This is a genomic window from Rhodococcus sp. C-2, assembly GCF_027854095.1.
GTDB lineage: Bacteria > Actinomycetota > Actinomycetes > Mycobacteriales > Mycobacteriaceae > Rhodococcus_F > Rhodococcus_F qingshengii.
This window is the reverse complement of record NZ_JAQGFI010000019.1, coordinates 1-88,788: the sequence shown is the minus strand read 5'-3', so window position 1 is coordinate 88,788 and position 88,788 is coordinate 1. Positions and strand designations below refer to the sequence as shown.

Here is an 88,788-nt window from a genome sequence, read left to right as displayed (position 1 = left end):
GGACACCGCCGAACACACATTAGAGAAGCCCCCCAACCAGTACTGGTTGGGGGGCTTTCTCGTACCCAAAACACCCCACCCCGCCAACACCCGAAAGCACCCCCGCCGGCACCCCCGACTTCGAGCGAACAGCACTGTCGTCGCCTCAGATCGACCGAACGTACCGTTCGCACGATCGAAGGGGGAGCATCCCCGCTGGCATCCCCGCATCGAGTGAACGGCACTTTCGTCGCCTCAGATCGACCGAACGTGCCGTTCACCATCAGGGCAGGAATTGGGCGAGGAAGATGCCGCCGCCGACGCACGTAGCGACTTGTTAGCCAAGGTATTAGGTTGTGAACCGTCTCATAAGTCCGAAGTACTCTCCGATTTTGTGCCTTCGTCCCTAGCACTTTGGCCTAGGCTGAGTCTCATGGTGGGGTTGAGCAGCTCGAGGGTGTCGCATTTGCGACTCGTTCCGACGGAACCTGAAGAACTGCAAAGGTTTGTACAAGAAGCTGGCGGAGGGCGTGGGGGCATTCAGATTGCGCGATCGTTGCGTTCGAAGAGACGCGCGGTACCGGCGCAATACGCGATACGTATCAGTGTCGACAATGTTTCCACTCAGATCTGGCGACGAATCCTCGTCGCGTCGGATCTGAATCTGGATGACCTGCATTCGGTGGTTCAACGGGCAATGGGGTGGAGTGACCGTCAATCGCACGCGTGGTCCAAGTCCGGCAGCCGATTTCCCGGCGAGGTCGAAGAGTACGTAGCTTCCGGGAGCAACGCAGAGCAGCGTCGCGCCGGCCGAGCCGCGATCGTAGAGTCCGCGGTACGCCTGGACGAGGTCATGGTCTCGCCTGGCGATGAAATCAGTTATCGCTACGGACGCTTCGGGAACTGGCGCCACACGCTGACACTTGAATCTTCCGAAGTACTGCCCGACGGGTTCCAAGTTGTGTGTGCCGCGGGTCGCGGTGCTTGTCCGCCGGAGGAATGTGTCGGACCTGACGAGTACGAGCAACTCCTCGGTGTTCTCGCTTCGGAGAAGCTGCGCTCCCATGAATGGACCCTCGAATGGCCGCAAACTGAATTCGAGCCGACACGATTCGAGATCGCTGAGGTCAATAATCGACTGCATAGTCCTAAACCGGACGAGATCGCTGCGTCGTACGACATTGCAAAGCTCGTCGAATGCCTGGGACCCTCGCGAGTCCCGGAACTGCACGCGGTCCTCGCCCGAGCAGGCATTGACGATCAGTCGGCAATCGGGGAGTTGGTCCACGTCGAGGCGGGCCAACGCATTCAAGCGGTTCTGGCTCTGATCGGTGTCGAAGGGATCGGTGCCGATGATTTCTTCACGACGGTCGACGCGATGCTCGACGAACCTGAACTGGGACCTGTAAACCTTCCACAAGGGCGATCACTCTTCGCAGTGCTCAAGAAGTTCGGCCTGGTGCGAAAGCACAAAGGGCAGATTGTTCTGACGAAGCGGGGACAGTCGGCAGAGCGGGACGCGTCAATGACGTGGTCGGTGATCGTCGAGGGAGTTCCGGTTGCGCCCGGCGGCTCGCAGAGAGCGGTGGAACTCCTCGTCCTCCTTGCCGTAGCCGCCGGCATGTCCCCGGCGGATCGTCATCGTTTCGTCGCGGGAGCGCTGGAGTCGATTCGGTCGTCGAGCATCCTGATGGCTGGAGCTCAGACTTCCAGACGTGACACGTCCGGGAGCACCGTAGAGGTGCTCGGATTGATCGGCGCTACGGGGTACGAGCTGGGGAAGTTCGGCAGCAAAGCGGACTCGCCCTGGGCTGTTCACCTCGCGAGGGCGATCCTGCGGCGTTAACTCGCGCGTCGACGCAGACAACCGAAACGGGGTTCGATCCGGCAATGCCGAATCGAACCCCGTTTCGTGTACCGATAGAGATCAGATGTTCACGCCGTAGTCGCGGGCGATTCCGGCCAGTCCCGATGCGTATCCCTGTCCGACTGCACGGAACTTCCATTCGCCATTGTGGCGGTAGAGCTCACCGAAAAGCATGGCTGTCTCGGTGGATGCATCTTCGGAGAGGTCGTAGCGTGCCAGTTCGGAGCCGTTCGACAGATCTACGACGCGGATGTAGGCGTTGGTGACCTGTCCGAAGGACTGGAGTCGCGCATCGGCGTCGTGAATCGAGACGGGGAAGAAGATGTTGGTGACGTTGGGCGGTACAGCCGGGAGGTCGACGTTGATGACCTCGTCGTCGCCGTCACCTTCACCGGTGAGGTTGTCGCCGGTGTGCTCGATGGATCCGTCGGGCGAGCGAAGGTTGTTGTAGAAGACGAAGTGAAGGTCGGAAAGGACCTTGCGTTCCGGGCCGGTGACCAACGCGCTGGCGTCGAGGTCGAAGTCGGCACCACTGGTGCTGCGTGCATCCCAGCCGAGACCGACTGCGACCTTGGTCAGATTGGGTGCGGCCTTCGACAGAGATACGTTGCCGCCCTTGGCAAGTGTGACGCCCATTCAGGTTCCTCTCGTTCGAACGAAGTGGATTTCTTCGTTCGGGAGTTCTGTGTTGTCCGTTCGCGACTCACATTACCGTGAGCGGGTAGGTGCGGTTCGACCGAATAGGCACCTCACTCGAACAGCGCGCGAAGATCCTCGGCGTCGAGTCCGGTGCCCAGTGTGCCTTCGGCGTCCATGACATTCGAGAACAATGCCGACTTCTTGGCTTTGAGCGCCATGACCTTCTCTTCGATGGTGTCTTTGGCAATGAGGCGGTAGACCATGACGTTTCGTGTCTGCCCGATGCGGTGAGTACGGTCGACCGCTTGTGCCTCGGCGGCCGGGTTCCACCAGGGGTCGAGAATGAAGCAGTAGTCGGCCTCGGTGAGATTGAGGCCGAAGCCACCAGCCTTGAGGCTGATCAGGAAGACGGGGACTGCACCAGACTTGAACTCCTCCAACACTTCACCGCGATTGCGCGTCGAACCGTCGAGATAGCTGTACGGAATTCTTTCCTCGTCGAGTCGGTTGCGGACAGAACCGAGGAACCCGGTGAATTGGCTGAAGATCAACGCACGGTGTCCGCCGGCAATGACGTCGTCCAATTGCTCGACGAGAGCGTCGACCTTGGCCGATGGGACGGGTCCGCTTTCCTCGTCGACCAGCGAGACGTCGAGACTGAGTTGGCGTAGCAGCGTCAGCGATTGCAGGATCGTGAACCGATTCTTGTCGACGTCGTCGAGCAGTCCGAGAATCTTCTGCCGTTCGCGTTGCAGGTGGGTGTCGTAGATCGCGCGATGGCTCGGATGCAACTCGATCTCGAGTACCTGCTCCTGCTTGGGCGGCAAGTCCGCAGCCACCTGTTCCTTGGTGCGCCGCACCATCAGCGGTTTGACGCGTCGTCGCAGTTGCGCCAATCGCTCTGTGTCGCCTTCCTTTTCGATGGGAGTGCGGTAGAAATCGGTGAAGGTGGTGGGGCTGGGAAACAGTCCTGGTGCAGTGATTGCGAGGAGCGACCACAACTCCATGAGATTGTTTTCCATGGGTGTTCCGGTGATCGCGAGTTTGAAGGGTGCGTTCACTGCCGTCGCACACTTGTGGACCTTGGACTTGTGGTTCTTGGCGAATTGGGCTTCGTCGAGCACCAGTCCGGACCAGCGGCCGGCGGAATACGCATCGGTGTCGAGGCGAAAGAGAGCGTACGACGTCACGACGATATCCGCCCCGTCGACGAGTGTTGCCAGGTCGGTTCTTCTGCGCCGCAGAGTATCCGTGATGACAGCGGTGTGGAGGGTCGGTGCGAACTTCGCCACTTCGGACTTCCAGTTGGAGACCACGCTGGTGGGAGCGACGATCAGAAAGGGAGGCGCGGCCGGATTCGATTGCCTTGCAGCGCAGATCATTGCGAGGGTCTGCAGGGTCTTGCCCAGGCCCATGTCGTCGGCGAGTATGCCGCCCAAGTTGTGCAGTCGGAGGAAATTGAGCCAACGGAATCCGTCGACCTGATAGGGACGTAGCGTTGCCGTCAACGTGTCCGGGACTTCGACGGGATCGATGCCCGAACTGCCGAGCAATCCTGCGATCTGCTTCTTCCAAGCTGCTGCTTGATGTTCCACCCTTCCGAGCGCCGTCAATTCTTCCCACAGTCCGGCCTGAAATTTGCTGATCCCGAGTTTGCCGGTAGGCCGATCGAGTAGCGACCGCGCTTCGGTGATGAGACGGTGCAGGCCGAGTAGTTCAGGTGCGTCGAGCCGAAAGAAGGCGCCGTCCGGTAGCAGTATGTGAGTCTCGCCCTTGCTCAGAGCAGAGAACAGTGTTGTGAACGGAACGCTTTGTCCCGCAACATCGACGGTGACATCGAGGTCGAACCAGTCGGATCCGCTGTCCCCGTCGGGGGCTGATGTGCTGAGGCCGATCACGACAGCGTCGTCTGCAGGCCGGTAGTCGGCGGGGGTTCCTGCAACCGTGAGGTCGATGGCGTCGTGCGCTTCGAGTTGGGGCAGGAGGTCGAGTGTGAACTGCATGGAATCGAGGCCGGTCAAAGTTCCCGCGAGAGTGGCCTTCGCCGCGGCCGCACCGAGGCTCTTGGCAATGGCATCTTCGGCAACGTGGTTGCGGATCTCGGACTCGTCGGTGGTTGTGTCTGCGGTAGAAATGATCAGTTCGTCGGCATCGACGGTGTACTTCCATGCCGATTCGATGTCGATGCGGTGGTTGTCCGCGTAAGTGGCCATCAGTTGTAGCCGAGGACCGGACACAGTCGGTGGGTTGTAAGCACCGTCGGAAGATATGACGGGAGCGAGGTTTCCGAGTTTGAACACGAACCGCGACGTGAATGCATCCCGATGCTCGGCGGGTATGTCGACCGATTTTCCGGAGTCGATCAACTGCCTCAATTGGTGAGTTATCGGCGTGTGCAGTGGTGCGAGAGTGATCGCGTTGGCGGCGTCGAGCGCGAAGACGCCATGTGCCGGCGTGCCGACCAGTCCCCAGTCGGAATGAGTCACGATGTGCCCATCGGTCTGAATTCGGGGAGTGAGACGGAGGTTGTTGTCTTCCGCTCCGTGGACGTCGAGGCAGATGTTGGCGTCGTAGAGTAGGGAGATGTTGCCGAGGCCGGCTTTCGAGTGAACGAGTGAAACGCCGACGCTGAGGGCCTCACGAAGAAGCGACCAGAGTTGCGGGCTCGCGAACCCGGCAAGATCGATTTCCGCGGCATTTTGATTTCGGTAGTAGTTGCCGGCGCTGTGGAGGAGATGTATGTCGCGTAGAACCCGGAGGTGATCTGCGGGGAACTGAAAAGTGCTTCCGAGTTTGTTCCAGGCGAGCCCGCCGGAGATCCACCCTCTCGCTCCTGGTTGTACGGGTTTGATGATGAGCCTTGTCGATGCGCCCTTGGTTCGGGTGGTGAATTGAATGCCAAGTCCACGTGTAGTGCGGCCGGCCAGGTCTGGTCGGAGCAACTCCTCGAGCGAGCTGTCCCATCCGAGGTGTTGTGGAGTCTTGTTCGCCTCGGCAACCGCTGCGAGCACCAACGCGACTACGTGCTTGCAGTTCATCCGCACGGGACACGTGCAGAGGCCACGCGTGAACGTTGCTGTACCGGCCGCGCCGCGACTTACCGAAATCGTGCAGGTGTACGGCTCTCGCGCAGTTCCCGATACAGCGCCGGTCAAGATGTCAGCGGTGTCGTTCCATCCGATGGATTCGACTGCATTCTCCCGCAGGTAGACAAGTCCGCGGTCGTAGGTGGTTGTGCCCACGACAGCGCGAATTCGGTCGAGGTCGAGGGCCCTGACTGAATCCGGTTGCACGGGGGCCAGCCTAGTAGCGGCGACCGACAGATCTTGTCGTGGTCGTTTGTCCAAGAAAGTCCGAACTGCACGGTATGTTCACGGAAACATCTTTGACTGGTTTGGGAGTTTCATGAGGACTGAGCGGCGTGCGTGGATTCGATCTGCGCGCACAGGTGCGGTGTGTTTGGCCGTCTGTGCACTTTCTTTGCAATTGGGCGGACTGTCGACGGCAGCGCCGAGTTCCGGAAGCTCGGGTAGTTCGGGAAGCTCGGGAAGTCTGGGCAGCGTCGAGGGAAGCGTGAGCTCGGGGTCGACGATCCCGGGACCACTTCAGGAGGATCCGGGCCCCAAACCGGACCTGCGCGACGACATCGTCGTCCCGGCCATCGTCGGCGAGAAGGTGACCGCACCACAAGCGATCAGGCTGACGGTGGCGTCGCCCGCACTTCGACGCGAGGTCGGCGTCGAGATTTTGCTACCCGCTGACAATTCGGTTCCGCGCCCAGCGCTGTACATGCTCGAGGGTGTCGACGCCGGAGAGAAAAGCAGCGGATGGATGACGATCGGCGGCGCCCCGGCGTTCTTCGCCGACAAGAACGTCAACGTCGTGATGCTCAATGGCGGAATCGCGAGCCTGTACTCGGACTGGGAGAATCCGGATCCGCGGCTGGGACTGCACAAGTGGGAAACCTTCATCACCGAGGAGTTGCCACCGCTGATCGACGCGCGACTCGAGACCAACGGAATCAACGCGATTGCCGGCAATTCCATGGGCGCGATGGGTGCAATGATGCTCGCCCAACGCTTTCCGGACATGTATCGCGGCGTTGCCGTGTTCAGCGGCTGTTATTCCACGATGGATCCGCTCGGCCGAACTGCCGTCCAGGCCACGATTTCTTCTCGAAGCGGAGATCCGGCCAACATCTGGGGTGTGCCAGGGGGCCCGGAGTGGGAGGCACACGATTCGTTGATCAACGCAGAGAAGTTGCGTGGCAAGGAAATCTACGTGTCGACGGCAAACGGTCGTCCCGGATCTGACGAGACGCTGCAGACTCCTGAACTGCTCGAGCGTCTGGTGATCGGCGGCGGCATCGAGGTTGCCGCCCACGCCTGCACCAAGATGTTCGACGCTCGGTTGCAGGAGCTGAAGATTCCGGCGCAGGTGGATTACGAGCCGAACGGCACGCACGCGTGGGCGTATTGGCGTGAACGACTGCCGAAGGCGTGGCCGACTCTGTCCCGGGCATTGGGCGTCTGACGGTTCGACAACAGTGCTCGGGTTGTGGATGCACCACAACCCGAGCGTTGGATCACTCGCAGGCGATGCCGTCGTTGTCGCGGTCGAGATGCGGGGCGTATCCGTTCTGGCCCCGGTACAACGGAGCTGCGCCGGCATTACGAACGGCTGTGCAGTTCTGGTAGTACCGCGCTGGTGCGGGAGTGTTCTGCGGCGCCGGCTGGTTCTGGGGCGCTTGCGGAGCGGGCGGCGCCGGCGGTGCGAAGACCGGGGGAAGGAACGGCTGGACTGCGTCGGCAGAGCCAGTCGGAATCATGCGTGCGATCTCGATCGGTAGGAAATCGAAAACCGTGGATGCCTGAGCGGCGGGTGCGGCAACCAGAGTGATTGCGGCGCAACCTGCGACGCTGAATGCCAGACGGCGGAGCTTCATGTGACCTCGTGTTCAACTGGGCAGCCCTTCCACTTCTGAGGGCTGTGCCGGCTGAGCATACTGGTCATAACGACCAAATGGTTTATTTCGGTAAGGGTGAAATCTGGGGTGAACAGCAGCGTCCCCGCACCGTATTGCTCAGGTGCGGGGACGCTGCTGTAGTCATCGAGGGTTACGCGTCGACAAGTTCCTCGGCGAAGGGATCACCGTTGCGGGGAGCGTCGAAGCGCTCCTTGTCGAGGATTCCCTCACGCTTTGCGACGATGACCGGAACCAGAGCCTGGCCGGTGACGTTGACTGCGGTGCGGCCCATGTCGACGATCGGTTCGACTGCGAGGAGCAGTCCGACGCCGGCAAGGGGAAGACCCAGGGTGGAGAGTGTGAGTGTGAGCATGACTGTCGCACCGGTGGTTCCGGCCGTTGCTGCCGAGCCGATGACCGAAACGACGACGATCAGCAGGTAATCGGTGAAGGTCAGCGGAACGTCGTAGAAGCCGGCGACGAAGATTGCCGCGATCGCGGGATAGATTGCGGCGCAACCGTCCATCTTCGTGGTGGCACCGAGCGGAACGGCGAACGAGGCGTACTCACGCGGAACACCGAGGTTGCGTTCGGTGACGCGTTCGGTCAACGGCAGGGTGCCGATCGACGAGCGCGAGACGAACCCGAGCTGAGTTGCGGGCCAGACACCGGAGAAGAAGCTTCGAACCGAGAGACCGTGTGCGGCAATCAGGATGGGGTAGACCACGAAGAAGACAATGGCCAGACCGATGTAGATGGCGGCGGTGAAGACGCCCAGCGAGCCGATTGCATCCCAGCCGTAGGTGGCGACAGCGTTGGCGATCAGCGCGGCGGTGCCGATCGGGGCGAGGCGGATGATCCACCACAGGACCTTCTGTACGATCGCGAGCAGCGAAGCGTTGAACTCGAGGAACGGCGCAGCCTTGGGACCGATCTTGAGTGCAGCAATACCGATTGCACCGGCGATGACGAGCAGCTGCAGGACGTTGAAGCTCAGCGATGTAGTCGCCACGCCTTCGGCGACGGAAGTCTTTGCACCCAACCCCAGGAAGTTGTTCGGAACCAGTCCGGTGATGAACGCCCACCACGAGCCGGAGCTCTTGGGTTCCTTCGCTGCTTCGGCGGCGACATCGGTCCGTGAACCGGGATCGGTGATCAGGCCGACGATGATGCCGATGATCACAGCAATGAAAGCGGTGATCGCGAACCAGAGCAAGGTCTGCACGGCCAGGCGAGCTGCATTGGCGACCTGGCGCAGGTTGGCGATGGAGCTGACAATGGCGGTGAACACCAGCGGGATCACCGCAACGGTGAGCAGCTTGACGTAACTCGAACCGATGGTCTGTACGGTGCCGACCAACCAGTTGACGTTGCCGTCGGCCGCATCAGGCATTGCCCGGGCGACGAGACCGATGATGACACCGAGTACGAGACCGGCGACGATCTGCGGTCCGAATGCCGTCGCCCAGGACGGAAAACGGGACGTGGACTTTTCCGGCACGCCGGTGGAGGTGGAGCTGGGCATGACTATGCCTTTCGAAAATCAAGGGAGCGAAACGCAGCGCGGCACCAGAGGCCGGGCAGATTCGAAGAAATGTTTCCTGGTACGCGTCAGGTCAGAGCGAGCGCGTACACATTGCGCTCGCCTGCAGGCGAAGGTCGACGTAACGCCGACTGGTCAGGAACAACACTGTCCACACACTACTCGCAGCTTCAACTACTCGATCCCGAGGGTCGCCGCGGGAGTTCGCTTCGTGTTCGTCGGGCGTGCCCCGATCAGTCACTGTTGGTCGGTTGACTAGTCTCGACGATCAGTAGGTGCCGCACCGGCGCCTACGCGTCGGCAAGCGGAAGCGAGAGACCGATGAGCGTTCGGAATGCCGAGTACCCGCGTCCGAAGCATTTCCTGGTGCACCTCAGTGACACGCATCTGGTGGCTCAGGGGGAGTTGTACGACGCCGTGGATGCGTCGACGAGATTGCGGGAAGTGCTCAGCGGGATCGTGGCCTCGGGCGCACGCCCGGATGCACTGATATTCACCGGCGACCTGACCGACCAGGGACACCCCGACGCATACGCGGAATTGAAAGCCATCGTGGAACCCGTGGCGGCCGAGATCGATGCGCAGGTCATCTGGGCGATGGGCAACCACGACGACCGCTCTACTTTCAGATCTCTGCTGTTGGGCGAGGACGCCACCGATCATCCCGTCGACAACGTCTACGACCTTGACGGACTGCGGGTGATCACCTTGGATTCGTCGGTTCCCGGTCATCACTACGGTGAGATCTCGGATCGTCAATTGGATTGGCTACGCGCAGAATTGGCGGTGCCCGCGCCCGAGGGAACAATTCTGGCGCTGCATCATCCGCCGGTTCCGTGCATTCAGGATCTCGCGGTTCTGGTGGAGTTGCGCGATCAGTCCCGGTTGGCAGACGTCTTGCGTGGCAGCGACGTCCGGGCGATTCTTGCTGGGCATCTGCACTATTCGACGACGGCGACGTTCGCCGGCATTCCGGTTTCCGTGGCGTCGTCGACGTGTTACACCCAGGACTTGAATGTGGAAGTCGGTGGTCAGCGTGGTCGTGACGGGGCTCAGGGGTGCAATCTGGTGCACGTGTACGACGAGACAATTGTTCATTCGGTCGTTCCACTCGGCGCGCACGTGACGGTCGGTGAGCCCGTCGACGCGGCCGAGGGTGCCCGGAGGCTCAGTGTTGCCGGCATTCGAATCCTCGAGAGCGAAAAGGCGGCACGCTCGATCATCTGAGATGGCAGGCGGTTTCCGACACCCACGCGCAGTTCCGGGTGATTGCCGGGCGGTCGCGTACTCACTACCGTCGAGGTAGGTGCAGAGCTCCAGCAACAAGGACCGGCTAGCTGGACGGCAACCCTTCATGCCGATGGGGTGCCCCGGAATCACACCTGGCGATACGCGCGGTGCGTGTCGCAAGCGGCAGTCGCCACGAGAACCGTCAGTCGGGTGCTGACGGTTTCTGCGGTCGGCACTGTGCGCTCCCGAGTAGTTCTCGAACAGGAGTATGCGCCGATGACCTCCACCCCCTCCTCTCATCTTGCTCCGTTGCATCTCGCCGTAGCGCTGGACGGTGCCGGTTGGCACCCTGCAGCCTGGCGAGAGCCGCACTCGCGCCCGAGTGAGCTGTTCAGCGCGTCGTATTGGACTGACGTGGTGACGACCGCCGAGCGTGGTCTGCTCGATTTCGTCACCATCGAGGACAGTCTCTCGGTGCCAGCCAACCCACTCGAGCCTGTCGACGACGCGGTTGACCGGGTGCGCGCTCGGCTCGACGCACATCTCGTGGCCGCCCGACTGGCACCGATCACGAGCAACATCGGGTTGATCCCGACCATCACCACCATTCACACCGAACCGTTCCACGTGTCCAAAGCCGTTGCCACGCTGGACTACACCTCGCGCGGTCGCGCCGGGTGGCAGGTGAAGGTGTCGGCGTCGGAATCCGAGGCAGCACATTTCGGGCGCCGCGACATCCCAGCGCTCACCGATGCCGACCGTCAGTCGATCGTTTCAGGCGTCCTCCCGGACTTCGTGCGCGCGCTGTTCGACGAAGCTGCGGAGGCAGCCGACGTCGTCCGGAGACTCTGGGACAGTTGGGAGGACGACGCCGAGATCCGTGATGTGGAGCAGCGCCGATTCATCGACCGGGACAAGCTGCACTACATCGACTTCGAGGGAAAGTACCTCTCGGTCCGTGGACCGTCGGTGACTCCGCGCCCGCCGCAGGGGCATCCCGTCGTCACCGCATTGGCTCATCAGCGGGTCGCGTACGAGCTGGCGGCGCGGACGGCCGATCTGGTGTTCGTGACGCCGTTCGACGACGAGCAGGTCACGGCAATCCTGGGTGAAGTGCGAGCAGCCGAAGAACACGTGCAGCGCACCGGCGAACCGCTTCGGGTCTTCACCGACATCGTCGTATTCTTCGATGCTCCGGAAGAAACCGGAAAGGAACGGCTCGCTCGCCTCGACGCGCAGGCCGGCGCCGAATACCGTTCGGACGCGCTGACCTTCACCGGCACCGCGGCTGAGTTGGCAGATCTTCTGTTCCGGTGGCAGCAGTTGGGAATCGACGGCTTCCGGTTGCGGCCGGGCGTCGTCGTGGACGACCTCGACGCGATCGCAGGTGAGCTGGTACCTGAATTGCAGCGACGCAGCGTATTCCGCACCGAGTATCCGCAGACGAATCTTCGCGGACTGCTTGGCCTACCCATCGACGTTCCCAACCGCTACGCCGCCGGTACTCCGGCCGCCTGACAGACGAGGAATACATTTTCATGAGTTCTCAGAAGCGTAAGCAGGTCATCCTGGGTGCCTACCTCGGCGGCGTCAACCATCACACTGCATGGTGGGATCCGCAGGCGGGCAGCCAGATCGAGTTCGATTCCTTTGAACACACCGCTCGAACCGCCGAGCGTGGGAAGTTCGACTTCTTCTTCCTCGCCGAAGGCCTTGCCCTTCGTGAGCGTGCAGGACAGATTTTCGATCAGGACATCATCGGTAGGCCGGACACCTTCACGGTCCTTGCATCGTTGGCGGCGGTAACCGAACACCTCGGATTGGCCGGCACTATCAATGCCACGTTCAACGAGCCGTACGAACTGGCCCGCCAATTCGCGACGCTCGATCAGTTGTCCGGAGGACGTGCCGCCTGGAACGTCGTCACCTCGTTCGACGCATTCACCGGCCAGAACTTTCGCCGCGGCGGATACCTCGACCGCGCGCAACGATACGAGCGTGCGGAGGAGACCGTAGCGCTGGTGCGTGAACTGTGGGATTCGTGGCGAAGCGACGACATCGTGGCCGACAAGGCATCAGGGCGCTTTCTCGCGCGACCGGATGCCGGTGAATTCGCTTTTCATGGATCGCATTTCGACGTGAACGGCCGATTCACAGTGCCGCGTAGCCCGCAAGGGCGCCCGGTTATTCTGCAGGCCGGGGTGTCGCCGCAGGGGCGCGATTTTGCTGCCGGCAATGCCGACGCGATCTTCTCACCGTACGGTCAGTTGCCCGAGGCGGCCGATTTCTATCGCGATATCAAAGCACGTGCCGTTGCGGCCGGACGTGACCCGGGTGACATCAAGATCCTGCCGTCGGCGAGTTTTGTTCTCGGCACCTCGGAGGCAGATGCGATCGAGAAGTACCGAGAGATTCGCGACCAGCAGGTCACCGGCCAGACCGCTTTGGTTCTGCTCGAACAGATCTGGAATCTCGATCTGTCGAAGTACGACCCCGAAGGACCACTACCCGATATCGCTCCGGATCCCGAGGCTCCGCCGATCATCCAGGGCCGCGCCTTCATTCACCAAGATCGTTTCGCGACCGTCGCAAAACTGCGCGCGGTAGCGGAGAGCAAGAAGTTGAATCTGCGCGAAGTGGTGATCGATCAGTTCGAGCGTGGACCGATCGTGGGTACACCGCAGCAGGTTGCCGAGAAAATAGATTCGTTTGTCAGCAACGACGGTTCGGATGGGTTCATCCTCGGGTCGCACCTTGTGCCGACCGGCCTCGACGAGTTCGTCGACGACGTGGTGCCGCTGCTGCAGGATCGAGGTGTTCTCCGCAGTGACTACGAAGGAACGACGTTGCGTGACAATCTCGGTCTGCCCATTCCGGTGCAACGGGAGCATGTGACAGCACGCTGATCGACCGAAGTAGCAAGGGCCCAGCCGAAATCGGCTGGGCCCTTGTTTCGTCTAGGCTTCCCAGGGCGCCGGGATGGGGTAGTAGCTCTCCAGGAACTCCGTGATCTTGCGTGTGCGAAGTTCCAGATCGATCTCCGGAGCGCTGCCGTCGTTGAGGCAGAAGAAGTCCATGGAGCGCTTGGCGAGCAGTGAGTCCATGTCGCGCAAACCGGCCTTGACCGTCGTGTCGACGTATTTGACGGCGGCGGACTTCTGCACCACCGACCGTCCACTCATGAGCGTGTAGTAGTGGTACAGCGAATTGGTCACCGAGATATTGGAACTCGCGCGGAAGGTGCTTGCTGCAGTGGCCGCGAAGTCTTCGGCGAACTCGCGTTCCATCTCGGCCATCACGCTCTTGCGTAGTGGCGTCGCTGCGTGCTCCAGATGTCTGGTGGTCATCAGACCGAAGCGGTCCTGCAGCAGACGGCGGTTGACGCGGGCCGCATTCTCGAACCCGCTGCGGTCGTTGTCGTTGTGTCCCAATCCGATTCTGGTGTCGGCCTCGATGAACATGCTGATCCCACCGGGGGAGAAGAACATGTCAGGGCCGACGGGGCGACCGAAGAACATGTCGTCATTGGAGTAGAGGAAATGCTCTGCCAGACCCGGAATATGGTGCAGCTGGCACTCGACAGCTTGAGAATTGTGGGTGGGCAACACACTTGGATCGGCGAAGAACTTTTCGCTGGGCATGAACGTGACTCGCGGATCGTCGGCAAGCCAGTCCGGACGATCGGAATCGGTTGCGACGAAGATCCGCCGGATCCACGGCGCGTACATGTGGATAGATCTAAGTGCGTATTTGAGCTCGTCGATCTGACGGAAGCGCGCTTCTGATTCGTCGCCCTCGCCGACGATGTAGTTCTGCATGCGCTTGGCGCGCTGAGCCTGAAACTCTTTGGAAGAACCGTCGACCCAGGAAAAGACAAGATCGATATCGAAGCTGATATCGGAGGCATGATCGGCGAACATGTTCTCGATGGTCGGCCAGATCCGGCCGAATCGCTCGACGGTTCCTCGGACAGCTTCTTCGGGGAGGACGGTTCGTCGTGTCAGTGAGTTCTCGACGGGTAGGACGATTTCTTCGTCGGAAATCGACCACAATTCGATCTGAACGCCGATGTTCGCGCCGTAGTTCATACCGCTTGCGACGTGAACCCTCGGACGGAACAAGCGGAAGATCCGTGACTTGTTGGTTTTCGACAGGGCACCGTCCGCGACAAGGAGCGCTGGACTCTTCTTCGCGTCGACGGTTTTGGAATAGAAGGGTGCGTTTGCGCATCCCTCGACAAGTGCCTGCCGCAGGTTCTTGCGTTCCGTCCAGCTGACCGCGATGACCGGGCGCTCGTCGTTTCCGCGGACGAGTAGATACTCGATTCCTGCGGCGTCGAGGATGTCGCGGATGAAGAGGAGATCTTCGACCATCGCTTCGAGCGGCGTGGTGGTCGTGATCGCGAGGGCAAAACGATTCTTGAATCGGACGGTCTCGGGTAGCTCGCCCATCCGTGCGCGTGACGCGGCCGACGCCGGCTCCACAGGATTGGGGCTGTCCTGCTCCGGAGGTACGAAGTAGATGTCGTGCGGAGCGGGAGATTCTGTAATGGGATGCCTTCCGATTCTGATCCAGCTGTGTATCTGTCGCCCCCGACGCTGCGAGAGCGTGGTGGCGACGAGCTCAGTCTATGCCGTCGGCGCCGAAAGTCGGACATGAGTGACGGGGATGGGTAGCGCGGGGCGAGTCGGGTACCCCGAGGACCGAAGCGAGAGTGAAGGAGGAGAACCGATGCGTGTGAAAGCGATGGTCGGAACAGGCGCGGTGGCGGTTGCGCTGGCCGCCGGCCCAGTTGCGACAGCGTCTGCGGAGCGAACCGAGGCAGCGGGGTCGGAGGGTTCACCGGAGATGCTGACCTGCGAGGTTGTCTTCGATGCACTCGAAGATATGAGCCCGGAATGGACGGAAGAGGGGATCGATCAGGTCGAAGACTGGTGTGAGGCGATCACCGGCGAAGAAGACTGAGCGTCAGCCGCGCGAAATCACCCGTCGCGAGAGTCGCCACCGCCCATCTTCGAGTTCGAACTCGTCCGCGTAGCTCCCGACGCCGCTGAGTTCGGGCGACGTGGCTGTGTCGACGTAGAACGTCCACACCGCGTCCGCGCGGGCTGTAGTTTCCGACGTCACGTCCACGGCGATCGCCGTGGTGACGTGACGTGTGAACGTGCCAGGCCCTTGAATGCCGGCCGCGCGACGCTCGCGAACTCCAGCAGCAATTTCTTCACGGCCACGTCGTACCTGTGCGGGGATACCGCGATCGGGATTGGCCGGCATGTTCCATTCGGCCTCGCGCGTGAACTGCTCCACGTAATCCTCGACCGAGCCGGTATCGGCAAGATGCGCGATGCGAGCGAGCGTTGAACGAATCTGTTCGGCAGGGCCCTCGGGTTGCATGCTGTCCTCCGTAGACGTGGGTGCGGCAGATCGCACGCTACAGCTCATGACGACAACGACGACGGCCTCGTCCCAGTGAGCGGCAATATTCTCCGGCGAGGGAGCGGCGAACTTTGAGATCACCTCGAGTTCAACCGTATTCGAGCCCGCAGCGTAAATGATTGAGTGTTCACAGTAGGCAGCGCCATGTCGACTGCCGCGCCCGTAGGCTTGACCGACTCACAGGAGATCGCCATGTCCGTCACCGAACTCGAACGTGTCACCCAGACCCCGGAGCAGATCTACGCTGCCGGCGGAATCACTGTCCACAAGGTCGGTGAGCTGATCGGCGCCCGCATCGACGGCGTACACCTCTCTGGGGATCTGTCCGAAGAGACCGCCTACGCGATCAACTATGCGCTGGCAGCGCACAAGGTTGTGTTCTTCCGTGGGCAGCATCATCTCGACGACACGTCGCAGTACGAATTCGCCGGAACCCTCGGCACCCAGACCACCCCGCATCCGACGGTGAAGTCCAGGGGCGACAAGCTGTTGGTGCTCGACCGTGCCGCCAACAGTTGGCACACGGACGTGACGTTTGTCGACCGCATTCCGAAAGCCTCGATTCTGCGAGCGACGACCATTCCCGAGTACGGCGGAGCGACCACGTGGGCGTCGACCACCGCTGCGTACGACCAACTGCCGCCTTCGCTCAAAGTCTTGGTCGAGAATTTGCGGGCCGTTCACACCAATGCCTACGACTATGCCGAGGTTGTCGATCAGGCGAACCCGGTGGACGCGCAGCGCCAGGCCTACTACGCCGAATTCACCCGTGAGATCTACGAGACCGAACACCCGGTGGTGCGTATCCATCCGGCGACGGGGGAGAAGACCCTCCTGCTCGGTCACTTCTTCAAGGAGTTCGTCGGGCTCAAGCCGTCAGAGTCGGTCGCTCTTTACCAGATCCTGCAGGCACGAATCATCAAGTTGGAAAACACTGTTCGATGGAACTGGTCGGCCGGCGACCTGGCGATCTGGGACAACCAGGCGACTCAGCATTACGGTATCGCCGACTACGGGACTCAGGCCCGCAGTGTGCACCGTGTGACATTGGCCGGCGACGTCCCCGTCGACGTCCACGGCGAGCAGAGTCGAATCCTCCAGGGTGACGCCGCGGAGTATTCGATCATCGCGGACATCGATCGGCTTCCCGGCTTTGTCGCGAACTGATCAGTCGTGCTGCGGGTGATCCGGCGGGAACATCTGTCCCCATGAGTGACTGCACGCTCGGCACGTCCATTCCGGGGTGTCCGGTCCCACGACGCAGCCAGTTGCGGCGAGCCACGGTAGGTGATCGAACGGATGGACCGGCATCCCCGGGGCACACTGAGCGGTTCTGTGTGCACCGCAGTGTGGGCACGGTGGATTTTTCGCCAGCATGTAGTCGATGAAGTTGGTGTGCCCAGACGTGGCCCTCCTTCCGGTGCACTTGCGGCACAGGACGGCTGGGTAGTCGTCACCAGGTTCAGCCTGCCTGAAGATCCGTGATGCGGAATGAAAGTGAAGGCGATCGCTGCTGTTGAACTTTCGCAACGGCATCGGTGAGCCGCAACCTGTGCAGTTGCCCCGCTCGTTCATCAACGTTCGGGCGTGGGCAGCTGTGGACGTCGGATCCAGCGTGTCGATGTCGCCGAAGTAGTGCGCATAGTGCGACTGGCCGGCCGTGAGAATCCGGTCGGCCAGTGCGTCGTCGACCGGCCCAGGATCCGTGGGAAACGTGATGGACCATCGTTGTTCGAGTTCTGGAACGGTGGGCAAACCGTGGAGTTCGTACGGGCGTTCATCGACTTCCATCCGCGACGTGCCGTCGAACGGCGCAGCCACGGTCTCGATGCAGAGCACCGTGCGAGGAGTGGTGTCGAGAACCGTGATCATCAGGTCACCGATGTCCATCTTTCCGCGCATGATCCAGGGATCGAGGCGTGCTCTGGGTTCGAGAAACGCGACCACGGCATCGATCCATGGCGTGCCGAGTGCGATGAATACGTGCTGACCGGGGCTCCGCATGATCATCGAACGATTCTCGCAAGGGCTGCCGACAACGTCAGGCTTTGACCACCTTGCGCCCGAGCAGCGATGCAACCAGTCCGTCGACGAAGGTCGCCTGACGGCCGAGAGGATCGGAATCCGCTCCCGCAACGCTGCCGATCGAAATCGATCTCGTCAGGCCGGTCTCGCTGATGAATTCGGCGGCGAGGTGCGCTTCTCGGAATGTGAGGCCGCCCAGATGTGTCGTGTCGTCGACGCCGAGAACACGCCCGTCGATGATGTCCATGTCGAAGTGGACGTGGACGCCGTTCACACCCTGTCCCGCCGCGGCGAGAACGCGAGGCATCAAGGCCGCCATGCCATGGCGATCGATCTCGTCGATCGTCACCAGCAATACCCCGTACTCGTCGAGTGCGCGCTTGTGATCGACCGTGGCGTTCTTGACGCCCACCAAGACGGTGTTCTCCAAACTGGGGCCGTGCAGATCCGCCGCCGACGACAGCAATTGCTCGATGTCACCGTGTGAAGCGAAAATGATTGCACCCAAATCGGTTCCAGGTTCGGTGGCGATCGGAATTCTGGTGTTCTGCCAGGCTTCGGCAGTGAGCCACAGCGGCAGCGTTGTGAGATCCGCAGCGGCATTCTCTCCTTGAACGCAGTCGAAACCGATTCCGGACATGTCCTCACGTAGACCGTGATCGAGGAGATGGCTTGCCAGGCCGGTAGTTTCGAGGTCGATCAATTCGACTGTCGCATTGGCATCAATCGGTTCAGTGCCCAGGACATAGCGCTTTTCGACGTAGGGCGATGTCATCGCCATCAAGAGCGCGCCGTAGTCGATCGTGAAGTCGACCGTCCCACCCAGTCGGTATTCGTCGCCTGTTTCTCCGGCGTCGACGAGGAGGTGATCGCTACTGGCGCTGATCACCTTCAGGCGCGGATCGATTGGGGTCAATCCTTCCGGCGAGATGTCTTCGCGGCCGATGGACAAGATCAGGCGTCGGCTCGGCTTGTCCTCGTTGTCGAAGACGGGGCGTCGGCCGAACGCGTCTTCCCCTGACACTCCATACGGCCGCGACGGCTTGATCTTGGCCTCGATGATGTCCGCGGTGAGAGTGAAGGCGTCGTTGTTCAGCAGTTCGTACAGTCCTGGGGGAGTCGGTGATTCGGCCAGAACGATGCTGGCACCCAAACGCAGATGGTTGATCCCCTCGGGCATCGTTCCGGTCTCGAGGAGTGGCAGAGAGAACGTATTGCCGCCGGAAACGATCGGCAGTTCGATCGAGAACCGCTTCGTGATTTCGTCGGCAATGTAGACCAGATTCGACAGGTTGTCGACGGTTGGCTGGATGCCGCCGACGCACGCGAGATTCGCGCCGATTCCGATCAGTCTGATGCCCTCGATGGGAAGGATTTCGGCGACTACATCCAACGCCTCCGCCGGCAGGATCCCTTCGCGGAGATCTCCGAGGTCGATCATCAGCACGATGTCGTGGATTACTCCTCGCGCCCGTGCTGCTCTGCCCAGAGCAACAATCGTCGTCAACTCCGAGTTGAGGCTGATGTCCGCGTAGCGGATCGTGTCGTCGATCTCGTTCAACGACGGTGCGCGGATCAGCATCAGGGGAACGGTGATGCCGTCGCGGCGGATGCGGGCCAGGTTGTCCAGGCGGGAGTCGGCGATCTGTGCGACGCCGCCGCGGACCATTGCTCGCGCCACCTTGGGGGAGCCACATGTAGATTTGCTGACGCCCGCCACCGCAATACCCTTGGCATTGGACGCTTCGACGAGGACGCGCGCATTCTGTTCGATACGACGCAGGTCGACGGTGATGGTCGGTCCGGTCATGATCTCCCCGTTTTCTCCGAAGGCGGTTCACGATCCGGGCATTCCAGACCGGACGGTTGGCGTGAGCTGGGCAACTTTGCTCCAACTGTTGTGTCGCAGGACACTTACGTGCAGTATGAGGATACAACAGTTTCCTACCAGGCACTCTAGAGGAGCGTCGATGGCTACTCTCGTCAAACACGTACTTCGGCGCAAGCCGGCTTTGCAGATAGACCAGGAGACCGGCGCAGATACCAACGGCGGCGAGCTGACCCGAAGTATCGGTTTGGCGCAGTTGTCCATGTTCGGCATCGGCGCCACGATCGGCACCGGTATCTTCTTCGTCCTCTCGCAGGCAGTCCCGGTTGCGGGTCCGGCAGTCATCATCTCCTTCGTTGTTGCCGGTATCGTCGCGGGACTCACGGCGATCTGTTACGCGGAGTTGGCCGGAGCTGTCCCAGCGTCGGGCTCGTCGTATTCCTACGCTTACGCGACGCTCGGAGAGCTTCCGGCCATGGCCGTCGGCGCGTGTCTGCTTCTCGAGTACGGAGTCTCGGCCGCGGCGGTGTCCGTCGGATGGTCGCAATACTTGAACCAGCTGCTTGGCAACCTCTTCGGGTTCCAGATCCCCGACGCGTTGTCACAAGCGCCGGAGCAGGGCGGCATCATCAATCTGCCCGCAGTGATCCTGGTGTGCCTGTGCGGTGTTCTGCTCATCCGCGGCGCCAGTGAATCGGCCAAGGCCAACGCCATCATGGTCTCGATCAAACTCGCGATTCTGCTGCTCTTCATCGTGGTCGGCATCGCCGGATGGAACAGCAATCACTTCGCCGACTTCGCACCGTTCGGATTCAGCGGCGTCATGTCCGCCGCCGGAATCATCTTCTTCTCCTATATCGGCCTCGACGCAGTGTCCACCGCCGGTGAAGAAGTGAAGAACCCTCGTCGCAATCTCCCACTCGCGATCCTCATTGCACTTGTGTCCGTCACCGCGATCTACATCGCCGTTGTCGCCGTCGCGATCGGTGCACAGGATTCCGCATCGTTCGAAGGTCAGGAAGCCGGACTGTCCGCCATCCTCGAACAGGTGACCGGATCTACCTGGCCGGGAACACTTCTGGCCGCCGGTGCGGTGATCTCGATCTGCAGCGTCACGCTCGTGGTCATCTACGGTCAGACCCGCATCCTGTTCGCGATGTCACGCGACGGCATGATTCCGTCGATCTTCCACAAGGTGAACCCGCGGACTCTGACGCCGGTGCCCAACACCATCATCGTCTGCGTCGTCATCAGCATTCTGGCCGGTTTCATTCCGATCAACTTCCTCGCCGAAATGACCAGCATCGGAACTCTGGTGGCCTTCCTCGTGGTCTCGGTCGGGGTCATCATCCTGCGGCGCAGTGACCCGGACCTGCCGCGCAGCTTCAAAGTTCCCGGCTATCCGGTCACACCGATCCTCTCGATCCTGGGCTGCCTGTGGATCATCAAGGACCTCCGAACCGTCACGATCTACGTGTTCCTCGTTTGGGTGACCGTCGCGATCATCTGGTACTTCGCCTACGGTATGAAGCACTCGCGCCTCGGTGCGAAGAACCGCGCCGAGTTGGGATCGGAGTCCGAGTCATGACGCTGCTCGCGGGATACGCACCCGACGGTGACAGTTCCGGAACCGTCCATCTGGCAACGCTGTTGGCGCGCTCGTCCGGTGAACCGTTGGTGATCTGCGCGGTGATTCCCTCGCCGCCACCGCCCGGAATGGCGCGGGTCGACGCCGAATATCACCAGCAGTTGCGAGCCGAAGCCGAAGCGGCACTGGCCAAAGCGCGGGCAGACATGCCGTCCGACGTCGACGTGACCTACGTCGTGCATGAGGCTCAGTCGACGTCGAGTGGCCTGCTCGATCTCGTTCACGAGCACGAAGCCAAGATGATCGTCCTGGATTCGTCTACGGCCGGGGTGTTCGGTCACGTGGCTCTCGGCAGTGTCACCTCACGCTTGCTGCACAGCTCCGACGTTCCGGTCGCCCTGGCGCCGAGGGGATTTCGAACCAAGCCCGGTGAGGTGGTTCGCCGCGTCACCGCCGCATACTCGGGCACACCCGATCAAGACGATCTGGTGCTCGCCGCCGCGACCGTGGCTGCGCGTGTCGATGCCGGACTCAGACTGGCGGCGTTTGCAGTTCGCGCAAACGCGCAGTACACGACCACACTCGGGACCGAGGGGGATTCACCGATCATCTCTGAGTGGGCCGAGGTGGTCGAGCGCGAAACCAACGCTGCCTTCGAGCGCGTGCGTGCACTGCCCGAAATACCCGACGTCATGGAATCGGTTATCAGCCATGGTCGTAACTGGGCCGAGGCGCTCGAGGGCGTCGAGTGGGACCGAGGTGACGTTCTGACTGTCGGCTCGAGCAAGGCAGGTCCACTGGCGCGGGTGTTCCTCGGCAGTCGGGCAGCGAAGATCGTGCGGTACTCACCGGTTCCGGTGGTGGTGGTCCCGCGATCGGCGTCGACCCGAATAGTCGATCAGGCCGAAGCGGAATAGAGATCAGGGCCGACGAGCGGAGTGCTTGTCGGCCCTGATCTTTCAGATCGAGCGGGCGAAGAGCGCGGGCTCGGAGCCGGGGACCTGAGAGACCTGCTCTCGGGCAACCAGATGGCGAAGGTGAGCTGCGCCCTCGGAGAGCGCCATCGTCTTTCCCATCGGGGAGATCTCGGCCCACGGCTTGTACCACTTCATCTTTGCCGCGACGTCCCACACGGTGAGCTTGTCGTCGGCGAACTCCTGGAGCAGGTGATCGAGTCGTTCCTGGTGGTGCTCGATCAGCTCGCCGGCGCGACCTCCGACGTCGTCGATCGGAATGCCGTGAGCGCCGAGACCGCGGGTGATGTTCATGTTCTGCACTCGTGCGAGCGAGTCGAGGAAGTCGGCGAGGGCGTCACGCTCGTCGAGGGGGTACACGAAGTTGCCGACGTGCGGTGTCGTCTTCTGCAGGACGTGGTCGCCGGTGAACATGACGTCGGCGTCGTCGAGGTAGAAGCAGACGTGACCAGGCGTGTGGCCGGGGGTGTAGACAACGCGGAGGCCACGGCCGGTGAGTGCAATGATCTCGTCGTCCGCGAGAAGGCGGTCGGGGGCCGACTCGGGGCCCACGGGAGACTCGCCCGCGGCAGCAAGCCGGAATGCATCGCGGTCGGCTGCGGGTGCTCCAGCGCGTTCCATGTTCTCGAGCTGATATGCCATCCACTCGTCGTTACGCGCAGTCGACATCTGATCGAACAGGTAGTGGTCGTCCTCATGCATGGCGATCCAGGCGCCGGACGCCTCGCGGACCCGGCCGCACAGTCCAGTGTGGTCCGGATGGAAGTGCGTGACCACGACGCCCTCGATGTCGGTCACCGAATGCCCGATCTCGGCGAGCCCTGCGTTTAGGCCCTGCCAGCCGTTGTCGTCACCCCATCCGGCGTCGACCAAGATCAGTCCGCCGGGGGATTCCATGGCGTAGACGAGCGTGTGGCCGAGCGGGTTGTCCGTGATCGGGACAGGAATCTGAAATATGCCATCACCGATGGCTGCCGCACCGTTCATAACAAGTACCTCTTAACGATAAGGGAACGCACTCTTAGTACTTCATGTTTACCGTGCGCTCGATTGGTCGGTGACACAGGTCCTGCCTGGCGGGAGTTCGGCATGTTTTCGGTCGACTTCGGATCGGTGAGAGTTTTATCGACTGAATGGTCTCATTGAGGCGAAAAATGTTGCTGAATAGAGTGTTTCGCGAGTTCGTTGCGTTGGGCGCGTCCTCGGATGGCAGATCCGTCGTGCCGCCGCGCACTAGCCTCCGAGGGACAGGCGCGCTGTGCGGTTATCGAGAAAGACGGGTCATGCGTTTTCAGGTTCTGGACATCATTTTCAACCCACCCCATCCAGTGACCGGCGAGGAAGTTGCCCCATCCGATCGGCTCAACCGCGTCGTCGAACTGGCGGTTCTCGCCGAAGAACTAGGTATCGATTCGTTCTCGGTGGGTGAGCGCCACGCCGGGCCGGTTCTTTCGTCGGCGCCAACCGTCGTTTTGGGGGCAATTGCGCAGGCCACAGACAGAATCCTGCTCTCGACGGGTGTCACCGTTCTGTCGCTACTCGACCCGATTCGAGTCGCCGAAGATTTCGGAACCATCGATCAGCTGAGCCGGGGACGTCTCGAGATTGTGATCGGCAAGGGCAACGAGGTCCTTCAATATCCACTGCTCGGTCTGGACATCGCCAAGCAGTACGAATACCTCACCGAGAACTACGAACTCCTCAAACTGCTGATCAGCGAGGAGAACGTCAAGTGGGTGGGAACTCACCGACCATCGCTCGAGGACGCGACGACGCTACCGCGTCCGTATGACGGCCCGTTCCGTATCTGGCACGGATCGGCTACCTCGTTCGAGGCCGTCGAACTCGCGGCGAAGTGGGGCGACCCCATCGTCACCGCCAACGCCTTCCAGCCTCGTGAGAACTACAAAGTGCTGATCGACCACTACCGCGAGCAGTACCTGGCGTACGGGCACGACCCGTCCAAGGCGTACGTCGGATCGGGTTCGGGCGGATTGTTCCTCGCCGACACGACCGAGCAGGCCATCGAAGAGTTCCGTCCGATCTACGAGGGCGCCGTTGCACAAGCTGACAAACGCAAGCACGACCCCAAAGCGGTCGGAAAGTCGACGAGCTTCCGGACGATCGAGGAAGCCGTCGACCGCGGGCCGGCGTTGGTCGGGTCTTCGGAGCGAGTCGCCGAGAAGATCCTCGATTACCACCAGAGCTACGGCCACGATTTCCAATCGGTGTCGGTCAATCACGTGCTCGACTTCGAGCAGCAGAAGGACACTCTGCGCCGCTTTGCCGAGGAGGTCATCCCGCTGGTGAAGGCCGAACTGTCGACGACGCTGTGGACGTCGGTCGACAAAGATCGGGCGAAGGGTTTCACCGCCGTCGACTGAGCGGAGAAAGTCTGACTGTCGGGTAAGCAGGTCCGGCGCTGCGACCGCTCACAAGCTGCAGTAACTTGTTACCGACATCGCGGTCGGTTTTGACCGCAATGAAGGTATCCGTGAGTGGGAGTAGTGCGTTGACGTTGGGTGTGAACTCGCTTCCCGCGAACGAGCTGAGTCAGACGCTGTGGGTCGATCTGTTTCCTTGGCTGGACGACTACGTATCCGATCGTGCTGCGCTGCTCGAGCCGCTGGCACCGTCACCTGATTGGTGGTTCAGCGAAGCGCCGTCGTTCACTGTTCTCGAGGTCGATCTCGAGAAGGTTCTCTCCGAGCTGGCGTCCCTCTACATCGCTCACCACGCGGCAGCGGTATTACAAGAGAGCTTTCCGCTCCTTGGTGAAGATCTCCCGCTGGAGGTGTTGAGTCTCGATACTCGCGCAGTGACGGCGTTGTCACGGCTCACCACCGACAAAGCAATCGGCGGTCTACTGACGCATACGACCGCTGAGATCTTCGGCGTGCGCGGAACGAGCGAACAGACGGTGCACGACATAGTGCTCAACCTGTTGGTCTGTGCGGTCATGACGACTCCGCTCGCCCGCGTCGAGACCGCTGAGGAATCAGTTGCCCCACCCGCGATCACAGCGCTGCTCGACGATCTCGCTCAGCTGGCAATGTGGCGACGGGTCCGAGGCCAGGACAGCAGACCACTCGTCACCGTCGAGATCGACGATGAATCTCCGGCCTCGATTCAGGAAGTTGCCGCCCGGATCTCGGCTCTGACGCCGAACGACTTGCCCGACACGGACCGTACTGACGCGATGGACGAGATCGACAATCTCTTCTCGCAGCTCGATGAGCGGGAGTCGTTGGTGTTGCGTGAGCGGATCGTGGCGCGAGTTCCGCAGCGCAGGGGAGCGATCGGAGCCAAGCTCGGTGTGGGCTCGGGGCGAGTCGGGCAGATCGAGGCCGACGTGAAAGCCAAACTCAACGCGGCGTGCGGATTCGGGACGGCGGTGGGGAACCTGCTTGCCAGCCTGCGCGTCGAGATTCAGCCGGTAGCTTCGCTTGATCGCCTCCTCGACGTGCATCCGAGCATCGCGGCGGAGGTGCCTGGTTACGGAGTTCCGCTGTGGTTGGTTCTGGACCGTCTCGACGACTACTTCGAGGTGACTGACGGTTGGGCTGCCGCTCCGGGCGTCGCAGAGGCCAAGAAACGGACTCAGACCTTGCTCGAGGACTTTGAGTCCCCGAACGGTGTGGTTGCACTCGACGACGTCGCCGAAGTGGTGTCGATGTCACGCGGCGAACTGGAGAAGTGGCTTGCGTGGTGCGGCGTTGTCGTTGTGGCGGAGTCTGCGCTGACGCGTGCGCGTCGGATCTCCGATCTGGCAGTCGGCGCGCTCGAAGCCGTCGGATCGCCGAAGTCCGTCGTCGAGCTAGTGGACTTACTGAAGTCCGATCGCAGTGAGCGGTCGATCGAGCGCGCGCTCGAGGCCGACGATCGCGTGGCGCTCGACGGCGCAGTGTGGCGGCTGCACGCCTGGGGAAGCGCGGATTCCGTTGGGGAGGAACCGGTTTCTTCGGGAGAGGCTGAAGAAGCCAGTGAGTTCAACATTGGTGGTGACGGGATAGTCCGGCGCAAGCGGACACGCAACACTGCGAAGACGCCAGAGTTGACTCGCCGCCTGTACCGGTCAGGTAGTACGTGGCGGTATCGACTGACCGTGACCTCCGATCATCTGCGGGGCTCCGGATTTGCTGTACCCGCCGGTGTTGCAGTCGCTGCCGGCTGTGTGCGCGGTGAGACCATCGAGTTGGAGAGCCACCTCGGCGTTCAAGCAGTTCGGTGGACCGGAGCGCAGCCGACGTTCGGCACTATCCGCCGATTCCTGCGTGAACTCTCCGCTGTGGAGGGCGAAGACGTGTTGCTCGAGCTGTGGCAAGACGGAACCTTCCGCGTGGTCCGACCGGCGATCGTTCACTCTGACATCGACCCACTACGTCAGGCACTTGCAGAGGTTGGCAATCGCGAGCCATTGCGAACTGCCGAGAGACATGTGGTGCGGATTCTCGCCGAAGCCGTGTGTCTGGACGGCGAAGACCGTCCACGAAAGATACTGCGCGCGTACGAAGATCGTGGTGAAGACGTGGTTTTGGACTTCCTGGAGGCGGCATGGAGGCGCGGCGAAGCATCCGAAATCGACGAGGTAGAGGGCAAGGATGCATCCCATGACTGACGTCGCGGACACCCGCATAGTGGGCACCAAGATCCTTGCTGCGGACGAGTCCCTCGCCGGCGCCATCGGCTTGCACCACACCATCGCGACAGCGCTCGCCGATCTGATCGACAACAGCCTCGACGCCGAGGCCTCCCACGTGCTGATCAGGTTCGTTCAGGACGGCACACGGATCGTGTCGATGATGGTGATCGACAACGGCTCCGGCATGGACAGTGACACCATTGATTCCGCGATGACCTACGGCCGCCGACGCGACTATGCCGCCGGGGACCTGGGTCATTTCGGTGTAGGGATGAAGGCGGCGTCGTTGAGTCAGGCTCGGTTGCTCCGAGTGTGGTCTCGAAAGTCCGGGCACCCGACGCAGGGCCGCGAGATCGACTCGGCCTCAGTGCAGGGGCGTCAGTCAGTTTCGGTGATCGAGGACCGGCAAGCCGAAGAATTCTTCGACGCAGTCACGCCCCGCTTTCCCTTCGACACCGGAACTGTTGTCGAATGGCGCGGCATCACAACATTTCTCATGTCCGCGCACGCGGACGAGCAGACCAGCTGGCTCGAACAGACCATCAACGACGTGCGCAGTCACCTCGGCGTCGTATTTCACCGTCTCATCGAATCCGGCCGGATCGCTCTGACTGTGGATGTCTTCGACGTCGAAGCGGGACGCGCCGGCGCGCTGCGCACAGTCAGTGCCATCGACCCGTTCCGGTATCCGCGCACCGGCGACCCCAACTACCCTCGGACACTTACCGTGTCGATCGCCGGTGCCACAGTAACCGCCGAAGCTCACCTGTGGCCCGCCCGGAGCAATGCACCGGAATTTCGCATCCACGGCGCCCCCGGCCGCGACCAGCAGGGGCTCTACTTCTATCGGCACGATCGACTCCTGCAGATCGGCGGCTGGAACGCGATAGTGCGGGGCCGACCGGACTACGGATTGGCACGAATTGCTGTCGATCTGAACGATTCTCTGCTGCAGCACATCACCATCAATCCCGAGAAATCGGGGGTGACGCTCGACGCCACTGCGTCGGCTGCCGTCGACGGGGCCGTCTTCACGGATTGCAACGGTGGATTCCGTTCGTATCTGACCGATGCCGAGCGCGTCGTGCGGGCAGCCCGAAGTTCTGCACCTCGGCCGATCAGCGTCATCGAGCCGGCATCCGGCTTTCCGGAAGACGTGCTCGATTCCTTCAGCGACGCCTTCGAATTCAGCGTCGGTGATGATCCTGTTGCTGTGGGTTGGCGAGCCTTGGCGCGTGATCAGTTCTTCGAAGTCGACCTCAAGACTCGGACTTTGTGGATCAATGCGCGTTTTCGGCGTGATCTGCTCGGACGTCGCAGTCTCGACCCGGCTGATGCTCCGGTGCTCAAGACTCTCGTCTTCCTGTTGGTGAGTGAGATGTTCGAAGGAACGAGAATCGGCGCGCGTCAGAGGGAAAAGATGCAGGCGTGGCAGGAAGTGTTGATTTCCGCAGTGGCAGCGCACCGGGAGCAGGTAGTGCAGTGAGTGATGAAGTATTCCGTGCGGTTGCACGTGAACTCGGTGACGGGTTTCCGCCCGAGAACGTGCTGTACCCGGTCAACGCGCGCCTGCGAGCGAGCTATCCGGACGGCCTGACCATCGCGGACATCATCGATGTGTTCCTCGACGACAGTGCTGTCGGTGTACGAACGGCGCTCACCTCGCGTCTCCGGCAGTGGGATGCGGAAAGTGTTGAGACGTGGGTGGGCTCGACTGTTCCGCAGAGCCCGGAACGGCGAGCTCGGATCTACGACTTGTTGGGATTGCCGGTCGACGCCCACGCCGAGATGGATGCGCACTTCCCTCGCGAAGGTGGGCCGGTTGTCATTGCTGCTCAGCAGCCGTGGGACCCCTGGTACACCTCCGAGCGCCGGCGCGAGCACGACTTCTATTGGCGCGCTTACAAGCGAGTTCTAGCCGACAAGAACTGGGACGAGGCGACAATCGGAAAGCTGGACATTGCAACGACTGAAGTTGTGCACCGGCTTGCGGATCCGACGCGGCCCGAGCCGTATCAGTCCGAAGGTTTGGTGGTCGGCTACGTCCAGAGCGGGAAGACGGCGAATTTCAGTGGCGTCGTGGCCAAGGCGATCGACGCTGGGTACCGCTTGGTCATCGTTCTGACCGGCACTATCGAGATTCTCCGGAGCCAGACTCAGCGACGCCTCGACATGGAAATGGTCGGTCGTCAAAACATCAGTGCCGGTGTGGACGACGACTACGCCAACGACGAGGACTGGCGGGACGGGAACTTTCTCGAACACGAAATCGATCCGAACAAGACCAATGAAATCCCGGCTATCCGTCGGCTCACCACCTCGACCTTTGACTACAAGAGTCTGCTCGCGGGCTTGAGCGCACTGCACTTCGAAACCGTGGATCACTCTCTTCCACTCAATGATCCGAAGAATCTGTACCCGAGCAATATTCGTATCGCGGTCGTGAAGAAGAACGTCTCCAGCCTCAAGAAGCTGGTGGCCGATCTGAAGAAAGTCCCGACCGAGCTCGATCAGATCCCGGCTCTGATCATCGACGACGAAGCCGATCAGGCATCGGTGAACACGATCGATCCGAAGAAGATGAAAACCGAGCAGGTCGAGCGGACGGCGATCAACGGTCAGATTGCTGAGATCCTCGGTCTACTCAAGCGTGCCCAGTACATCGGTTACACCGCAACACCTTTTGCCAATGTGTTTGTCGATCCGGAAGACAGCGTCAACGTCTTTCCTTCGGACTTCATCGTCAGTCTCGAGCGGCCCGGCCCGTACATGGGTGGTGCGGACTTCCACGATCTCGACGATCTCGAAGACGACGACAAGACTCCGGCCAATTCGAACCAGAAAGCGTACGTACGGGATCTCCGGGCCGAGTGCGACGAGGATCGTTCTGCCGAACAATTGCGGGCTCTCGACTCGTTTGTCCTGACCGGGGCGATCAAGCTTTTCCGGGAATCGAAGGGCGTCAAGCCGTATCGGCACCACACGATGTTGGTGCACGAATCGGTGAAGCAGGCCGAGCATGACGCCGTAGCCGACGACTTCAAGGCCTTGTGGAAATCGGCCGGATACAGCCAGGCCAAGAGTCTTTCCCGGCTGGACAAGCTCTGGGCCGAAGACTTTGCGGTGGTGAGTGCGGCTCGGGGCAGTGAACTGGAGAATCCTGGTTCGTTTGCCGAGTTGGAGGAATTCATCGGCGCTGCCTACGACAAGATTTCCGAGGGAACCAGCCCCGTTATCGTGGTGAACGGTGCGGCCGAGAAGGACTACAAACAGGATTCCCTCGATTTCCAGGAACGCGGCGTGTGGAAGATTCTGGTCGGCGGCACGAAGCTGAGTCGCGGCTTCACGGTCGAGGGCCTGACCATCACTTATTACACGCGTCGAACGGGCCAAGCTGACACATTGATGCAGATGGGACGATGGTTCGGATTCCGCCCCGGGCACCGAGACTTGGTGCGCCTGTTCATCGGCCGCACGGTTGGCGGACCCGCCGGCGCGGACTACGACATGTACAAGGCGTTCGAGGCGATCGTTCGGGACGAGCAGGAGTTCCGGAACGAGCTCACCAGATTCAGCGGCGTGAACGAGAAGGGCGAACCGTGGGTCACTCCACGCGATGTGCCGCCGATGGTGTTTCAGCAGCTGCCGTGGCTCAGACCAACGGCTCGAAACAAGATGTTCAACGCCGATCTGGTTTATCGAGGCATGGGTGGTGAAAGTTTCAGCTTCACGATGCAGCCCCCGCGAGGCGACGGTTCGATCAACGCTCGGCACTTCGAGGCGGTTACACCCTTGTTGAAGTCGTTGGACGAAACAGGGTCCTTCAATTTCGTTGACAAGGATGACGTTTCGCGATCGTTCACTGCGCGATATGGCATCGTCCCTGCCCATGTGGTGTTGGAGGCCGTCGACCAGTTCGAGTGGGCGAACGGGTGGGATTTCGGTCCCCACCGCGAAGCGCTCTCGACCGCAATCGAATCCGGATTGCTCGAAGACTTCGCAGTTCTGCTTCCGTATCCCAAGACCCGGGAGCCGATCGAGATCAAGGGTTGGCACGAGAAACTTCCGATCGTCAATCGCAAACGCCAGGAACGCGAGTACCGAACAGGTTTCACCGGTACGGCCGTTCGTGAGCGCGATGCGATCGAGCACATTGCGGGCAGCCCGAAGAAGAACGGCGGACCGCTTGCGGGTGCACTTCATCGGAAGACTCGCGGTGCATTGATTCTGGTATTTGCGAACGATCCGGCTCCTCGTCAGTTGAAACGGGCACAGGCTGGTCCCGTGGACTCGCGCGATTTTGCGACGTTGTTCTCGTACGCGCTTCCGCACGCGGCGGAGCCGTTGGGGCGAATCGGTTTTCGGGTCAAGCAGTCGGGGACAGGGGCGATCGTCGATGCGAACTAGGTGTGTTGTGGTGGGAGACAGGAATGGGTTCTGATGGCTAAGACGATCGCGACGATCAACCTCAAGGGCGGCGTCGGTAAGACGACGATCACCGCGGGGTTGGCCGAGTTCATGTCGCTCGAATTCGGTCAGCGCGTGCTGCTGATCGACCTCGATGCGCAGATCAATCTCACGACGATGATGATCAGTGAGGATCACTGGCTCGAACTCAACAAGCAAGGGCTGACCAGCGCAACCATTTTCCGTGACGCTGTCGATGGCACGTCGAACTTCGATCTCGAAGCTTCGATTCAGCGCGGAGTCTCGCCGGTCAAGCGAGTGACGGGTGTGGATCTGCTTCCCTCATCTCTCGATTTGATCGAGCTGCAGGAGGAGATCAGTGCCCTTCGGGTTGCTGATCGGAACTCCACCAAGCCGGTTGAATTGTTGAGGGATGCCGTCGCCCCGATGATGCCGTACTACGACTATGTTCTGATCGATTGCCCGCCGAATCTCGGGCCGATCACACTCAACGGATTGGCCATGGCTGACGGCTACGTGATCCCCACGATCCCGGATGTACTCTCCACGTACGGCATTCCGCAGATACAGACGCACATCGCGAAGTTCGGCAAAGAACTCGGCCGTGAACTCTTCGAACTCGGGTTGGTGATCACCAAGTACAAGTCCAACTCGGCGGTGCACCGCACGACTGTGCGAAATCTTCGGCGCGATCCCAACGTCCCACACGTATTGCCGGAATATCTCGCGGAGTCGAATCAGATTGCCGCGTCGGCGGAGTTTCACCCGTACAGCACTTTGAAGGTGAAGTACGGCAATGCAGGTCAGTTCGATCAGATGCGTGCAATTACGCAGAACATTCTCACGGAAGCGCAGGCGAAGCTATGAGTGCGGGTATCGATGAGGCGCGTCGTCGCGTGCAGGTGCAGGAGACCGGTGCCGCGCTCTTGAAGTTGGGTGCAACTAATGCCTCGGCCTCGGTGTTGCTGGCCAAGCTGGTTCAGGTCGTCGCGGAGGAAGCTGCCCGTACCCCGCGGTTCGCGAAGGCAATCGAAAGCGCTTTCGCAGTTCCGTCGGATGGATCCGCCGTTGTGGTACCTGCTTCTGCGCCGGCGCCGCGTCGTCGTGCTGCTGTACCGAAGGTGAAGCGGGAGCCGGGGGCTTTCGACCCGTTCGACGTCTTCAAGGTCGATGGGGAAGCAGCGCTGCTGGAGCGTCTTTCAGCCCTCGATGCAGACGGGATCAAGGACATCATCGCGGAGCAGGAGATCGACACGCACAAGGAGACCGGCCGTAAACGGAAGGTCGATGTGCTGGCGGTCTGGACCGTCGAGCGGGTGAAGGCACTGACCTCGAAGGGCAGTGCGTTCCGGTAGGGGCTCCTCCTCTCAGCGCGCCGTTGTGGTCCTTGGGGCCGCCAGATTGGCGCACTGGTTCGCCGGACTCCTTCATCAGTGGATGGCGATACCACATGAGTGGCTTCGAATGATTCCGCGCGGCGCCGGCTAGTGTGTGAACTTGCGGGTTGGACGCTTACCAGGAAGGCGCATAGTGGCACCTTCGGTGATCTCCGAGTTTCTTGACCCATCGCCCGCCGCGCTGGAGGCGCAGTGGAAATCGGTACTCGCACGTCAGGAGGTACCGAAGGGAAGCCGACAGGTGCCGTTCGTTCCGAGCGAGGTCGTGTTGTCGCTCTGCGCATCGCTGTTGGTTGACCATCGCCGGTTCGGTAGCTCTTCTGCACATCGAGCGGGAATGCCGGTCCAGCATCTTGCGAGTTTGTTCAAGCGTCCGCCCACGAGCTTTATCGCAAAGATGGCGAACCTGGATGGAACACGTAGTCATGGCGGGCGATATGAGGTCGAAGTCGCGTCGTTGATGCTTTCGGACAGCGTGTTGATGCAGGACGTATACCTTCGAATTCTGCGGTCGGCGCGTTCCCACGGAATTGACGAACATGCGTTGCCAGACTTCCTCGAATTGGAAAACGGCGAAACGCTGTGGTTGGCGGGACAAGAAGAGTTAGTCCAAAGTGAGATCGAGAGATCCTTGGAGCAGTCGCTCGAAAAGTGGTCTAGCGAGCGTAAAGATATCCCCATCGCGACCACCCAGCGATTGCTGACCTCGAGGGTTCGGATCGGCCAGCATCGGTTCGCCGCTGGCGTACTCAGCAATCACGAGCACCGCTGCGTGTTCTGTGGCCTTAGCGCGAACATCGGTGGCCGACGCCGGCCGCGCCTCCTTACTGCAAGCCATATCAAGCCCTGGCGAGACAGCACTGACAAAGAGCGACTTGACCGTCGCAACGGCTTCACCGCGTGTCCGACACATGACATTGCCTTCGATACGGGGCTCATCACCGTCGATGAGGACTTGAACCTCCATTACGCGCCCGGCGTCGAGAGCGATATGGAGATCGAAGGTCCGCTTCGCGCCGCACTCGGGAAGCCACCTCTGAGAGACCGATTGATCTTGCCGGACAAGGCGGAGCGTCCGGATGTTGTCTATCTGGACTGGCACCGCACGCAGATCTATGTCGCTTCGTGACTTCGCCAGCGAGCGCTCTGCGGAGCAGATCGAAGATGAGCCAGACTACTTAACTTGTGTAATACCAAGATCACCGTCGACGCCGTCTGCATCATCGCCGCACGCACAGTCACAGTCACCGCCGCAACCGCCGGGATTGCAGTCGCCGGCGTAGCTGTCGTCATCGGCGTCGCAGTCGAGGGTGCCGCCGAAGGACTCAGCAAAATCGTCGTCGAGTTCGTGAGTAAAGTCGTGAACCTCGTCGATCAGGTTCAGCAGATGCTGCGGCGCGAAGGGATCGGCGTCGAGCATCGTGGAGACCAGTAGGTGGTCGCCGCTGAAGGCGAAGCGCAGGCGTGGCCATTCCTGCGCGAGTTCGATCAGTCGAGTCGCAGCGTGCGAGGGATTGCCGAGGCCCGTCAGGACCGAGGACCAGACGTTGATCTGAGGGCCGTCATCCGCAACAGTTACGTAGACGACAAACCCGTGAACCGGCACGACAATGTCGCCGTCGTCATCGGTGGCAGGCTCACTGCCCAGTAGTTCGGCGAGAGTTTGAACGCACAGGCGAACCAATTCGTCGCGCTCGTCCGTCACCAAGGCAATGGCGCCGTTGATATGGAGGGGCTGGTCGGCGGTCGTGTCTTGGTCGCTCATGGATCCTCATGTTCTGTGCCAGTCCGAGCAGGCGCTGGGCACTGTTTTCGTGCGGTAGCTGTCAGGTCTACGGTAATCGGCGCACACTATTGTCCGCGCAGTGGATGATTGAAAATGCCTGGGCAGGTCCGCGCGATCAGGACTTTAACAGCCGACCAGCGACGTGATGCGAGCCCCGACAAATCGGACAGCCTTGTGGCAGTGAGTATCTCGGCTGTCGGTAGGTAGATCTAGCCTCCATGCATGACGGGTCAGAGAGTTCGGCGAGCTTCACATCTGCGTGTGGTAGCTGCATATCAAGCGGCGCAAAGCCAGATGAAGGTCCTTACGCCGAGGCAGATGCGGAATCAGCGTCGACGGCCGGAGGCGGCGAACTTTGTCATGCGGATCGAACTCGATTGCATCACGCCGCCTATTTGGAGACGGTTTTCGGTTCCGTCGAATATCGAACTGGACCAACTTCATTCGATTGTGCAGGCGGTGATGGGGTGGGGAGATCAACACGCTCATCAGTGGGTGAGTGTCCATCATTCAACGGACAATGGCCCAGATCGGTATATCGCGCCAGATGTGATCGAGCGCGACGGATACCAGGAAGACGAGTTTGGTGAGGACGAAGTCCGGATCGACGAGGCAGTTACCGCGGTAGGGGAGTACGTCCGTTATGAGTACAACGCCCGCGCCAGGTGGAGTCACACGTTGGTTCTCGAGCAGATTGTCGAAGACCAGCCGATTCCTGAGCCATCCTGTCTCGACGGCGAGAGAGCGTGCCCGCCGGAGGATTCTGGCGGTCCGATCGGGTATCGCGAGTTCCTGAATGTGCAGGCGAGTACCGGACTGTTCGATCCCGAACGTTTTGTTCCCGCAGAGTCCAATGCAGCAGTCACCATTGCAGTGGCACTGCATAAATCGCCGCCTGTGGGAAGCTCGCTGTTCGAGAAGTTCTTGCGCCGCTTGTCTGTTCATTCCGCGCCGAAACTGTTTGCCGCAGTTGCCGAAGCGGAGCTTCGTGGCGGATATGACAACTATTTCGAGGTGATGCGTGAAGGAGCAACCCGCCAACTGCTGTGGCTGCTGAACTCCGCGCGAGGTGGTGGGATTGTTTTGACGGCGTCCGGGGCACTTCCTTCGGACCATGTTGCGGCCGCCCGAGACGAACTCGATTGGGGCAGCGACTGGATCGGTGTCACGGCAGGGAGTGACTCGCAATTAGCAGTACTCGTTGAAGTCGCAAAGACACTGAGATTTGTCCGGAAACTCCGAGGCACATTGCTTCTGACTCGACTCGGCGCGTCAGTGCTTGCCTATGAAGGCGAGCTGTGGCGTCACATCGTGTCGGCCATGCCGTTGGGAAAGGGTGAGTTGGCGCAGGAAGCCGGCCGAATTCTGTTCCTTACGTTGGCTGCCGGCTTGTCGGAGTCCGAACGTAGTGAAGTGATGATCGAAGGCCTCACGGCATTGGGTTGGTCGACAACAGACGGAACACGACTCGGGGATGACGATTGGACGTGGATGGTGCGAGACACTCTCGTGTACTTGCGAATGATCGGGGCGATTGTCTCCAATCCGCTGGACCAGCATGTTTCCGCCGATCCCGAGTGGGGCCGACGGTTTGCCAGGATGGTCCTGTCGATGTAGGTATGCGATCGAATCGAGCATCGATTTCAATCGGTGCGGAGTTGTTATATGCGCTGGAAGCGCACGATTTTACTGCGGCGGAAACATGAATATTTTCGGGTGGGAAAATATCGGAGTTTTTGTTCGAAATTGCCATCATGCTATGGTCGATTCTCAGTTGTTGAATTGCGTGGTCGAGCCAAAAGCTTGCGCAGAAGATTTATTTTGTGGAGGTTGGGTTTCCGAAAAGACGAAGTGCGTGTTGCTAGTCAATTGAATATGTGACCGGTGTTGGTATGGCGGTCGCTCCTAGGGCGTGCAGAAACGAAGCGCAAAGATCCTGAACAGGGGTTTTGTGCTTTGCTCTGCCGATTATGTGCGAAGGATGTGGCATGTGACGGGGTCCGACATGGTCCAGTTCAGTACCTTGGTAATTGTTTCACTGCTTGTTGCTTTTTATGGTGGAACATTTCTGATTTCTCTTCGTATTGGTAAGAAACAGGAAAATGCCGACGGTTTTATGACCGCCGGAAACAAATTAGGATTTGGTGTTTCGGCCGCGAGCATGACGGCCACCTGGATTTGGGCGTCGTCGATGTACGCATCTGCCACTTCTGGCTACACCTACGGAATCTCCGGCCCCATTCACTACGGTTTGTGGGGCGCGTTGATGATTCTCTTCATTTATCCGTTCGGCCAGCGAATTCGCAAAGTAGCGCCGAAAGCCCACACCCTGGCTGAGGTCATGTACGCGCGGCACGGACGCTCGAGTCAGCTGATGCTCGCGGGTTCCAATATCGTCGGTAGTCTCATCAGTTTGATGTCGAACTTCCTCGCTGGTGGTCTGCTGATCGCGTTGCTTTCGCCGTTCAACTTCATCCAGGGTGTGTTCATCGTTGCGCTGGGCGTTTTGCTGTACACGTTGTGGTCGGGCTTCCGCGCTTCGGTGTTGACCGACTTCGTTCAGCTGATCGGAATGCTCGGTGCGGTAGCGGTTTTGGTGCCGTTCATCTTCTTTGCGGCAGGGTTCCCGGCAGCCTTCGAATCCGGGGCAGGCAACCTTACTGCTGAGCAGGGCAACTTCTTCTCGAGCGTTGCCTTCTTCGAGCAGGGCGCGCCGTACATCGCAGCAGTTCTTGCCTACGCAATCGGCAACCAGACCATTGCCCAACGTCTGTTCGCGGTCCGCGAAGACCTGATCAAGCCCACCTTCATCACCGCAACCGTCGGATACGGCGCAACGGTCATTGGTGTCGGAATGCTGGGTGTTCTCGCTCTATACCTCGGAATCGAGCCGATGGATGGTGACGTCAACAATCTGATTCCGCAGATGGCCGCGTCGTACCTGCCCGGAATTTTGCTGGCCGTCTTCTTTGTCATGATCATCGGCGCGCTGTCATCGACGGCAGACTCGGACCTTGCTGCGCTCTCATCCATCGTGATGACCGACGTTTACGGCCAAGCCGTCGCAGGCAAGGCTAATGCGAACCCTCGACGGATGCTGCTTATCGGCCGAGTAACGATGATTGTTGCCACGGCGGCGGCTATCTCCTTGGCAAGTCTGCAATTGAGCATTCTGGATCTGTTGGTGTTCGTCGGCGCGCTGTGGGGCGCTTTGGTGTTCCCGGTTATTGCGAGCTTCTACTGGGGCAAGGTCACCAACAAGGCCTTCACTGTGTCGGTGCTGGTGGCTCTTGCTGCCTTCTTGCCCGTCCGATTCAGTTGGGTGCCGATGGATGGGATGTTCGGGATCTTCTCCGACATCGTTGCCGTTGTCGGTATCGGAGTGGTGCTGGGGCTCATGACATTTGGATTCTTCGGTCTGAAGATTGCGCAGATCGTCGGTGGCCTGGCGATCGTGCTGTCCGCGCCGTTCGCGATCGGCTTCCTGCACGACTACCCAACGCTCAGCGGATCTTTGGTGGCCTATGCCGTCAGTACCGTCATGTGTTTTGCGATGTCCGTCAATCAGCGTGAGACGTTCGATTTCGAACTGATCAAGCAGCGGACGGGAGACTTCGACGATGACGAGCTTCCTGCCGTGGGAGCGTCCGGAAAGTAACCGTCGAGACAAGTGGAAGGAATACGAATGAGTACAGCTCTACTGACCATTTATGTTCTGATCTGGCCGGCGTTGGTCTTGGTCGTGCTGGGAGTCATCAGCAAGGGATTCTTCAAGGATTGGGCAACTGCTCGCCGCAACGGTGAGGATCTGGTCTAACTTTTCACGCCGCCACCGACGGACTTCTTGTCGGTGGCGGCGGTCATATTGCAATCGGGACTAGGGGCAGCGTTATAGTTGCCCAGTGCAACACGACGGAGCAATGGCGCTCACCGGTCCACCAGCCGTTCATGACGAGCTGGTGCACCTGACGCGGCAGTTGATGACGGGGGATCGGCATTCCGATGACCACCCGTCGATCGCCCAGCATTCGTTCCTCTCCTTCATCGGCCGCAACGACGGCTGCAAGGCCACGGAGATCTCCGAAGTCTTCGGCGTCAACCGCTCGACCATCTCGCGCCAAGTGCGCGGGTGCATCGAGGCAGGCTGGGTATATGCCGATCCGGGATCCGTTCGTCAGGGCAATCCGCTGCACCTCACGGAGGCTGGCCGCAAATACCTCGACGCCGCCGACGCGCGTCGGCTCGACCAAGTCGCCGGCAGGCTGCACGATTGGACCGAGTCCGAGGTCGCAGACTTCGCCCGCGCACTCCACCGCTTCAGAATCAGCATCGAATCGCAGACCAACGGAGATGACACCCTGTGAGTGAGTACAGCGCCAAAGCCCAGTTCACCATCTCCGACAATGAGTCTGTGGTGCACACCGTCTTCACTCACGCCGAGCGCACGCCAGATCTGACGGTGTTCTCCCGACCCAAGGGCGAGGGTTGGGTAGATGTAACGGCTAAAGAGTTCGCCGAGCAGGTCACCGGCGTCGCAAACGGGCTCATCGCCGCTGGCGTGCAGGCAGGCGACCGCGTCGCACTCCTCTCTGCGACCCGATACGAGTGGACGCTGTTCGACTTCGCCATCTGGGCCGCCGGCGCGGCTACCGTTCCGATCTACGACTCGTCGTCTCAGGGGCAGGTCAGCTGGATCCTCGAAGACTCCGAGGCCGTCATCGCGATCGTCGAAACCGGCGCGCACGAGCAGCTGTTTCAGGACGCGCCAAGCACACTCAAAGCCGTCATGCAGATCGACGACGGCGCTGTGGAGAAGTTGACCGCACAGGGTGCCGACGTTGACGACACCGAGCTGAAGAAGCGGCTCGCGGGCATCAAGGCCGACGATCTTGCGTCACTCGTCTACACCTCCGGCACGACAGGCCGTCCCAAGGGATGCATCCTCACGCACCGCAACTTCCTGTCCGAGGTGCGCGGGATTCTCACTGCATCGATCGGCGAGGTGGCGGTTCCGGGAAACCGAGTCCTGACCTTCCTGCCGCTCGCTCACGTACTGGCTCGCGCGGTGTCCCTCGCGACGTTCGAAGCTGGTGCTTCGCAGGCACACTGGTCCGACTTTGCCACCATTACAACTCAATTCGAGCGGTACAAGCCCAACACCATCCTCGGTGTTCCGCGTGTATTCGAAAAAGTTCGTGACGGCGCAGCACGCAAGGCGGAGTCCGGTGGAAAGATTCCCGGCGCGATCTTCGCCTTCGCAGAAGCCACTGCCAAGGAGTACAGCCAAGCCCTCGACAAGGGCGGTCCCTCGCTGATCTTGAAGGCGAAGCACGCAGTGGCGGACAAGCTCGTGTACTCGAAGCTTCGTGAGGCTCTCGGCGGCGAATGCTGGTTCGCGATCTCCGGCGGCGGCGCGCTCACTCCTGAACTGGGGCACTTCTTCCGTGGGCTCGGAGTTCCGATCTACGAGGGCTACGGTCTCACCGAAACTACTGCGGCGCACTGCGTCAACGTCCCAGGTGCTCAGAGGATCGGAACCGTCGGACAGCCCATGGGCGGCAACGGGGTTCGCATCGCCGAGGACGGCGAGATCGAACTCAACGGCGGGGTTGTCTTCAAGGGCTACTGGAAGAACGACAAGGCCACCGAAGAGACGTTCGTCAACGGCTGGATGCGCACCGGGGATCTCGGTGAACTCGACAGCGACGGTTACCTTTCCATCACCGGTCGCAAGAAGGATCTTCTGGTGACGGCGGGTGGCAAGAACGTCTCGCCCGGTCCGATGGAAGACCGTATCCGTTCGCATTCCATCGTCTCGCAGGCAGTCGTCGTCGGCGACGGGAAGACCTACATCACGGCGTTGCTGACCGTCGACCCCGAGGTGTTCGAGAAGTGGAAGGTGGAGAACGGCAAGCCTTCTGGTGCCACCGTCGCCGAACTACGTGACGACAGGGACCTTCGAGCGGAGCTGCAGAAGGCCGTCGACGACGCCAATGCCGCTGTCTCACATGCAGAGTCGATCAAGAAGTTCGTCATTCTCGATCGCGATCTGACCGAGGAAGACGGTGAGATGACAGCGACGCTCAAGATCAAGCGCAATGTCGTCGTCGATCGGTTCTCGAAAGAGATCGAAGGAATGTACGCGAAGAGCTAGGCGCGTTTGGGGAACTGCTCGCGGTAAGCCATCACGTCATCGAGGCGGAACCTGCGGTGGGTGCCGCGTAGTTCGATCGGGAGTTTCCCGGCGTCGGCGAGCTTACGTACATACGTGTCCGAAACGCCGAGGATCTCTGCTGCCTGCGAGGTGGTGAGGAGTTCTGCGACGGGCCCGAGGGCGACGCTGTCGCCGGCAGCGAGGTAGGTCAGGAGCTGCACGACGGCGTCGCCGACCGATGGCGGAATCTCGATGCTCACGCCGTCGAACACCAGCGTGGTCGTGTCCGTCGAGGTTGCGGCTCTCTCGGCCAGGGCCGTTTTGATTCGCTCGGCAGCATCGCCGTCGACTGCGGAAACGATGTGGTCGATGCTCACGCGGTATATCTCCGATCGAAGGCAGTGTTTCGCAAGCATAGACAGCGACAGTGTCCGTCGGCACGCTGGCTAGGGCCGTGTGCGTTGCATTACATGAGTGCCGTGAGTGGAAAACTATTTACCCACGTAGATCGGAATTCGAAGGTTTTGGCGCCCAAAGATATTCGACTCGACGCATATGTAACTCACCAAATTTGGTGTACCCGCAAGTAACATCCTGAGCGTGGCTAGACGATCGGTAACGGTGAGATTCGACGTAGAGGAACTGAGGGCCCTAGAGACCCTCCAAGAGCTCACGGGCGCGGACATTTCCAGCGTCATACGTGAAGCTGTGATCGAACATGCGCGTCGATGTGTCGCGCAGGGAAAGCCCCGCGACATCACCGAGCGACGCAAATCGCTGACCTTGCAGGAAGCCTTCGCCAAGTATTCCGCGTTGTGCACCGGTGAGGAGCGGGAAGCGTCGTAGCACATCTGTTGATGCGATGGTGACCGGTTGAGTTCACAGTGATTCTGACTGTGGCGCTGGGTAGTTCGTTCGAGGAATATTGCGGCAACAGAAGTGTTGCGTAGACCTCTGACAGGAGCTGGCCAGTGACGGACGTCCTCGAACTCTCCACCGATGTATTGGTGATCGGTGGTGGCCCCGCCGGCGCATGGGCAGCGTTGCGCGCGGCCAAGGCCGGTGCAGACGTCGTCCTGGTCGACAAGGGCTACTGCGGAACGAGCGGCGCAACGGCCCCCTCCGGAACGGGTGTTTGGTACGTCGAACCGGATACGACTGCCCGTGAGCGGGCAAAGGCCGGTCGTGAGGCGCTCGGCGGATATCTTGCCGACCACCATTGGATGGACCGCGTCCTCGAGCAGACCTACTCCAACATGGATCTCCTCGCGGTGGAGGGCAGATATCCGTTCCCCGTCGACTCCAGCACGGGCAAGCAGATCCGCACCGGCTTGCAGGGGCCTGAGTACATGCGACGGATGCGCACCTGGATTCGTCGAACCGGTGTGCGGATCCTCGATCATTCGCCGGCGCTGGAGTTGTTGGTGGACGACGCCGGGCGAGTTCGCGGAGCGGCGGGCTACCAACGCCACGAGCAACAGGATTACCGAGTCTCGGCAGGCGCGGTAGTGGTCGCCAGCGGAGGTTGTGCGTTTCTGTCCGGTGCGTTGGGTACCAACGTCGATACCGGTGACGGTGCATTGATGGCAGCCGAAGTCGGAGCGGAGTTCTCTGGGATGGAGTTCTCCAACGCGTACGGAATCGCAGCGGCCGGATCGACGATCACCAAGACGGCTTACTACGCGTACGCGACGTTCTTCCACGCAGACGGAAGAGTGCTCGAAGGGGCCGGTTCGGCGAAGGGGAGGTCCGTCATCGCCAGCACGTTGCGGAACGAGCCCGTGTTCGCGCAGATCGATCGGGCCGACGCCGAGGTGCAGCGTCGAATGAGGCTGGGGCAACCCAACTTCTTCCTACAATTCGATCGCCGCGGAATCGATCCCTTCACCGACAAATTCGAGGTCGGCATGCTCGCTGAAGGCACGGTGCGCGGCACTGGGGGAATCAACGTCGTCGACGACGATTGCGCGTCATCCGTTCCAGGTCTGTTTGCCGCCGGGGACGCAGCGACCCGAGAGCGAATCTGCGGAGGGTTTACCGGCGGGGGAAGTCACAACGCCGCGTGGGCGATGTCCTCTGGTTCATGGGCGGGAATCGGTGCTGCGCGCTATGCGCTGTCGGTCGGACGCGGGGCTACCAGTGGTCTACGCGGAGCCGGAACCGTCGGATTGCGTAATCCGGTACGAACCGGGTTTGCTGCCGACGATGTGGTGAAAGCTGCTCAGGCGCAGCTGATTCCCTTCGACAAGAACTACCTCCGCAGCGGTGATCGAGTATCCGCAGCGCTCGGTGAGCTCGAATCGCTGTGGGGTGCAGTGAGGTCGGATCTGGGCGCGGATCCAGCAGGTCGGATGGCGGCGCGGCAGGCTGCCGCGATCACGGCCGTCGGTCGCTGGATGTACCACTCGACGTTGGCGCGGACCGAGACTCGGGGAATGAGCAAGCGAGACGATTATCCCGAACTCGATGTGACGCAGCACCATCACGTCCTCACCGGCGGTTTGGATTCGGTGTGGACCCGGACTTCTGAATCTGTCGGGTCTGCACTGGTGGCGTCATGATCGAGCTGGTGTCCGCGCCTGACTGCATCGGCTGCGACAAGTGCGTAGACGTTTGTCCTACAGATGTTTTCGATCGGACGCCGTCGGGCGTCCCGGTGATTGCGCGCCAATCGGATTGCCAGACCTGCTTCATGTGTGAGGCATATTGCCCGACGGATGCGCTGTATGTGCATCCGCAATCCACGCCGTTGGAAACGGCCGATGTGATCGAGGACGATCACATCGGCCGCTACCGAGAGAAGATCGGATGGGGCAAAGGGCGGGCACCTGGGTCCCTGACTGCGGTGGGCCCGGAGGTGCCCCGTCCGGTCACGACCTGACGAGAATCTTGACTGCAGTGTCGTTGTGCTCGATCAGAGTGGTGAATCCTTCGGAGATCAATTCTTCGAGCTGAATACGACCGGTGATGAATGGCGCCAGATCGACGACACCGTCCTGGACCATCTTGATGACCGCTTCATGGTCGCGTACGTACGCGATGGTTCCGCGTAGGTCGATCTCCTTGAGGACCAGCTTCTGCATGTCGATGGTCGCGGGTTTGCCCCAAATCGACACGTTGACAACAACTCCAGCAGGCCTGACCGTGTCGAGCATGGTGTCGAGGACCGCGTTGACGCCTGCGCATTCGAAGCCGATGTCTGCGCCGATGCCTCCGCTGAGTTCGAGGACGCGCGCTTTGACGTCTTCGGTGGTGGGATCGATGACGTAGTCGGCTACGCCACTGGAGAGGGCCTTGGCCTTGCGGGCCTCGCTGAGTTCAGTGACGATCGTCGTGACACCCAGACCCTTGAGGACTGCCGCAACGAGGAGTCCGATTGGTCCGGCTCCGCCCACGATGGCGACGTTGCCGCTTTCGGCACCACTGCGTACGACTGCGTGATGGGCGACGCTCAACGGTTCGATGAGCGCTGCCTCATCGAGCGGGATGTTGCCGATCTTGTGGATCCAGCGACGGTCGACGACGACCTTCTCACTGAGCCCGCCACCACCGCCGGCCAAGCCGATGAACCCCATCTTCGTACACAGGTGGTAGTTGCCCGCCTTGCACGGGGCGCACTCGTTGCAGACGAAGTACGGCTCGACGACAACATTTTCGCCGACCTCGACGTCCGTGACACCTTCGCCGACCTCTTCGACGGTGCCGGAGAACTCGTGGCCCATCGTGACCGGCGCATTCTCGTGTGAGAGTGGATGCGGGTGTCCGGGTGCGGAGATGAAGATCGGTCCCTCGAGGTACTCGTGGAGATCGGTGCCGCAGATTCCGCACCATGCGACCTTCAGCTTGACTGTTCCTGGCCGCAATTCGGGCTCAGGAATCTCTTCGATCCGGATGTCTTTCTGCCCGTGGAACCGTGCTGCCTTCATTGATCCGCACCTCACTTCGTTGTGAATCCCCTGGTAGATCGACGTTAGGCCGATTGTTGGCGTGGGTGAAGGGTTGCAACGGAATGCAATGGGGTGGAACCGATCGGTCCTGGGGAGCGTCCAATACTGTGAGCGGGCCGCGAATGAGGGGAGTGCTGTGGAAGTGAGGGGGGCAGTGGTCTTGGTCGCGGCCGCGCTGTTGGTTGGGGGTTGTTCCTCGACGGTCGAGGGCGAGGCTTTCCCTGTCGATGTGATTGGGATGTTTGATCCGTGTGAGGTTCTCAGCAATGAGGAATTGGAGAGAGTCGGAGTTGACCCGGCAACAAAAGAGGTTGACATAGTCAACACCCATATCGATGGGTTCAATATATGCAAGTGGGAAGGATCTTGGTTCTTCCTCCGTCTGACTTCCACAACACACTCGCTTGCGGACGTCGAAGCAAATCCGGTGATGCGCGATCTACATCGAATTCAACTTGCCGGCCGAGAGGTCCTGATGTTCCAGGAACACAATGACAAGGCGGACACCGCGTGCAATATCGCCTTCGCGACTGCTCAGTCCACGGCGATGATTCGAGTGGGTGCGAAAGTCGGTGACCAGCGCCCCGAAACTTCGTGTGAACTGGTTGAGCGGGTAGGTCTGACCGTGTTACCGCTGCTTCCCGAATAACGCTCGGAAGAGATTCGACTCGTAGTGAATTGGAGTATGTGATGTCCGGTTTGTATCTGGAGAAGAGGGTCGCAGAGGATCTGGCGAAGGCGTGTGATGATCTAATTTCGCTGTTCAGGTCACTGTCGGACGATGCGAACTATCTCGGGCAAGTGGGAGGCTTCGGCACTCTCGGATCCGCCCGGGCACTGCAGGTTAAGTTCGAGGAAAAGGCGGTTGGCGGCCCGGATGCGCTCGTCGATGTGTTGGCGAGTCATATCGCGGTCGTGGAGGCAATGCAGGCTCAGTTTCAAGCCTGCATCGACAACGCATTGGATCAGGAGTCGTCGAACGTCTCGACTTTGAGGTCGATCGACCAACCGAACTGAGTCAGTGGATGTGTTGCTGCCAATCGGCTGGGACACGACCCTTAGGTCCCGGCGTCGGCTGATCTACGGGATGTGAAGTGGGCGCCGCCAATTCAGGTCCGTCGTACGCCTCGTTGGTTTCGAAGCTCCAGAACCAATCCTCACCGGGTTCGTAGCTCTGCATGAACGGATGCTTTGTCGAGGCCGCATGCTTGCTCGCGTGCTGTGACGGTGAGGAGTCGCAACACCCCACGTGACCGCATTGCGCGCATCGACGCAGGTGCACCCACCAACCGCCGCTCGCATCGCATTCAACGCATCCCGCGCCACTGGGCGGCACACTCGGATCGATCCCCGCTGGAAGTCCGTCGGTCATGGTCCACCCTCTCGCTGACTGAAGTCGGTCATTTCATCGTGCGCTTTGCCTACCGGCCGTGCAAGGTGGCTAGTCGTCGCGCGTATCCCGCGGTGGGCCCGCGATGGGCAGCAAAACTCTGAACCGGGTGTTACCGGGCTCCGACGTGACCCGAAGCTCACCACGATGCTTGCCGACCACAATTCGCCACGAAATATCAAGGCCGAGACCGGTTCCCTCACCAACAGGCTTAGTCGTGAAGAAGGGTTCGAAGATCCTGTCGATGACGTCATCGGGAATCCCGGCGCCGGTGTCGCAGATCTCGATGCACACGCGGTCGCCATCGCGGCTTGTCCGAACGGTGAGTGTTCCCGATCCGTCCATGGCAGACACCGCATTGTCGATCAGGTTGGTCCACACCTGATTGAGTTCGGCGGCGTAGGCGTCGATCGGAGGCAACGCAAGGTCGTACTCCTTGACGACTTCGATTCCGCTTCCGATCTTTTGCCCCAACATGATCAACGTGCTGTCGAGCAATTCGTGGACATCGATGGTCTGGAAGGGAGCGCGATCCATCTGTGAATACTGTTTGGCCGCACCGACGAGCGTCGAGATCCTCGTTGTGGAGTCGGCGATCTCGTTCATCAGGAGTTCGGATTCGATGGTGTAATTCAGCCAGCGAATTGCGCCTTCGAGTACGGACTCGTCAACGGCTGCAGCAACGTTCTCGAGCCAAGCGGTGTCGAGTCCAGCCTGCACGAAGGTCGGAGCCAGGTCCCAACCTTCTCGAATCGAATGATCCTCGAACCATTCACCCAACGAATCCTCCCGATCGGAGGCTTCGAGGGGAGTGAGCGTCGGCGCCTTGGCGACAACCTCTGCAACTTCCTCTTGAAGTCGCATGAGAGTGACGAGGGCATCGCGGTCGTAGGTGCCCGATGCAACCATTCCCAGTTTGTGACGCATACCTGCGACACGCTCGCGCAAAGAGGCTGTCGCTCGAACCGCCGCGGCTGCAGGGTTATTGAGCTCGTGAGTCAATCCGGCCGACAGTGATCCGAGTGCAAGGAGTCGCTCTCGCTGATCGATGATCTGCTGAGTGTTCTTCTTGCCGAAGAAAACACCTTCGAGCAGATGAACCGCCATCGGAAACCACTCGCGCATCGCGTTGCCGAATTTGTCGGCGTCCAGGACGAAAAACGTCGAAGGAGTCGTCACTCGCATCGACCCCGCGTAGACCTGCGGTACACGATCGCCGAGATACGCCGTCCAGCCTCCCGAGTAGACGCCGCGCTGGGTGGTCCTGTTGATCTCGATGTCTTCGCCGCCCGACAGCTTGGACAGCACCACCTCGCCCTCGATGAGGACGTAGAAGCAGGTGGCAGGCTCACCTTCGAGGTAGACCTGACCTCGATCGATCTCGGTGATATGGCCTGCCTGGCAGAGTGATTCGAGCTGATCGTCGGTGAGCTTCTCGAACAGGAACAGGGTGCGGAGCAAGTCTGGGCTGCATTCAGGAATGGACATCGAATCTCCCTATTGTTGAGCAAGATAGCGGTGGACGAACATCACGGCCATCGCGCCCTCTCCGACGGCCGACGCGACGCGCTTGGCCGATTCGGCGTGTACGTCCCCGGCGACAAACACTCCGGGGACACTGGTTTCGAGATGATGTGGTGCGCGGTCGAGCGGCCACCCGTCCGGTGTGACGCCTTCGGACGGAAGGTCCGGGCCGGCAAGAACGAAGCCATTTCCGTCGCGGACCACCACGTCTCCGAGCCAGTCGGTCAGGGGAGCGGCTCCGATGAAGATGAACAACCACTGAGCATCGACGGTGTCTTCTTCTCCGGTGGCTCTGTTACGCAGTGTGATTCGTTCGAGGTGATCGTCACCCTCAGCGCCGACTACCTCCGTGCACGTGCGCACGGTGATCTTCGGATTCTTTTCGATCTGCTGAATCAGGTAGTAGGACATCGAGGCTTCGAGCGAGTTGCCGCGAATGAGAATGGTGACGGACCTAGCTCCGCGGGAGAGATAGACCGCAGCTTGGCCTGCCGAATTGGCGCCGCCGACTATGTACACATCTTGTTCGCTGCACCGAGCGGCTTCGGTGACGGCTGACCCGTAGTAGACCCCTCGGCCGGTGTATGTATCGAGCCCCGGCGCCGACAGTTGGCGATAGGAAACACCGGTCGCCAAGATGACCGAATGGGCGTCGACCGACGAACCGTCGTCGAAACGCACGGTGCGGGCCGAGCCGTTGATTTCCAAACCGGTGACGTCTCGCGCGGTGATGACCTCGGCGCCGAACTTGGTTGCCTGGCGTCTTGCGCGATCGGCCAACTGTGCGCCGGAAACTCCGTCGGGGAAGCCGAGGTAGTTCTCGATTCGTGAACTCTGGCCGGCCTGACCGCCGGTCGCTCGCCGTTCGATGAGGACCGTCCGAAGTCCCTCCGAAGCGCCGTACAGGGCAGCTCCCAGACCCGCAGGGCCGCCGCCGATGACAACGAGATCGTAAAAGTCTTCGGAGAGAGTAGTACTCAACCCGAGCTTGTCGGCGAGTTCGGCGTCGGTGGGCTCGACGAGTACATCTCCATTGGGTGCGATGACGACGGGAAGCCGCAGTTCGTCGGTACCGGCAGCCGAGAGCAGTCGTTGGCCTTCCGGCTCGTCCGACATGTACCAGCGATAGGCAAGTTGGTTGCGTGCCAAGAACTCTCGAACGTCGGAGGATCGCTCGGACCAACGATGGCCGATCACCTTTGTTTCCTCGGCGGGGTGATGACTCGAACTTGCCCAGGCATCGAGCAGCGCATCGATGACGGGGTACAGCTTCTCTTCCGGCGGATCCCAAGGCTTGAGGAGGTAGTGGTCGAGGTCGACGACGTTGATGGCGTCGATCGCAGCATCGGTGTCGGCGTACGCGGTGAGGAGAACGCGACGAGCTACGGGATACAGGTCCATTGCCTGTTCGAGGAACTCGATTCCACTCAAACCGGGCATGCGGTAATCGGCGACGATCACAGCGACTGCATCGCCGCGAAGTTTCATTTCACGCAAGGTATCGAGAGCCTGGTCGCCGGACTCCGCACGAATGATTCGGTACTTCTCTCCGTACCGTTTGCGAAGGTCTCGAACGACGGCACGCGAAACACCAGGATCGTCGTCGACGCTGAGGATTGCTGGTTTGGCCGGGGCTTTCGGTGCGCTCACTCGGTGCCTTCCCGAAGTCGTAGTCAACCTCTCCAGTATGCGACTGCTGAGCTGAGCGTCAATCGCTGGAGATGCGCTCTGAGTGAACCAGGAATCGTGACCTGGGAATTTCAAGATTGCGGGAACCGATCGAGCCTCCGGTGCATCCAATACAGTGGGTCCACATCAACAGGGGGTGCCATGCGGGGGTCGGTGGGGGTTGGGCGACTGCTCATGGCTGGGGTGTTGGTGTGGGCTGCGGCAGGATGCAGCTCAGTCGTGGGGGGGGCGGCTGAGCCTGCATCCGGCCAAAAGGGTTTGTTCGATCCGTGCAAGGACATTCCGGACTCGGTTCTGGAGGAAGTGGGGCTTGATCCGGCTACCGAGGAAGCTGGTGCGGCGGGCGTGGAGCAGCCAGGATGGAAGATCTGTGGGTGGAGCGGGTCCTGGTATTTCTTGACCGTGTATTCATCGTCGTACACCGTCGACGATGTTCGACGGAATCCTGATTTCCGAGGGTTCGAGGAACTCACTGTCGGTGGGCGGCGTGGTATCGAGTATCAGCGCGTCGACGACGAGGACAACAATGGTTGCTACCTTGCTTTCTCGGTCGAACACGGCTCAATCTGGTTCAACGTAGAACGAAAGCTGTCTGAGGCTCGGCAAGAGTCCAGTTGTGTTGTTGTGCAGCGTCTGTCGGTCAATCTTGAACCGACGCTACCGAAATGAGGTCTCGGTGAGTGGGTCTGATCGAAGCAATGGGTCTGACGACTCGCGACTGGAAGTTGAGCCAGACATCGCACGTGATGTGGTTGCGGCATGCGAAGGGTTTCTTGGCGAACTCGATCAGATGCGCAGAAATCTGTTCGTGATTGCGAATGTTTCTGGAATGGGAACGCTCCAATCTGGAATCAACCTGGCCGAGAAGTTCTCCAAGAAAGCTAAGGATGGTGAAGATTCGTTGGAGAAGTCATTGAACAGCCACATCCAAGTGGTCACCGAGATGCGGGACTTCTTCCAGCAATGCGTCGACCGCTACGGCGAAGTCGACGACTCGAATGCCTCCGCACTGGCAAGCGTCGAGACCCCTCGATAGACACAAAAAATCTCGCTGAGCCGATGGCATTCGACTCAGCGAGACTTGGGTAACGACTAGTTGGTGGGCAGGGCCTTCAACGACTTGACGGTGGCGTCGACCGCGCGCGCAGCCTCGGCGCCCTTCTTCACGAAATGCGTGCTGAAGTAGTCGACGTGCTCGGCGTGCTCGTGGAAGTGATGCGGCGTCAAGACCACCGAGAAAACCGGAACGTCGGTGTCGAGCTGCACGCGCATCAGACCGTCGATGACAGCCGTTGCCACGAAGTCATGCCGGTAGATACCGCCGTCGACGACCAGACCTGCGGCAACGATCGCCTGGTAGCGGCCGGTCTTGGCCAACCGCCGGGCGTGCAGGGGGATCTCGAAAGCTCCCGGTACCTCGAAGAAATCAACCGTGTCCTTGGGGTAGCCGAGCTCGACTATCGCGTCGGTGAATCCGTCGCGTGCACGGTCGACGATGTTGCGATGCCACGTCGCCTGAATGAACGCGATGCGCTGTCCCTGGATCTCACTCATAACCATGAAACTAGCGCACTGGGAAGCATCGACGCGACCACCCGTCCTAGTCCTGCTGACGGGGGAAGGCGGTCGAACGACCCCAGCCGGCGTCATTGGTGAGGTGCTCGAGGAGAGGCTGAATTCGATACGGAAGGGGATTGGTCAGAGCGATGGTCGTGGTCGAATGCGTGACGCCTGGAAGTGACACGATCTGCTCGGCCAACTTCTGCAGGGCCGCGTGCGTCGAGGTGGCGACGCGAACGAGCAAATCCTCGCGACCGGTCGTGGCGTGAATTTCGATCACCTCGGGCAACTCGGTCAGACTCCGAGCGACTGCGCTGATCTTGCCCTGCTCGAGTTCCAGACCGACAAATGCCTGAATCGGGATACCGACCTCGGGGAGATTGAGATTCGGCCGAAACCCGGTGAGAAGTCCGTTGGATTCCATGCGCTTCATTCGCGACTGGACGGTGTTGCGGGCGACGCCCAACGAGTTGGCCAACTCGGCCACACTCATCCTCGAGTCCTTGCTGAGCAGACCGAGCAACTGGACGTCGAGCTTGTCGATGCTGAGCACTTTGTGAACCTCTCCTCAGTGATATGAGTCACTGGATGATCGAATTGACTAGTTCAAGAGATTTGCATTGACCAAATCGTAACTCAGGCAGAGCATTGGTTCCACGAATTGCTCAGCGGGATTCTCTTTGGGTTATTTGTCCCTAATAGTACCCAACGGCCAATTCGTCCCAATATTTCGACTGCGCCCCGTTTATCCTTCGGAAAGGTCTATCCCACAATGACTCTCACCGCCGAGCCCGTGAACTCCGTTGTTTCCCATGACGACACTGCGGGCGTGTTTGATCGCGCCGACTACCTGCGCGATTACCCCCACGAGCAGGTGAGCTTCTTCCAGGATCCCGCGAGCGGCCTCAAGGCCATCGTCGCCATCCACTCCACGACGCTCGGTCCCGCGCTCGGCGGAACGCGCTTCTACCCGTACTCCGACGAATCTGCCGCAGTCACAGACGTTTTGCGCCTCTCGCGCGGCATGACCTACAAGGCTGCGGTTGCCGGCGTCGACCTCGGCGGCGGCAAGGCTGTCATCATCGGCGACCCCGCAACGGCCAAGACCGACGAATTGCTCGGCGCCTACGCAAAATTCGTCCAGGCCCTCGGTGGCCGCTACATCACCGCTGGTGACGTCGGAACCAACTCCAACGATCTCGACATCATCGGTCGTAACACCGACTACGTCGTCGGCCGCAACGCCACGGTCGGCGGTTCCGGCGACAGCGCTCCGATGACGGCCCTCGGCGTATTCCAGTCGATGCGCGCCGCGGCACAGTCGCATTGGGGCACTCCGTCGCTCGCAGGCAAGACTGTTGGTGTCGAAGGCACAGGCAAGGTCGGCTACGAGCTGATCAAGCTCCTCCTCGCAGACGGCGCAACCGTTCTCGCGACCGACGTCAACGCCGCAGCGCTCGACCGTGTCAAGGCTGACTTCCCGCAGGTGAGCATCGTCGACAGCATCATCGACGCCGATCTCGACGTTTACGCACCCTGCGCGATGGGCGCAACCCTCACAGACACGACCGCACGCTCGATCAAGGCCGAGGTTGTCTGCGGCGCTGCCAACAACCAGCTCACCGTCCCCGAGGTCGAGAACATCCTCCGCGACCGCGGCATCACCTGGACCCCTGACTACGTGGCGAACGGCGGCGGCCTCATCCAGGTCGCCGGCGAGCTGAAGGGCAACTCGGCCGAAGAGGTCAAGCTCAAGGTCGAGAAGATCTTCGACACGGTCACCGAGATCTTCGCGAAGTCGAAGAAGGACGGAATCCTCGCCGGCGAGGCTGCTGACGCGGTCGCCGAGGCTCGGATCGCCGAGGCAGCTCGCGTCGCCAAGGGCTGACATCCCTCTCGCAGTCATGTAGCGCGGCCGGTCCCGACTAGTGTGGACACCAGACGAGCAGATTTTGCAGATCTGGACCACATCAGCCGGTAGACCGGCCGCTATGCGTCGGACGCCGGAAGGGCTTACATGACTGAACAATTCGCTGTGTGGACCGAGAACGACGCCGAGCGATCGGCCCGTTGGGGTTCGACGAGCAACGCCCCGGCGCCCAAGCGCATCGTCGTCGCCGACGACACGATGAAGGCCGACGACGCCTATCGCTTGGCATGCGAAGGCACGGCGTTGTTGTGGCGCGGAGATTTTCAGAACGCTCGCCAACTGTCGAAGGCCGTCGCGTCGCGCATCGACCGCAAGCCGCGCCGAGCGTCCGACGACCCAGCCAAAGCCTTCCATCTCCACCGGCAGACCCAAGGACGCCGCGCGCAGATCCTCGGCATGCTGCTCATTCCCTTGGATGCAGATCTGTCGATTCCACTCCGGCGAGCCCCGGACGCGCAAGTCGCGTTGACCGAAGCTTTCGGGATTACCGGTGAGCCTTCGGTTCGCTCGTTGCGTGACATCCTCGGCGCGATCGGCGCTCACGAGTGGCACCGCAAAGGTGTTTTCATCGAGGCTCTCGACGCACGAGTGCATCCCGCCTTCGGAGTGTTCTCACCCGTCCGCGGGGAGTATGTCGATCTTGTCGCGTCTGCTCCGCTACCGTCGACGGAATCTGCTTTCGATATCGGAACAGGTACCGGCGTTCTTGCTGCCGTCCTGGCGCGGCGTGGAGTTCAGACAGTGACGGCCACCGACCAGGACCCCCGGGCATTGCAATGCGCGCGCACCAACCTCTCGCGGCTTGGCTACGGCGATCAGGTGACCGTGGTGGAAGCCGATCTCTTTCCCGAAGGCACCGCTCCGTTGGTGGTGTGCAATCCTCCCTGGATTCCGGCCAAGGCCACCTCGCCCATCGAATACGCTGTCTATGACCCCGCTGGAGCGATGCTGAAGGGCTTCCTGACTGGTGTCGCAGCGCATCTGGACGACGGGGGAGAAGCGTGGCTGATCCTCTCGGACATTGCCGAACACCTCGGTCTCCGAACGCGATCCGAACTACACGATCTGATTGCGGCCGGTGGGCTCACTGTTGTCGACCGCATGGACGTCAAACCGACGCACGCAAAGGTCAGTGACCGAACCGATGCGCTTCACGCCGCCCGGGCACGTGAAACGACGTCGCTGTGGCGGCTTCGCCGTCGCTGAATTCATTCTCAGTCAACGGTATTTTCCTGCCATGAAATGGTAATGAACGAGTAACAAATCGGGTCTAGCTTTCTTCGCAGTCGCACATCGTCACGCACTCCGGAGGAATCTCGATGGAATACACTCTTGCCCGCAACGCAGCCGAAGACCTGACGAAAGGTCTTGGCCGACGCGGATTCATGAGGGCAGTCGCTGCCCTCGGTGCGGGCGTAGGAGTTGCCGGTGTGGCTTCGGGATGCGCGCACTCGAACGCGTCACCGGCTGGATCGTCCTCCTCTGCACTACCGTTCGCCGATGGCATTCCGATTCTGCAACCGGGCAGCGGAAACGTCAGTGGCGATCACTATCTGAGTTCGGATCCGTCGGACGTCATGTGGGGTTATGTGCCCAACATCCACACCCGCGAGGTGATGCGGATGAAGTCGGGCCAGACCGTCACGATCGACGCCCTCTCGCACGAGGGAATTCTCGAGGATCAAGGGCGCAATCCTCTCGAATACTTCGGTAGCAAAGGCGTTTCCGAGAAGGACGTGCTCGAGGATGCGATTGCGGTTGCGGCCGAATACAACCGAACCGAACGAAACTTCGACAAGGACGGACCGCACGTCGTCACCGGCCCGGTCTTCGTCGAAGGCGCCCAGCCTGGAGACGTACTCAAGATCGAGACTCTCGAAGCCATTCCCCGCGTGCCGTACGGCGTTGTGTCGAGCAGACACGGCAAGGGCGCTCTCGCCGTCACAGCAGACGGAACCGCTCCAGCGGGAATCACTCTGGACGAAGTCATGCCGCCGGTCGCCACAGACGGGCGCGCAACAAAGGACCCGTTGAAGTACGGCGGTGTTTCCACTTTCACGGCGATCGAAGACGGCAAGGGCGTGATGCCTTTCGGACAGTCGAAGGTGCGGTTTCCCCTGCGGCCCTTCATGGGAATGATGGGAGTTGCCTATTCTGCGGATGCAGACCCGACATCCCCGTCGTCGAACTCCATTCCTCCGACCCTGGGCGGCGGAAACATCGACATCAGGCATCTCGGTGTCGGATCAACCTTCTATTTGCCGGTATTCGCTGAAGGCGCCCTCTTCTACGTCGGTGACCCCCACATGGCCATGGGTGACGGTGAGGCGGCGCTGACGGCGATGGAAGGATCGCTGCGCGGCACGTTCCGACTCAGCGTGTGCAAGAAGGATTCCGGTGACGCTCCATCGGTGGCTTTCGGATACCCGTTCGCCGAGACCGAGGAGGCCTGGATTCCGATCGGCCTGTCCGACCCCAACGGTTCGGTCGGTGGGCAGAACAGTGACCTCAACGGCGCCATGCGGCGCGCGGTGGTCAACGCACTCGACTTCCTCGAGCACGATCGCGGTATGGATCGAGCGACGGCCTACGCCTATCTTTCTGCCGCAGCCGATTTCACGGTCTCACAGGTAGTCGATCGAACCGTGGGCGTCCACGGACAGATCTTCAAATCCCACTTCGAATAGAGGGAAGGCGATCCGTCGTGTCAGGACGGATCGTCGAAGAGACTCTGTTGCAAGGGATCGGCAAACAGGCCCATCTGCTCAGGTTGCGGCTTTGCCGGCGTCTCGGTTCGAGAATTGGGCAGGACCACCAGTCGCAAAGCCCCGCGCAGACGGTCGACCATGAGTTCCCACCCGCCGACCTGATCCTCGTATCCTGCAGCCTCTTCGGCGTCTCCGCGACTGTGGGCGTCCACAGCCTGACTACGCAGCTGAATCTGCCATTCGTTGCTGATGTGGAGGAGCTGAAGAATCAGATCGCGATCACGACCACAGACATCGGCTACCGCGTCGAGATCCTCGGCCACGTCCAGATCGAGGTGCAGCAGGGTCTCGAGTTCGGGAGGCAGGTCCTCGGCCGTCAGATCGGGCTGCAGTGAGGAGGAGTCACCGCTCTTGTTCGCGAAGAAGAGGTCTCCGCCGACGCGTGCGGCGAACTCGTCGTCCACGGTACGCAGGAACGACGTCAGGGCGGCGCACGTATCGGTGAGTTGCTTGGGAACGAATGGCGAACCCGCCACCTCGAGGAACACCGACAGACGGTCGTCGATCAAGACGAACTTGATGCGCGACCACTTGCGGTTGAGATCGGCGATGACCTCGGCTGCACGGGTGCGGTTGCTGATGTCCTGAACGAGCGGCGAGAACAACTGCACGTCCATGGACTCGGAAAGTGGACCGACGAACATGACAGTCGAACCGACACGAATGGGTATGTCGCCGTCGCTGTCTCGCTCGGGAAGAGTGCCGAGCATGGGAAGCAAAGCGAGAGTGACCAACTCCTTGAGATGGTCGATGTCGTTGGGCATGTAGGCCGCGGTGGGGTCGAGGGTCGGAAGTTCTGTCGACTCGACGACCGACGGATCGAAATCCGGAGTCTGCTCGTTGCCGGTGAGATCGCTGGATAGAAAAGCCGGGTGCTGCACACCGAACACATCACGGAATGCAGCGACAGTCATCGCTGCGAGCTGATCGGCCCAGTTCTGCGCCTTGTCGACGCAGAAGGCGGGGGAGTTGTTCGGATCCTCGAGATTCTCGGAAGGCGGATTCCAGCCGAGTGCGATCAACTTTTGTTCGTCGGCATCTTCGAGTCGATAGCGCGGATGAAGGAAGTCGTTGGAAGGAACCTCGCAGCGGACTGTGTTCTCGTCCCACACGAGGAACTGAACGCATGGCGCTGCGCCGTCAGCTGGATCGAAGTCGCCGGTGGACGATTCCACGGCAAGAACGTCGCCGTCGACCATGATGGAAATGTGATCGCCGAGGCGACGTTGAAATTCTGCCCACGCCCGGTCGACACTGACATCGAGATCGAAGCCCATTGCGCTCATCAGCCACCTCCTTCCGCAAAAGCTCAGACCTATACGGTATCGCGAGGCTCCGACAATGCTGCTGTCCTTTTCCGGTCGACCGGATTGCAGCGGACCACGAACCGTGACGACGAGGAAGGTAGTTGCTGGTAGATCGGTTATTCGAGAGCGGCGACTGAAGTGTGCCTGTAACCGCCGTCACGCCAGGCGGTGTGCGGGCGAAAGAGAGAGGGTTATCCGGCGAGAACGGGCGAGACCTCGACGACGGGCGGCGTGGATCCGGTCGTGACAACGGGGGTGGTGCTGGTCTTGGTGGTTGTGGCCGTCGCGGTCGGTGACGAGGTCGCGGTAGCCGACGCAGTTGTCGTGGATGAGACGGGTGTTGTCGTACTGGTGGCCGTCGTAGTCGAGGTGGCGGAGCTCGTGCTTGTCGCGGTCACCACAAGCGGCTGATTACGAGGAGCAGTCGTCTCGTCGGCGATTCGCCAGGTCGGCGTCGGCGGGATGACAACCGTGGGGACTGCAACCGAGCTGTAGAACGCGGCCGGTTCGATCCCGGCGACGGACTCCACGGAAACCGACGAGACCAGAGTGGGAGGCTTCACCACAGGGCCGCCGGCACCGAATGCGCCGGCTGCTCCGCCGAAAACGAGGCCTGATGTCAGAGAAAGAGCGGCCACTGCGACAGCGCCGATCATGACTGTTCTGTCTTTCATGCACACCTGTCCTTCGGGAGCAGTACGGAAGTACTGTAGGCGAAAAGATGCCGCAATGGAGTATCAGGGTCTGCTGGGCGGGACGCGAATCTGTGTGGCGTAGAACACAAAAGGCCCTGGGTGTCGACGCGGACGTCGGCACCCAGGGCCAGGTCAAGCAGTGAATCAGGCGGGGATCGTCAGTACCTGACCGGCGTTGATGAGATCCGGGTTCGGGATGCCGTTTGCATCCGCGATGCGCTGGTACTGGTTGCCGTCACCGTAGAAACGCTCTGCGATCGCCCACAGGGTGTCGCCGCTTTCGACGGTGTAGCTCTGCGCTGCCGGAGCGGCGGGGGCAGGCTCAGGCTCGGGTGCCGGAGCGGGCTCCGGGGCAGCCTCGGCGGCCGGCGCTGCGATTGCAGTGTCCGAAGACCACAGAGCATTTCCGCCGGCGGACAGAACGACGTTGCGATCGTCTTGAACCGAGAGGGAGGCACCGTCGTTGCCTGCGGTCTGCGATGCCCACACGGCGTCGGAGTCCTTGTAGATGACGAAGTTTCCGTCAGCCTGCACCTCGGCGCGGTTGGCGCCGGATCCGTTGGTGCCTGCGGCCCAAACAGCCTGTCCGCCCTCGGACAGAACCAGGTTGCCGTCGCCCTGCAAGGTGAGGGTGTATGCGCCGTTGTCGGACTTGAGTTCCTGGCCGACTCCGAGGCTCTGACCTGACTGCAGTGTGCTCACGCTGTCCCTTTCCAAATCTGTTGCGATGACTGTGCCTCCACGATTCCGCTTTACCGTCCAGTTACCTTCTGGCCGTTGGTCTCGTAGGCGACCGAGTGTACGTTACCGAAGAGTACAGAGAATTGTGCAGCGTTGACGGATGGCGTGTCGAGCGTTCGGATCTTGCTGATATTAAGGCGTTTTGGGCGAACGCGCCGCAACATCCTACGCGAAGTTGCACCGTTGCGATGCACTTTCTCTTGAACGGCAGGTGAAATCGGCGCGCTCTCAGCGCATTGTCAGTAACCGCTAGGGGTGTAGCGACTTGCGAGTCTCGTCGTGGAGTACGGCAAGCAGCTCACGCTCGACGTCGGCGAACTCGGGCGAGGTGATCATGTCCAGTTCGCGTGGCCTCGGCAAGGGAACGTCGACGACGCACCTGACCGTTGCCGGCCTCGCCGACAGAACGACCACGCGATCGGACAGATAGATCGCTTCACGAATATCGTGGGTGATCATCAGCACGGTCCACCGGTACTGCTGCCACACGTCTTGTAGCCAGGCCTGCATCTCGGTCCGAGTCAACGAGTCCAGTGCGCCGAACGGCTCGTCGAGCAGCAGGACAGGTTTGCCCTGAACAACGGTGCGCAGCATCGCCGCTCGCTGGCGCATACCGCCCGACAGCTGTGACGGCCGGGCGTCCTCGAATCCGGACAGTCCGAACGCCGGGAACAACTCGCGAGCGCGCTCGCGTGCTTCCTTCTTGCCGACTCCCTGCACTTCCAAACCGAGGGCCGTGTTGTCCAATACCGAACGCCAAGGGAACAGAAGATCTTTCTGCGGCATGTACGCGGTATGCACCTCGGTGGCTGGTTCGGATTCCGTTGCGCGCGTGCCCACACGGACCGAACCCGCGGTCGGGGATTCGAGCCCGGCCAGGACGTTGAAGATCGTGCTCTTGCCGCAGCCGCTCGGCCCGATCACCGACACGAATTCGCCCGCGTCGGCGCCAAAGGACACCGAATCGAGCACGAGACGCGATTCTCCGGCCGTGTCGAACCTCTTGGTCAGGTCCTGGATTTCGACCATTGCATCCTCGACCATCGGGTCAGTCATGTCCGCGACCTTTCGTTCATCGCCCATGGTGCAACGATGCGCTCGATGGCGAACGTCAGCAAGTACAGCGTGACGCTGATCAACGCGGTCACCAGTACGGCCGCCAACACCAGGTCGGTGCGGAAGGAGTTCTTCTGGGTGCTCATGTAGATACCCAAACCGGAAGTAGCGCCGACGTATTCGGAGAACACCGCACCCACGACCGCATACGTGATGCCGATGCGCAGGGCAGTGAAGAATCGCGGAATTGCCGAAGGAAGGCGAACGTATCGGAACTCCTGCCAGCGAGTGCTGCCCATACTGCGCAGGAGAGCGCCCGCTTCCCGATCGGCCGCGGCAAATCCCTCGATGAGTCCGATGGTCATGGGGAAGAACGTCGCAAGGGCGATCACCAACACCTTCGGCAACAACCCGAAGCCGAACCAGATGATCATCAGCGGCGCGATGGCGATGATCGGCAGCGTCTGCGAGACGACAAAAAGTGGTACCAGCGCGCGTGACAACCACGGCGAAAAGTCCACGACCACAGCAAGAATCCAGGCCAACACCAATGAAACAGTGAAGCCGACCAACGTGACCTGCAATGTCGACCAGGCGTGGCCGGAGATGATCTCGCGGTTGTCCCACCCCTGGGACAGAACGCGCCCCGGAGACGGAAGTACTTGCGGCCGAATCCCACTGATCTCGACGTAGACCTGCCACGCCGCCACGAGGAGCACCACCACGGCGAGCGCGGGAAGCGCCCGCCGCATGGTCGAGACCAACCGTCCGCTCACGTCAGGACGCGTCGAGATACTCATTGGTGAAGTACTCCGACCAGTCCGGCTTCTGGGTCAACGGCTTCCCGTCGGGTCCGGCGAGCAATCCGTTCTCGAAGAGGAATCCCGAATAACCCGACCAGGTTTCGAGATTCTGGGCGCCCACAACGCCGTTGACGTCTTTCATGTAGTCGGCGGCGAGCATCCGCTGACTCTCACGCACGAGGTCTTCGTCGGTGAAAGCTCCGGGGTTCGCGTCGATGAGATCCTGCGCGGCCTGGTCCGGGTTGTCGGCAGCAGTCTGATATCCGCGTTGAACGGCTTTGACGAACTTGCGTGCCTCGTCGGGATGGTCCTTCAACCACTGCTGGTTGCCGTTGATCACGATCGAATACGCATCGGGGAAGCCGTAATCGGTGTACTGGAAGTACCGCATCGGAGTTCCGTTTCGCTCCGCTTCGAGGCCTTCCCAAGCAAAGTAGGAGACGGTGAAGTCTGCCTGGCCCGAGTACACGGCTTCGTACGCGGAAGTTCCGAGCGTGACCGTCGTGAAGTTCCCGGTCCCGCCGTCGTTGCGGATGATCTGCTGCAGCGTTTCGACTTCGCCGGGATCGCCGAACCCGGCGTACGTCTTCCCGTCGAGATCACGTGGGCGCGTGATGTCCGCACGATCCGCCTTCACGCCGATGCCGGTGGCGCGGTGCTGAAGTGGCGCGATGACGGACGTCGTGGCGGCGCCGGCTGCACGGGCGAACGTGGCCTGACTCTGTGTGCTGATGCCGAACTCGGCATTGCCGGCATCGACCAGGGTGTCGGGCGAGGTGTTGTTGTACGGCAGGATCGAGACGTCCAGGCCGGCGTCCTCGAAGTAGCCCTCTTGGAGTGCTACGTACAAACCGGTGTGGTTCGTGTTCGGTGTCCAGTCGAGTGCGAACCGAATGGTCCCGTCGGAAGAGCCGGTGTCAGAGGCGCATCCGGTCAGAACTGTGAACGCGGCTGCGATCGCGGCAGACGTGGCAAGCGTGCGGCGCAGCGCCGCAAACGACATCACGACGCCGGCCAAGGCTGCTGGTGGAGTGCGGAATCCCAGAACATCAGCTCATAGCGGCTGGCGATGCGGAATGCTTCACTCATCGCCTCACGCTCTGTCTCGGTGGCAGCTTCGGCCGCAGCATCGACCAGTACGCGGGCCTGCGCCACCGACTCGTGGAATTCGGGTGCGTCGTAGGTCGTGACCCACTGTGCGTACGGATGCGACGGATCGGCGTCGAGTACCTCGCGCGCTGAAGCGGCAAGATCGCGGCCGACCTCGGCGTAGATCCAGAAGCAGGGGAGTACTGCCGCTGCGGAGACCGGGTAAGGCGCAGTTGCTGCAGTCGCCGTCAGATACGAGACGTATCCCAGGCAGGCCTGCGAATGCTCGAGCCTTCCCGATCCCGCTGGAAGAATTCCACCGGTGAGAAGTCCGTCGTGAAGCGCAGATTCCACTGTCGCTGCCGTGGACGCGGAATTCGACCAGAAGCCCGCGGACTGCGGATCCGGGGCATGGGCCGCGACCAGGGACAACGCTTTCGAATACCCCTCGAGATAAAGCTTGTCTTGCTCGATGTACGTGCGGAACGCGTCGAGAGGCAATGTTCCGTCGCCGAGGCGGCGGAGGAACTCCAGTGAGTCGATCGACTCGCGGAGGGCCTTCGTCTCGGCCCAGAGTCGATCTGTGAACCGATCCGTCGACGGCGCTGTGGCCACCGAGTTTTCGGCAGAATTGTATGCAGGCTGCGTAGTAGCCATGACATCCCTTCGTCAGCATTACCTGATCAGGTTCCCGGGTGTGTTCTCAGCCCCGCCCATGCGGAGCACCCCGTGTCAGAACTAGGCGACCTTAACACCGAGGGGTTGTGTACTCGGCGCACACCCGTCCGAGATTGGTAGGTTTGGTCTTGATTGCCACACGCGCGGGTCGGGAGGGGATTCAGACATGGAGACCGACGTTCGACCAAATCTCGGCGAGGACGGAACTCTGGTGATCCGGGCGCGAGGCGGAGAAGCCCGCGGGTATCCGGATGGCGGTGTATTCGCGTGGAAGGGCATGCCCTACGCAGCGGCGCCGGTGGGTGAGCGGAGGTTCCGAGCGCCACAACCCGCACAGCCGTGGGACGGGGTGCGCGACTGTCGTGAGTTCGGGCCGATCGCGCCGCAAGGCCAGAGTCCGGCGGTTCCGATCGATCGGGCCTTCAAAATCGACGAGGACTGCCTGTCGATCAACGTCTGGGCCCCGCGACCCGACGGCACGCCGCGACCGGTGATGGTGTGGATTCACGGCGGCGCCTACTGCCTCGGATCCGCCGCCCAAACGATCTACGACGGCCGTCATCTGGCTGAAACCGGCGACGTCGTTCTCGTCTCCTTCAACTATCGCGTCGGCGCACTCGGATTCCTGGACCTGTCTGCATTCTCCACCGCGGATACTGTTTTCGAATCGAACTGTGGTCTGCGAGACCAGATTGCGGCACTCGAATGGGTTCGAGACAACATCGACGCCTTCGGTGGTGACCCGAGTGCGGTGACCGTGTTCGGGGAGTCCTCCGGCGCAGGATCCATCACGACGCTCATGACCTGTCCGAGCGCCGAAGGTCTGTTCCATCGTGCGATTGCCCAGAGTCCGCCCGCGACCTCCGTCTACGGGACCGAGCGCGCCAAGACCGTGGCGGAGCGGTTTCTCGAACTGCTCTCGATCGACCCCGAAGACGCAGGCGATCTGCTGACCACGGATCTGGAACTGCTCGTCAAGGCAAGCGATGATTTGGTCAACGAAATTCCGACCCGGATTCCGGGAACTTTGGCGATGGCACCCGTTGTCGATCGCGATCTGGTGCCGCACTACCCGGTTGCGGCTTTCCAGAAGGGTTACGCGCACCGAATCCCACTGATCATCGGTTCCAACAAGGACGAGGCGTCGATCTTCAAGTTCATGAAGTCTCCGCTGATGCCGGTGAGTGCGCAGTCCGTCGAGGCAATGCTCCAATTACTGGCCGACGATCACCCCGACATCTCCGCGACCAAACTTGCCGAGATCATGTCGGCTTACCCTGACCATGCGAAACCGAGTGGCGCGCTGGCACTGTCACGGGACGCTGCGTTTCGCATGCCGACCCTCTGGATCGCAGACGCGCACTGCAGGCATTCCCCTACATGGGTCTACCGCTTCGATCACGCGACGCCGATGCTCAAGGCGGCGCGGATCGGCGCGGGCCACGCGACCGAATTACCTTATGTATTCGGCAATTTCGGAACCCTGAACGTCGACCCCACGTTCTGGCTCGGCGGTCGGAAGGCCGCGATGGAGGTGGCCGGCCGTATCCAACGGCGATGGTTGGCCTTCGCCAGGCATGCAGTGCCGGCGGCCCTCGACGGCTCGAAGCACTGGGCGCCGTACGAGGAAGAGAAGCGGTCGACGCTGTTGATCGACTCCGCCGACACCCTCGTCAGCGACCCCGATCACGGATTGCGCGTCGCCTGGGGCAACGACGTGATGGGGTTCAACTGACGTCGGTCGAGTGCCGCGGACGATCGAGTTCGCGAAGCACCGGTAGGGAGGCACATACTGCGGCGATCAGGATGATCGGAATCGACAGGGCCACAAAGGTCGACGCGATTCCGAGTTGATCGAGCAGCGGGCCGACCGCGAGGTAGCCGAGCGGGCCTGCGGCGTAGGCCGTCGACGTCATGACACCGACGATGCGTCCACGCATGTGCTCCGGGCTGTGCGTCTGCATGGCGTAGTTGGCGATCGGGCCGACTGGTCCGTAGACGAGGCCCTGCAGTCCGGCAAGTACGAGGATCACCCACAGCGGAGGTAGGAGCGCCATGGCCAGCATCGCTATGCCGAGAACGGCGACGGCAAAAATCATGATCAGCCGCCGGGACATGATCGGCGCCAGTGGGGCGTAGGCGAGAGAGCCGATGATGCCGCCGATCGCCAAGGCCATCAACACCGATCCGAGTTGGGCCGGTTGATCCAACTCTGTGAAGTACACCGGGAACACGACACTCTCCACAGGCATGTAGAGCGCGACGACTGCCATGTCGATCAGCGCCAGGGTGCGCAGCAGTTTGTTGTTCCAGACGAACCGAAGACCGTCGAGTGTGCCGTGCCAGATCGATTTCGGACGGTGTTCGTGTTCGGGCACTCCGGCGCCGGGAAGCCGGATGAAGGCGACCACGACTATCGAGAACACAAAACCTGCCGCCGTGACCCAGAGCGTGTTCACCGCTCCGATCGTTGCGATGAGGACACCGCCGATGCCAGGGCCGATCAGATACGCGGCGTTGAAGTTGGCCTCGTACACACTGTTGGTTCGATCGAGCTTCCACTTGGCGGTCCGAGTCGCTGCAGGCAGCATGGACTCCCTCGCCGCCATTCCGGCGGGGTCGAACACGGCGCCGAGTGCGGCCAACGCCGCGATCACCGGGATCGTCAAGCCCGCGGTGGCCGCGATGATCGGAATCGCTGCAACGGACATCGCAGAGAGAGCGTCGGAAATCATCGACGTTCGACGGCGTCCGAACTTGTCGACGAATGTCCCCGAAAACAGGCTCGACACGAGTAGCGGAATGGCTGCTGCGCCGGCAACTATCGCCGCGTCGGTAGCCTTACCGGTTCGTTCGAGAACCAGCCAGGGGAGCACGACGATGGCGATACCGTTGCCGATCGCCGAGAACAGCGTCGCGAGATTGACCAGTACGAGAGGGCGATAGCTGGGGATAGCTACGTCCGTGGACGCAGGTGGACGCCGATCTGCTGAGGCGACCACGTTCTTTCCTTCCCCGAGACGGTGCCGCCCAGGATTTCGACGACGGCACCATCGACGCTAGCAGCGGGGTCTGCAGGTTCGCGACTGGTTTTTCCCTGGCCGTTCTCGTTCGGTTATGCCTGGTAGACGGGGTTCTCCGCAACAAACTTCTCGACGTACGAGCACGTCGGAAGGATCTTCAATCCCTCGTTCCGGGTCTGATCGAGCGCTTCACGCACCACGATGGCGGCAAGCCCGCGCCCACGAAACTGCGGATAGGTCACCGTGTGGTGGAAATCACGGACGCCGGAATGGTCCGAGTACTCGGCGAAACCGGCGAGTTCGCCGTCGACTCGGATCTCGAAACGCGTTTCCGCGGGATTGTGCGCCACTGTCTCGGTCATCTTCGGGCTCCGTTTCGAAAGGGCGGCCGGTTGCGCCGCGCCGCGTCTACGTTCTCTGGAGCACGCTACCTGGCAGGCCGTCCGCAATATCGGTTGCCGACGTGGGATCCGTTACTTAGCGCAACTACAACTGGACGACCGTTCAAGGGACCTTCGTCGCCATGGAGAACGAACAAAACTGGTCTGTACGTGCCGATTTGCCCGTACTTTTGTGCCCACAACGGGTGATACATATGCATCACGATCGTAAACATCCCAATATGTGGGACCGGTCACAAAGTTTTTTGTCGTCTGTTCGGATGGATTAAGTGGAGGGCCTGAAACGGGCAAATTGCAGGTCAGCGGCGCGCTGGTTGCGTGTCGATGATGGGTGCGAGCGGCCGGAAACCCCAGGGGTATTGCGTTGGTCATCAGATCGTTTCTCGGACGTGATCCCAAAGACCCGCTCGGGGGGTTAGCGTTTGAATCGTCGGGGATAGAAGAAGCGTTACAACTTCGCCAAAAAAACTTTGGCGTCGCTGCTCAACGGTTCGATTTCGAGTCTTCGTCGGACAACTTCGAGGAAGGAACGCACATGATTTTCGGGCAGCGTGAGTCGAACAGTTACTTTGCCGCAATTTTTTCGTACGACTTCCTTGACGAAGGTCTGGGATACGAGACCATCGCACGGATTCACCGAGGCGAGATCTGCGAATGGATTCGTGATCTCGAGGCTTCCGGGTTGTTCTCGGCTGCGGAAGTCCATGCCGCTGAACTGGCATGGCGCGAAAATCCACGCCTGCTCCTCGACGCCCTTCTCGAGGACGCTGACGAGGTCTCTGTCAAGCGCTGGGAGATCGCGTGGACGAGGCTCGAGCGTCAGTCGCCGGCAGCCGGAACCGCGGTGGCAGAGCACGGCTGATCCGGTCGGGCCGAGTCGACTGCTCAGTCTGCGTCAAGATCAACCGTCTGCGTTACATCAACGGTCGACGAGTATCACCTCGTGATCTGTAAGCACGGTGAATTGCGCGCCCGCCGTGGTCAGGGCCGCAACCGTCCGCGCAGTCACCTGTGGATCTTCGAGTAGCGAATCGCCGCCGTGCGGCACTATCGCGAAGTCGATCAGCGCGAGCCCGGACCAGATCGGGTCGATACCGCACGTTGGCATGACTTCAGCGGGGTCGTCCGACGCGTCCAGCCCGATCAGAGTCGGAGTCGCCAGGCACGCTCCGGCGCTGTATCCCGCATAGGCCACGACGCCTGAACGAACCAGCATCTCGATGACCCTGTCAGCGCCACTTCGAGCTAGCTGAGCTCGCAGGACGAACGTGTTTCCGCCGCGAACCCACAGGCAGTCGAATTCGCGGAGCCGGAGTTCCAGTGCTTCCGATGCACCCAGGAAGTCTCGGACATCCACTTCCTCTGCGGTGAAGCCCGCTGCCCGTAGCGGAGTCAATTCGCTGGTGACTGCTGAACTGCGGGCATTGGCGGGCCACGAATCTGCAGCCGCGGCGATGACCGCGATGCGAGCGCCGCGGCCTACGAGATCGACAAAAGCCTCGCGGTGGTCGCCGAATCGGTAGGACGAGAGAAACAGTTTCACTTCTCAGTACCTTCGCGACCTACCCACCCAGCCCTCAAATCGTGAACGCCAGATTGTCGACGACGCGTGTGCCCACCGTGGTGTCACCGCGAAGCGAGATGTCGGTTCGGTGATCCGACGCGTGGACGCGGCCACCGGCAATTCGGGTGAAGAGCGGTGAGCTCATCGAGATGGTCGTGGTCGCCGGACCGTCCAACTCCGGGACGAGTGTTGCTCGCGCGTCGACCGAGACGTGAAGTGAACGGGCAAGTGGCCCTTCGAGTTCGAAAGTGATCCGTGCTCCCTCTGGCGCCTTTCCTCGTTTTCCGACGACGAATCCGAGCGCGCTGGTGATTTCGCCGAATGCAGTCTCCGCGCGCAATCCGCCTTCCTCACTCGGAATGCCAACTGCATCTCTGATGTCGAGTTCGTGCATCCAACAGTCGAAGGTCCGAATACGCATGAACCGGCCATAGGGCGCAAGACCGACCGGTGTTTGTGTCTCGGCGTCCCAGTCCGCGCTGGTCATCGAGCGCAGCGCTTCGGTTCGTTCGGCGGTGATCTCGCGATATCGGGTCAGCAGGTCCGAGTGCGGTGTCCGCCGCAGGCCTTCGACCCAGCGCTCGTTGAACGCCGCAATCTCGTTGTGGACGTGGGGCAATGCGTGCACGTCCAGATTGATCGACGGCGGATTGATGCCCGAGAGCAGTGATTCCGTACCGATCAGATGGGACACGATGTCGTGAACCGTCCACCCCGGAAGGTTCGACGGTGCCAACCACTGATCGCCGTCGAGTTCGGCCAGCAGTGCGTCGATGACTCTCCATTCCTCGGTCAATGCGTCGACTACTGAGTCCTGGGGCCAACCACTCATGTGGACATCTCCTGTTTCGGACGGTGCGGTTCTCCTCACTGTATGTCCCGGCGGATAAGTGAGCGGGCATTCCCATGCTTCGAGTCGGTGTCGCCAAACCTCCGAGGGTGGCAGAGTTCCTGTGGTAGACCAGGATTGTCGACGCCGAATCAGGCTCACGCGGCGTTGTCGTCACCGACAGAGGAGTCTTCGTGTTTCCAGGAAATTTTGTCCAGTCCACACCGGACAAGCCCGCCGTCATTCGCCCTGCGACGGGTGAGTCCATCACCTATCGGGAACTCGACGAACGGTCGACGCAGTTGGCGCGATACTTCCGAAGTGTCGGTGCCAAGCCTGGGGACCACGTCGCTCTCATCTCGAACAACGATCTCCGGGCGTTCGAGGTGTACTGGGCAGCGTTGAGATCCGGCCTCTACATCACCGCGGTGAACTGGCATCTCACGGCTGCGGAGGCTGCCTACATCGTCGACGACTGCGAGGCGACAATTCTGGTGGCGTCGGGGCAGGCGTCCGCAGCAGTTCCGTTGGACGAGAAGCTGATTCCACGCGTGCGGCACCGATTGGTGTACGGCGGCGCCCTCGAGGGCTTCGACGACTACGAAGACGCGGTCGATGCGCAGTCCACTGCTCCACTCGACTCGCAGCCGCGTGGGGCTGACATGCTGTATTCGTCGGGAACGACCGGCAGGCCGAAGGGGATCAAAGGAGATCTCCCGGAGGGTGAGGTGAACACCACCATGGATCCGTACACCGCGGTGTTCGCACCGATGTACGGGTTCGATTCCGACACAGTCTATTTGTGCCCGGCTCCGGTCTATCACGCGGCGCCCCTGCGTTTTTGCGGCGTGATCAATTCGGTCGGCGGAACCGTGATCTTGATGGATGCATTCGAAGCCGAAACCGCGCTGGAGTTGATCGGTAAATACGCTGTGACGCACAGTCAGTGGGTACCGACGATGTTCGTTCGAATGTTGAAACTTCCGAAGGAGACCCGTGATCGTTACGACGTCTCGACGGTGAAGGTCGCCATTCACGCTGCTGCTCCCTGCCCGCCCGAAGTGAAGACGGCAATGATCGACTGGTGGGGGCCGGTGATCTACGAGTACTACGCCTCGACCGAGGGTTCGGGCGCTACCTTCATCAACAGTGAGCAGGCCTTGTCGCATCCGGGTTCAGTCGGGCGTGACGGAGTGATGGGGATCGTGCACATCTGTGACGACGCCGGGCGCGATCTTCCGGTCGGCGAGATCGGTACCGTGTTCTGGGAGCGGGAGACTTTGCCGTTCCGGTACCACAATGATCCCGAGAAAACGGCTGCCGCGCAGCATCCGGATCATCCGACGTGGACGACGAGTGGAGATATCGGCTATATCGACTCCGAGCGTTTCCTTTATCTGACCGACCGCGCCGCGTTCACGATTATCTCCGGTGGTGTGAATATCTACCCACAGGAGTCCGAGAACATCCTTACTTTGCACCCGAAGGTGTTCGACGTGGCGGTCATCGGTGTTCCCGACGAGGAAATGGGTGAGCAGGTCAAGGCGGTTGTCCAACTAGCGGAGGGAATCGAGCCTGGTGCCCATGTCGCCGAGGAATTGCTGGAATACGTTCGCAGTCAGGTCGCACATTTCAAAGCTCCGAGAAGCATTGACTTTGCCGACGAATTGCCTAGGACCGCTACAGGAAAGCTCGTCAAGCACAAGTTGCGGTCTCAATATGTGAGCAATTGATGCTCTAGTGAAATACTAGGACATCAGAGTAATTCTGCGAGATAGTCGGCAAGGACCTGCGCGTGACCGTACGGCAGGTCCTTGCTTGCTGTCAGTAGAACAACGGGTCGAGCATCCGAGGACGGTGCGAGGCGTACTGCAGGTTTTCGCGTTTGAGGCCGCGTGGCCGGAGTCGGTCTACGCGGAGTCGGACGGCGCTACATTCGGAAGCCGGTTCGTAAACTCGCTCGACGGTGATTATTCGGCGCGTCATTCTGATGCCTTTACGTCTTTCGGCCGTTTCAAATAGTGGAATAGTCCGCCATTCCGGTGTGATCGGCCTCACAGTAGGCTTCTTCAGGTATGTCCAAACATACTGTTCGGACTCGATTCAGATGGAGAAAGTGCGTCGTCGGTTTCCCTACGCCGCGTTAACTCTGGCTACTATCAGTCACCATTCACCCAAAAGCGGGTCATCTTCCGCTCATCACATGCTGGTTGCCGCTCGTCGCAGCAGGCGAACCACCAACCGCAGAAGGTAATGGAAAATGGAAACATCGAAGAGCGCACAAGTGCGTCCGTCGGTCGGCGTCCCTCGAGAATCGAGTGATGGTGAGCGTCGGGTCGCATTGGTGCCGAAAATTGTGTCCGCTTTGATCGGCAAGGGTGTCGACGTGGTCGTCGAGTCCGGGGCCGGTCTCGGGGCGTTGATTCCCGACGAGTTGTACACCGCTGCCGGCGCGAAGATCGGCGATCCGTGGACTGCTGACGTGGTGGTCAAGGTTGCGCCTCCGTCGACAGAAGAGATCGCCCGGATCAGTACCGGCGCGAAGCTCATCGGTTTCCTGAATCCGCGTAATGCGGACAACCGCATCGCCGAGTTGAAGGCCGCCGGCATCGAGGGTTACGCCGTGGAGGCGATTCCTCGTATCTCCCGCGCGCAGGTGATGGACGCGTTGTCCTCGCAGGCGAACGTGTCCGGGTACAAGGCTGTTCTGTTGGCAGCATCGGAGTCGACGCGGTTCTTCCCGATGCTCACCACCGCTGCGGGCACGGTGAAGCCTGCGACGGTTCTGGTCCTCGGAGTGGGTGTGGCAGGTCTGCAGGCGCTGGCGACAGCCAAGCGTCTCGGTGGCCGCGCTACCGGGTACGACGTGCGTCCTGAGGTCGCCGACCAGGTGCGTTCGGTGGGTGCACAGTGGCTCGACCTCGGAATCGATGCGGCGGGCGAGGGCGGATACGCCCGCGAGTTGACCGACGACGAGCGAGCGAAGCAGCAGCAGGCACTCGAAGATGCGATCAAGGGCTTCGACGTTGTGATCACCACAGCTCTGGTTCCGGGTCGTCCCGCGCCGCGCCTGGTGACCGCTGCCGCGGTCGAAGGCATGAAGCCGGGCAGTGTCGTGGTCGACCTCGCGGGTGAAACCGGTGGTAACTGCGAGCTGACCGAGCCGGGTCAAACCGTCGTCAAGCACGGCGTGACCATTTGCTCTCCGCTGAATTTGCCGGCGTCCATGCCGGAGCATGCGTCCGAGTTGTACTCGAAGAACATTTCCGCGCTGATCGAACTCATGTTGGTGGAAGGTGCCTTGGCGCCTGATTTCTCCGACGAGGTTCTGGCCGGTGCGTGCGTCACCCGTGAAGAGAAGGGCGCCTGATGTACACATCACTGCTGGCGAACATCGCGATCCTGGTGTTGTCCGGGTTCGTCGGTTTCGCTGTGATCTCCAAAGTTCCGAACACCCTGCACACCCCGTTGATGTCCGGTACGAACGCCATCCACGGCATCGTCGTCCTGGGCGCGTTGGTCGTCCTGGGCAAGGTGCACGATCCCTCGATCGGGCTGCAGATCATCTTGTTCGTCGCGCTCGTCTTCGGAACCGTGAACGTTGTCGGTGGTTTTGTCGTCACGGACCGCATGTTGGCGATGTTCAAGGCCAAGCCGGCCGCCAAGTCTGTGTCGAAGGATGGTGACCAGTAATGGAATACCTGGTCAATGCGCTCTACATTGTCGCGTTCTCGATGTTCATCTACGGCCTCATGGGTCTTACCGGCCCGAAGACCGCAGTCCGCGGCAACCAGATCGCCGCGGTCGGCATGCTCATCGCCGTCGTTGCAACTCTGATCTCCATTCGTGATGCGGAGATGGGGAACTGGATCCTCATCGCTGCCGGCCTTGTCATCGGTGTCGTGCTCGGCGTTCCGCCGGCGCTCCGGACGAAGATGACGGCCATGCCGCAGTTGGTGGCACTGTTCAACGGTGTCGGCGGCGGCACGGTCGCGTTGATCGCGTACGCGGAGTTCCTGGACTCGGACGGTTTCACCGCATTCCAGCACGGCGAATCGCCGACGGTACACATCGTCATCGCGTCGCTCTTTGCCGCGGTGATCGGATCGATCTCCTTCTGGGGCAGCGTGATCGCGTTCCTGAAGCTGCAGGAAACTCTGCCTGGTCGTCCGATCGGAATCGGCAAGCTCCAGCAGCCGCTCAATGCTCTGCTGCTCATTGCCGCCGTCGCGTTCTCGGTGATCATCGGTATCAAGGCGATCTCACCGGAAGGCCCGACCAGCTCACTGTGGATCGTCGGCGTGCTCGTGCTCTCGGGCATCCTCGGACTGATGGTCGTGCTGCCCATCGGCGGCGCGGACATGCCCGTCGTCATCTCGCTGCTCAACGCTCTGACCGGTTTGTCAGCTGCTGCTGCAGGTTTGGCGCTCAACAACCAGGCGATGATCGTCGCCGGCATGATCGTCGGTGCTTCGGGCACCATCTTGACCAACCTCATGGCCAAGGCCATGAACCGGTCCATCCCGGCCATCGTTGCCGGCGGCTTCGGTGGTGGTGGCGGTGAAGCCGCATCCTCCGACGGCGTCGTGCGCACGGCAAAGGCGACCTCGGCCGCCGACGCGGCTATCCAGATGGCCTACGCCAACCAGGTCATCGTCGTACCCGGATACGGACTTGCCGTCGCGCAGGCTCAGCACGCGGTCAAGGACATGGCGAAATTGCTCGAGTCGAAGGGTGTCGAGGTCAAGTACGCCATTCACCCGGTCGCCGGCCGTATGCCTGGTCACATGAACGTTCTTCTCGCAGAGGCGGATGTCTCGTACGACGCGATGAAGGAAATGGACGACATCAACGACGAGTTCTCTCGTACCGATGTCACCTTGGTGATCGGCGCGAACGACGTCACCAACCCGGCGGCGCGCAACGATCCGAGCTCACCGATTCACGGAATGCCGATCCTCAACGTCGACCAGTCGAAGTCCGTCATCGTGCTCAAGCGCTCGATGAACTCCGGTTTCGCCGGTATCGAGAACCCACTCTTCTTCGCCGAGGGCACCTCGATGCTCTTCGGTGACGCCAAGAAGTCGGTCTCCGAAGTAACCGAGGAGCTCAAGGCGCTCTAGCGCTGGTACTCGGAAGGGGCGTCCACTCGCAGCTGCGAGTGGACGCCTTTTTTCGTGGCCGTGTGTTGCAAAGATGTCGTGTGTTGCAACGACTTCTTGTGCTGAAACGACTTCTTGTGCTGAAACGACTTCTTGTGCTGAAACGACAAAGGCGCCTGGCCCGAGACGAAACTCGGAACAGGCGCCTCTGGCGACGTTTTACGGAACCTCGGGGGTTTCGGGGTCGGAAGAGAAGCCGGAAAGTAGTTCGATCAACTTCTGGATCAGTTCGAGCGGGTTCAGATCTTCGAGGCTCACGGTAAAGACTCCTTCGCTGTGGAACTACTTGATTCGGACATTTCAGAACATACGTCATGTCCAACCGTGGCGGGAGAGCTATCGGCGAAAATCTCTGAATCCCAAAGATTTAGGACTAAAGTCGGATGCTCCGGTGCCTGGAGAACGCGATGGCTGCCGTATCTGGGCGCAGCTCTTCACGTTTCGCGGCGATGGGCGATCGTGCCATCAAAATGGCTGCGGCACAGGCCCATACCAGGGTGATCAGAATGCCAGCTATCACTCCGAAAAGGCCGCTCAGCTCGGCGGCGAGCGCGCTGGCACCGATCGCAGCAACTCCGACGAATCCGAGCCCGGCGACCACCGGACGCCACTGCGGGGCGGAGATCAAGATCGCCGAGCAGTACAGCGCGGTCGCCGCTGCGACGTGACCGCTGGGCAATAGGTCCTGGGGCACATCGGGGAGCCAGGAACCGAATGCCGCGTTGGTGAGATTGGCGCCCATTCCGAGGAGCAGGATCGCGCCGATGCCGTATGGCAGTCCGCGGACCATCGAGACGACGGCCAGAGCGGTAGTGGCTGCGAGTACAGCGGTGACGTCGAATCGGCCTACCGTCCACTCGGCAAGTGCGCGCACCTGTTCCGGGACGCTCAAACCGGGCGAGGTGGGTCGCACGAAATACAAGACGCCCAGCGCTACGACGGCGATCGCGGCAAGGACGAGGAAGCGAGTGGTTGTGGAGGGAGCGGGGTGCTGGGTGGAGGTCGAGACGGTCACGAGTACCAGCATCCCTGTTGAGTCTGTGCCGATCGTGAGGATCAGCTGTGAGGTCTGTAGGCGGTCGGAGAATCGCGCCGAACGACACCCGCACAACCCGCTGCGACCAGGACGCATGCAAACGGGATCAACATTGCTGTGGTGAGAGGCACAAGCTTGGTGACCCAGCCGATGGTTGCCGGACCGGCGAGGAATCCGATGTATCCCATGCCGACGACGCGAGACATGTTGGTGCCGGCCGAACCTGAGCCCAGATTTCCGGCCGTGGTGAAGATCTGCGGAATGCATCCCGACAGGCCGGCGCCGAACAGGGCCCAACCGAGCAACGTCAGTGGTAGCCAGCCGGATACCACGACGGTCAGCATGCCGACGGACGACAGCAACGCGCCGTAGCGAACCACGGCCACCGGGCCTACCGCCGCGCTGATCCGATCCGCGGTGAACCGGCCGACGGTCATCATGGCGGAGAATGCGCCGAACGACAGTGCGGCAACGGCATTCGAAACACCGAGATCTTCCTTGACCTGCAGCGCGCTCCAGTCGTTAGCCACTCCCTCGGCCAGCATCAGAACAAAGGCGAGGGTTCCGAGGGCAAGTACGCGAGCCGAGAATCTGCCGTGTGTCTTTCCGGTAGTCGACGCGGTTTCGGCATGCACGTCGACGTGAGGGAGAAGGGGTCGCGAGCACAACCAGACTGCCAGCAAGCCGATTGCCGACGCGATGCTGAGCGTGACGTACGGCGGAAGATCCAGTGCGAGAGTGCCGAATCCGATGACAGAGCCCAATACGCCACCGACCGAGAACATGCCGTGAAAGGCCGCCATGATCGGGCGCCGGTACAACTGTTCGGCCTCGACGGCCTGCGAGTTCATCGACACGTCCAACGCGCCGTTCGCAAAGCCGAACACGACAAGTGCAGCGCCCAGTTGCCAGGTGTTCGTGGCAAACCCCGGGCCGAGAGTGGCGAATGCCAGCCCGCTACCCGCCAGGACGACCATGCGTCTGCTGCCGTATCGATCTGCGAGCGGGCCGCTCAACTGCATGCCGGCAATGGCTCCGACTGCAAGAAGGAGAAGAAGTGAGCCGAGCGTCGAGTGACTGATCCCCACTCGGTGTTCGATGGACGGGATGTGGACGACCCACATCGCGAGGAGAAATCCGTTGATGCCGAAAATGCCGAAGATGCCGGCGCGGGCGCGCACCAGGGCGGAGGTGGGGACTGCGCGGTCGGTGGGGTTGACGCTCACTCGTTCCTTTCTACAGGTGAGTCAGCAACAGGTCCGGGTTCGCGAGCATCTCTGCGACAAATGAGAGGAATCTCGCGGCCTGCTCACCGGTCAGCACGCGGTGGTCGAACGTCAACGTCAGTGTCACGACGCTCCGCACTTCGATCTTGCGCTCGATCACCCACGGACGCTCGCTCACCGAGCCCAGACAGAGAATGACGGCTTCTCCCGGATTGAGAAGCGGAATGCCGCCGTCGACGCCGAAGACTCCGACATTGGTGATCGTGACGGTGCCACCCGTCAGGTGACGGACGTCCGTCTTTCCCTCACGGGCAGCAACGGTCAGTTCGGTCACCGCGCGTGCGAGTTGGACCAGGCTCAGTGTCTCGGCGCTCTTGATGTTGGGCACGGACAGTCCACGTTCGGAGGCGACGGCGATGCCGAGATTCACGTCATCGTCGACGGCGGCGTCGCCGCGGGCCTCGTCCCAATGCGCGTTCACCATCGGGTGCGAGGCGATGGCGGCCACCATTGCCTTGGCAGCGAGTGTCAGCGGAGTGAGAGACAGTCCGGTGAACGCCTCCGAGGAACGGAGCCTGCCGAGCAGTTCCATCGAAGGCGTGACATCGGCGGTGAGGAAGACGCTGGCCTGCGGAGCGCGGGTGCTGGCAACCATCGCCGACGCCATCTGTTTTCGTATGCCGGACGAGGCCAGGCGTGTCGCGTTATCCGAAGGCGACTGCACGGTAAGCGCGTCTGCGACGTCAGCCGCGGTGACGGCACCGTCGAATCCGCTGCCGGTGATTTCGCTCAAATCGATGCCGGCTTCGCGGGCCGCGCGCCGCGCCGCGGGGGTTGCGGGCCGACGCTCGGTGCTCGCCGCGAATTGCGAGTATGGCGTGATCCTGCTCCGTCGTCGGCTCGGTCTCTCGGTCGCGGGTCCGTATCCGACCAGCACGCTCGGAGACTGTGAATCACTTGGAGTCGGTGAATCTGCAGGCTCCTCGATACGGATGATCGGAGTACCCACCGGAACGGTAGTGCCGGGTTCGACGAGGAGTTCTCTGACAACGCCGACGTAGGGCGACGGCAGTTCGACAAGAGCTTTGGCTGTCTCTACCTGGGCGAGAACTTGATTGAGTTCCACCGTGTCACCGACGCCGACCGTCCACTCGACCAGATCGGCGGACGTCAGGCCCTCGCCGAGATCCGGCAACCGGAATTCGTGCCCTGTACTCATGCTGCCAGCGTCCGGTCGAGTGCTGCGAGGATCCGGTCGGCGTCCGGAAGGTGAAAACGCTCGAGCTTGGCGGGCGGGTAGGGGATGTCGAATCCGGTGACCCGCAGGATCGGTGACTCCAGCAGATAGAAGCAGTGTTCCGCGACGTGTGCTGCGATTTCGGCGCCGACGCCGAGAAACTTCTGCGCCTCATGGACGATGACAAGCCGGCCTGTCTTGTTCACCGACGCCTCGATCGTGTCGAAGTCGATGGGGGAGAGTGAACGCAGATCCACGACCTCCAGATCGTGGCCTTCTTCTTCGGCAATCCGCGCGGCGTCGAGCGCGGTGGCGACCATGGATCCGTACGCAACCACTGTCGCGTCGTCTCCAGGGCGAGCGACGCGGGCACGGTGGAGCGGAAGCTCGGGCGCGGCATCGGTATCCACGTCGGCGGTATCCCAGTAGCGCCGTTTGGGTTCGAGGAATATCACCGGGTCGTCGGCCGCAATGGATTGGCGGATCATGTGAAAACCGTCGATCGGATTGCTCGGGTACACCACCCGCAGTCCCGCGGTGTGAGCGAAGTACGCTTCGGGCGACTCCGAATGATGTTCCACCGCACCGATTCCGCCGCCACTGGGAATCCGAATCGTCAGTGGCGCAGAGGCAGCGCCTCGGGTGCGGTACTGGATCTTGGCCACCTGCGAGACGATCTGATCGAAAGCCGGGTAGACAAACCCGTCGAATTGAATTTCGCAGACAGGCCGATATCCGCGCAAGGCAAGCCCGAAAGCTGTTCCCACGATCCCTGATTCGGCGAGGGGCATGTCGATCACCCGAGTGTCGCCGAAGTCCTTCTGCAGGGCGTCGGTAACCCGGAATACGCCGCCGAGACGGCCGACGTCCTCGCCCATGATGACAACGCGACGATCGTCTTCGAGTGCGCGTCGAAGGCCGGTGTTGAGCGCGGTCACCAGATTCATGACGGTCATGACGAAGCCCCTTCCAGGCTGCCCAGATACGCGCGATGCTCTTCGCGTTCAGCGTCGACCAGTGGGTGTGCCTCGGCGTAGACGTGATCGAAGAGCGCTGACGGGGGCGGATCGGCGAGCGCGATGGTTGCGCGTCGCAGTCCAGCGGCGACGTCGTCGGCGGCTGCCGCGATGGTGCTGAGTTCGTTTTCTCCGAGAAGATCGCGACGGCCGAGGAGCAGACGCATTCGCTCGAGCGGATCGCGGCTTTTCCACTCCGACATATCCGTATCGGTGCGGTACCTGCTCGGATCGTCGGAGGTCGTGTGCGGGCCCATCCGGCAGGTGATCGCCTCGATGAACGTCGGGCCGCTGCCTTCGCGTGCGCGATAGAGCGCCGAGCGCGTCACGGCGAGCACGGCAAGGACGTCGTTACCGTCGACGCGGATCGCCGGAATACCGTAACCGATCGCCCGATGCGAGATGGGTGTACGGGACTGCAGGGATACCGGTTCACTGATTGCCCACTGGTTGTTCTGGCAGAAGAAGACAACGCCGACACGGAAACTGGCGGCAAATCCCATCGCCTCGGCGATGTCACCCTGACTTGTGGCGCCGTCGCCGAAGTACGCGATCGTTGCGATCTCGGCGCCGTCCAGGTGTGCGCCGAGTGCGTATCCGGTGGCGTGCAGCCCTTGGGAGCCGACGACGATCGCCGGATTGGTGACGTTGAATTGTTCTGGATCCCAACCGGAATGGGAGATTCCTCGCCACATGGTGGTCAGCAATTCGGGGGGAACACCCCGGCAGTACGCGACGGCATGTTCGCGGTAGCTGGTGAACGCGAAGTCGTCTGGGGCGAGCGCTCTCGCGGAACCGACCTGGGCGGCTTCTTGGCCTAGCATCGGAGCCCACAAACCGATTTCGCCTTGACGCTGCAGGGCAACAGCTTCGGTGTCGATGCGGCGACTCACGACGAGATCGCGATACAACGACAGCAGTTCGTCAGGCCCGATGTCTGTTATCAGGCGGTCGAATTCGGGACGGCACACCCGTGCGCCGTTCGGTTGGATGAGTTGGACCGGATAATCGAGGTTGTCGATCATCTTCGCTCACCTCGGTTTCTGCTCATGCCCGGCGCGCCTCGTGAGTACGCCGCACAATCCCGATGTGTCGTATGCAGTTGTCGCTCTACCATCAGGATCCCCCTGATTGGGAAATCCGCAAGTATTTTCACTGCCGTATCAAGACCTGAACTGCGAACTGGCGAGTAACAAACGTGTCGGTACGGCCAACCGATCGGACTTCAACCGCTAGCATCGGTGCGGTGACTGCAGTCGGTTTGAACGAAGAAGCTGTTTCCGCGTGGATCGCCGGACTGGGGGTCGGCGCCACGACACCACTGACTTTCGAGAGGATCGGTAACGGGCAATCGAACCTGACCTACTCCGTGACGGATGCGGGCGGAGGACGGTGGGTACTGCGCAGACCTCCACTCGGCACGTTGTTGGCGTCCGCGCACGACGTCGTTCGCGAGCACCGCATCCTGTCCTCGCTCCAGGGAACCAAAGTGCCGGTTCCGAAGATCCTCGGCATCACGGAAGATCCGGAGATCACGGACGCTCCGCTGGTCCTCATGAGCTACATCGACGGCGTTGTGATCGACGGCGTTCCGGTTGCTCAGAAGTTGACCGAGGACGAGCGTCGCGCGGTCGGCTTGGCGATGCCCAAAACCCTCGCCAGCATCCACGGAGTTGACCTGGAAGAGACCGGGCTGGACGACCTGGCCAGCCGCAAGCCCTTTGCCGAGCGTCAGCTCAAGCGGTGGTCGGCGCAGTGGGAGAAGTCGAAGACCCGCGATGTTCCGGATGTCGACCGATTGGCCGAGATTCTGCACCGAAACATTCCGGAACAGAACGAAGTGACGTTGGTTCACGGCGACTTCCACCTCAACAACGTCATCACCGATCCGGCCGAGGGGCGCATCGTTGCCGTCGTCGACTGGGAGCTGTGCACGTTGGGGGAGCCGCTCGCGGACCTCGGTGCGCTACTCGCGTACTGGCCGGAAGCCGGTGACAAGGTTGCCGGTCCGTTCATGGCGTCCACGCTGGAAGGCTTCCCGAACCGTGACGAGCTGGTCGCTGCCTACGTCGAGGCGACTGGCCGCGACGTGTCAGCGGTCGGATACTGGCACGTACTCGCTCTGTGGAAGCTCTCGATCATCGCGGAGGGCGTGCTGCGACGCATCCTCGACGATCCGCGCAACAAGGCCGAGCACGGCGGCCCGACCGTCGCGCTGATCGACGGAATCGTTGCACGCGCCGTCTTGACGGCAGATCAGCTCGGCCTGAGCTAGTTTTCGGTCAAGGTCCCGGCTGCCGATCTGATGGCCGCCGGGATCTCCACCGGCTTACGGGTGTCGGCGTCGACGTAGACGTGCACGAAGCGCCCGGTCGCGGCAGGTTCCCAATGGCCGCTTTCGACCTCGTGGAATATCGCCAGCGCGTAGACGATGCTCTTGGTGCCGAGCTTCTCGACGGAGATACCCACCTGCAACTGCTCGGGGAACGACAGCTCGCTCAGGTACCGGCACGACGTCTCGGCGACGACGCCGATGGCAGGCAGGGTGCGGATGTCGGTTCCAGTGGAAGACATCAGCCAGGCGTTGACCGCGGTGTCGAAGTACGAGTAGTAGGTCACGTTGTTGACGTGGCCGTAGTGATCGTTGTCGTCCCACCGCGTCGGGACGGGCCAGAGAACGGGAAACTCGCTGATCGACGGGGGCGTCTGCGCTGTGCTCACGGCTTCGACTGTAGTGAGGACTTTCGCGAGAGTGAGGGCAGGGTGGTGCCCTGTAGGACTGCACGCACGATCAGCCCCACCAACAGTGCCCAGAATGCCGAACCGATTCCCAGGATACTGACCCCGGATGCGGCGATCAGAAACGTGACCACGGCGCCTTCACGTTCACTCGCCTCGCTCAGCGCCGACGTGAGGGCGCCGGCAAGCGTTGCCAGGAGCGCCAGTCCGGCAACAGTTTCCACGACTCCGGCCGGTGCGGCGGCTACCAGAGCGGCCACCGCGGCCGCGCCGGCAGCGAGAACGAGATACGCCCAGCCTGCGGTGAAGGCAGCGATCCATCGACGTTTGGGATCCGGATGTGCGGTGGGGGCGGCGGCCAGGGCTGCGCTGATCGCCGCGAGGTTGATCGCATGGCCACCGGCCGGTGCGCCGACGATGGTGCCGATACCCGTCACGATCATCGACGGTCGCCAGGGAACGGTGTATCCGAACGAATTCATCACGGCCACACCGGGAATGTTCTGCGAAGCCATCGTGACGATGTAGAGGGGAATCGCAATGCCGATCATTGCCTGCCAGGTCCACGACGGCGCGGTGAGATCGATGCGGGGAATCATGGCGCCGGCGTCGAGCACTCGATCCGACGTGACGAGGCTGATCCCGATCACGACCGCGGCGGTGAGGAACGCGAGCGGAACCGCCCATCGCTTGGAGAAGCGCTGCGCGGCAAGCCAAACCAGGATGACGGGCGCGACCGCTGCGGGGGCGTCCCGGACGGCGATGATCGGCGCCAGGCACAACGGCATCAGAACCCCGGCGAGCATCGCCTGCGCGAGGGGCGTCGGGATTGCCGAGATGATCCTTCCGAGCGTCGGCCACAGTCCGGTCAGAACAATCGCGATTCCGACGACGATGAATGCTCCGACCGCCGCCGGCCACCCACCCTCGACGGCTCCGGCGCCGGCGAGCAGAGCGGCACCGGGAGTCGACCAGGCCAGGGTGATCGGCATCCGATACCGGCGTGAGAGCCAGAGCATTCCCAACGCTTGGGTCACACACAGAACCAGCAGTCCGGACGCCGCCTCGGTCGCGTCCGCGCCGACAGCGGCGAGGCCGGTGAGGACCACCGCGAACGAACTGGTGAAGCCGACGAGGGCCGTGACGATGCCTGCGCTCATCGGTTGCGAGTTGCTGCGAACGGCTTCCGGTTCGGTGGTATCTGTGGAGTCCGACATGGTCAGTGATTCTGCCCGACCCGCTCGAGGCCCGATTTACCTGTCCGGTCGGATGGGTGAGGTGACCGCTTTGCCGTAGATGAGGTGCGTTTGGGCGTGCCAGACCTCGGGATGTGCGGCGAGGTGGTCGATCAATACCCGTTGTAGATGAGCGCTGTCACGGACCGCGACGTGGAGGAAGAAGTCCTCGGGCCCCGAGACGTTGAAGAGCGCAAGCGTTTCCGGCAGCGCTAGCGCGTCGGCGGTGAACCGGTCGACGAGGTCGCGGCGGTGTGGTCGCAATTGAACGGCGATGATCGCCTGCATCGACCGGCCAACGGCTGCCGGATCGACAACCGCATGGATGCCGCTGATCGTGCCGTTGGCGCGTAGGCGTCGTACGCGCTCGTGGCACGAGGACGTCGCCAAACCGACTCGATCGGCCAACACCTTGTTGGTGATCGACGCGTCGTTCTGCAATTCGGCCAAAATCTTCCAGTCCACCGGATCCAGAGGCTCATTCTTCGTCATCTGCCGAACTATATCCGGAGTCGTTTTGAACTTCCCGGATCCAGTTGCACACTCCTGGCATGAACATGTGTCTCGAATCAGCTCGGGTGTGAGGTATTTCGGATGAGTGTCGGTCAATGGCTCGCTTTCGGCTCCCTGCTATCCATCGTCCTGTTCACGCCGGGACCGGATTTTGTCCTGATCCTGCGTCATTCTCTAGCAGATCGTCGGACCGGCGCGGTGGTGGCCGCCGGTGTGATTTCCGGGCTCTTCGTTCACACCGCTGCCGCGTCACTGGGTCTCTCCGCACTTGTGGCGACACGGCCACAGTTGCTCTCCGCGCTCACCTACGCCGGGGCGGCATATCTGACCTGGCTCGGCATCTCCGCGATTCGAAGTGCTTTCAAAGCCCGCGCCTCGGACGAGGGAATTCCGGCAGCGAAAGAACCGATCGCGGTCACCACGGCATTTCGCTACGGCTTCCTCTCGAACCTGCTGAACCCGAAGGCGTTGTTGTTCTTTCTCGGGCTACTCCCGCAATTCATCGAGCCGGGTGAAGGCGCAGGGCTGCGGACGTTGATGTTGGCGGGCGCGACGGTGGTCGCCGCGGCACTGTGGTGGGCGATCGTGGTGGTGTTGGCGGCCGGAGCCGGCAAGAAGCTGCGTCGCCCTGGCGTCGGGAAGCGAATCGACGTGGTGACGGGAGTGTTGTTGGTGGGCCTCGGTGCCTTCTTCGGGGTTGCATGAGTGGTCGTGTCAGGATGGGCTCATGACACTTCCCGTGCTGATCGACGTCGAAGAACTGTCCGCTCTCATCGAGGCCGGCGCTGCGCCGCGATTGCTCGATGTCCGATGGGCGCTGGGTGATTCGAACGGCGAGCAGCATTTTCGCGACGGCCATATTCCCGGTGCGGTATTCGTGAACCTCGACGAGGAACTTGCCTCGCCGCCGTCGCCGGACGAGGGGAGGCATCCGCTGCCGAGTCTCGAAGACCTGCAGGCCGCTGCGCGTCGTTGGGGAATCGACGACGGTGATTCGGTGGTGCTCTACGACGCCACCGGCAACACGGCCGCGGCCCGTGGTTGGTGGCTGCTGCGGTGGGCCGGGCTCTCGGACGTCCGACTGCTCGACGGCGGGCTGCAGGCCTGGGAGTCCGCAGGACTGCCGTTGGCGGCCGGTATCGGCGAGTCCGTCAGCCCGGGCAACGTGACTGTCACCGGCGGCAACATGCCGACTGTCGACATCGACGGTGTCGGCAACTGGACGAGCGAGGGCGGTGTCCTTCTCGACGCCCGAGCCGGGGAGCGGTACCGCGGCGAGGTCGAGCCGATGGATCCCGTCGCAGGGCACATCCCCGGTGCGGTGAACGCGCCGACCGCCGAGAACATCACCGGCGACGGGCGATTCCTGGATACGACCCACCTGCGTGAGCGATTCGCCGGACTGGGCGTCGGAGACAAGGTGGCGGTGTACTGCGGATCCGGAGTGACTGCCGCGCACGAGATCGCGGCGCTCGCGATCGCTGGTTACGACGCGACGCTGTTCCCGGGCTCGTGGTCACAGTGGTCCAACGACAGCACTCGCGCCGTCGACACCGGAGCCTGAGTCAGCTCTTGGTGCGATCGATGAATGACGGCACGAGAAACCACAGTGCCGTGAACATGATCGCGGCGCACGCTGCCAAAACCTTTGCGGCAACTCCGCCGACGGCGACCTCGGCGATCAACAGGACCGTGCCGGTCATGGAGGCGGCCAGAAAGGCTATGCCGCACAGGGCGAATCGGTTGGCCACGGGCAATATGTTCTCGCGGTGCCCACGGCGGAAAAGCATGCGATGCCAGACCGCGGGTGCCATCAGGAACCCGAACGAGATGGCAACAAGGATCACCGTCACCAAGTGGATGCCGCGGATGTACGCCGACGCTTCCTCGTAGCGTTCGGTGAATGCCACGGCTAGCAGGAAGGCAAACAGGATCTGCACACCAGAGAGCGCGACGCGCAGCTCTTGCAACAACTCGTTGAAGTTCCGCGCGAGTTGTTGAGGTGGAGTCTCCCCGGTCTCGTTCACGGCGACGTGGTTCCTACGCCCGTGAGTATTCCGACGCTCGCTGGATCTGCTCCGCGCTCGGACGCACACCGGTGTAGAGCACGAACTGCTCGGCGGCCTGAAGGGCAATGACTGACGCTCCTGTGATCGCCGTTTTGCCGAGTTCGGTCGCCAACGCGATCAGTGGCGTCTTCGCAGGCATCGCGACGACGTCGAAGACGACATCGGCGGCGCGCACTGCGTGCTCGGGGAACGACAGTGCATCTGCTTCTGCGCCGCCGGACATACCGATCGGGGTGGCGTTGATCAGCACACCGGGACGAAGCTCACCGAGTTCGGCCTGCCAGTCGAAGCCGTACTGCTTCGCAAGCGATGACCCCACTTGCTGGTTGCGGGCGATCACGGTGACGTCGGTGAATCCGGTGTCGCGCACCGCGGCGACGACTGCTTTTGCCATGCCACCGCTGCCGGCGACAGCGACGGACAGGCTCGTGTCGACGTTGTTGTCACGCAGTAGATCGGCCACCGCCTGATAGTCGGTGTTGTAGGCGTGCAGCACTCCGGACTCGTTGACGATCGTGTTGACGGAGTCGATGGCGCTGGCCGAATCATGCATGACGTCGATGTGCTCGATGACCTGTTCCTTGAACGGCATCGACACCCCACAGCCTCGAATCCCGAGTGCTCGTATGCCTGCGATCGCGGCTGGCACGTCTTCGGTGGTGAAGGCTTTGTAGACGAAGTTCAAGCCCAATTCTTCGTAGAGGTAATTGTGAAATCTGGTGCCGATGTTGCTCGGTCGCCCGGAGAGCGACATGCACAGGAGCGTGTCCTTGTTGAGGTCGACGGTCATCGTTCCCACTCTAATCGCGAGTTCGGAGTAGTTCTTGATGGAGGAGTGCACCCATCCGGATGGCCCGCAGCGCCGAATGTCGGGTATCCGATCGAAGCACCACTCGCACCGACAGAGCCGAGACGACATGGTCACACAGAACATCGACGAGCACCCGAGCACCGAATCTCGTCCACTGCGTCGTAGATGGGCTGCTCACGCGATCTCCGGGGTCTTGGCCGCGGCTGTCGTCCTGGGCGTCGGTGAACTGGTTGCGTTGCCGATCAACCCGGACGCGTCGCCCTTCTACGCGGTAGGTGCGACTACCGTCGACCGAACGCCGGCGTGGGCTCGCGAGTTCGCGATCGATACTTTCGGTACCAATGACAAGCCGGCGCTGTTCATCGGAATGTCGATCTTGATCGTTCTGCTCGGTGCGGTGGCCGGGCTCCTGGAACGGCGACGCCGCCCGATCGGCAGCGTCATTCTCGTTCTTCTGGGCGCGGTTGGTGTGTATGCGGCGATGCAGCGCCCGACTGCCGACGCGATGTACGTGTTCCCGACACTGGTCGGTGTGGTGGCGGGCGTCGCAACCTTGCGGTTGCTGATCACACAACTCGAAGTGCCGCTCTCGCCGGGCGTCGCCGACTCGTGGTTGCCTCGTCGTCAGTTCCTCCTGCTGGCAGGTGCGGCGTTGGCAGTGGCTGCGGCAGCGGGTGCGGCCGGGAAGTTCGTGGGGCAGAGAATCGCCGGAGCAGTAGCGAATCGTGAAGATTTTGTCGTGCCCACCGCCGCTGACCCGGCGCCGCCGATTCCGGCGGGTGCGGACATCGCGATTGCGGGTGCGTCGACATACATCACGCCCAACGACGACTTCTACCGAATCGACACGGCACTCCTCGTTCCGCAATTGACGACGGATTCGTGGGAACTGCGGATTCACGGAATGGTGGACCGCGAGATGACGTTGTCGTTCGACGATCTGGTGGCGCGAACGCCCATCGAGCGAGTCATCACGCTGACGTGTGTCTCGAACGAGGTGGGCGGCGTTCTGGCCGGGAACGCGAAGTGGATCGGTTATCCCATGAAGGACCTGCTCGACGAAGTCGGTGTCCATCCCGACGCCGACATGCTCCTCTCGACCAGCGTCGACGGCTTCACAGTCGGCACCCCGGTCGAGATAGTCACCGACGGCCGTGACGCGATTCTCGCCGTGGCGATGAACGGTGAGCCGTTGCCGTTCGAGCACGGCTATCCCGTTCGGCAGGTCGTTCCCGGTCTGTACGGTTTCGTCTCCGCCACCAAGTGGGTGACGGAGTGGGAACTCACGCGTTTCGACAAGGTCGAGGCCTATTGGACCCAGCGCGGTTGGGGTGCGCAGGCACCGATCAAGACGTCCTCGCGTATCGAGGTGCCGGCAGCTCTGGCTCCCATCGAGCCGGGCCAGGTGCTGGTGGCGGGAACGGCCTGGGCGCAGCATCGCGGGATCGAGAAGGTCGAGGTTCGCGTCGACAACGGTGAATGGCAACCGGCGACACTGGCGCAGGAGTACTCGATCGACACCTGGCGTCAATGGTCGTGGATGTGGGATGCAGGCTCGGGTTTGCACACGGTGCAGGTCAGAGCGACGGATTTGGACGGGAACGTTCAGGTGGAAGAGCGCACTCCGCCGATTCCCGGTGGTGCCACGGGATGGCACACCAGGTCGTTCACCGTGAAGTGACGTCGGAATCCGAATGAGGTTCGGTATACAGACGAACAACGCGTTGAGCCATCCATCCGGCGATCAGGGTTCGCAGGCCGAAGTCGAACGTGTCGTCGGTTCGCAGCGGGGTCGTAGCCTCGCGCGTGACCTCGCTCGGGTTCGAGGATTGAGTCCACGCGACATCCGGCGTCGAGAGTTTCACGACGGATCCGAGAACCAAACTGTCCAGCGTGGAGATTGCGTGACGAGTGTCGGTCGGATCGAAACCGCCGTCCGAAAATGCTTGAACCAGTGCAGTATCGATATCAAAAGTCACCTCGGTGCGGACGCTGCGTGTCATGAGTAGCGGGATGAGGCGCCAATGTTCGACGGCAGCTCGGCGATAGGCCCACCCCCACGCGCTGATCCGTTCGCTCCACCCTGCCGGTGGGTGGGGGACAGAGATCGACGACATCACGCGGATGCGCATGAGTTCGACGATCTCGGATCGACCCGAAATATGTGTGTAGAGCGAAGACGGAGTCACGTTCAGTTGCTTGGCGATCCCGGGCATGGTGAAGTCGCCGGTCGCGTCGACAGCATCCAGAGCCGCGTCGGTGATGTTTCGCGTGGACAGTATCGGCTGGGTGGGACGCGGCATCGATTCTCCTGGTGAGGGATTCGTCAGCAATCTCGGACTTCATCGAGTGATGACAACTCCTTGATTTCGGGAGCCGATATGCATCATACTAACCGAACCCTATTCGGTATGTCGGCGGAATCTTCCGGCGATCGGTACACGTCGGAGGAACATTCAATATGTCTGTCGTATGGCTGACCGGTGCAACGATCATCGACGGGACGGGCGCCGACCCGATCGAGAACTGCGCTGTTGCTGTGGAAAACGGGCGCATCAGTGCACTCGGTGGCACGCCACCCACGGGGGCGGAGGTGCTGGACTGCGCTGGGCTGACAATCACGCCCGGCCTCATCGACGCACACGTTCATCTCGGTGGATCGAGCGATCTCGCACCGAGCCTGCGGCGTCAGATCTCGGTAGCCGAGCTCGCTGCAGACATGTTCGCGACCTGCGCATCGACCCTCGACGGGGGATTCACCACTGTTCGTGACTGCGGCGGAATCGACGGTGGACTCGCCGGAGTTGTCGCCTCGGGCAAGATTCCGGGTCCGCGGATCATTCAGTGCGGCCCGATCCAGTGCCAGACCGGTGGACACGGACACCTGGCGGCCGAATGGGAGCCGACTTCGGACTGGTCCGATCATGACATCCCCGGATTACGGTGTATGTCTCTGCTTTCCGACGGTCCGCACGAAATGCGAAAGAACGTTCGCGAGACGTTCCGCAGGGGTGCGGACTTCCTCAAACTGTGCGTCACCGGGGGAGTGGTATCCACTCATGACAAGCTCACCGATACCCAGTTCACGGTCGACGAGATCGAAGTTGCCGTCGAGGAAGCCAATGCGCGCGGTACCTATGTCACGGTGCATGCCCACAACAACGAGGGAATCCGAAACGCTGTCACTGCCGGCGCGAAATGCGTCGAGCACGGCTCAGGTATCGACGACGAGACTGCCAAGTTGATGGCCGAGCACGACGTCGCGTTGGTGCCGACGTTGGCTGTGGTGCAGGCACTCTCGGACAGCGCGGCGTCAGCAGGTCTACCCGAATCGATTTCGGCTCGGATCGGCCAGATGATGCAGGGTCAGATCGACGGGCTTCTTGCTGCTCGAAATGCCGGCGTCAGAGTGGGCTTGGGATCGGACCTCATCGGTACCGATCAAACGGGCCGTGGGATGGAGTTGGTCCTGCGCGCCAAGGTCGAAACACCCATGGATGCACTGGTTTCCGCTACCCGGATCAACGCCGACATTCTCGGAATCGCCGACGAGGTCGGCACCATCGAAGTCGGTAAGTTCGCCGACCTCGTTGCCTTCCGCGGCAATCCGTTGACGGATCCCTCGATCTTTGCCGATCGTGAGCGGATCGCACTCGTCATCCAGAGTGGGCGAGTGGTGAAGGACTGCCGCTAGATCAGCAGCGAGTGGCAAGGTCCGTCAGGGTCGAATGATCAGCTCGGCTGACTGGTAAGCCATAGGAAATCGCGACGGTCAGGTACTTGCCGGCGTAGAAGCATCGGTACGCAGGATCGGGCGGCAACCAGTCACTGGGCGTGCTGTCGCCTTTCGCCTGGTTGTCGGGGCCGTTGACGGCCAACAGGTTCAGAGACATGTCGTTCGCGAACCTCATCCGCAACGCAGGAGTCCAGGAGTTCGCGCCGAAGTCCCAGGCCGCGGCGAGCGGGAAGACGTGGTCGATCTGGACGGACTTGGCCTGGCTGCGTTCGAATTCGATGCGATCTCCGGAGTACGGGTCGGTCATCGCGCCGGACAGTACGACGCAGTCACGTGTTCCTGGTTTGAACACCACGTCCGAGAGATCTTGGGCCAGGACGTTGTTGCGGGTATCGCACCCGTCGTGGCCACCAGGTGCGTCCTGGTCGTCGGACCACGCGGGGCCGAAGACGCAGGCTTCTCTGAACAAGAATTCAAGCTTGGTAATCATGTGGAAGTCCTTCCCGAGATCGATCCGAATCCAGGCATTCCG

82 protein-coding genes and 2 riboswitches are annotated in these 88,788 nt (G+C 61.4%); of the genes, 42 read left to right on the top strand and 40 right to left on the bottom strand.

Translation table 11 applies throughout. From position 1 onward, the window contains the following. Positions 1 to 535 precede the first annotated feature (535 nt). Complete coding sequence (locus PCS43_RS30505; RefSeq protein ID WP_225320092.1) at positions 536 to 1,825, top strand: plasmid pRiA4b ORF-3 family protein; 1,290 nt, start codon at positions 536 to 538, stop codon at positions 1,823 to 1,825. Between the two features lie 81 nt (positions 1,826 to 1,906). Here the strand turns inward: PCS43_RS30505 and PCS43_RS30500 are convergent, their stop codons facing one another. Together PCS43_RS30500 and PCS43_RS30495 are read right to left on the bottom strand one after the other, a co-directional pair. Next, positions 1,907 to 2,482, bottom strand: coding sequence for a TerD family protein (locus PCS43_RS30500; protein ID WP_003940660.1), 576 nt, complete (start codon positions 2,480 to 2,482; stop codon positions 1,907 to 1,909). A 113-nt stretch (positions 2,483 to 2,595) separates the two neighbouring features. Next, positions 2,596 to 5,778 (bottom strand): DEAD/DEAH box helicase, encoded by a 3,183-nt coding sequence (locus PCS43_RS30495; RefSeq protein ID WP_064444046.1) that lies wholly within the window; start codon positions 5,776 to 5,778, stop codon positions 2,596 to 2,598. Positions 5,779 to 5,890: 112 nt separating this feature from the next. On the opposite strand from PCS43_RS30495, the gene PCS43_RS30490 reads away from it, so the two are divergent. Beyond that, on the top strand, positions 5,891 to 7,018 hold the full coding sequence (locus PCS43_RS30490) for an alpha/beta hydrolase (protein WP_031333643.1): 1,128 nt from the start codon (positions 5,891 to 5,893) through the stop codon (positions 7,016 to 7,018). Positions 7,019 to 7,070: 52 nt separating this feature from the next. Here PCS43_RS30490 and PCS43_RS30485 read toward each other — a convergent pair whose 3' ends face one another. Continuing rightward, positions 7,071 to 7,430 carry an excalibur calcium-binding domain-containing protein gene (locus PCS43_RS30485; protein ID WP_003940648.1) on the bottom strand — a complete coding sequence of 120 codons (360 nt, stop codon included), beginning with the start codon at positions 7,428 to 7,430 and terminating at the stop codon, positions 7,071 to 7,073. Between the two features lie 172 nt (positions 7,431 to 7,602). Continuing rightward, positions 7,603 to 8,976: a dicarboxylate/amino acid:cation symporter gene (locus PCS43_RS30480; protein ID WP_003940669.1), complete on the bottom strand. Its 1,374-nt coding sequence runs from the start codon at positions 8,974 to 8,976 to the stop codon at positions 7,603 to 7,605. 339 nt (positions 8,977 to 9,315) lie between these two features. On the opposite strand from PCS43_RS30480, the gene PCS43_RS30475 reads away from it, so the two are divergent. From PCS43_RS30475 to PCS43_RS30465, 3 genes are all read left to right on the top strand, one after another. After that, positions 9,316 to 10,221 carry a phosphodiesterase gene (locus tag PCS43_RS30475; protein ID WP_065455956.1) on the top strand — a complete coding sequence of 302 codons (906 nt, stop codon included), beginning with the start codon at positions 9,316 to 9,318 and terminating at the stop codon, positions 10,219 to 10,221. A 78-nt stretch (positions 10,222 to 10,299) separates the two neighbouring features. Continuing rightward, positions 10,300 to 10,413, top strand: a riboswitch (SAM riboswitch). Next, positions 10,396 to 11,742: an LLM class flavin-dependent oxidoreductase gene (locus PCS43_RS30470; RefSeq protein ID WP_209909267.1), complete on the top strand. Its 1,347-nt coding sequence runs from the start codon at positions 10,396 to 10,398 to the stop codon at positions 11,740 to 11,742. (Overlaps the previous riboswitch by 18 nt.) A gap of 20 nt (positions 11,743 to 11,762) precedes the next feature. After that, the gene (locus PCS43_RS30465; protein ID WP_007729254.1) at positions 11,763 to 13,130 is read left to right on the top strand and encodes an NtaA/DmoA family FMN-dependent monooxygenase; all 1,368 of its coding nucleotides are present in this window, start codon (positions 11,763 to 11,765) and stop codon (positions 13,128 to 13,130) included. A gap of 51 nt (positions 13,131 to 13,181) precedes the next feature. On the opposite strand, the gene PCS43_RS30460 is transcribed toward PCS43_RS30465, so the two are convergent. After that, the gene (locus PCS43_RS30460; protein WP_020970156.1) at positions 13,182 to 14,675 is read right to left on the bottom strand and encodes a stealth family protein; all 1,494 of its coding nucleotides are present in this window, start codon (positions 14,673 to 14,675) and stop codon (positions 13,182 to 13,184) included. A 280-nt stretch (positions 14,676 to 14,955) separates the two neighbouring features. Here PCS43_RS30460 and PCS43_RS30455 point away from each other — a divergent pair, with 280 nt between their 5' ends. Beyond that, positions 14,956 to 15,189, top strand: a complete 234-nt coding sequence (locus tag PCS43_RS30455; protein WP_047269827.1) for a hypothetical protein — start codon at positions 14,956 to 14,958, stop codon at positions 15,187 to 15,189. Positions 15,190 to 15,192: 3 nt separating this feature from the next. Here PCS43_RS30455 and PCS43_RS30450 read toward each other — a convergent pair whose 3' ends face one another. Continuing rightward, positions 15,193 to 15,741: a nuclear transport factor 2 family protein gene (locus PCS43_RS30450; RefSeq protein ID WP_225320091.1), complete on the bottom strand. Its 549-nt coding sequence runs from the start codon at positions 15,739 to 15,741 to the stop codon at positions 15,193 to 15,195. Between the two features lie 111 nt (positions 15,742 to 15,852). Between PCS43_RS30450 and PCS43_RS30445 the strand changes: the two genes are divergently transcribed. Beyond that, positions 15,853 to 16,827, top strand: coding sequence for a TauD/TfdA dioxygenase family protein (locus PCS43_RS30445; protein ID WP_083059573.1), 975 nt, complete (start codon positions 15,853 to 15,855; stop codon positions 16,825 to 16,827). Here PCS43_RS30445 and PCS43_RS30440 read toward each other — a convergent pair whose 3' ends face one another. Continuing rightward, positions 16,828 to 17,670, bottom strand: coding sequence for a hypothetical protein (locus tag PCS43_RS30440; RefSeq protein WP_209909264.1), 843 nt, complete (start codon positions 17,668 to 17,670; stop codon positions 16,828 to 16,830). It lies immediately after the preceding gene. A 31-nt stretch (positions 17,671 to 17,701) separates the two neighbouring features. Next, on the bottom strand, positions 17,702 to 19,495 hold the full coding sequence (locus PCS43_RS30435) for an alanine racemase (protein ID WP_209909261.1): 1,794 nt from the start codon (positions 19,493 to 19,495) through the stop codon (positions 17,702 to 17,704). A gap of 160 nt (positions 19,496 to 19,655) precedes the next feature. Between PCS43_RS30435 and PCS43_RS30430 the strand changes: the two genes are divergently transcribed. Next, positions 19,656 to 21,101 carry an amino acid permease gene (locus PCS43_RS30430; RefSeq protein WP_070160170.1) on the top strand — a complete coding sequence of 482 codons (1,446 nt, stop codon included), beginning with the start codon at positions 19,656 to 19,658 and terminating at the stop codon, positions 21,099 to 21,101. Continuing rightward, positions 21,098 to 22,018 carry a universal stress protein gene (locus PCS43_RS30425; RefSeq protein WP_003940649.1) on the top strand — a complete coding sequence of 307 codons (921 nt, stop codon included), beginning with the start codon at positions 21,098 to 21,100 and terminating at the stop codon, positions 22,016 to 22,018. The genes PCS43_RS30430 and PCS43_RS30425 overlap by 4 nt, the downstream gene beginning before the upstream one ends. A gap of 42 nt (positions 22,019 to 22,060) precedes the next feature. Here the strand turns inward: PCS43_RS30425 and PCS43_RS30420 are convergent, their stop codons facing one another. Next, positions 22,061 to 23,062 (bottom strand): MBL fold metallo-hydrolase, encoded by a 1,002-nt coding sequence (locus PCS43_RS30420; protein WP_070160171.1) that lies wholly within the window; start codon positions 23,060 to 23,062, stop codon positions 22,061 to 22,063. 296 nt (positions 23,063 to 23,358) lie between these two features. Here PCS43_RS30420 and PCS43_RS30415 point away from each other — a divergent pair, with 296 nt between their 5' ends. The 7 genes from PCS43_RS30415 (at position 23,359) to PCS43_RS30385 (ending at position 33,671) form a co-directional block, all read left to right on the top strand. Further along, positions 23,359 to 24,459: an LLM class flavin-dependent oxidoreductase gene (locus PCS43_RS30415; RefSeq protein ID WP_070160174.1), complete on the top strand. Its 1,101-nt coding sequence runs from the start codon at positions 23,359 to 23,361 to the stop codon at positions 24,457 to 24,459. 110 nt (positions 24,460 to 24,569) lie between these two features. Beyond that, on the top strand, positions 24,570 to 26,693 hold the full coding sequence (locus tag PCS43_RS30410; RefSeq protein ID WP_256261660.1) for a hypothetical protein: 2,124 nt from the start codon (positions 24,570 to 24,572) through the stop codon (positions 26,691 to 26,693). Further along, positions 26,686 to 28,203 carry an ATP-binding protein gene (locus PCS43_RS30405; protein ID WP_209909258.1) on the top strand — a complete coding sequence of 506 codons (1,518 nt, stop codon included), beginning with the start codon at positions 26,686 to 26,688 and terminating at the stop codon, positions 28,201 to 28,203. The genes PCS43_RS30410 and PCS43_RS30405 overlap by 8 nt, the downstream gene beginning before the upstream one ends. Next, the gene (locus tag PCS43_RS30400) at positions 28,200 to 31,124 is read left to right on the top strand and encodes a Z1 domain-containing protein (RefSeq protein ID WP_209909255.1); all 2,925 of its coding nucleotides are present in this window, start codon (positions 28,200 to 28,202) and stop codon (positions 31,122 to 31,124) included. The genes PCS43_RS30405 and PCS43_RS30400 overlap by 4 nt, the downstream gene beginning before the upstream one ends. A 33-nt stretch (positions 31,125 to 31,157) precedes the next feature. Next, entirely contained in the window at positions 31,158 to 32,012 is an 855-nt protein-coding gene (locus tag PCS43_RS30395; protein ID WP_209909252.1) for a ParA family protein, read from the top strand. Beyond that, positions 32,009 to 32,500: a hypothetical protein gene (locus tag PCS43_RS30390; RefSeq protein WP_042447940.1), complete on the top strand. Its 492-nt coding sequence runs from the start codon at positions 32,009 to 32,011 to the stop codon at positions 32,498 to 32,500. Before PCS43_RS30395 ends, PCS43_RS30390 begins: the two co-directional genes overlap by 4 nt. Positions 32,501 to 32,675: 175 nt before the next feature. Continuing rightward, a complete protein-coding gene (locus PCS43_RS30385; protein ID WP_054825839.1) occupies positions 32,676 to 33,671 on the top strand; it encodes an HNH endonuclease in 996 nt (331 codons plus the stop codon). 45 nt (positions 33,672 to 33,716) lie between these two features. Here the strand turns inward: PCS43_RS30385 and PCS43_RS30380 are convergent, their stop codons facing one another. Continuing rightward, a complete protein-coding gene (locus PCS43_RS30380; protein WP_209909250.1) occupies positions 33,717 to 34,307 on the bottom strand; it encodes a T3SS (YopN, CesT) and YbjN peptide-binding chaperone 1 in 591 nt (196 codons plus the stop codon). A 339-nt stretch (positions 34,308 to 34,646) separates the two neighbouring features. Here PCS43_RS30380 and PCS43_RS30375 point away from each other — a divergent pair, with 339 nt between their 5' ends. The 5 genes from PCS43_RS30375 (at position 34,647) to PCS43_RS30355 (ending at position 40,482) form a co-directional block, all read left to right on the top strand. Next, positions 34,647 to 35,945, top strand: coding sequence for a plasmid pRiA4b ORF-3 family protein (locus tag PCS43_RS30375; protein WP_306674061.1), 1,299 nt, complete (start codon positions 34,647 to 34,649; stop codon positions 35,943 to 35,945). A gap of 388 nt (positions 35,946 to 36,333) precedes the next feature. Then, entirely contained in the window at positions 36,334 to 37,986 is a 1,653-nt protein-coding gene (locus tag PCS43_RS30370) for a sodium:solute symporter family protein (RefSeq protein ID WP_245361778.1), read from the top strand. 27 nt (positions 37,987 to 38,013) lie between these two features. Beyond that, entirely contained in the window at positions 38,014 to 38,145 is a 132-nt protein-coding gene (locus tag PCS43_RS30365) for a putative transporter small subunit (RefSeq protein ID WP_003941363.1), read from the top strand. Between the two features lie 85 nt (positions 38,146 to 38,230). Beyond that, entirely contained in the window at positions 38,231 to 38,692 is a 462-nt protein-coding gene (locus PCS43_RS30360) for a MarR family winged helix-turn-helix transcriptional regulator (protein WP_003941330.1), read from the top strand. Next, positions 38,689 to 40,482, top strand: a complete 1,794-nt coding sequence (locus PCS43_RS30355; RefSeq protein WP_209909244.1) for an AMP-dependent synthetase/ligase — start codon at positions 38,689 to 38,691, stop codon at positions 40,480 to 40,482. Before PCS43_RS30360 ends, PCS43_RS30355 begins: the two co-directional genes overlap by 4 nt. Here PCS43_RS30355 and PCS43_RS30350 read toward each other — a convergent pair. Continuing rightward, positions 40,479 to 40,859 (bottom strand): helix-turn-helix domain-containing protein, encoded by a 381-nt coding sequence (locus tag PCS43_RS30350; protein WP_003941392.1) that lies wholly within the window; start codon positions 40,857 to 40,859, stop codon positions 40,479 to 40,481. The two genes, PCS43_RS30355 and PCS43_RS30350, sit on opposite strands and share 4 nt — an antisense overlap. Positions 40,860 to 41,082: 223 nt before the next feature. Here PCS43_RS30350 and PCS43_RS30345 point away from each other — a divergent pair, with 223 nt between their 5' ends. From PCS43_RS30345 to PCS43_RS30335, 3 genes are all read left to right on the top strand, one after another. Then, positions 41,083 to 41,328: a hypothetical protein gene (locus tag PCS43_RS30345; protein WP_228401157.1), complete on the top strand. Its 246-nt coding sequence runs from the start codon at positions 41,083 to 41,085 to the stop codon at positions 41,326 to 41,328. Positions 41,329 to 41,453: 125 nt separating this feature from the next. Then, positions 41,454 to 43,043, top strand: a complete 1,590-nt coding sequence (locus PCS43_RS30340) for an FAD-dependent oxidoreductase (RefSeq protein WP_209909241.1) — start codon at positions 41,454 to 41,456, stop codon at positions 43,041 to 43,043. Next, positions 43,040 to 43,363, top strand: a complete 324-nt coding sequence (locus PCS43_RS30335) for a 4Fe-4S dicluster domain-containing protein (RefSeq protein ID WP_007726052.1) — start codon at positions 43,040 to 43,042, stop codon at positions 43,361 to 43,363. Before PCS43_RS30340 ends, PCS43_RS30335 begins: the two co-directional genes overlap by 4 nt. Here the strand turns inward: PCS43_RS30335 and PCS43_RS30330 are convergent. After that, positions 43,353 to 44,408, bottom strand: coding sequence for a 2,3-butanediol dehydrogenase (locus PCS43_RS30330; protein ID WP_003941279.1), 1,056 nt, complete (start codon positions 44,406 to 44,408; stop codon positions 43,353 to 43,355). The two genes, PCS43_RS30335 and PCS43_RS30330, sit on opposite strands and share 11 nt — an antisense overlap. A gap of 175 nt (positions 44,409 to 44,583) precedes the next feature. Between PCS43_RS30330 and PCS43_RS30325 the strand changes: the two genes are divergently transcribed. Together PCS43_RS30325 and PCS43_RS30320 are read left to right on the top strand one after the other, a co-directional pair. Further along, positions 44,584 to 45,078 carry a DUF3558 family protein gene (locus PCS43_RS30325; RefSeq protein WP_230587588.1) on the top strand — a complete coding sequence of 165 codons (495 nt, stop codon included), beginning with the start codon at positions 44,584 to 44,586 and terminating at the stop codon, positions 45,076 to 45,078. Positions 45,079 to 45,119: 41 nt separating this feature from the next. Further along, entirely contained in the window at positions 45,120 to 45,446 is a 327-nt protein-coding gene (locus PCS43_RS30320; protein ID WP_007726060.1) for a hypothetical protein, read from the top strand. A gap of 1 nt (position 45,447) precedes the next feature. Here PCS43_RS30320 and PCS43_RS30315 read toward each other — a convergent pair whose 3' ends face one another. The 3 genes from PCS43_RS30315 to PCS43_RS30305 all read right to left on the bottom strand — a co-directional run bounded on the left by PCS43_RS30315 (position 45,448) and on the right by PCS43_RS30305 (position 48,993). Continuing rightward, positions 45,448 to 45,801 (bottom strand): UBP-type zinc finger domain-containing protein, encoded by a 354-nt coding sequence (locus PCS43_RS30315; protein ID WP_003941317.1) that lies wholly within the window; start codon positions 45,799 to 45,801, stop codon positions 45,448 to 45,450. Between the two features lie 69 nt (positions 45,802 to 45,870). Further along, positions 45,871 to 47,307 carry an ATP-binding protein gene (locus PCS43_RS30310; protein ID WP_003941311.1) on the bottom strand — a complete coding sequence of 479 codons (1,437 nt, stop codon included), beginning with the start codon at positions 47,305 to 47,307 and terminating at the stop codon, positions 45,871 to 45,873. A gap of 9 nt (positions 47,308 to 47,316) precedes the next feature. Then, positions 47,317 to 48,993: an FAD-dependent oxidoreductase gene (locus PCS43_RS30305; protein ID WP_209909237.1), complete on the bottom strand. Its 1,677-nt coding sequence runs from the start codon at positions 48,991 to 48,993 to the stop codon at positions 47,317 to 47,319. Positions 48,994 to 49,173: 180 nt separating this feature from the next. Between PCS43_RS30305 and PCS43_RS30300 the strand changes: the two genes are divergently transcribed. Together PCS43_RS30300 and PCS43_RS30295 are read left to right on the top strand one after the other, a co-directional pair. Next, the gene (locus tag PCS43_RS30300) at positions 49,174 to 49,701 is read left to right on the top strand and encodes a DUF3558 domain-containing protein (RefSeq protein WP_307848872.1); all 528 of its coding nucleotides are present in this window, start codon (positions 49,174 to 49,176) and stop codon (positions 49,699 to 49,701) included. Between the two features lie 160 nt (positions 49,702 to 49,861). Beyond that, positions 49,862 to 50,068: a hypothetical protein gene (locus tag PCS43_RS30295; protein WP_230793355.1), complete on the top strand. Its 207-nt coding sequence runs from the start codon at positions 49,862 to 49,864 to the stop codon at positions 50,066 to 50,068. A gap of 56 nt (positions 50,069 to 50,124) precedes the next feature. Here PCS43_RS30295 and PCS43_RS30290 read toward each other — a convergent pair whose 3' ends face one another. Further along, on the bottom strand, positions 50,125 to 50,586 hold the full coding sequence (locus PCS43_RS30290; RefSeq protein WP_007726074.1) for a 6,7-dimethyl-8-ribityllumazine synthase: 462 nt from the start codon (positions 50,584 to 50,586) through the stop codon (positions 50,125 to 50,127). Between the two features lie 46 nt (positions 50,587 to 50,632). Beyond that, positions 50,633 to 51,145: an Lrp/AsnC family transcriptional regulator gene (locus PCS43_RS30285; protein ID WP_003941343.1), complete on the bottom strand. Its 513-nt coding sequence runs from the start codon at positions 51,143 to 51,145 to the stop codon at positions 50,633 to 50,635. Positions 51,146 to 51,364: 219 nt separating this feature from the next. Between PCS43_RS30285 and PCS43_RS30280 the strand changes: the two genes are divergently transcribed. From PCS43_RS30280 to PCS43_RS30270, 3 genes are all read left to right on the top strand, one after another. Further along, positions 51,365 to 52,480, top strand: a complete 1,116-nt coding sequence (locus tag PCS43_RS30280) for a Glu/Leu/Phe/Val family dehydrogenase (protein ID WP_209909235.1) — start codon at positions 51,365 to 51,367, stop codon at positions 52,478 to 52,480. A 129-nt stretch (positions 52,481 to 52,609) separates the two neighbouring features. Beyond that, on the top strand, positions 52,610 to 53,728 hold the full coding sequence (locus PCS43_RS30275; protein ID WP_209909233.1) for a methyltransferase: 1,119 nt from the start codon (positions 52,610 to 52,612) through the stop codon (positions 53,726 to 53,728). A gap of 113 nt (positions 53,729 to 53,841) precedes the next feature. Beyond that, positions 53,842 to 55,209, top strand: a complete 1,368-nt coding sequence (locus PCS43_RS30270) for an acetamidase/formamidase family protein (protein ID WP_270923163.1) — start codon at positions 53,842 to 53,844, stop codon at positions 55,207 to 55,209. Between the two features lie 20 nt (positions 55,210 to 55,229). Here PCS43_RS30270 and PCS43_RS30265 read toward each other — a convergent pair whose 3' ends face one another. The 7 genes from PCS43_RS30265 to PCS43_RS30235 all read right to left on the bottom strand — a co-directional run bounded on the left by PCS43_RS30265 (position 55,230) and on the right by PCS43_RS30235 (position 61,638). After that, positions 55,230 to 56,576 (bottom strand): T3SS (YopN, CesT) and YbjN peptide-binding chaperone 1, encoded by a 1,347-nt coding sequence (locus PCS43_RS30265; protein ID WP_047270244.1) that lies wholly within the window; start codon positions 56,574 to 56,576, stop codon positions 55,230 to 55,232. Positions 56,577 to 56,788: 212 nt separating this feature from the next. After that, positions 56,789 to 57,271 (bottom strand): hypothetical protein, encoded by a 483-nt coding sequence (locus tag PCS43_RS30260; RefSeq protein WP_003941346.1) that lies wholly within the window; start codon positions 57,269 to 57,271, stop codon positions 56,789 to 56,791. A 165-nt stretch (positions 57,272 to 57,436) separates the two neighbouring features. Next, positions 57,437 to 57,994, bottom strand: a complete 558-nt coding sequence (locus PCS43_RS30255; protein ID WP_209909229.1) for a LysM peptidoglycan-binding domain-containing protein — start codon at positions 57,992 to 57,994, stop codon at positions 57,437 to 57,439. Positions 57,995 to 58,282: 288 nt separating this feature from the next. Beyond that, positions 58,283 to 59,077: an ABC transporter ATP-binding protein gene (locus PCS43_RS30250; RefSeq protein ID WP_030536826.1), complete on the bottom strand. Its 795-nt coding sequence runs from the start codon at positions 59,075 to 59,077 to the stop codon at positions 58,283 to 58,285. 8 nt (positions 59,078 to 59,085) lie between these two features. Continuing rightward, positions 59,086 to 59,889 carry an ABC transporter permease gene (locus tag PCS43_RS30245; protein ID WP_208690461.1) on the bottom strand — a complete coding sequence of 268 codons (804 nt, stop codon included), beginning with the start codon at positions 59,887 to 59,889 and terminating at the stop codon, positions 59,086 to 59,088. Further along, on the bottom strand, positions 59,867 to 60,895 hold the full coding sequence (locus PCS43_RS30240) for an ABC transporter substrate-binding protein (RefSeq protein ID WP_058037976.1): 1,029 nt from the start codon (positions 60,893 to 60,895) through the stop codon (positions 59,867 to 59,869). The genes PCS43_RS30245 and PCS43_RS30240 overlap by 23 nt, the downstream gene beginning before the upstream one ends. Then, positions 60,895 to 61,638 carry a TenA family protein gene (locus tag PCS43_RS30235; RefSeq protein ID WP_007726090.1) on the bottom strand — a complete coding sequence of 248 codons (744 nt, stop codon included), beginning with the start codon at positions 61,636 to 61,638 and terminating at the stop codon, positions 60,895 to 60,897. The genes PCS43_RS30240 and PCS43_RS30235 overlap by 1 nt, the downstream gene beginning before the upstream one ends. Next, positions 61,626 to 61,721, bottom strand: a riboswitch (TPP riboswitch). (Overlaps the previous gene by 13 nt.) 104 nt (positions 61,722 to 61,825) lie before the next feature. On the opposite strand from PCS43_RS30235, the gene PCS43_RS30230 reads away from it, so the two are divergent. Then, positions 61,826 to 63,394, top strand: coding sequence for a carboxylesterase/lipase family protein (locus PCS43_RS30230; RefSeq protein ID WP_192713374.1), 1,569 nt, complete (start codon positions 61,826 to 61,828; stop codon positions 63,392 to 63,394). On the opposite strand, the gene PCS43_RS30225 is transcribed toward PCS43_RS30230, so the two are convergent. Beyond that, positions 63,387 to 64,613, bottom strand: coding sequence for an MFS transporter (locus PCS43_RS30225; RefSeq protein ID WP_209911646.1), 1,227 nt, complete (start codon positions 64,611 to 64,613; stop codon positions 63,387 to 63,389). The two genes, PCS43_RS30230 and PCS43_RS30225, sit on opposite strands and share 8 nt — an antisense overlap. Before the next feature lie 161 nt (positions 64,614 to 64,774). Next, positions 64,775 to 65,044: a GNAT family N-acetyltransferase gene (locus tag PCS43_RS30220; RefSeq protein WP_007726096.1), complete on the bottom strand. Its 270-nt coding sequence runs from the start codon at positions 65,042 to 65,044 to the stop codon at positions 64,775 to 64,777. Between the two features lie 574 nt (positions 65,045 to 65,618). Between PCS43_RS30220 and PCS43_RS30215 the strand changes: the two genes are divergently transcribed. Then, on the top strand, positions 65,619 to 65,945 hold the full coding sequence (locus tag PCS43_RS30215; RefSeq protein WP_003941297.1) for a hypothetical protein: 327 nt from the start codon (positions 65,619 to 65,621) through the stop codon (positions 65,943 to 65,945). Positions 65,946 to 66,002: 57 nt separating this feature from the next. Here PCS43_RS30215 and PCS43_RS30210 read toward each other — a convergent pair whose 3' ends face one another. Beyond that, on the bottom strand, positions 66,003 to 66,626 hold the full coding sequence (locus PCS43_RS30210) for a Type 1 glutamine amidotransferase-like domain-containing protein (protein ID WP_042447910.1): 624 nt from the start codon (positions 66,624 to 66,626) through the stop codon (positions 66,003 to 66,005). 34 nt (positions 66,627 to 66,660) lie between these two features. Then, on the bottom strand, positions 66,661 to 67,479 hold the full coding sequence (locus PCS43_RS30205; RefSeq protein WP_209909226.1) for a maleylpyruvate isomerase family mycothiol-dependent enzyme: 819 nt from the start codon (positions 67,477 to 67,479) through the stop codon (positions 66,661 to 66,663). Between the two features lie 191 nt (positions 67,480 to 67,670). Between PCS43_RS30205 and PCS43_RS30200 the strand changes: the two genes are divergently transcribed. The 4 genes from PCS43_RS30200 to PCS43_RS30185 all read left to right on the top strand — a co-directional run bounded on the left by PCS43_RS30200 (position 67,671) and on the right by PCS43_RS30185 (position 72,599). Continuing rightward, positions 67,671 to 69,209: an AMP-binding protein gene (locus PCS43_RS30200; protein ID WP_042447907.1), complete on the top strand. Its 1,539-nt coding sequence runs from the start codon at positions 67,671 to 67,673 to the stop codon at positions 69,207 to 69,209. 527 nt (positions 69,210 to 69,736) lie between these two features. Next, positions 69,737 to 70,846: a Re/Si-specific NAD(P)(+) transhydrogenase subunit alpha gene (locus PCS43_RS30195; protein WP_003941381.1), complete on the top strand. Its 1,110-nt coding sequence runs from the start codon at positions 69,737 to 69,739 to the stop codon at positions 70,844 to 70,846. After that, positions 70,846 to 71,169 (top strand): NAD(P) transhydrogenase subunit alpha, encoded by a 324-nt coding sequence (locus PCS43_RS30190; protein WP_003941319.1) that lies wholly within the window; start codon positions 70,846 to 70,848, stop codon positions 71,167 to 71,169. Before PCS43_RS30195 ends, PCS43_RS30190 begins: the two co-directional genes overlap by 1 nt. Further along, entirely contained in the window at positions 71,169 to 72,599 is a 1,431-nt protein-coding gene (locus PCS43_RS30185) for an NAD(P)(+) transhydrogenase (Re/Si-specific) subunit beta (RefSeq protein ID WP_003941368.1), read from the top strand. The genes PCS43_RS30190 and PCS43_RS30185 overlap by 1 nt, the downstream gene beginning before the upstream one ends. A 412-nt stretch (positions 72,600 to 73,011) precedes the next feature. On the opposite strand, the gene PCS43_RS30180 is transcribed toward PCS43_RS30185, so the two are convergent. The 5 genes from PCS43_RS30180 to pdhA are packed head-to-tail and all read right to left on the bottom strand — an operon-like array spanning position 73,012 to position 78,178. Continuing rightward, the gene (locus tag PCS43_RS30180; RefSeq protein ID WP_007726101.1) at positions 73,012 to 73,665 is read right to left on the bottom strand and encodes a hypothetical protein; all 654 of its coding nucleotides are present in this window, start codon (positions 73,663 to 73,665) and stop codon (positions 73,012 to 73,014) included. Positions 73,666 to 73,694: 29 nt separating this feature from the next. Continuing rightward, positions 73,695 to 74,900 carry an MFS transporter gene (locus PCS43_RS30175; RefSeq protein ID WP_064074723.1) on the bottom strand — a complete coding sequence of 402 codons (1,206 nt, stop codon included), beginning with the start codon at positions 74,898 to 74,900 and terminating at the stop codon, positions 73,695 to 73,697. Between the two features lie 10 nt (positions 74,901 to 74,910). Further along, entirely contained in the window at positions 74,911 to 76,119 is a 1,209-nt protein-coding gene (locus PCS43_RS30170; RefSeq protein WP_209909224.1) for a dihydrolipoamide acetyltransferase family protein, read from the bottom strand. After that, entirely contained in the window at positions 76,116 to 77,093 is a 978-nt protein-coding gene (locus tag PCS43_RS30165; protein ID WP_209909222.1) for an alpha-ketoacid dehydrogenase subunit beta, read from the bottom strand. The genes PCS43_RS30170 and PCS43_RS30165 overlap by 4 nt, the downstream gene beginning before the upstream one ends. Beyond that, complete coding sequence (pdhA, locus tag PCS43_RS30160; RefSeq protein ID WP_047270247.1) at positions 77,090 to 78,178, bottom strand: pyruvate dehydrogenase (acetyl-transferring) E1 component subunit alpha; 1,089 nt, start codon at positions 78,176 to 78,178, stop codon at positions 77,090 to 77,092. Before pdhA ends, PCS43_RS30165 begins: the two co-directional genes overlap by 4 nt. A gap of 221 nt (positions 78,179 to 78,399) precedes the next feature. Between pdhA and PCS43_RS30155 the strand changes: the two genes are divergently transcribed. Beyond that, positions 78,400 to 79,428, top strand: coding sequence for a phosphotransferase family protein (locus tag PCS43_RS30155; protein ID WP_047270248.1), 1,029 nt, complete (start codon positions 78,400 to 78,402; stop codon positions 79,426 to 79,428). Here the strand turns inward: PCS43_RS30155 and PCS43_RS30150 are convergent. The 3 genes from PCS43_RS30150 to PCS43_RS30140 are packed head-to-tail and all read right to left on the bottom strand — an operon-like array spanning position 79,425 to position 81,619. Further along, complete coding sequence (locus PCS43_RS30150; RefSeq protein WP_007726113.1) at positions 79,425 to 79,874, bottom strand: acyl-CoA thioesterase; 450 nt, start codon at positions 79,872 to 79,874, stop codon at positions 79,425 to 79,427. The two genes, PCS43_RS30155 and PCS43_RS30150, sit on opposite strands and share 4 nt — an antisense overlap. After that, the gene (locus PCS43_RS30145) at positions 79,871 to 81,109 is read right to left on the bottom strand and encodes a benzoate/H(+) symporter BenE family transporter (protein ID WP_003941402.1); all 1,239 of its coding nucleotides are present in this window, start codon (positions 81,107 to 81,109) and stop codon (positions 79,871 to 79,873) included. Before PCS43_RS30145 ends, PCS43_RS30150 begins: the two co-directional genes overlap by 4 nt. Positions 81,110 to 81,145: 36 nt before the next feature. Further along, the gene (locus PCS43_RS30140; RefSeq protein WP_003941284.1) at positions 81,146 to 81,619 is read right to left on the bottom strand and encodes an Lrp/AsnC family transcriptional regulator; all 474 of its coding nucleotides are present in this window, start codon (positions 81,617 to 81,619) and stop codon (positions 81,146 to 81,148) included. A gap of 102 nt (positions 81,620 to 81,721) precedes the next feature. Here PCS43_RS30140 and PCS43_RS30135 point away from each other — a divergent pair, with 102 nt between their 5' ends. Both PCS43_RS30135 and PCS43_RS30130 read left to right on the top strand, forming a co-directional pair. After that, positions 81,722 to 82,345 (top strand): LysE family translocator, encoded by a 624-nt coding sequence (locus tag PCS43_RS30135; RefSeq protein WP_003941342.1) that lies wholly within the window; start codon positions 81,722 to 81,724, stop codon positions 82,343 to 82,345. Between the two features lie 22 nt (positions 82,346 to 82,367). Beyond that, positions 82,368 to 83,204 carry a sulfurtransferase gene (locus PCS43_RS30130; RefSeq protein ID WP_070160843.1) on the top strand — a complete coding sequence of 279 codons (837 nt, stop codon included), beginning with the start codon at positions 82,368 to 82,370 and terminating at the stop codon, positions 83,202 to 83,204. Position 83,205: 1 nt separating this feature from the next. On the opposite strand, the gene PCS43_RS30125 is transcribed toward PCS43_RS30130, so the two are convergent. Further along, positions 83,206 to 83,667 (bottom strand): DUF6328 family protein, encoded by a 462-nt coding sequence (locus tag PCS43_RS30125; protein ID WP_003941357.1) that lies wholly within the window; start codon positions 83,665 to 83,667, stop codon positions 83,206 to 83,208. A gap of 13 nt (positions 83,668 to 83,680) precedes the next feature. Beyond that, positions 83,681 to 84,499, bottom strand: coding sequence for a shikimate 5-dehydrogenase (locus PCS43_RS30120; protein ID WP_042447990.1), 819 nt, complete (start codon positions 84,497 to 84,499; stop codon positions 83,681 to 83,683). A gap of 127 nt (positions 84,500 to 84,626) precedes the next feature. Between PCS43_RS30120 and PCS43_RS30115 the strand changes: the two genes are divergently transcribed. Further along, on the top strand, positions 84,627 to 86,201 hold the full coding sequence (locus PCS43_RS30115) for a molybdopterin-dependent oxidoreductase (protein WP_042447877.1): 1,575 nt from the start codon (positions 84,627 to 84,629) through the stop codon (positions 86,199 to 86,201). Here the strand turns inward: PCS43_RS30115 and PCS43_RS30110 are convergent. Next, complete coding sequence (locus tag PCS43_RS30110) at positions 86,188 to 86,823, bottom strand: TetR/AcrR family transcriptional regulator C-terminal domain-containing protein (RefSeq protein WP_209909220.1); 636 nt, start codon at positions 86,821 to 86,823, stop codon at positions 86,188 to 86,190. The genes PCS43_RS30115 and PCS43_RS30110 overlap by 14 nt on opposite strands. 158 nt (positions 86,824 to 86,981) lie before the next feature. Here PCS43_RS30110 and PCS43_RS30105 point away from each other — a divergent pair, with 158 nt between their 5' ends. Further along, positions 86,982 to 88,214 carry a metal-dependent hydrolase family protein gene (locus PCS43_RS30105; protein ID WP_054781514.1) on the top strand — a complete coding sequence of 411 codons (1,233 nt, stop codon included), beginning with the start codon at positions 86,982 to 86,984 and terminating at the stop codon, positions 88,212 to 88,214. Between the two features lies 1 nt (position 88,215). On the opposite strand, the gene PCS43_RS30100 is transcribed toward PCS43_RS30105, so the two are convergent. Continuing rightward, entirely contained in the window at positions 88,216 to 88,746 is a 531-nt protein-coding gene (locus tag PCS43_RS30100; protein WP_270923164.1) for an HNH endonuclease family protein, read from the bottom strand. Positions 88,747 to 88,788: the final 42 nt, after the last annotated feature.

Coding starts and splice junctions, on each gene's coding strand:
- PCS43_RS30265 (WP_047270244.1), bottom strand. CDS start 56,576: ATGAGCGCAATGGGCTTCGATCTCGATGTCAGTGTCGACCGGGCGTGG.
- PCS43_RS30425 (WP_003940649.1), top strand. CDS start 21,098: ATGACGCTGCTCGCGGGATACGCACCCGACGGTGACAGTTCCGGAACC.
- PCS43_RS30170 (WP_209909224.1), bottom strand. CDS start 76,119: ATGAGTACAGGGCACGAATTCCGGTTGCCGGATCTCGGCGAGGGCCTG.
- PCS43_RS30205 (WP_209909226.1), bottom strand. CDS start 67,479: ATGAGTGGTTGGCCCCAGGACTCAGTAGTCGACGCATTGACCGAGGAA.
- PCS43_RS30335 (WP_007726052.1), top strand. CDS start 43,040: ATGATCGAGCTGGTGTCCGCGCCTGACTGCATCGGCTGCGACAAGTGC.
- PCS43_RS30420 (WP_070160171.1), bottom strand. CDS start 23,062: ATGAACGGTGCGGCAGCCATCGGTGATGGCATATTTCAGATTCCTGTC.
- PCS43_RS30380 (WP_209909250.1), bottom strand. CDS start 34,307: ATGAGCGACCAAGACACGACCGCCGACCAGCCCCTCCATATCAACGGC.
- PCS43_RS30140 (WP_003941284.1), bottom strand. CDS start 81,619: ATGACGAAGAATGAGCCTCTGGATCCGGTGGACTGGAAGATTTTGGCC.
- PCS43_RS30370 (WP_245361778.1), top strand. CDS start 36,334: ATGGTCCAGTTCAGTACCTTGGTAATTGTTTCACTGCTTGTTGCTTTT.
- PCS43_RS30430 (WP_070160170.1), top strand. CDS start 19,656: ATGGCTACTCTCGTCAAACACGTACTTCGGCGCAAGCCGGCTTTGCAG.
- PCS43_RS30115 (WP_042447877.1), top strand. CDS start 84,627: ATGGTCACACAGAACATCGACGAGCACCCGAGCACCGAATCTCGTCCA.
- PCS43_RS30390 (WP_042447940.1), top strand. CDS start 32,009: ATGAGTGCGGGTATCGATGAGGCGCGTCGTCGCGTGCAGGTGCAGGAG.
- PCS43_RS30405 (WP_209909258.1), top strand. CDS start 26,686: ATGACTGACGTCGCGGACACCCGCATAGTGGGCACCAAGATCCTTGCT.
- PCS43_RS30455 (WP_047269827.1), top strand. CDS start 14,956: ATGCGTGTGAAAGCGATGGTCGGAACAGGCGCGGTGGCGGTTGCGCTG.
- PCS43_RS30180 (WP_007726101.1), bottom strand. CDS start 73,665: ATGCTGGTACTCGTGACCGTCTCGACCTCCACCCAGCACCCCGCTCCC.
- PCS43_RS30105 (WP_054781514.1), top strand. CDS start 86,982: ATGTCTGTCGTATGGCTGACCGGTGCAACGATCATCGACGGGACGGGC.
- PCS43_RS30100 (WP_270923164.1), bottom strand. CDS start 88,746: ATGATTACCAAGCTTGAATTCTTGTTCAGAGAAGCCTGCGTCTTCGGC.
- PCS43_RS30490 (WP_031333643.1), top strand. CDS start 5,891: ATGAGGACTGAGCGGCGTGCGTGGATTCGATCTGCGCGCACAGGTGCG.
- PCS43_RS30185 (WP_003941368.1), top strand. CDS start 71,169: ATGGAATACCTGGTCAATGCGCTCTACATTGTCGCGTTCTCGATGTTC.
- PCS43_RS30290 (WP_007726074.1), bottom strand. CDS start 50,586: ATGAGTGAGATCCAGGGACAGCGCATCGCGTTCATTCAGGCGACGTGG.
- PCS43_RS30440 (WP_209909264.1), bottom strand. CDS start 17,670: ATGATCATGCGGAGCCCCGGTCAGCACGTATTCATCGCACTCGGCACG.
- PCS43_RS30275 (WP_209909233.1), top strand. CDS start 52,610: ATGACTGAACAATTCGCTGTGTGGACCGAGAACGACGCCGAGCGATCG.
- pdhA (WP_047270247.1), bottom strand. CDS start 78,178: ATGATCGACAACCTCGATTATCCGGTCCAACTCATCCAACCGAACGGC.
- PCS43_RS30280 (WP_209909235.1), top strand. CDS start 51,365: ATGACTCTCACCGCCGAGCCCGTGAACTCCGTTGTTTCCCATGACGAC.
- PCS43_RS30250 (WP_030536826.1), bottom strand. CDS start 59,077: ATGGTCGAGGATGCAATGGTCGAAATCCAGGACCTGACCAAGAGGTTC.
- PCS43_RS30460 (WP_020970156.1), bottom strand. CDS start 14,675: ATGGGCGAGCTACCCGAGACCGTCCGATTCAAGAATCGTTTTGCCCTC.
- PCS43_RS30215 (WP_003941297.1), top strand. CDS start 65,619: ATGATTTTCGGGCAGCGTGAGTCGAACAGTTACTTTGCCGCAATTTTT.
- PCS43_RS30445 (WP_083059573.1), top strand. CDS start 15,853: ATGTCCGTCACCGAACTCGAACGTGTCACCCAGACCCCGGAGCAGATC.
- PCS43_RS30240 (WP_058037976.1), bottom strand. CDS start 60,895: ATGTCGTTTGCGGCGCTGCGCCGCACGCTTGCCACGTCTGCCGCGATC.
- PCS43_RS30375 (WP_306674061.1), top strand. CDS start 34,647: ATGCGGAATCAGCGTCGACGGCCGGAGGCGGCGAACTTTGTCATGCGG.
- PCS43_RS30415 (WP_070160174.1), top strand. CDS start 23,359: ATGCGTTTTCAGGTTCTGGACATCATTTTCAACCCACCCCATCCAGTG.
- PCS43_RS30485 (WP_003940648.1), bottom strand. CDS start 7,430: ATGAAGCTCCGCCGTCTGGCATTCAGCGTCGCAGGTTGCGCCGCAATC.
- PCS43_RS30330 (WP_003941279.1), bottom strand. CDS start 44,408: ATGAAGGCAGCACGGTTCCACGGGCAGAAAGACATCCGGATCGAAGAG.
- PCS43_RS30190 (WP_003941319.1), top strand. CDS start 70,846: ATGTACACATCACTGCTGGCGAACATCGCGATCCTGGTGTTGTCCGGG.
- PCS43_RS30480 (WP_003940669.1), bottom strand. CDS start 8,976: ATGCCCAGCTCCACCTCCACCGGCGTGCCGGAAAAGTCCACGTCCCGT.
- PCS43_RS30320 (WP_007726060.1), top strand. CDS start 45,120: ATGTCCGGTTTGTATCTGGAGAAGAGGGTCGCAGAGGATCTGGCGAAG.
- PCS43_RS30120 (WP_042447990.1), bottom strand. CDS start 84,499: ATGACCGTCGACCTCAACAAGGACACGCTCCTGTGCATGTCGCTCTCC.
- PCS43_RS30110 (WP_209909220.1), bottom strand. CDS start 86,823: ATGCCGCGTCCCACCCAGCCGATACTGTCCACGCGAAACATCACCGAC.
- PCS43_RS30270 (WP_270923163.1), top strand. CDS start 53,842: ATGGAATACACTCTTGCCCGCAACGCAGCCGAAGACCTGACGAAAGGT.
- PCS43_RS30365 (WP_003941363.1), top strand. CDS start 38,014: ATGAGTACAGCTCTACTGACCATTTATGTTCTGATCTGGCCGGCGTTG.
- PCS43_RS30395 (WP_209909252.1), top strand. CDS start 31,158: ATGGCTAAGACGATCGCGACGATCAACCTCAAGGGCGGCGTCGGTAAG.
- PCS43_RS30145 (WP_003941402.1), bottom strand. CDS start 81,109: ATGTCGGACTCCACAGATACCACCGAACCGGAAGCCGTTCGCAGCAAC.
- PCS43_RS30135 (WP_003941342.1), top strand. CDS start 81,722: ATGAGTGTCGGTCAATGGCTCGCTTTCGGCTCCCTGCTATCCATCGTC.
- PCS43_RS30130 (WP_070160843.1), top strand. CDS start 82,368: ATGACACTTCCCGTGCTGATCGACGTCGAAGAACTGTCCGCTCTCATC.
- PCS43_RS30245 (WP_208690461.1), bottom strand. CDS start 59,889: ATGAGTATCTCGACGCGTCCTGACGTGAGCGGACGGTTGGTCTCGACC.
- PCS43_RS30475 (WP_065455956.1), top strand. CDS start 9,316: ATGAGCGTTCGGAATGCCGAGTACCCGCGTCCGAAGCATTTCCTGGTG.
- PCS43_RS30310 (WP_003941311.1), bottom strand. CDS start 47,307: ATGTCCATTCCTGAATGCAGCCCAGACTTGCTCCGCACCCTGTTCCTG.
- PCS43_RS30300 (WP_307848872.1), top strand. CDS start 49,174: ATGCGGGGGTCGGTGGGGGTTGGGCGACTGCTCATGGCTGGGGTGTTG.
- PCS43_RS30465 (WP_007729254.1), top strand. CDS start 11,763: ATGAGTTCTCAGAAGCGTAAGCAGGTCATCCTGGGTGCCTACCTCGGC.
- PCS43_RS30220 (WP_007726096.1), bottom strand. CDS start 65,044: ATGACCGAGACAGTGGCGCACAATCCCGCGGAAACGCGTTTCGAGATC.
- PCS43_RS30195 (WP_003941381.1), top strand. CDS start 69,737: ATGGAAACATCGAAGAGCGCACAAGTGCGTCCGTCGGTCGGCGTCCCT.
- PCS43_RS30435 (WP_209909261.1), bottom strand. CDS start 19,495: ATGACCGGACCGACCATCACCGTCGACCTGCGTCGTATCGAACAGAAT.
- PCS43_RS30500 (WP_003940660.1), bottom strand. CDS start 2,482: ATGGGCGTCACACTTGCCAAGGGCGGCAACGTATCTCTGTCGAAGGCC.
- PCS43_RS30235 (WP_007726090.1), bottom strand. CDS start 61,638: ATGGCTACTACGCAGCCTGCATACAATTCTGCCGAAAACTCGGTGGCC.
- PCS43_RS30230 (WP_192713374.1), top strand. CDS start 61,826: ATGGAGACCGACGTTCGACCAAATCTCGGCGAGGACGGAACTCTGGTG.
- PCS43_RS30165 (WP_209909222.1), bottom strand. CDS start 77,093: ATGACCGTCATGAATCTGGTGACCGCGCTCAACACCGGCCTTCGACGC.
- PCS43_RS30315 (WP_003941317.1), bottom strand. CDS start 45,801: ATGACCGACGGACTTCCAGCGGGGATCGATCCGAGTGTGCCGCCCAGT.
- PCS43_RS30260 (WP_003941346.1), bottom strand. CDS start 57,271: ATGAAAGACAGAACAGTCATGATCGGCGCTGTCGCAGTGGCCGCTCTT.
- PCS43_RS30295 (WP_230793355.1), top strand. CDS start 49,862: ATGGGAACGCTCCAATCTGGAATCAACCTGGCCGAGAAGTTCTCCAAG.